Annotated in this window: 109 protein-coding genes and 3 pseudogenes (1 of these 112 running past the window's edge); 53 read left to right on the top strand and 59 right to left on the bottom strand. The window is 57.5% G+C overall.

Annotated elements, in window-relative coordinates:
* Positions 1–413 carry the 3' portion of a peptidase T gene (gene pepT, locus DBY73_RS04360; protein WP_112009978.1) on the top strand. The gene continues 817 nt to the left of window position 1, outside the view, so only the last 413 of its 1,230 coding nucleotides appear in the window; the start codon falls outside the window, past its left edge; it ends in the stop codon at positions 411–413.
* Here the strand turns inward: pepT and tehB are convergent.
* Together tehB and tehA are read right to left on the bottom strand one after the other, a co-directional pair.
* Positions 410–1,003 (bottom strand): tellurite resistance methyltransferase TehB, encoded by a 594-nt coding sequence (gene tehB / locus DBY73_RS04355; protein ID WP_112009977.1) that lies wholly within the window; start codon positions 1,001–1,003, stop codon positions 410–412. The genes pepT and tehB overlap by 4 nt on opposite strands.
* Complete coding sequence (tehA, locus tag DBY73_RS04350) at positions 1,000–2,004, bottom strand: dicarboxylate transporter/tellurite-resistance protein TehA (protein ID WP_112009976.1); 1,005 nt, start codon at positions 2,002–2,004, stop codon at positions 1,000–1,002. The genes tehB and tehA overlap by 4 nt, the downstream gene beginning before the upstream one ends.
* A 121-nt stretch (positions 2,005–2,125) precedes the next feature.
* Between tehA and ydcK the strand changes: the two genes are divergently transcribed.
* A complete protein-coding gene (ydcK, locus tag DBY73_RS04345) occupies positions 2,126–3,106 on the top strand; it encodes a YdcK family protein (protein WP_112009975.1) in 981 nt (326 codons plus the stop codon).
* A 54-nt stretch (positions 3,107–3,160) separates the two neighbouring features.
* Here ydcK and DBY73_RS04340 read toward each other — a convergent pair whose 3' ends face one another.
* From DBY73_RS04340 to DBY73_RS04330, 3 genes are all read right to left on the bottom strand, one after another.
* The gene (locus DBY73_RS04340) at positions 3,161–4,816 is read right to left on the bottom strand and encodes a glucan biosynthesis protein (protein ID WP_112009974.1); all 1,656 of its coding nucleotides are present in this window, start codon (positions 4,814–4,816) and stop codon (positions 3,161–3,163) included.
* A gap of 242 nt (positions 4,817–5,058) precedes the next feature.
* Complete coding sequence (locus DBY73_RS04335) at positions 5,059–5,832, bottom strand: transporter substrate-binding domain-containing protein (RefSeq protein WP_112009973.1); 774 nt, start codon at positions 5,830–5,832, stop codon at positions 5,059–5,061.
* 10 nt (positions 5,833–5,842) lie between these two features.
* Positions 5,843–7,012 carry a pyridoxal phosphate-dependent aminotransferase gene (locus tag DBY73_RS04330; protein ID WP_112009972.1) on the bottom strand — a complete coding sequence of 390 codons (1,170 nt, stop codon included), beginning with the start codon at positions 7,010–7,012 and terminating at the stop codon, positions 5,843–5,845.
* A 113-nt stretch (positions 7,013–7,125) separates the two neighbouring features.
* Here DBY73_RS04330 and DBY73_RS04325 point away from each other — a divergent pair, with 113 nt between their 5' ends.
* Positions 7,126–7,968, top strand: coding sequence for a LysR family transcriptional regulator (locus tag DBY73_RS04325; RefSeq protein ID WP_112009971.1), 843 nt, complete (start codon positions 7,126–7,128; stop codon positions 7,966–7,968).
* Here the strand turns inward: DBY73_RS04325 and DBY73_RS04320 are convergent.
* Entirely contained in the window at positions 7,955–9,460 is a 1,506-nt protein-coding gene (locus DBY73_RS04320; RefSeq protein WP_112009970.1) for a carboxylesterase/lipase family protein, read from the bottom strand. The genes DBY73_RS04325 and DBY73_RS04320 overlap by 14 nt on opposite strands.
* 42 nt (positions 9,461–9,502) lie before the next feature.
* On the bottom strand, positions 9,503–10,846 hold the full coding sequence (locus tag DBY73_RS04315) for a VOC family protein (RefSeq protein ID WP_112009969.1): 1,344 nt from the start codon (positions 10,844–10,846) through the stop codon (positions 9,503–9,505).
* 458 nt (positions 10,847–11,304) lie between these two features.
* Between DBY73_RS04315 and DBY73_RS04310 the strand changes: the two genes are divergently transcribed.
* From DBY73_RS04310 to cydB, 5 genes are all read left to right on the top strand, one after another.
* Positions 11,305–11,490, top strand: a complete 186-nt coding sequence (locus DBY73_RS04310; RefSeq protein WP_112009968.1) for a general stress protein — start codon at positions 11,305–11,307, stop codon at positions 11,488–11,490.
* 90 nt (positions 11,491–11,580) lie between these two features.
* Positions 11,581–12,072: a ferritin-like domain-containing protein gene (locus DBY73_RS04305; protein ID WP_112009967.1), complete on the top strand. Its 492-nt coding sequence runs from the start codon at positions 11,581–11,583 to the stop codon at positions 12,070–12,072.
* A 139-nt stretch (positions 12,073–12,211) separates the two neighbouring features.
* Positions 12,212–12,718: a ferritin-like domain-containing protein gene (locus DBY73_RS04300; protein WP_112009966.1), complete on the top strand. Its 507-nt coding sequence runs from the start codon at positions 12,212–12,214 to the stop codon at positions 12,716–12,718.
* 26 nt (positions 12,719–12,744) lie between these two features.
* Complete coding sequence (locus DBY73_RS04295) at positions 12,745–14,148, top strand: cytochrome ubiquinol oxidase subunit I (RefSeq protein WP_112009965.1); 1,404 nt, start codon at positions 12,745–12,747, stop codon at positions 14,146–14,148.
* Positions 14,148–15,158 carry a cytochrome d ubiquinol oxidase subunit II gene (gene cydB / locus DBY73_RS04290; protein ID WP_112009964.1) on the top strand — a complete coding sequence of 337 codons (1,011 nt, stop codon included), beginning with the start codon at positions 14,148–14,150 and terminating at the stop codon, positions 15,156–15,158. Before DBY73_RS04295 ends, cydB begins: the two co-directional genes overlap by 1 nt.
* Positions 15,159–15,193: 35 nt before the next feature.
* Here the strand turns inward: cydB and DBY73_RS04285 are convergent, their stop codons facing one another.
* From DBY73_RS04285 to DBY73_RS04275, 3 genes are read right to left on the bottom strand one after another with little or no spacing between them, the layout of a single operon-like run.
* The gene (locus DBY73_RS04285) at positions 15,194–15,712 is read right to left on the bottom strand and encodes a 2-oxo-tetronate isomerase (RefSeq protein WP_112009963.1); all 519 of its coding nucleotides are present in this window, start codon (positions 15,710–15,712) and stop codon (positions 15,194–15,196) included.
* Between the two features lie 11 nt (positions 15,713–15,723).
* Positions 15,724–16,170, bottom strand: coding sequence for a YetF domain-containing protein (locus DBY73_RS04280; RefSeq protein ID WP_112009962.1), 447 nt, complete (start codon positions 16,168–16,170; stop codon positions 15,724–15,726).
* Positions 16,171–16,179: 9 nt separating this feature from the next.
* Entirely contained in the window at positions 16,180–16,683 is a 504-nt protein-coding gene (locus DBY73_RS04275) for a hypothetical protein (protein WP_112010156.1), read from the bottom strand.
* Positions 16,684–16,822: 139 nt separating this feature from the next.
* On the opposite strand from DBY73_RS04275, the gene DBY73_RS04270 reads away from it, so the two are divergent.
* The 4 genes from DBY73_RS04270 to DBY73_RS04255 all read left to right on the top strand — a co-directional run bounded on the left by DBY73_RS04270 (position 16,823) and on the right by DBY73_RS04255 (position 21,902).
* The gene (locus DBY73_RS04270) at positions 16,823–17,212 is read left to right on the top strand and encodes a YdeI family stress tolerance OB fold protein (protein WP_112009961.1); all 390 of its coding nucleotides are present in this window, start codon (positions 16,823–16,825) and stop codon (positions 17,210–17,212) included.
* Positions 17,213–17,263: 51 nt separating this feature from the next.
* A complete protein-coding gene (locus tag DBY73_RS04265; protein WP_112009960.1) occupies positions 17,264–18,148 on the top strand; it encodes an SDR family oxidoreductase in 885 nt (294 codons plus the stop codon).
* Positions 18,149–18,325: 177 nt separating this feature from the next.
* Positions 18,326–19,249, top strand: coding sequence for a LysR substrate-binding domain-containing protein (locus DBY73_RS04260; protein WP_112009959.1), 924 nt, complete (start codon positions 18,326–18,328; stop codon positions 19,247–19,249).
* Between the two features lie 268 nt (positions 19,250–19,517).
* The gene (locus DBY73_RS04255; protein WP_112009958.1) at positions 19,518–21,902 is read left to right on the top strand and encodes a glucose/quinate/shikimate family membrane-bound PQQ-dependent dehydrogenase; all 2,385 of its coding nucleotides are present in this window, start codon (positions 19,518–19,520) and stop codon (positions 21,900–21,902) included.
* 104 nt (positions 21,903–22,006) lie between these two features.
* Here DBY73_RS04255 and DBY73_RS04250 read toward each other — a convergent pair whose 3' ends face one another.
* From DBY73_RS04250 to DBY73_RS04240, 3 genes are all read right to left on the bottom strand, one after another.
* Positions 22,007–23,698 carry a methyl-accepting chemotaxis protein gene (locus DBY73_RS04250; protein WP_112009957.1) on the bottom strand — a complete coding sequence of 564 codons (1,692 nt, stop codon included), beginning with the start codon at positions 23,696–23,698 and terminating at the stop codon, positions 22,007–22,009.
* A 160-nt stretch (positions 23,699–23,858) separates the two neighbouring features.
* Positions 23,859–24,977: an S-(hydroxymethyl)glutathione dehydrogenase/class III alcohol dehydrogenase gene (locus tag DBY73_RS04245; RefSeq protein WP_112009956.1), complete on the bottom strand. Its 1,119-nt coding sequence runs from the start codon at positions 24,975–24,977 to the stop codon at positions 23,859–23,861.
* Positions 24,978–25,007: 30 nt separating this feature from the next.
* A complete protein-coding gene (locus DBY73_RS04240; RefSeq protein WP_003857256.1) occupies positions 25,008–25,283 on the bottom strand; it encodes a metal/formaldehyde-sensitive transcriptional repressor in 276 nt (91 codons plus the stop codon).
* A gap of 228 nt (positions 25,284–25,511) precedes the next feature.
* Here DBY73_RS04240 and DBY73_RS04235 point away from each other — a divergent pair, with 228 nt between their 5' ends.
* The 9 genes from DBY73_RS04235 (at position 25,512) to DBY73_RS04195 (ending at position 30,372) form a co-directional block, all read left to right on the top strand.
* Complete coding sequence (locus DBY73_RS04235; RefSeq protein WP_112009955.1) at positions 25,512–25,994, top strand: Hcp family type VI secretion system effector; 483 nt, start codon at positions 25,512–25,514, stop codon at positions 25,992–25,994.
* Complete coding sequence (locus tag DBY73_RS04230; protein WP_112009954.1) at positions 25,994–26,476, top strand: DUF2778 domain-containing protein; 483 nt, start codon at positions 25,994–25,996, stop codon at positions 26,474–26,476. Before DBY73_RS04235 ends, DBY73_RS04230 begins: the two co-directional genes overlap by 1 nt.
* Positions 26,476–26,700, top strand: coding sequence for a hypothetical protein (locus DBY73_RS04225; protein WP_112009953.1), 225 nt, complete (start codon positions 26,476–26,478; stop codon positions 26,698–26,700). Before DBY73_RS04230 ends, DBY73_RS04225 begins: the two co-directional genes overlap by 1 nt.
* Before the next feature lie 193 nt (positions 26,701–26,893).
* Positions 26,894–27,166 (top strand): CsbD family protein, encoded by a 273-nt coding sequence (locus tag DBY73_RS04220; RefSeq protein ID WP_112009952.1) that lies wholly within the window; start codon positions 26,894–26,896, stop codon positions 27,164–27,166.
* A 227-nt stretch (positions 27,167–27,393) separates the two neighbouring features.
* Positions 27,394–27,633: a regulatory protein YcgZ gene (gene ycgZ, locus DBY73_RS04215; RefSeq protein ID WP_112009951.1), complete on the top strand. Its 240-nt coding sequence runs from the start codon at positions 27,394–27,396 to the stop codon at positions 27,631–27,633.
* A gap of 76 nt (positions 27,634–27,709) precedes the next feature.
* A complete protein-coding gene (locus tag DBY73_RS04210; RefSeq protein ID WP_258458367.1) occupies positions 27,710–28,051 on the top strand; it encodes a hypothetical protein in 342 nt (113 codons plus the stop codon).
* 25 nt (positions 28,052–28,076) lie between these two features.
* The gene (locus DBY73_RS04205) at positions 28,077–28,355 is read left to right on the top strand and encodes a biofilm development regulator YmgB/AriR family protein (protein ID WP_112009950.1); all 279 of its coding nucleotides are present in this window, start codon (positions 28,077–28,079) and stop codon (positions 28,353–28,355) included.
* Positions 28,356–28,544: 189 nt separating this feature from the next.
* A complete protein-coding gene (locus DBY73_RS04200) occupies positions 28,545–29,312 on the top strand; it encodes a DeoR/GlpR family DNA-binding transcription regulator (RefSeq protein ID WP_112009949.1) in 768 nt (255 codons plus the stop codon).
* Positions 29,305–30,372 carry an oxidoreductase gene (locus DBY73_RS04195; protein WP_112009948.1) on the top strand — a complete coding sequence of 356 codons (1,068 nt, stop codon included), beginning with the start codon at positions 29,305–29,307 and terminating at the stop codon, positions 30,370–30,372. Before DBY73_RS04200 ends, DBY73_RS04195 begins: the two co-directional genes overlap by 8 nt.
* Before the next feature lie 40 nt (positions 30,373–30,412).
* On the opposite strand, the gene cybB is transcribed toward DBY73_RS04195, so the two are convergent.
* Positions 30,413–30,943 carry a cytochrome b561 gene (gene cybB / locus DBY73_RS04190; RefSeq protein WP_112009947.1) on the bottom strand — a complete coding sequence of 177 codons (531 nt, stop codon included), beginning with the start codon at positions 30,941–30,943 and terminating at the stop codon, positions 30,413–30,415.
* Between the two features lie 324 nt (positions 30,944–31,267).
* Entirely contained in the window at positions 31,268–31,828 is a 561-nt protein-coding gene (locus DBY73_RS04185) for a LuxR C-terminal-related transcriptional regulator (RefSeq protein WP_112009946.1), read from the bottom strand.
* A gap of 432 nt (positions 31,829–32,260) precedes the next feature.
* On the opposite strand from DBY73_RS04185, the gene gap reads away from it, so the two are divergent.
* Together gap and DBY73_RS04175 are read left to right on the top strand one after the other, a co-directional pair.
* Positions 32,261–33,262: a type I glyceraldehyde-3-phosphate dehydrogenase gene (gene gap / locus DBY73_RS04180; protein ID WP_112009945.1), complete on the top strand. Its 1,002-nt coding sequence runs from the start codon at positions 32,261–32,263 to the stop codon at positions 33,260–33,262.
* A gap of 647 nt (positions 33,263–33,909) precedes the next feature.
* A complete protein-coding gene (locus tag DBY73_RS04175) occupies positions 33,910–34,572 on the top strand; it encodes a DUF1120 domain-containing protein (RefSeq protein ID WP_112009944.1) in 663 nt (220 codons plus the stop codon).
* A 66-nt stretch (positions 34,573–34,638) separates the two neighbouring features.
* On the opposite strand, the gene DBY73_RS04170 is transcribed toward DBY73_RS04175, so the two are convergent.
* Positions 34,639–35,433 (bottom strand): YdcF family protein, encoded by a 795-nt coding sequence (locus DBY73_RS04170; RefSeq protein ID WP_112009943.1) that lies wholly within the window; start codon positions 35,431–35,433, stop codon positions 34,639–34,641.
* Positions 35,434–35,634: 201 nt separating this feature from the next.
* Here DBY73_RS04170 and DBY73_RS04165 point away from each other — a divergent pair.
* The 4 genes and pseudogenes from DBY73_RS04165 (at position 35,635) to DBY73_RS04150 (ending at position 41,022) form a co-directional block, all read left to right on the top strand.
* Positions 35,635–36,722 (top strand): annotated as a pseudogene (locus tag DBY73_RS04165) (MFS transporter).
* 161 nt (positions 36,723–36,883) lie between these two features.
* Complete coding sequence (locus DBY73_RS04160) at positions 36,884–38,530, top strand: MFS transporter (RefSeq protein ID WP_112010154.1); 1,647 nt, start codon at positions 36,884–36,886, stop codon at positions 38,528–38,530.
* Between the two features lie 33 nt (positions 38,531–38,563).
* The gene (locus tag DBY73_RS04155) at positions 38,564–39,646 is read left to right on the top strand and encodes an HlyD family secretion protein (protein ID WP_112009942.1); all 1,083 of its coding nucleotides are present in this window, start codon (positions 38,564–38,566) and stop codon (positions 39,644–39,646) included.
* Positions 39,643–41,022 (top strand): efflux transporter outer membrane subunit, encoded by a 1,380-nt coding sequence (locus DBY73_RS04150; RefSeq protein ID WP_112009941.1) that lies wholly within the window; start codon positions 39,643–39,645, stop codon positions 41,020–41,022. Before DBY73_RS04155 ends, DBY73_RS04150 begins: the two co-directional genes overlap by 4 nt.
* A gap of 85 nt (positions 41,023–41,107) precedes the next feature.
* On the opposite strand, the gene hrpA is transcribed toward DBY73_RS04150, so the two are convergent.
* A complete protein-coding gene (gene hrpA / locus DBY73_RS04145) occupies positions 41,108–45,010 on the bottom strand; it encodes an ATP-dependent RNA helicase HrpA (protein WP_112009940.1) in 3,903 nt (1,300 codons plus the stop codon).
* A 203-nt stretch (positions 45,011–45,213) separates the two neighbouring features.
* On the opposite strand from hrpA, the gene azoR reads away from it, so the two are divergent.
* On the top strand, positions 45,214–45,819 hold the full coding sequence (gene azoR / locus DBY73_RS04140) for an FMN-dependent NADH-azoreductase (protein ID WP_112009939.1): 606 nt from the start codon (positions 45,214–45,216) through the stop codon (positions 45,817–45,819).
* Between the two features lie 89 nt (positions 45,820–45,908).
* A complete protein-coding gene (locus DBY73_RS04135; RefSeq protein WP_112009938.1) occupies positions 45,909–46,595 on the top strand; it encodes an RluA family pseudouridine synthase in 687 nt (228 codons plus the stop codon).
* A gap of 7 nt (positions 46,596–46,602) precedes the next feature.
* Here DBY73_RS04135 and DBY73_RS04130 read toward each other — a convergent pair whose 3' ends face one another.
* Positions 46,603–47,142: a DUF2058 domain-containing protein gene (locus DBY73_RS04130; protein WP_112009937.1), complete on the bottom strand. Its 540-nt coding sequence runs from the start codon at positions 47,140–47,142 to the stop codon at positions 46,603–46,605.
* Positions 47,143–47,289: 147 nt separating this feature from the next.
* Here DBY73_RS04130 and DBY73_RS04125 point away from each other — a divergent pair, with 147 nt between their 5' ends.
* Positions 47,290–47,487, top strand: coding sequence for a hypothetical protein (locus tag DBY73_RS04125; RefSeq protein WP_112009936.1), 198 nt, complete (start codon positions 47,290–47,292; stop codon positions 47,485–47,487).
* 1 nt (position 47,488) lies between these two features.
* The gene (locus DBY73_RS04120) at positions 47,489–48,268 is read left to right on the top strand and encodes a hypothetical protein (RefSeq protein WP_112009935.1); all 780 of its coding nucleotides are present in this window, start codon (positions 47,489–47,491) and stop codon (positions 48,266–48,268) included.
* 75 nt (positions 48,269–48,343) lie between these two features.
* Here the strand turns inward: DBY73_RS04120 and DBY73_RS04115 are convergent, their stop codons facing one another.
* The 15 genes from DBY73_RS04115 to paaA form a co-directional block, all read right to left on the bottom strand.
* Positions 48,344–49,534, bottom strand: a complete 1,191-nt coding sequence (locus DBY73_RS04115; RefSeq protein ID WP_112009934.1) for a phospholipase D family protein — start codon at positions 49,532–49,534, stop codon at positions 48,344–48,346.
* A gap of 53 nt (positions 49,535–49,587) precedes the next feature.
* Complete coding sequence (locus DBY73_RS04110; RefSeq protein WP_146745742.1) at positions 49,588–50,037, bottom strand: hypothetical protein; 450 nt, start codon at positions 50,035–50,037, stop codon at positions 49,588–49,590.
* A gap of 158 nt (positions 50,038–50,195) precedes the next feature.
* On the bottom strand, positions 50,196–50,792 hold the full coding sequence (gene paaY, locus DBY73_RS04105; protein ID WP_112009932.1) for a phenylacetic acid degradation protein PaaY: 597 nt from the start codon (positions 50,790–50,792) through the stop codon (positions 50,196–50,198).
* Positions 50,793–50,801: 9 nt separating this feature from the next.
* On the bottom strand, positions 50,802–51,737 hold the full coding sequence (gene paaX / locus DBY73_RS04100) for a phenylacetic acid degradation operon negative regulatory protein PaaX (RefSeq protein ID WP_112009931.1): 936 nt from the start codon (positions 51,735–51,737) through the stop codon (positions 50,802–50,804).
* 267 nt (positions 51,738–52,004) lie between these two features.
* Positions 52,005–53,321 carry a phenylacetate--CoA ligase PaaK gene (gene paaK, locus DBY73_RS04095; protein WP_112009930.1) on the bottom strand — a complete coding sequence of 439 codons (1,317 nt, stop codon included), beginning with the start codon at positions 53,319–53,321 and terminating at the stop codon, positions 52,005–52,007.
* A gap of 26 nt (positions 53,322–53,347) precedes the next feature.
* The gene (pcaF, locus tag DBY73_RS04090) at positions 53,348–54,553 is read right to left on the bottom strand and encodes a 3-oxoadipyl-CoA thiolase (protein WP_112009929.1); all 1,206 of its coding nucleotides are present in this window, start codon (positions 54,551–54,553) and stop codon (positions 53,348–53,350) included.
* Positions 54,553–54,975, bottom strand: a complete 423-nt coding sequence (gene paaI / locus DBY73_RS04085; protein ID WP_112009928.1) for a hydroxyphenylacetyl-CoA thioesterase PaaI — start codon at positions 54,973–54,975, stop codon at positions 54,553–54,555. The genes pcaF and paaI overlap by 1 nt, the downstream gene beginning before the upstream one ends.
* On the bottom strand, positions 54,965–56,386 hold the full coding sequence (locus DBY73_RS04080) for a 3-hydroxyacyl-CoA dehydrogenase (protein WP_112009927.1): 1,422 nt from the start codon (positions 56,384–56,386) through the stop codon (positions 54,965–54,967). Before DBY73_RS04080 ends, paaI begins: the two co-directional genes overlap by 11 nt.
* Position 56,387: 1 nt before the next feature.
* Entirely contained in the window at positions 56,388–57,173 is a 786-nt protein-coding gene (paaG, locus tag DBY73_RS04075) for a 2-(1,2-epoxy-1,2-dihydrophenyl)acetyl-CoA isomerase PaaG (RefSeq protein ID WP_112009926.1), read from the bottom strand.
* A gap of 2 nt (positions 57,174–57,175) precedes the next feature.
* On the bottom strand, positions 57,176–57,943 hold the full coding sequence (paaF, locus tag DBY73_RS04070; protein ID WP_112009925.1) for a 2,3-dehydroadipyl-CoA hydratase PaaF: 768 nt from the start codon (positions 57,941–57,943) through the stop codon (positions 57,176–57,178).
* A complete protein-coding gene (gene paaE, locus DBY73_RS04065) occupies positions 57,940–59,010 on the bottom strand; it encodes a 1,2-phenylacetyl-CoA epoxidase subunit PaaE (RefSeq protein ID WP_112009924.1) in 1,071 nt (356 codons plus the stop codon). Before paaE ends, paaF begins: the two co-directional genes overlap by 4 nt.
* A gap of 7 nt (positions 59,011–59,017) precedes the next feature.
* Positions 59,018–59,515, bottom strand: a complete 498-nt coding sequence (gene paaD / locus DBY73_RS04060; RefSeq protein ID WP_112009923.1) for a 1,2-phenylacetyl-CoA epoxidase subunit PaaD — start codon at positions 59,513–59,515, stop codon at positions 59,018–59,020.
* A 14-nt stretch (positions 59,516–59,529) separates the two neighbouring features.
* Positions 59,530–60,276, bottom strand: coding sequence for a 1,2-phenylacetyl-CoA epoxidase subunit PaaC (paaC, locus tag DBY73_RS04055; RefSeq protein ID WP_112009922.1), 747 nt, complete (start codon positions 60,274–60,276; stop codon positions 59,530–59,532).
* An 8-nt stretch (positions 60,277–60,284) separates the two neighbouring features.
* Positions 60,285–60,572 (bottom strand): 1,2-phenylacetyl-CoA epoxidase subunit PaaB, encoded by a 288-nt coding sequence (gene paaB, locus DBY73_RS04050; RefSeq protein ID WP_003857353.1) that lies wholly within the window; start codon positions 60,570–60,572, stop codon positions 60,285–60,287.
* 11 nt (positions 60,573–60,583) lie between these two features.
* Positions 60,584–61,513: a 1,2-phenylacetyl-CoA epoxidase subunit PaaA gene (gene paaA / locus DBY73_RS04045; RefSeq protein ID WP_258458365.1), complete on the bottom strand. Its 930-nt coding sequence runs from the start codon at positions 61,511–61,513 to the stop codon at positions 60,584–60,586.
* A 284-nt stretch (positions 61,514–61,797) separates the two neighbouring features.
* On the opposite strand from paaA, the gene paaZ reads away from it, so the two are divergent.
* The 7 genes and pseudogenes from paaZ to tssD all read left to right on the top strand — a co-directional run bounded on the left by paaZ (position 61,798) and on the right by tssD (position 70,718).
* Entirely contained in the window at positions 61,798–63,840 is a 2,043-nt protein-coding gene (gene paaZ / locus DBY73_RS04040) for a phenylacetic acid degradation bifunctional protein PaaZ (RefSeq protein WP_112009920.1), read from the top strand.
* Positions 63,841–64,572: 732 nt separating this feature from the next.
* Positions 64,573–66,846: a primary-amine oxidase gene (tynA, locus tag DBY73_RS04035; RefSeq protein ID WP_112010153.1), complete on the top strand. Its 2,274-nt coding sequence runs from the start codon at positions 64,573–64,575 to the stop codon at positions 66,844–66,846.
* Between the two features lie 103 nt (positions 66,847–66,949).
* Complete coding sequence (locus DBY73_RS04030) at positions 66,950–68,056, top strand: GGDEF domain-containing protein (protein WP_112009919.1); 1,107 nt, start codon at positions 66,950–66,952, stop codon at positions 68,054–68,056.
* A 188-nt stretch (positions 68,057–68,244) separates the two neighbouring features.
* Positions 68,245–68,502 (top strand): Arm DNA-binding domain-containing protein, encoded by a 258-nt coding sequence (locus DBY73_RS22410; protein WP_349254572.1) that lies wholly within the window; start codon positions 68,245–68,247, stop codon positions 68,500–68,502.
* 441 nt (positions 68,503–68,943) lie between these two features.
* Positions 68,944–69,138 (top strand): annotated as a pseudogene (locus DBY73_RS04025) (integrase); the annotation flags it as partial.
* Between the two features lie 162 nt (positions 69,139–69,300).
* Entirely contained in the window at positions 69,301–69,894 is a 594-nt protein-coding gene (locus DBY73_RS04020) for a hypothetical protein (RefSeq protein ID WP_258458364.1), read from the top strand.
* Between the two features lie 344 nt (positions 69,895–70,238).
* Positions 70,239–70,718: a type VI secretion system tube protein TssD gene (gene tssD, locus DBY73_RS04010; RefSeq protein ID WP_112009917.1), complete on the top strand. Its 480-nt coding sequence runs from the start codon at positions 70,239–70,241 to the stop codon at positions 70,716–70,718.
* A gap of 29 nt (positions 70,719–70,747) precedes the next feature.
* Here tssD and murP read toward each other — a convergent pair.
* Positions 70,748–70,957, bottom strand: a pseudogene (gene murP, locus DBY73_RS22275) (PTS N-acetylmuramic acid transporter subunit IIBC); the annotation flags it as partial.
* Positions 70,958–70,989: 32 nt separating this feature from the next.
* Entirely contained in the window at positions 70,990–72,489 is a 1,500-nt protein-coding gene (locus tag DBY73_RS04005; protein ID WP_112009916.1) for an aldehyde dehydrogenase family protein, read from the bottom strand.
* Positions 72,490–72,729: 240 nt separating this feature from the next.
* Here DBY73_RS04005 and feaR point away from each other — a divergent pair, with 240 nt between their 5' ends.
* Complete coding sequence (gene feaR / locus DBY73_RS04000; protein WP_112009915.1) at positions 72,730–73,638, top strand: transcriptional regulator FeaR; 909 nt, start codon at positions 72,730–72,732, stop codon at positions 73,636–73,638.
* Here feaR and DBY73_RS03995 read toward each other — a convergent pair whose 3' ends face one another.
* Genes DBY73_RS03995 through DBY73_RS03985 form a run of 3 tightly spaced genes read right to left on the bottom strand, consistent with a single transcriptional unit; the run spans position 73,639 to position 76,791 of the window.
* Positions 73,639–73,956 carry a YdbL family protein gene (locus tag DBY73_RS03995; RefSeq protein WP_112009914.1) on the bottom strand — a complete coding sequence of 106 codons (318 nt, stop codon included), beginning with the start codon at positions 73,954–73,956 and terminating at the stop codon, positions 73,639–73,641.
* Positions 73,957–73,963: 7 nt separating this feature from the next.
* A complete protein-coding gene (locus DBY73_RS03990) occupies positions 73,964–74,155 on the bottom strand; it encodes a YnbE family lipoprotein (protein ID WP_112009913.1) in 192 nt (63 codons plus the stop codon).
* On the bottom strand, positions 74,155–76,791 hold the full coding sequence (locus DBY73_RS03985; RefSeq protein ID WP_112009912.1) for a YdbH family protein: 2,637 nt from the start codon (positions 76,789–76,791) through the stop codon (positions 74,155–74,157). The genes DBY73_RS03990 and DBY73_RS03985 overlap by 1 nt, the downstream gene beginning before the upstream one ends.
* 210 nt (positions 76,792–77,001) lie before the next feature.
* On the opposite strand from DBY73_RS03985, the gene DBY73_RS03980 reads away from it, so the two are divergent.
* From DBY73_RS03980 to DBY73_RS03965, 4 genes are all read left to right on the top strand, one after another.
* Positions 77,002–77,991: a 2-hydroxyacid dehydrogenase gene (locus tag DBY73_RS03980; RefSeq protein WP_112009911.1), complete on the top strand. Its 990-nt coding sequence runs from the start codon at positions 77,002–77,004 to the stop codon at positions 77,989–77,991.
* 270 nt (positions 77,992–78,261) lie between these two features.
* Positions 78,262–78,717 (top strand): DUF3290 domain-containing protein, encoded by a 456-nt coding sequence (locus DBY73_RS03975; RefSeq protein WP_112009910.1) that lies wholly within the window; start codon positions 78,262–78,264, stop codon positions 78,715–78,717.
* Positions 78,717–79,352, top strand: a complete 636-nt coding sequence (locus DBY73_RS03970; RefSeq protein ID WP_112009909.1) for a DUF421 domain-containing protein — start codon at positions 78,717–78,719, stop codon at positions 79,350–79,352. Before DBY73_RS03975 ends, DBY73_RS03970 begins: the two co-directional genes overlap by 1 nt.
* A 154-nt stretch (positions 79,353–79,506) precedes the next feature.
* Entirely contained in the window at positions 79,507–79,749 is a 243-nt protein-coding gene (locus DBY73_RS03965) for a DinI family protein (RefSeq protein WP_112009908.1), read from the top strand.
* A gap of 401 nt (positions 79,750–80,150) precedes the next feature.
* Here the strand turns inward: DBY73_RS03965 and DBY73_RS03960 are convergent, their stop codons facing one another.
* Complete coding sequence (locus tag DBY73_RS03960; RefSeq protein WP_112009907.1) at positions 80,151–80,966, bottom strand: helix-turn-helix transcriptional regulator; 816 nt, start codon at positions 80,964–80,966, stop codon at positions 80,151–80,153.
* 101 nt (positions 80,967–81,067) lie between these two features.
* Between DBY73_RS03960 and DBY73_RS03955 the strand changes: the two genes are divergently transcribed.
* A complete protein-coding gene (locus tag DBY73_RS03955) occupies positions 81,068–82,195 on the top strand; it encodes a Bcr/CflA family efflux MFS transporter (RefSeq protein WP_112009906.1) in 1,128 nt (375 codons plus the stop codon).
* 310 nt (positions 82,196–82,505) lie between these two features.
* On the opposite strand, the gene DBY73_RS03950 is transcribed toward DBY73_RS03955, so the two are convergent.
* From DBY73_RS03950 to DBY73_RS03930, 5 genes are all read right to left on the bottom strand, one after another.
* Positions 82,506–83,492, bottom strand: a complete 987-nt coding sequence (locus DBY73_RS03950) for an aldo/keto reductase (RefSeq protein ID WP_045325189.1) — start codon at positions 83,490–83,492, stop codon at positions 82,506–82,508.
* Positions 83,493–83,517: 25 nt separating this feature from the next.
* A complete protein-coding gene (locus tag DBY73_RS03945; RefSeq protein ID WP_077227020.1) occupies positions 83,518–84,546 on the bottom strand; it encodes an alpha/beta hydrolase in 1,029 nt (342 codons plus the stop codon).
* A 16-nt stretch (positions 84,547–84,562) separates the two neighbouring features.
* Entirely contained in the window at positions 84,563–85,609 is a 1,047-nt protein-coding gene (locus DBY73_RS03940) for an NAD(P)-dependent alcohol dehydrogenase (RefSeq protein ID WP_112009905.1), read from the bottom strand.
* A 16-nt stretch (positions 85,610–85,625) separates the two neighbouring features.
* Positions 85,626–86,840 (bottom strand): MFS transporter, encoded by a 1,215-nt coding sequence (locus DBY73_RS03935; RefSeq protein WP_112009904.1) that lies wholly within the window; start codon positions 86,838–86,840, stop codon positions 85,626–85,628.
* 127 nt (positions 86,841–86,967) lie between these two features.
* On the bottom strand, positions 86,968–87,453 hold the full coding sequence (locus tag DBY73_RS03930) for a cyclophilin-like fold protein (RefSeq protein WP_258458363.1): 486 nt from the start codon (positions 87,451–87,453) through the stop codon (positions 86,968–86,970).
* Between the two features lie 92 nt (positions 87,454–87,545).
* Between DBY73_RS03930 and DBY73_RS03925 the strand changes: the two genes are divergently transcribed.
* A complete protein-coding gene (locus DBY73_RS03925) occupies positions 87,546–88,445 on the top strand; it encodes a LysR family transcriptional regulator (protein WP_035897671.1) in 900 nt (299 codons plus the stop codon).
* A gap of 270 nt (positions 88,446–88,715) precedes the next feature.
* On the opposite strand, the gene dcp is transcribed toward DBY73_RS03925, so the two are convergent.
* A complete protein-coding gene (gene dcp / locus DBY73_RS03920; protein WP_112009903.1) occupies positions 88,716–90,749 on the bottom strand; it encodes a peptidyl-dipeptidase Dcp in 2,034 nt (677 codons plus the stop codon).
* A gap of 143 nt (positions 90,750–90,892) precedes the next feature.
* Between dcp and ydfG the strand changes: the two genes are divergently transcribed.
* On the top strand, positions 90,893–91,639 hold the full coding sequence (gene ydfG, locus DBY73_RS03915) for a bifunctional NADP-dependent 3-hydroxy acid dehydrogenase/3-hydroxypropionate dehydrogenase YdfG (RefSeq protein ID WP_006175045.1): 747 nt from the start codon (positions 90,893–90,895) through the stop codon (positions 91,637–91,639).
* A gap of 100 nt (positions 91,640–91,739) precedes the next feature.
* The gene (locus DBY73_RS03910; protein WP_112009902.1) at positions 91,740–92,426 is read left to right on the top strand and encodes a GntR family transcriptional regulator; all 687 of its coding nucleotides are present in this window, start codon (positions 91,740–91,742) and stop codon (positions 92,424–92,426) included.
* 33 nt (positions 92,427–92,459) lie between these two features.
* Here DBY73_RS03910 and DBY73_RS03905 read toward each other — a convergent pair whose 3' ends face one another.
* Positions 92,460–92,891, bottom strand: coding sequence for a universal stress protein (locus tag DBY73_RS03905; RefSeq protein WP_112009901.1), 432 nt, complete (start codon positions 92,889–92,891; stop codon positions 92,460–92,462).
* A 288-nt stretch (positions 92,892–93,179) separates the two neighbouring features.
* Between DBY73_RS03905 and ydfZ the strand changes: the two genes are divergently transcribed.
* Positions 93,180–93,383 (top strand): putative selenium delivery protein YdfZ, encoded by a 204-nt coding sequence (gene ydfZ / locus DBY73_RS03900; RefSeq protein WP_112010151.1) that lies wholly within the window; start codon positions 93,180–93,182, stop codon positions 93,381–93,383.
* 43 nt (positions 93,384–93,426) lie between these two features.
* Here ydfZ and DBY73_RS03895 read toward each other — a convergent pair whose 3' ends face one another.
* The 5 genes from DBY73_RS03895 to DBY73_RS03875 form a co-directional block, all read right to left on the bottom strand.
* Positions 93,427–94,890, bottom strand: a complete 1,464-nt coding sequence (locus DBY73_RS03895; protein WP_112009900.1) for a fructuronate reductase — start codon at positions 94,888–94,890, stop codon at positions 93,427–93,429.
* Between the two features lie 220 nt (positions 94,891–95,110).
* A complete protein-coding gene (locus DBY73_RS03890) occupies positions 95,111–96,490 on the bottom strand; it encodes an MFS transporter (protein ID WP_112009899.1) in 1,380 nt (459 codons plus the stop codon).
* Between the two features lie 73 nt (positions 96,491–96,563).
* A complete protein-coding gene (locus DBY73_RS03885; RefSeq protein ID WP_112009898.1) occupies positions 96,564–97,583 on the bottom strand; it encodes a Zn-dependent oxidoreductase in 1,020 nt (339 codons plus the stop codon).
* A gap of 14 nt (positions 97,584–97,597) precedes the next feature.
* Complete coding sequence (gene manD / locus DBY73_RS03880; protein WP_112009897.1) at positions 97,598–98,812, bottom strand: D-mannonate dehydratase ManD; 1,215 nt, start codon at positions 98,810–98,812, stop codon at positions 97,598–97,600.
* A gap of 111 nt (positions 98,813–98,923) precedes the next feature.
* On the bottom strand, positions 98,924–99,250 hold the full coding sequence (locus DBY73_RS03875) for a YnfA family protein (RefSeq protein WP_112009896.1): 327 nt from the start codon (positions 99,248–99,250) through the stop codon (positions 98,924–98,926).
* 152 nt (positions 99,251–99,402) lie between these two features.
* On the opposite strand from DBY73_RS03875, the gene DBY73_RS03870 reads away from it, so the two are divergent.
* Both DBY73_RS03870 and speG read left to right on the top strand, forming a co-directional pair.
* Entirely contained in the window at positions 99,403–99,741 is a 339-nt protein-coding gene (locus DBY73_RS03870) for a DUF1283 family protein (RefSeq protein WP_112009895.1), read from the top strand.
* Between the two features lie 15 nt (positions 99,742–99,756).
* Positions 99,757–100,317 (top strand): spermidine N1-acetyltransferase, encoded by a 561-nt coding sequence (gene speG, locus DBY73_RS03865; RefSeq protein WP_112009894.1) that lies wholly within the window; start codon positions 99,757–99,759, stop codon positions 100,315–100,317.
* Between the two features lie 72 nt (positions 100,318–100,389).
* Here the strand turns inward: speG and etk are convergent, their stop codons facing one another.
* The 8 genes from etk to DBY73_RS03825 all read right to left on the bottom strand — a co-directional run bounded on the left by etk (position 100,390) and on the right by DBY73_RS03825 (position 109,369).
* Positions 100,390–102,573, bottom strand: a complete 2,184-nt coding sequence (gene etk, locus DBY73_RS03860) for a tyrosine-protein kinase (RefSeq protein ID WP_112009893.1) — start codon at positions 102,571–102,573, stop codon at positions 100,390–100,392.
* A gap of 17 nt (positions 102,574–102,590) precedes the next feature.
* The gene (locus DBY73_RS03855; RefSeq protein ID WP_112009892.1) at positions 102,591–103,034 is read right to left on the bottom strand and encodes a protein tyrosine phosphatase; all 444 of its coding nucleotides are present in this window, start codon (positions 103,032–103,034) and stop codon (positions 102,591–102,593) included.
* Positions 103,022–104,161 (bottom strand): polysaccharide export protein, encoded by a 1,140-nt coding sequence (locus DBY73_RS03850; RefSeq protein WP_112009891.1) that lies wholly within the window; start codon positions 104,159–104,161, stop codon positions 103,022–103,024. The genes DBY73_RS03855 and DBY73_RS03850 overlap by 13 nt, the downstream gene beginning before the upstream one ends.
* Positions 104,162–104,191: 30 nt before the next feature.
* On the bottom strand, positions 104,192–106,285 hold the full coding sequence (locus DBY73_RS03845) for a YjbH domain-containing protein (RefSeq protein WP_112009890.1): 2,094 nt from the start codon (positions 106,283–106,285) through the stop codon (positions 104,192–104,194).
* Complete coding sequence (locus DBY73_RS03840) at positions 106,285–107,016, bottom strand: capsule biosynthesis GfcC family protein (protein ID WP_258458362.1); 732 nt, start codon at positions 107,014–107,016, stop codon at positions 106,285–106,287. Before DBY73_RS03840 ends, DBY73_RS03845 begins: the two co-directional genes overlap by 1 nt.
* On the bottom strand, positions 107,013–107,657 hold the full coding sequence (locus tag DBY73_RS03835) for a YjbF family lipoprotein (RefSeq protein WP_112009889.1): 645 nt from the start codon (positions 107,655–107,657) through the stop codon (positions 107,013–107,015). Before DBY73_RS03835 ends, DBY73_RS03840 begins: the two co-directional genes overlap by 4 nt.
* Before the next feature lie 101 nt (positions 107,658–107,758).
* Positions 107,759–108,019: a hypothetical protein gene (locus DBY73_RS03830; RefSeq protein WP_112009888.1), complete on the bottom strand. Its 261-nt coding sequence runs from the start codon at positions 108,017–108,019 to the stop codon at positions 107,759–107,761.
* A gap of 639 nt (positions 108,020–108,658) precedes the next feature.
* Positions 108,659–109,369, bottom strand: coding sequence for a YnfC family lipoprotein (locus DBY73_RS03825; RefSeq protein WP_112010149.1), 711 nt, complete (start codon positions 109,367–109,369; stop codon positions 108,659–108,661).
* 105 nt (positions 109,370–109,474) lie between these two features.
* On the opposite strand from DBY73_RS03825, the gene DBY73_RS03820 reads away from it, so the two are divergent.
* The 3 genes from DBY73_RS03820 to DBY73_RS03810 form a co-directional block, all read left to right on the top strand.
* The gene (locus DBY73_RS03820; RefSeq protein WP_112009887.1) at positions 109,475–109,780 is read left to right on the top strand and encodes a DUF1161 domain-containing protein; all 306 of its coding nucleotides are present in this window, start codon (positions 109,475–109,477) and stop codon (positions 109,778–109,780) included.
* A gap of 132 nt (positions 109,781–109,912) precedes the next feature.
* A complete protein-coding gene (gene ynfE / locus DBY73_RS03815; protein ID WP_112009886.1) occupies positions 109,913–112,351 on the top strand; it encodes a selenate/tellurate reductase subunit YnfE in 2,439 nt (812 codons plus the stop codon).
* 10 nt (positions 112,352–112,361) lie between these two features.
* The coding region (locus tag DBY73_RS03810; protein WP_164474823.1) for a 4Fe-4S binding protein at positions 112,362–112,460 on the top strand (99 nt) is incomplete at its 3' end.

Below are 112,460 nucleotides of genomic sequence, written 5' to 3'. Positions count from 1 at the left end.
GGCAACACGACGCGGTGCTGAAGGCCAACATCCGCGACTTTGACCAAGACGCCTTTGCCGCCCGCAAGCAGCAGATCGCCGACATTGCGGAGCTAATTGCAGCCCAGCACCCTACGGCAAACGTGGAATACCGCATTGAGGACACCTACAGCAATATCAGCAACGCTATCGGCGAGGACCGTCGCGCCATCGATTTAATGTTTGAAGCGATGGAATCGCTCGGCATCACGCCGAAGCCGACGCCGATGCGCGGCGGAACCGACGGCGCAGCGCTGTCTGCCAAAGGGTTGCTCACCCCGAACTTCTTCACCGGCGCGCATAACTTCCACTCGAAGTTTGAGTTTTTACCGCTGTCGTCGTTCGAGGCATCCTACAACACCGCCCTTCAGCTCTGCCTGCTGGCCGCCCGCTAGGCGGGCTTGCGCGCCAGCATGGTAGCGAAACGCAGCTTGATGCGGTTGCCGCTGGCGTCGGTGCGGTGCAGCTCGCCGACCTCTTCGTTGTATTTCAGCAGTTCCCAGCCTTCATAGTAGCGGCTCAGCTCGCCGGCTTTGAAGGCGAACGGGAAGCCCACGGTACATGGATAATCATCGGTGTCCATTGCCGCCACAATCAGGTTAGAGCCGCCGGGCGTCGTGCAGCGCTGCATGTTGGCGATAAGCCCCGGGATGGTTTTCGCCTCCAGGAACATCATCACCACGGTGGAGAGAATAAAATCGTACTCGCCGTCAAAGCTCAGGCCGTTGAGATCCTTAACCGCCGCGTGGAGATTATCGAGGCCTTCTGCGGCGCTGATGCGCTCGATGTTGTCGATGCTCATTGGGTTTTTGTCCCAGGCGGTCACGTCATAACCGTTGGCGGCCAGAAAGAGGCTATTGCGCCCGTTGCCGCAGCCCAGGTCGAGCGTTTTACCTGGCTTGACGATCCCTGCGCTGTACACCACCTCAGAGTGGGTGCGGGTCAGGCCATATTTTTCGGTGAAGTAGCTGTCATCAACGGTCATTGTTTTTCCTCAGATTGCATAAGCTGTGCCTTATCAGCGCGCACCAGAAGTTTGCCCTGCATCAGCAAGATAAATGTACGAACCAGCAGCACGGCGATGATGATGTTGGTAAAAATAAACAGCGGGATCGCGATGGCGTGAAAGAAGCCCGTCGGGCTGCTCTGCCCAAGATGGAGCCCGGTAGTCGCCAGCGCCGAGACGCCGAACGAGAAGCTCCAGAACGAGGCGTTAAACGGCTGCGATAAATACCAGGGCAACAGGCGCAGCATAAACAGCAGCTGCAGCAGGCCGTAGCCAAACAGCATTTTCGCGAAGGTATCCGCCTCGCCGCCGTTAACGCTAAACCAGGCGCTACACGCCACCAGTGCGGGCGCCAGCTGGATACCCAGCGAAGTTCTCATTGCGCCGGGCAGCTCTCCGGCGCTGCGCAGCCGCTGCAAAATCACCGGTTCGAGGCTGAGCCACGAAAAGACCCCCGCACCTAAAAAGACCAGGCCGGCATCATGGTAGCCCAACGCCCCGCAGGCCATGGCGCTGATAAAGTTATTTGCAACGGTCGGCAAGTAGAGCCCCGGGGTAGTCGCCTCCTGCGGATGTTTGCCGCGCCACAGCCCTGCGCTTTGCCAGGCGGCGTAGCACAGCTGCCCGACGACGCCTGCGCTGAACAGGGCAAGCGAAACCGGACGGCACCACGGCACGAAGCCAATGGAAACCAGCATCGTCGTCGCAGGAAAGAGGCTGACAAAGCTGCTCATCACCGGGTGGCGCATCTCCGCCAGCACGCTGTGCGGAAAGCGAACCGCGCGCGTGACAAACGCGACCGTCAGCAGGAACCAAATCGCCACCGCGAGGGCAACCAGGCTCTCCCCCGGCCAGCGCGTCACCGGCCAGATCGTGCTGGCATAGCGCCAGGCAAAGCCCATACCGATAATTCCCAGCACCATGCCGAAATAGCCTGCGGGCAGGTTCAAAACCCGTTGAGTGTCGTTCGATTTACGCATTTATTTTAAAATATAAAATGTATTTTAAATGCCATTTTAAGGGGTTTCCTCAACGGACGCCAGCACTTCGACATGCGGAAACTTTGCTACGTTTAGTGAAGGCGCTTAACGAGAAAAGACCATGAAAAAATACCGTCTGAGTGATGAAACCCGCCTTTGGCACGAAGAGAACGGCGAGGAAAAGCGAACGGTCGTCCTGCGCCAGCTGATTGCCACGGCGGATTTTAACGATGTTGCGTGCGGGACGAAAGGCGGCTGGGTCGAAGATGCGAGCGCTCTCGCAGAGGAAGGAGACTGCTGGATCTACGATGAAAACAGCGTGGTTTACGCGGGCGCCCGCGTGTCCGGCAACGCGCGCCTCACCCGGCCCTGCGTGGTCAGCCATCAGGCCGAGATTAGCGGTAACAGCTGGCTTGATGCTGCTCAGGTGAGCCTCGGAGCCAGAATAAGTGACAACGTCACCATTCAGAATTCCAGCGTGCGCGGAGAATGCCATATTTACGGGGAAGCGCGCATCCTGCACAACAGCATGATTGTCGCAGCCAAAGGGCTAACGCCGGATCGCGAGCAGATCCTGAAAATCTATGACAGAGCGACGGTGAGCCAGTCGCGGATCGTGCATCAGGCGCAAATCTACGGCGATGCGATGGTTAATTATGCCTTTGTGGAGCACCGCGCCGAGGTATTCGACAACGCTATCCTGGAAGGCAACGAGCTTAATAACGTCTGGGTGTGCGACTGCGCAAAGGTGTACGGCAGCGCGCGCCTGATTGCCGGTTTAGAAGACGATGCCATCCCCACCCTGCGCTACAGCTCGCAGGTGGCGGAAAACGCCGTCGTTGAGGGCAACTGCGTCATCAAGCATCACGTGTTAATTGGCGGCCATGCGTGGCTGCGCGGCGGTCCGATTCTGATTGACGACAAGGTGGTGATCCAGGGACGCGCGCGCATCAGAGGTGACGTGCTGATCGAACATCGGGTTGAGATAACGGACGACGCGGTGGTTGAGGCATTTGCCGGCGAGCACGTGCATCTTCGCGGCGAAAAAGTGGTAAACGGCGACGAGCGGATCGCCCGCACGCCGCTGCTGGGGGCACTCTAGCGCGATAAGTCATGCCCGGTGGCGCTCACGCTTACCGGGCACAGCCGCGCGCAGTTAACGCATGATCCGGTCGTCGACGTAGTGACGTTTGTCCGGTGCGGGCGGGAAGTACTGGTACAGCCAGGTTTCGCTGATCGCATCTCCCTGGCAGCGCAGGAACATGCGCATATCGACCGGTTCGGTTGAATCGGACGTTGGATACCAGTCAAACAAAATGCGATAGCCGTCAAACGGCTCAACGTACAGAATTTCTACCTGCTTCGCCTCGCCGCTGGAAAGCGTGATCACCGGCTCAATGCCTTTCGGCGCCGCCGCCTTCAAATCGCCGCCGACAAAGTCGATGGCAAAGCGCCGCGCCCACACTTTCGGGTAATTTTCGCCCGGCGCCCACCCTTCCGGGAACCCGCCCATACCGGTACGCGTCGCGTAGACGTTTGCCAGCGGCGAGCGAACCGGAGGCTGCGCGCTCCAGTACAGACGGTATTTGAAGTCCAGCTCGTCGCCCGCTTTGATCAGTTTTTCCGGCTGCCAGAAGCACACCACGTTATCCAGCGTCTCACCGGTCGTCGGGATCTCCATCAGCCCCACCGCGCCTTTACCCCAGCTGTTACGCGGCTCTACCCACAGGCTCGGGCGCTTGTTGTACCAGCCCATAATGTCCTGATAGTGGGAAAAATCGCGATCAAGCTGCAGCAGGCCAAAGCCCTTCGGATCCTTATCCATGTAGGCGTTAAACTGCAGCTTCTGCGGGTTGTTCAGCGGACGGCAGATCCACTCGCCGTTGCCGCGCCACATTGCCAGGCGGTCGGAGTCATGGATCTGCGGATGAATGGTGTCACACATGCGGCGTTCGTTATTGCCGCAGCTGAACATGCTGGTCATTGGCGCAATGCCCAGCTGCTTGATGTCCTTGCGCGCGTAGAGATGGTTTTCCACCTCCATGATCACCTGGCTCTTCTCGCAGTGGATCACAAACTTATAGGCGCCGGTGATGCTTGGGCTGTCCAGCAGCGTATAGACGGTGAAGGTGGTATCGCCAGGCTTGACGGTTTCAAACCAGAACGCGGTAAAGTCCGGGAACTCTTCCGGCGTGTCGGTAAAGGTATCAATCGCCAGGCCGCGAGCGGACAGGCCGTACTGATAGGTATCATCCACGGCGCGGAAATAGCTCGCGCCGAGGAAAGAGACGATATCGCGGCGCGCCAGCTCAGGCGCTTTAAAGGCGCGGAAGCCGGCAAAGCCCAGATCGCTTTGCCCTTCCAGCTGCCTGGTGTCCACGCCCGTCTCACCGTAGCTGAACAGCTCCGGGCGGAAGTGGATCTCACGCGCCATAGAGGTCGATTGGTCCAACGAGAACATGCGCACGCGGCGGCGGAACCCCATTCCCATATGGAAGAACTGCACGTCGAGCTGACGGCCCTCAACGTTATTCCACAGCGACTGCTTCTCGTCATAGCGTATGGCGTTGTACGCCTGCGGCGTCATGGTCGCCAGCGTTTCCGGCAGCGGACGCGGCGCGCCGCCCCACGGCGTCTTCGCCAGGTCATGCGCCATGGATTGCAGGACGGAGAAGTCAAAGCGACGGCTTTGCCCGTCGGCGATGTCGGAGTCAGCAGCGTATGCCGCCTGGGAAAACAGGGAAGACAGGCCGGAGGTGCCGCTAATAGCAGCCATTGCCAGGGAGCCTTTTAGAAAACGTCTGCGATTCATGCCTGTGAAAACGTCCTTATGGTCGTGTGAATGAGCTTCGCGCTCGGCGAAATGACGGCAGGAAAGAACGCACAGCCTAAACAAAAACGGTTAAGAATCCAATTGTTGGCCGGTGATTATATGAACAAAGTGGAAAATATTTTCTGTCGACCAGAACGGCCTGAAAGTGGTGTAAAGATAGGTATGTCGCGCGTAAAAAAATGCCCCGGCAGGACATCAACAGCCGGGGCTTAACGAGGGAGTTATTTTACGCTGACATCAATACCCGGGAAGTACTTATCAGCGAGTTTCGCTATCGTGCCGTCGGCGCGAACTTTATCTATCGCGGCATCGAGCTGCTTTTTGGTGGCGTCGTCACCCTTGCGCAGCCCGAAGCCGATCCCGCTGCCGAGGATGGTGTCGTCCGACACCGGTTTGCCGATAAAGCCAAACCCTTTGCCCTGCGGCTTGCTGAGGAAACCGGCCTGCCCGGCCGCGGACATCACCAGCGAAGCGTCGATGCGGCCGTTCAGCAGATCTCCCCACGCCATGTTCTGATCTTTATAAGACACCACGGTGACGCCCTGCTTTTCCCAGTGCTCTTTGGCGTAGGTTTCCTGAATCGAACCCTGCAGCACGCCGATCGTTTTGCCCTTCAGGCCTTCCGGCGTTGCCTCTAACGCCGCACCGGCTTTTCCGACCAACTGGGACGGAATGCGGTAGATGGGCTGCGTGAAATCGATGCTTTTGCGGCGCTGGTCGGTGATGTTCATCGCGGAATTGATCGCATCAAATTTTTTCGCCACCAGCCCCGGAATCAAGGCGTCGAACGAGGTTTCAACCCAGCTGCACTTCAGCGCCGCGGCTTTGCAGATGGCGTTGCCCAGCTCCACGTCAAACCCTTCCAGCTCACCGGAGGCATTGCGGCTCTCGAACGGCGGATATTCCGCTTCCAGACCGTAGCGCAGCTCGGTGGCCGCAAGCGACGAGAACGAGCACAGCAGACCGATGCCAACAGCTAACGCGCGTAATTTCATATCAAACTCCTCAGCGTGGTTTAACCCGGCACAGGGCCTGGGCACCTGCCCGTAACGTCGCCTCGTCTTTGGCAAACGAAAGGCGAATCAATTTGTTATCCGTACCGTCGGCGTAAAAGGCCGACAGGGGTATGGTTGCAACGCCGCACTCGGTAATCAGACGCTTCACCATCTCGCTGTCGCTCTCATCGCTGAAACGGCTGTAGTCTGCCAGCAGGAAGAACGATCCGGCGCTCGGCAGCAGCGTAAACGGAGACTCGGCCAGCAGGCTTTGCAGCAGATCGCGCTTGCGCTGATAAAACGCCGCCAGCGACAGCCAGGTTTGCGGGTCTGTCATGTGCTCGGCAAAGGCGTGCTGCATGGGCGTATCGGCAGAAAACATCAAAAATTGATGCACCTTGCAGATTTCGTCCATCAGCTCGGCGGGCGCGACGCAGTAGCCGACCCGCCAGCCGGTCACGTGATAGGTTTTGCCAAACGACGAAATAATCACGCTGCGCTCAGCCAGCTGCGGGTGCGTTGCCATGCCGTGATGCGGCTCGCCGTCAAACACCACGTGCTCATACACTTCGTCCGACAAAATAATGATATCGGTATTGCGGGTCAGCGCCGCCAGCTGCTCAAGATCGTTCGCCGAAAAAACCTGACCGCTTGGGTTATGCGGCGTGTTGACGATGATCATCCGCGTGCGCGGAGTGATCGCGGCGCGCACCTCGTCCCAGTTCACCGCAAAGTCCGGCACCGTCAGCTTAATCGCGACGGGTCTCGCCCCCTGCAAACGCACGATCGGCGCGTAGCTGTCGAATGAGGGTTCAAAATAAATCACCTCGTCGCCCGGATGCACCAGCCCGCTGATTGCCGAGTACAGCCCTTCGCTGGCGCTGGCGGTTACCAGCACTTCGCTGCCGGGATCGTAGCGCGTTCCGTACAGCGCGGCGATTTTATCCGCGATGCGCTCCCTGAGCGGCTGAAGGCCGGTCATCGCGGCGTACTGGTTATTCCCGGTCTCCATGGCGCGGGTCACCCCGGCGACCAGCTTAGGATCGCAGGAAAAATTAGGTGCCCCCTGAGAAAGGTTAATGGCGTTATGCTCTGCGGAAAGCTGGCCGATAACGGTGAAAATGGTGGTGCCCACATCGGGCAATTTTGAACGGGTTTGCACCGGAGTTCGTAATGTCATCCTGTATCCCTTCTCATGGCTATTGCATAACTATTCAAACAACATCACCGCTGTCGGGACAATCGAATTGTTGTCATAATAGCCATGATAAAAACGCATAGCTGGGGAAATGTATGTCACGCCGTTCGTTCCCGCTGAATGCCGTCGACGCCTTTTTAAAAACGGCGCGGCATTTAAACCTGACCCACGCGGCCAAAGAGCTGTGCCTGACGCAGGGCGCCGTGAGCCGAAAAATTGCCGCCCTTGAGGCGTGGTTCGGCTTTCCGCTGTTCGAGCGCCACGCCCGCGGCCTGCGCCTGTCGTCTCAGGGAAGCGCCCTGCTTCCGGAACTGCAGTCCGCCTTTGAACATCTGCTGACCGTAGCCGAACAGGCGCGCGCGCAGCAAACCGTGATCCGGCTCAAGGCGCCGACCTGCGCCATGCGCTGGCTGGTGCCGCGGCTGCTGAAGGTGGAGCGGGAACAGCCGGATTTGCAAATTGCGCTGACCGTCACGACCGATCATCACGTCAACTTCAAAACGGAGTCCTACGACGCGGCCATCGTGTTTGGCACCCACACGAGCGCGGGCGATCTGCTGTTTGAAGAGGCGTTAACCCCGGTGTTCAGCCCGCTGCGCGCGGGCGTGCCGTTGGAATCATTGACCTTACTGCACCCCACGCGGGACAAAACCGACTGGTCGCTCTGGCTGGCAAAGCAGCCTATGGCTACGGTTGCCATGCATAAAAATCAACACTTCGACACCATGGACCTCGCCATCACTGCCGCAATTCAGGGGCTGGGCGTTGCCATTGCGGACGAAACGCTGGTGGAGGAGGACGTCCGCGCCGGACGGCTGACGCGGCCATTTGCACATAGCGTTCAAACCGGGGCGAGCTACCGGCTGGTGTGCCGCGCTGCGCCGAACGACGAAAACGGACTCTCGGCCTTTCGCGACTGCCTGCTTAATCGAGGCTAACGTGGTGTTTCATCACCCGCTTGAACAGGCTCATGCGCGCGCGCATAAAGCGATTTTCCAGCCTGAAGCCCGCATGTTTATTCACGCCGATGCGTAACAGCACGTCTCGACCCTTGCGGCAGGCGGGCCAGCGCGTCGGCCCCGGCAGGCTGTCGCGAGCGCCCGCATCGCGTGCAAAACTCACCCAGTAGTCGGCCACATGGGCGGCAAACGCCAGATCGCGTTCGTTAACGTACTGCCGGGAAGGTTCCACCTCTCCGAGCGTGTCGAAGACGTAGGGTACCTCGTTGCCGTGCCAGGCCCCGTTGGCATAGGTGGCGTGCTCCGCTTCGGCAACATAGTCGAACCAGTAGCGCCAGCAAAGCCCGCCCGCGCGCTGCTGCGCCTGCATCACCACGTATCCGAGCGTGGTGAAGGCCATATCGCGACACACCTGCCTGCCCAGCTCCTCATCGCCCTTCACGCCGGGATAGAGCAGCTTAATTAGCCCCAGGCCAAACCGCCTTTCGCGGCGCAGCTTTTGAATTTGCCCGGCGAGATCGACGCCAAACACCGCCATTACGCTGGCTTCGTCGCTGTTCGACCCGACCATAATCGGTACCGGGTGCTGGCGGGCGGCGAAAAACACGTCAAGCATCGCCTCCGGCAGCACGCAATCGCCGACGATCGGCGCGGGCGCGATGTTCAGCGGTGACGTCAGCGGCCAGAAGGCCTCGGGAGGCAGCGCGCGCAGCTGCTCGGCGGTGGCGTTTTCCAGCCCAAAATGGGCGGCGATCGCCTCTCCTTTTTGCAGCGCGGCGCTGCGCGGGGTATCGGGTAAGGTATAGCCGCTCTGAATAATCGCCTTGTGGAATAAGCCTTTTGCCAGCGGCGAGGCCAGCAGAGACAGCACGCTGCGCGCGCCAGCCGACTCGCCAAACAGGGTGATGTTGTCCGGGTCACCGCCGAAAATCGAAATATTGTCCCGCACCCAGTTCAGCGCGGCGATTTGGTCGAGCAGCGCAAAGTTATGCACCACGCGGTCTTCTTCCCCCTCCAGCGCCGGATGGGCAAAAAAGCCGAGATGGCCGAGACGATAGTTAAGCGTGACGACCACCGCGCCGCGCTGCGCCAGCGCCCTGCCGTTGTACGGCGGAAGGCTGCCCGCGCCGAGGGTAAAGCCCCCGCCGTGCAGCCAGACCATCACGGGAAGCGGTGCCGGGCGGTTCGCAGGCGACCAGACGTTAAGGTAAAGGCAGTCTTCGGAAAACGGCCCCGGATCGCCGCCGCCAAGATCCTCACAGTACTCGCGGCTTTGCCAGCTTGACGCGGAATACGCCGTAGCCTGCCGCACGCCTTCCCAGGGCTCTGGCGGACGCGGCGATCGCCAGCGCCACTCGCCCACGGGCGGAGAGGCATAGGGAATGCCGCACCAGACGTGGACATTTTCATCGGTAAAACCAATCAGTGCGCCCTGGCGCGTTTCAACCACAGGGGCGGAGGGATTCTGCATAACCACCTTCTTTTTCCATCACACCCCTGCAGAGTAACGGTTTCAGAGCAAACCGCAACGCTGTTTACTGCGCGCTTCCGCCTCCTGATAGAGGGTGAATTCGTCCAGCACCGGGCTGCCGAGGGCCGCTTCGAACGCGTCGCGGCTGGCGTTGCCGTGGCTGCGCGCCTGGGTTTCGTTGCCCAGGTTAGACTGAAATATTCCTGCCGCGCTGACGGGCAGAAAGTCCTCGTAGGTAATCGGCTGGGCGATTACCCACCCGCGCTCGATGAGCGGCTGCGGATCGTCGCCCGCGCGAAACGCGTGGCGGTGCGCTTCGCCCGCGGGCGTCAGGCGGTAGCGGAAATAGGCCAGCCCCTGGCGGCGCAAGAACATTTCGCTGTCCGGGAAGGCGCTAAACACCTCGCGCAGCTGAAGCTGGTGCGTCAGGTTATCTTTCCCCGTCCCCGCCTGCCCCAGCAGGCTATCGTACAGCTCGCGTCCTTTTGGGGTGAGCGCCACCCCACGCTGCTCAATTTCACCGAAGCGCGCGGTGTGCGTACCTTTGTGCTCACCGGCGAAAAGCACCGGCTCCTCCAGCGCCTTGAAGCTGGTCTGGCGCAGCAGGATCGGCACCTCGCGGCGCGGCGGCCCTTCAATCAGGATCTTGGGTTCGATGCCGTATTTCGGCATCAGCTCCTGCACCCGGTCAATGTCCAGCGTCCGCGGCGTGAGGTGGTTAATGTGGCAGCCCGGGAAGCACACCACGTCGGCGATCAGGCGATGCTCGTTGCTCAGCGCCTGATAGGTTTCCTGGTCCACGGTCGCGTGTCGGTGCCAGCGGAAGGTTTCCAGCGCTTCCTTAACAAACTCGCGCGCCTGCGCCTCGGTAAACTCTCCCGCCGATTCATGCAGGTCGAGAAGCTCAAGGCAGCGCGGGGTAAAGATATGTCGACGGGACAGGATCGCCGCCGCCCGATCGCGCAGCGCGGCGTTTTCAATCAGCTCAAGGCGCAGCAGCGAGGTAAATATGCGAAACGGATTGCGGCAGAGCGCCGCGTCGTCGACGGGGCGAAACGCCGTGGAGTGGACGGGAACGCCCGCCTGGGAGAGATCGTAATAGCTGACCGGGTACATGCCCATAATGGCAAACATTCGGCGCAGCGTAGCGAGCTCCCGCGCGGTACCCACGCGGATCGCGCCGTGCCGCTCGACGTTCAGCCGCGCCAGCTCGTCGGCATTGGCCAGCTGTTCATGTAAAAGGGGATTATCCTCAAGCACCGCCAGGTTTACGTCGGCTACCAGCTCCAGCAGCGTGCCGTACTGCGGAACTTCCTGCTGGTACATCGCCGACATTGCCTGCGAAAAATGCTCCCGAATATCATCAGCCGTGATGGTGTTCGCCATGATGTCATATCTCCAGTGAATACTACCTGGAGTGTAGAGAAACCCGTTCCTTCCGGCGGGAAGAATTTACAAAGTGTGATCTTTGAACATGAGTGGTCAAACCCTGTACGGCGGGAGGCGTCTGAAACTTTTTAGTTTCGCTTTGCCGTTTCGCTTTCTCCACGTTGCGCCACTTTATTTCTCACGCTGCGTTAATGAGAATAATCTGGTCCATCAACAATTATTCTCAGATGATATTTTCAAAAACCAGATAAAGAAGACCCACTTAACGCTTATTGCGTCAAAAATATATTTCCATGAAACGCAACGCTAACGCCAAAAAATATTATCATAACGAAGCGCGGGTTTACAAAACGCATTTGACGGATGGCCATATCCAACTACAGTTATAACTCGAACGACGACGGATACGGATTATTTTCGTATCTTACTGACATAACCAATATATGAGGTTTTATATGGCAGAGCATCGTGGTGGTTCCGGTAATTTCGCGCAGGACCGTGAAAAAGCATCTGACGCCGGACGCAAAGGCGGTCAGCACAGCGGCGGGAATTTTAAAAATGATCCGCAACGCGCATCTGAAGCCGGCAAGAAAGGCGGAGAAAATAGCCACGGCGGAGGCCGTAAGTCTGATAAATCCTGACCGAAATAACGACTTTTGCATTTATTTATGAAAGCAGGCTGCGGGTCCAAGGGTCCGCAGTTCCCTCTTCTTTTGTCCAGGAACTCCAATATGAATATGAAAACTCTTGAAGACGTCTTTATCCATCTCCTGTCAGATACCTATAGCGCAGAAAAACAGCTTACGCGTGCATTAAGCAAACTTTCTCGCGCCGCCTCAAGTGAAAAACTCAGCGCCGCGTTTACAGCCCACCTGGAAGAAACTCACGGTCAAATTGAACGTATTGACCAGATCGTAGAGCAGGAATCAGGTATCAAAATTAAACGCATGAAGTGCGTTGCAATGGAAGGCCTCATTGAAGAGGCTAATGAAGTGGTTGAAAGTACCGAAAAGAATGAAGTTCGCGATGCTGCATTAATTGCCGCAGCGCAAAAAGTCGAGCACTACGAAATAGCCAGCTACGGCACCCTGGCCACCCTGGCAGAACAGCTCGGCTATAAAAAAGCCGTTAAGCTTCTGGTTCAAACGCTTGAAGAAGAAAAAAGCACCGACCTTAAACTCACCGATCTTGCCGTAGGAAATATTAATCAAAAAGCGCAATAATCTCGCTTTTTTCAGGTTTAATTTAATGAGCATCAGTTTCAAATTAATTATACGATGCCATTTAACGGCATAAGTAATAGAGCGCATTCCGGCAATCCATTCTGTATTCAAATACGCAGACTTACCTGAGGAACTGACTATGAATCACGTAGAACACTACCACGACTGGCTACGCGATGCCCATGCGATGGAAAAGCAAGCCGAATCCATGCTCGAATCGATGGCCAGCCGTATTGACAACTACCCTGACCTTCGCGCCCGTATTGAACAGCACGTTAATGAAACTAAGCGTCAAATAACGCTGCTGGAAGAAATCCTCGATCGCAACGATATTTCCCGCTCGGTCTTAAAAGACTCCATGAGCAAAATGGCGGCGCTCGGCCAGTCTATCGGCGGCATGTTCCCCTCGGATGAGATCGTCAAAGGCTCCATCAGCGGATACGTCTTCGAGCAGTTTGAAATTGCCTGCTACACTTCATTACTGGCGGCCGCGAAAAAAGCGGGCGACACCGCGTCCATCCCCGCGATTGAAAGCATTCTGGCAGAAGAGCGTGAGATGGCCGACTGGCTGATCCGCCATATTCCGCAAACGACGGAGCAGTTCCTGATGCGCTCCGACGCGGACGGCGTTGAAGCTAAAAAATAGCCGTTTCCTTATATGAGGCATGGCCCATGTTCGAACTCGACGCGTTTCATCTGGCCAGAATTCAGTTCGCCTTTACCGTCTCTTTCCACATTCTCTTCCCTGCCATCACCATTGGGCTTGCCAGCTATCTGGTGGTGCTTGAGGGGATGTGGCTACGCACCAAAAACGACGTCTGGCGTTCGCTGTATCACTTCTGGCTTAAGATATTCGCCGTTAATTTCGGCATGGGCGTGGTGTCCGGGCTGGTCATGGCGTACCAGTTTGGCACCAACTGGAGCGGCTTTTCCCAGTTTGCGGGCAGTATCACCGGCCCGCTGCTCACCTACGAAGTCCTTACCGCCTTTTTCCTCGAAGCAGGTTTCCTCGGCGTCATGATGTTCGGCTGGAACAAAGTTGGCCCGGGGCTACACTTCTTTTCCACCTGTATGGTGGCGCTCGGCACGCTGATGTCGACCTTCTGGATCCTCGCCTCGAACAGCTGGATGCATACGCCGCAGGGTTTCACTATCGAGAACGGGCAGGTCATTCCGCAGGACTGGCTGGCGATCGTATTTAACCCCTCATTCCCGTACCGCCTCATTCATATGGCCATTGCCGCGTTTCTGAGCAGCGCGCTGTTTGTCGGCGCGTCGGGGGCATGGCACCTGCTGCGCGGTAACGATACCCCGGCCATCCGCACCATGTTTTCTATGGCGATGTGGATGGCGCTGCTGGTGGCCCCTGTTCAGGCAGTGGTCGGCGATATGCACGGCCTGAACACGCTGGAGCATCAGCCCGCTAAAATTGCCGCCATTGAGGGGCACTGGGAAAATCCGCCCGGCGAGGCCACCCCGCTGCTGCTGTTTGGCCTGCCGGATATGGAAGAGGAGCGCACCAAATACGGCCTGGCGATCCCCGCGCTCGGCAGCCTGATCCTGACGCATAGCCTGGATAAACAGGTTCCGGCGCTGAAGGATTTCCCGAAAGAAGATCGCCCAAACTCGACCATCGTTTTCTGGTCATTCCGCATTATGGTCGGCATGGGCCTGCTGATGATAACCCTCGGTTTGCTCAGCGTCTGGCTGCGCTATCGCCAGCGGCTTTACCACTCGCGCCCGTTCCACTGGTTTGCCCTCTGCATGGGGCCTGCCGGGCTGCTGGCGCTGCTTGCCGGCTGGGTGACCACCGAAGTCGGCCGTCAGCCGTGGGTCGTCTATGGCTACCTGCGCACCCTCGACGCGGTATCACTCCACAGTACCCTGCAGATGAGCATCAGCCTGCTGGCCTTCTTCGTTGTCTACTCGTCGGTGTTTGGCGTGGGCTATGTGTACCTCATCCGGCTGATCAAGAAAGGGCCGCAGCCCGTCGATACGCTGACGTCAAACACCTCGGGCACCCCTGCCCGTCCGCTTTCTGCCGCTGAGTCTGTTCCTGAAGAGGAGAGGATCTGATGGGCGTCGATATCGCTGTGGTCTGGTTTGCCATCATCGTCTTTGCCACGCTGATGTATATCATCATGGATGGCTTTGATTTGGGCATCGGTCTGCTGTTTAACTTCGTAGGCGATGCCAGAGAGCGCGATGTGATGGTCAACAGCGTGGCGCCCGTGTGGGACGGCAACGAAACCTGGCTGGTCCTCGGCGGCGCGGGGTTGTTCGGCGCTTTTCCGCTGGCCTATGCGGTGATTATTGATGCGCTGACGATTCCCCTTACCGCGATGCTGATCGGGCTCATTTTCCGCGGCGTGGCGTTCGAGTTTCGCTTTAAGGCAACGCCGTCGCACCGCAAATTCTGGGATTATTCATTTGCCGGCGGCTCGCTGCTCGCCACCTTTAGCCAGGGGATCGTCGTTGGCGCGGTAATCAACGGCTTTGACGTGGAGGGGCGACGGTTTGTGGGCTCTGCGCTTGACTGGCTGACGCCCTTCAATCTTTTCTGCGGTGTCGGGCTGGTCGTGGCCTATACCCTGCTGGGCACCACGTGGCTGATTATGAAAAGCGAAGGCTCGCTGCAGGCCCGCATGCGCGAGCTGACCCGCCACGTGCTGCTGGCGCTGGTGATGGTTATCGCGGTGGTCAGCGTCTGGACGCCGCTTGGCTGGCAGTACGTGGCCGATCGCTGGTTTACCTTGCCCAACTTCTTCTGGTTCCTGCCTGTTCCCCTGCTGGTTGGGCTTTTTACCGTGCTGATCTGGCGGCTGACGCGCAATCCGGATAGCCATTCACGCCCCTTCCTGCTAACGCTGGGGCTGATCTTCCTCGGGTTTAGCGGCCTGGGTATCAGCCTGTGGCCGAACATTATTCCTCCGCGCATCACGCTATGGGAGGCCGCGGCTCCGCCAGCCAGCCAGCTGTTTATGCTGGTTGGGACATTACTGATTATTCCCGTCATCCTGGTCTATACCGCCTGGAGCTACTACGTTTTCCGGGGCAAAGTGTCTGATACGGAGGGCTATCACTGAGGACGGAATGGCAGCCTTGCCGCCTTCGCGTGAGCTCAGCTGAGAGGGCGTTCCGACAGAATTGTCACCAGCTCGGCCAGCGAATAATGGACCGCTTTTTCCACGACGTCCTGACAGTCGCCGGAGAAAAGAACGGTGCGGGTTTGCGATTCGCCGCGTATGTTCCAGCCAAAGCAGACGGTCCCAGCCGCCGTGCCATCGTCGCCCCCTTCCGGGCCCGCATATCCGCTAATGGCAATGCTAAGATCCGCCTGAGCGATGTCGCGGATGCTGGCGGCCATCTCGGTCACCGTCCGCTCACTGACGGCGGTATAGCGCGCCAGCGTTTCAGGACTAACGCCGAGGATCCGCGATTTGGCCTCGTCGCTGAACACAACCAGTCCAACGTCATAGAAATCGGCCGTGTTCTCTTCAGCGCAGAGCGCCACCGAAAGTTTTCCACCGGTGCAGGATTCCGCCGTGGTCAAGCGCAGCCCGGCATCGGTTAATTTACTCGCCAGCGTTTTCGTTAATTCACTGACGGTATAATGACTGTCGTGAAAAAGATTGCTCATCTTGCCGCCTCTTATTTCTCGAAGGGAATGATCGAAATATGCCCATTACGTTCAAGTATGGCATATTTGATCTCACTCATCTCCGTAATGCCGTTATTCTGGCGCGCGGACACCAGTATATCCTCACAGGATACATCGACTTTTTTAAGTTTATCGGCTGCAGGTACGCCGTTCTCAACCAGAATGACAGGGGTTCCATCAAGAATATTCTCCACCGGGGAAAAATATTTCTTCATAAGGCCAAATATAATGTCCACCACCACGAGCGTGGTAATGGTAACCATCGCACCGGTGACGGAAAAATCTTGTCCCAGAAGCGCCTGCTGCGTGGCCTCACTAATTATCAAAAGAAGGATGAGATCGAAGCTGGTCATCTGCAGCAGCGCCCGCCGCCCGGCCACTTTAAACACCACGACAAGGAAAAGGTAAATAGCCAACGCACGAAAGACCATATCCATATCAGCCTCCTAGGGGTAGATAAATTGCCAGATGTTAATTTCCGGCTCGTCGTTGACGCGGAGGATCGTGTGCCATTTACCGGCTCTGGACGGTGTCGTGAAGAGTAGTATGGAGAAGCTGTCTGACTTTTTAAGGCTGTTATAAACAAAATAGAGGGTATTTCCGCGGCTAAACATGGCGTCCGGCTGCGGCCAGACGCTGCCAGGCTCGTAAACATCGCTGCTCTCGCTGGTCATACTAAGAACATACTTCCCCTCTGTTTTCACCGGGAACGCCAGCGCCATCCGCGTCTCGGTCTCACGCCGCCCGAAGCGTTCATAGTTTATGCTCAGTGATGCAGCGGAATTTTTCCTGACCGTATCGCTTATCCACCCGCGTGAAAACAGACCAGCGATCGCCGCGATGATAATACCCAGCAGTACAATAAAACCTACCTGACGAAACGCGTATTCAAACGACAGCAAGCGATAACTTTCATCTACCCCGGGCAGCTTTTGATTTTCACGTTTCATGGCCATCGTCACCGTTTCGCTTATTATCCGATATTTTTGATTTTTAACGCGAATGCTTTTAGGACTTATTACATTTGCCACATAAAGGAATAGCAACAATACTTAACAAGTCAAGGCATGATAAAATAAAGGATAGCAAATGAAATTAGCTCCCGTTTCCGCTTTACTGATATTTCTGGTTCCTGCCGCCTGGGCCGATAATAACGGCGGCCTACAAAAGGGTGACGCACCGCCGCCGCCGCACGCGCTGGATAGTGGATATCGTGGAACCGAAGACGCGCGAATGATGACCATCGAACAGGCAAAAGAAATGCACGATGGTGCGACTATTTCATTGCGCGGTAATCTTACTGAGGGTAACGGCGATAAATATGTTTTTCAGGATAAAACCGGAAAAATCGACGTTATTATTCCGCAGGCAATCTTCGATGGCAGAATGGTAAAACCCGACCAGATGATCGGTATCAATGGTTCACTTGACAAAAAATCCTCGCCTGTCGTCGTTCGTGTCGATCGTTTACAAAAATGATCGCTAAAGCGTTAACGCTGCAACTATCCATCAAGGCTTAAGGAGTCAGCTATGAGTGATACTACACAACGTAAGAACGCTTATCCGCAACCCCCTTTCCCGGAGCAGCCACAATCGCCGCCGGGGCTGGCGTCAGAAATGCAACCCGTCCCTGACCACGGGGAAAATAGCTACAAAGGACACGGTCGCCTCGCAGGGAAAAAAGCGCTGATTACCGGCGGCGACTCGGGTATTGGCCGCGCGGTAGCCATCGCCTATGCCCTCGAAGGGGCCGACGTCGCCATCAACTACCTGCCGGAAGAGGAAAAAGACGCCGCAGAGGTCATTGACCTGATCAAAGCGGAAGGACGCAACGCCGTCGCGCTGCCGGGAGATATCCGGGACGAAACCTTCTGTACGAAGTTGGTACAGGAAGCCGTCTCTCAGCTGGGCGGACTGGATATTCTGATCAATAACGCAGGCCGTCAGCAGTACCGTGAATCCCTGGAAGAGCTGACCACAGAAGACTTTGACGCCACGTTTAAAACTAACGTCTACGCCCCCTTCTGGATCACAAAGGCGGCGTTGCGCCACCTGAAAGCGTCCTCGGTTATCATTAATACCTCCTCCGTTCAGGCGGTGAAGCCCAGCGCCGGTCTCCTGGACTACGCCCAGACCAAGGCCTGTCTGGCCGTGTTTACCAAATCCTTAGCCAAACAGCTGGGCCCGAAAGGTATTCGCGTTAATGCGTTAGCACCTGGCCCTTACTGGACGGTTCTGCAGCCAAGCGGCGGTCAGCCGATGGAAAAAGTGAAGGAGTTTGGCGGCGACACCCCGCTGGGACGCCCGGGTCAACCCGTCGAGATTGCCCCGCTTTACGTTACGCTGGCCTCGGATGAATGTTCATTTGCGTCAGGCCAGGTGTGGTGTTCTGACGGCGGTGACGGCGTGATCTAACGGGAAAGTGATTCTCCCCCGCAATGAGCAGTAAATGAACAAGGACGTTCATTACCCCGCCGTTGAAAAAAATGTTGTAACTCAAACAGATCAAATGTTAAAAATATTTTGCTATCTGGTTATCAAAATTAAACAACTTCACTTGTCACCCGCATCGCTCTGTTTTTAACATCGCCTATGGAAAAAAATGGTCTGTTCAGTCAGCGCATACGCTTGCGCCATTTGCATACTTTTGTGGCCGTCGCCCAACAGGGAACGCTGGGGCGTGCGGCTGAAACCCTTAACCTGAGCCAGCCTGCGCTCTCCAAAACCCTCAACGAGCTGGAGCAGCTTACCGGAACTCGCCTGTTCGACCGCGGCCGCCTCGGCGCGCAGCTTACCCTTGTTGGCGAACAGTTCCTGACGCATGCGGTAAAAGTGCTCGACGCGCTGAACACGGCGGGCCAGGCGCTGAACCGCAAAGAGCCGCAGGCGAACGACATTGTCCGCATCGGCGCGCTGCCGACGGCGGCGCTGGGCATTTTGCCAGCCGTAATCGGCCAGTTCCACAAGCAGCAAAAAGAGACCACCCTGCAGGTCGCCACGATGAATAACACCATGCTGCTGGCGGGCCTGAAGTCCGGCGAGCTGGATCTGGGAATCGGCCGTATGTCGGACCCGGAGCTCATGACCGGCCTCAGCTACGAGCTGCTGTTCCTCGAATCGCTTAAGCTGGTTGTACGCCCTAATCACCCGCTGCTGCACGACACCGTGACCCTGAGCCGCGTGATGGAGTGGCCGGTTGTGGTGTCTCCGAAAGGCACCGTACCGCGGGACAACGCGGAAGCACTCCTGCAGCTTCAGGGCTGCACGCTGCCGTCCGGCTGCATTGAAACCCTCTCGGCCTCGCTTTCTCGCCAGCTCACCGTCGACTATGACTACGTCTGGTTCGTGCCGTCCGGTGCGGTCAAAGACGATCTGCGCCACGGCACGCTAACGGCGCTTCCCGTGGCCTCGCCCGGAGCCGGCGAGCCTATCGGCATTCTCACGCGCGTGGATGCGCCGCTCTCGTCGGGCGCGCAGGCCCTGCTCAGCGCCATTCGTAAATCCATGCCCGCCTGAATCTCATCCCCTGACCCTCTCCCCCCCAAAGGGGTGAGGGGAACGTCCCATGCGCTAATCATTAAATGCGAAATCACTCATTAACAATTGCGTAAAACAATTTAACAGTTTTATGATATGCGCATTCACCACATGGTTCGCAATAATATCCAAAAAGGTGAATCCAACGCAGCAATTCGGCATAAAACAACATTTCTCTCGTCATGATTTATCCATTTGGTACACGCCGCACGGACCGGAAAAGACGTGAGTATTTAAGGAGACAGAAATGGCTAATGGCAGTGCGCCGCGCGGGGCCCCTCGGGTCCTTCAGTGGCTCCTCGCCGGACTGATGGCAATCATCGGTCTGGCTATAGGTGGATTGGGCCTCAAGCTCGCCACCGTAGGCGGAAGCTGGTACTTCCTGATCGTAGGCATCGTGATGGTGGTTTCCGCCGTCCTGATTTTCCTCAACCGCACCAGCGGTATCGTGCTTTACGCCGTGGCGTTTATCGCCTCGCTGTTCTGGGCGGTGAGCGACGCGGGCTGGGACTTCTGGCCGCTTTTCTCACGCCTGTTTACCCTTGCGGTGCTGGCGTTCCTTTGCGCCCTCGTCTGGCCTTATCTGCGCGCGGCACAGCGCGGTGCGCCCGTCGCCAAAGCCCCTGCGTTCGGGGTGGCGGCCGTGCTGGCCGTCGCCATGCTGGCAAGCCTGGGCTGGATGTTTAAGCCGCAGACGCTGGTCGCGGCGAACGAAGCGGTTCCGGTTAAGCCCGTCGCCCCTGGCGAAGAGCAAAAGAACTGGGAGCACTGGGGCAACACCACCCACGGCGATCGCTTCGCCGCGCTCGATCAGATCAACAAGCAAAACGTGAATGATCTCAAGGTCGCCTGGGTTGCGCACACGGGAGACATCCCCCAGAGCAACGGTTCCGGCGCGGAAGATCAAAACACCCCGCTTCAGGTAGGCGATACGCTTTACGTGTGCACGCCGTACAGCAAGGTGCTGGCGCTGGACGTGGATTCCGGCAAAGAGAAATGGCGTTACGACTCAAAAGCCACCGCGCCAAACTGGCAGCGCTGCCGCGGCCTCGGCTATTATGAAGAGCACCAGAACGTGACAACGTCACAGGAAGCGACGCAGCCTGCGGCCTGTCCGCGCCGCCTGTTCCTGCCGACGACCGATGCCCGCCTGATTGCCATCAATGCCGATAACGGCAAGGTCTGCGAAGACTTTGGCGATCGCGGCACTGTCGATCTGAGCGTCGGGATGGGTGAAATCAAGCCGGGCTACTACCAGCAGACCTCAACGCCGCTGGTGGCGGGCAATGTGGTGGTGGTCGGCGGACGCGTGGCGGATAACTTCTCTACCGGCGAACCGCCGGGCGTGGTTCGCGCCTACGACGTTCACTCCGGGAAGCTGGCGTGGGCGTGGGACCCGGGCAACCCGAACCTGACCGGCCTGCCGCCTGAAGGGCAAACCTATACGCGCGGTACGCCAAACGTCTGGTCGGCCATGTCTTACGACGCAAAGCTGAACCTGATCTATCTCCCGACCGGTAACGCCACGCCTGACTTCTGGGCCGGTGAGCGCACCGCGCTGGACGATAAATACAGCTCCTCCGTGGTGGCGGTAGATGCCACCACCGGCAAGGTACGCTGGCACTTCCAGACGACGCACCACGACCTGTGGGACTTCGACCTGCCGTCCCAGCCGCTGCTGTACGACCTGCCTGACGGTAAGGGCGGCACCACGCCGGTGCTGGTCCAGACCAGCAAGCAGGGCATGATCTTCATGCTCAACCGCGAAACCGGCAAGCCGGTTGCGAAAGTGGAAGAGCGCCCCGTTCCCGTCGGTAACGTCGAAGGCGAGCGCTATTCCCCTACCCAGCCGTATTCCGTCGGCATGCCGATGATCGGCAACCAGACGCTGACCGAATCCGACATGTGGGGCGCGACGCCTGTCGATCTTCTGCTGTGCCGCATTCAGTTTAAAGAGATGCGCCATCAGGGCATCTTTACGCCACCGGGCCTGGACCGCTCGCTGCAGTTCCCCGGCTCTCTCGGCGGGATGAACTGGGGCAGCGTGTCGGTTGACCCGAACAACGGCCTAATGTTCGTGAACGACATGCGCCTGGGCCTGGCAAACTACATGGTTCCTCGCGCTAACGTGGCGAAGGACGCCAGCGGCATCGAGATGGGCATTGTGCCGATGGACGGTACGCCGTTCGGCGCCATGCGCGAGCGCTTCCTGTCTCCGCTGGGCATTCCGTGCCAGAAGCCGCCGTTCGGCACGATGTCAGCCGTTGACCTGAAGTCAGGCAAGCTGGTGTGGCAGGTTCCGGTCGGTACCGTTGAAGACACCGGTCCGCTGGGGATCCGCATGCACATGCCGATCCCAATCGGCATGCCAACCCTCGGTGCGTCGCTTTCTACGCAGTCCGGCCTGCTGTTCTTCGCCGGCACGCAGGATTTCTACCTGCGCGCGTTCGATACCGCGACCGGGAAAGAGATCTGGAAAGACCGTCTGCCGGTGGGCAGCCAGTCCGGCCCGATGACCTACGTTTCGCCGAAAACCGGCAAGCAGTACATCATCATCAACGCCGGCGGCGCGCGCCAGTCGCCGGACCGCGGTGATTACATCATCGCGTACGCGTTACCCGATAAGAAATAAAGCAAAAGGGACCGAAAGGTCCCTTTTTTTTGCCCTTACGCGGGCTTACAGGCTTGATGCTGTAGGTCGGGTAAGCGCAGCGCCACCCGACACCTGCTAAAGGCTCAAAACGTCTCCCAATTCTCCCCGGAAACTGCCGCCGCAGGGCGTAGCGCTGCACTCTGCAAGACAGGCGCAGATGCCGGAGCGCGGTTCGGCTTCGCGCCGCCTAAGCGAAACGCGCCCACCGCCTCCGTCAGGCGCGCGCCCTGTTCTTCCAGAGACGCCGCTGCCGCGGAAGCCTCTTCCACCAGCGAGGCGTTCTGCTGCGTCACTTTATCCATCTCGGAAATGGCCTGGCTCACCTGCACAATGCCGCGGCTCTGCTCGTCGGAGGCCGCCGCAATCTCCAGCATGATATCGGTGACGCGCTTCACGGCGTCGACGATTTCGTTCATGGTGTTGCCTGCCGCCACGACTTCGCCCGAGCCCTGGTCGATCAGGGTGACGGACTCGTTAATCAGGCCCTCAATCTCCTTCGCCGCGTTGGCGCTGCGGCTGGCCAGCGTGCGGACCTCGCTTGCGACCACGGCGAATCCGCGCCCCTGTTCTCCCGCGCGCGCGGCCTCTACGGCGGCGTTCAGCGCCAGAATGTTGGTCTGGAACGCGATGCTGTTAATCACCGCGGTAATTTCAGAGATTTTCTTCGAGCTGCTGGAGATGTTGCCCATGGTTTTTACCACGCCGGAGACCATCTGGCCGCCGCGGCTCGCCTTGCCGGAGGCATCCTCCGCCAGCTTGCTGGCATGGTGCGCGTTATCGGCGTTCTGCTTCACCGTCGCCGTCAGCTGCTCCATGCTCGCGGCGGTCTGCTCAATCGCCGCGGCCTGCTGCTCGGTGCGTGAAGAGAGGTCGGTATTGCCCGCCGAGATCTCGCTGGTGCCGCGGTAGATCTCCTCGGCGCCCTGGCGCACGGTGCCTACGGTGTTCGCCAGCGAATGCTGCATGGTTTGCAGGTCGCGCGTCAGGCGGCCAATTTCGCTGCGGCCTGCCGCATCGTCCGGCATCGTCAGGTCGCCTTTGGCGATGTTTTCGATGCGTTTTGCCGCGCGCTGCAGAGGGTGTATCACCGTCCTGCGCAGCACGACGAAGGTCATCGCCGTCAGCAGCAGCGCCAGCACGAACGCGCCGACCATGAACCCTAGCCCAAGCTGCGTGCGTTTATGCGCGAGGGTCGTCAGCGCGCTGGCCCGGTCGGTGCGGATCTTAATCGCCTTCAGCAGCACGGCGTTGTAGGCATCGTCCAGCGGGCGGGCGGATTCATTTTCGTGATTGATGATGGCCTCAAACATGCCGTTTTTGGCAAACTTGAGCATCGGCTGCAGCCCGGCGATATAGGCGTCGTAGCGCGCCTTTAAATCCGCGTCCAGGGCTCCATCCGCAGGCGTGCGCACGCTGCGGTTCATGTAGGCAGTAAAGCTGTCCTGCGACTGCTTAATGCGCGTTTCCGCCTCACGGATGTTTTGCTTCATCGCGTCCATTTCGGCGATACGGCTCGCGGCACCCGCGTGGATCAGGTTGATGCGCGCCGTGCGGAGATGGTTAGAGCTGTTCGACAGCCCCATGCGCACCTGAATTTCAGACGTAACGTCCTGCTGATCGGTATCCGCCTGCAGCAGGAAGTACCCCGCCAGGCCGGAGCTCAAGGCAAACAGCAGAATAATGCCACCGAGAATGGAGGAAAACAGCGGAACCAGCCGGATATGATGCAGGAAGCTCAGCGTGCGCTTCGCCTGCATCGTTGTTGTGTTGTCCATGACCGTCGACTCTCTTTATAGGTAAGATGCGCAAAAACACGCCTGTAAAAGAGTCATCGGCACGGCTGAAGATTTGCTTACGGCTAAAAGCGCAAGGCAGGTCACACTTTAGAGAAGATTGTTGCGAAAACGCCAGCGGCAAAAACCGCTGGCAGAAGCGTTACTTATCGCCGAAGTGAATCACGGTACGAATGGATTTGCCTTCGTGCATCAGATCGAACGCCTCGTTGATCTGCTCCAGCGGCAGGCGGTGGGTGATGAACGGATCGAGCTGAATTTTGCCGACCATTGCATCCTCCACCATGCCCGGCAGCTGGGTGCGTCCCTTCACGCCGCCGAAGGCTGAACCGCGCCACACGCGCCCGGTCACCAGCTGGAACGGGCGGGTTTTGATCTCCTGGCCCGCGCCCGCGACGCCGATGATGATGCTTTCGCCCCAGCCCTTGTGGCAGCACTCCAGCGCCGAGCGCATAACGTTCACGTTGCCGATACACTCAAAGCTAAAGTCAACGCCGCCGTCGGTCAGTTCAACAATCACGTCCTGAACCGGCTTATCGTAGTCTTTCGGATTGATGAAGTCGGTGGCGCCCATTTCGCCGGCCAGGATGAATTTCTCCGGGTTGGTATCCACCGCAATGATGCGGCCGGCCTTCACCTGCACCGCCCCCTGGATGACCGCCAGGCCAATCCCGCCGAGGCCAAACACCGCCACGGTATCGCCCTCTTTGACCTTCGCCGTGTTGTGTACCGCGCCGATGCCGGTCGTCACGCCGCAGCCCAGCAGGCAGACTTTGTCCAGCGGCGCCTGCGGGTTAACTTTCGCCAGCGAGATTTCCGCGCAGACGGTGTATTCGCTGAAGGTACTGGTGCCCATGTAGTGGTAAATAGGCTCGCCGTTGTACGAGAAGCGGGTGGTGCCGTCCGGCATCAGGCCTTTGCCCTGGGTGGCGCGAACCGCCTGGCAAAGGTTGGTTTTGCCGGATTTACAGAACTTACATTCGCCGCATTCGGCGGTGTACAGCGGGATCACGTGGTCGCCTGGCTTCAGGCTGGTTACGCCCTCGCCGACTTCCATCACGATACCGCCGCCTTCGTGGCCAAGCACCGCCGGGAATACGCCTTCCGGATCGTCACCGGAGAGGGTAAACGCATCGGTGTGGCACACGCCGGTGTGGGTAATTTTTATCAGCACTTCGCCCTTTTTCGGCGGCGCGACGTCGATTTCAACGATTTTTAACGGCTGGCCTGGGCCAAACGCAACGGCTGCGCGTGATTTCATAATGACTTCCCTTATGTGATGTCTGTGGATTTATTTTAGATAAGAGCGCAGCAAATGGCCGACTTCTGCCATCCGTACCGCCCGCTGATCCGGGGTTGTCTCCCCCGTCACCAGCTCGTCTTTGAGATGAATTTCAACCATTTCGCCCATCAGGCCGTTGGCGGCCCCGCGAACTGCAGCGATTTGTTGCAGGATAGCCAGGCACGGATCGCCGGACTCCAGCGCGCGCTCAAGCGCATCAACCTGCCCGCGTATGCGGCGAACGCGGGTCAGAATACGTTTTTTATCTTCGGGTGAGTGTGGCATACGCGCCTCCTGATACTGTAGGGGGGTATAGTAAATATTTATGCCAAGGGTGTAAACCTTTCTGGTTTGGCTGTGCTGACAGCCGAGGGCCGCCAGGGCAAAAACCATTCTGAATGATTATCCTAACAGACTGATTTATATCTATTTAATATAACACGAAAGGTAAAAATATATCTCTTCGGGAAGCGTTTAGTGGGTGGCGTTTTTATTTAAAAAAGGAGTTTTAGAATGGCAATACGCGCATATTTATGGCTGAAGGACGACGGTGGTGCAGACATTATAGGCGCAGTAGACGTAAAGGATCGTGAAGGAAGTATCGAAGTGTTGGGGTTTGGACATGGTCTGCATCTCCCTACTGACAATAACACCGGGAAAATTACGGGCACGCGCGTCCACAGCGCCCTGGTATTTGAAAAGGAGTTTGATAGCGCAAGCCCCTATCTCTATAAAGCTGTCGCAACGGGCCAAACGCTCAGCTCCGCTGAGTTTAAGTGGTACAAAATTAACGACGCGGGCCAGGAAGTGGAATACTTCAATATGCTGCTTGAGGACGTAAAAGTCGTCACGATTTGTCCGTTAATGCATGACGTAAAAAACCCGGCAACGGAAAAGCATAATCATCTAGAAAATATCTCGCTACGTTACGAAAAAATCACGTGGAAACATTGCGACGGTAATATAATTTTCAAAGATTCCTGGAACGACCGCTGATGAATCTTCTGCAATGCTATTTCCATCTGAATGGCGGAAAATATGGAACACTGGCTGTACCGTGTACAGGGTATTTCCCTGCATTCTCTGGTAATGGCAGCGCGACGAATGACCCTGACAGCGCGAATGTTCCGAACATCGGCCCCCTTCCGCCTGGCCGCTACTATATTCTTTTGCGGGAACGCGGCGGTTGGTTTACTCAAACAAAAGACAGCGTTAACGCGTTCTTTACAGGTTCAAATCGAAGTGAATGGTTTTCATTGTACCGCGATGATGGGTCAATAAATGACGAGACATTTATTGATAGCGTCAGGCGCGGTGAATTTCGGCTCCATCCGATTGGGCCATCGGGACTGAGTAAGGGATGTATTACCTTGTACAGCCAGAGTGATTTTCACATTCTCGCCTCCGCCCTGCTTCGAACGGGTGGAATGTACCTTGGTAATTTCATGATTGCGCATGGCGTTGTGCAGGTGTACTAATGAAAATCATGTTCCTGGTTTTATTGTGGCTTGCAGTAACCTTCCTGACGATGCTCTCTCTCTACAGATTCGTGCCCCCTGAAACACAATATGCTATGGCGGAGTACTTTGGGTTTTACGGGGATGAGCGGGTAATGGATTTTGTTTTGTACTGTTTTTTCGCTATAGCAATTAGCGTTGCCAGCGCGTCCACGTTCTGTGCATTTTTACTGTTGCGTAAATAATTCAGGCGGGCAGCGGGTCTGCCCGCTATTTGCTCCGCTATTGGCTAACAACGGTTTTATCGACCCTTACTTTTTCCCTTCACACTGCCCTAAGCGCAAAGAGACATATCCGAAAAACCGCCCTTTTCCTCCCGTCTGGCCCCGAACCGTCAAATGCAGTCTATTCTTAAACTGACTACAAAAGGAGGAAGTTATGACTGATTTCGACGCTGATAAAAATGCGGAATACGCTGGCGATAAGGCCAAAAACAAGCTCGATGAGCTCGCAGGATCTGCTCAGCAGCAGTTTGGTGATTTTGTGGACTCACCTAAACATCAGGTTAAAGGCGCAGCGCGTAAATACGCGGCGCAGGCCAGCGATGCGGTTTCGGACGTTACTGAAGCCGTAAGAAACAATCCGCTTTCCGGCCTGATTGCCGCCGGTGCGGTTGGCGTTGTTCTCGGCCTGCTGTTGGGCCGTAAGTAGTTTCAGGCCCTTCGGGGCCTGATTAATCTGCCTTGCTCTACCCTTCCTCACTCTTTTTTTAGCCTCCCTCACTCTGACCCAGCCCGCCACTGCGTTCGTCGCATTGTGGTGAACATTTTTGTTCATTTGAAAAATAGTTGTACATTTTTGATGTACAGATTTCGATTATTGGTATAGATTCTAACACATCGATGTTACACAAATGTTCAAGAAACGGTGGGTAAACAATGCGTCGCAATCACAATCCAACGCCAGCAGAGAACGCTATCACGTTGTATTTTAATAAGAACAACATTCCAGGACAGCAGGAAACGCTTGGGTTGATTGTTAGCGAGATCATCAAAGAAAACCTCCCCCTGAGCCGAATGACAATTTGTACAAAGCTGCTGCGTCGCATTGAAGAATCATCCTGCGATGATGAGAAGGCTCATTACAACGGCCTGATCGCTCTTTTCTTCGCCCGGTAAGCGAGTCTGATTTTTAGCTTACTGAGTTGGTTTCGTTGAGCTGAAGAAATATTCTTATCATCGCGCGACCAACAACATGCTTCAGGCCGTTACGCTGGAGCAGAGTGAGATTAAAGCTATGCATAGAACTAAATTCGAACGACTGAAAGATGATTTGATTGGTGAGGCGGTGCTGTCCATTTTGAAAGAAAACGGTCCTATCACCTTCTCATCCCTGGCCGCACGCCTTCTGGTGATGGCCCGGGCAGAAACCAATCCAGAAAGAAAAGATGCATTGATTGCGGCAGAGAATGAAGTGCGCGAGCGAATTACGGGCGTGTCGCAGGATCGGGGGCGCGTCATTGGTGACTATGACGTCTCCAGGGTGCGTTCGATGTTACATCACGAGCCTCACCATTCTCCGAATAAAAAGCATTGAACTCCAACTAACACGGTGCGCCAACATGGAAAAAGTCAGTACACAGCAGAATTACATTTTTGAGGCACTGCATGACAAGGGTCTGGCCGAGTTTTTCCAGAACGCCGGGAAGAATCTCAGCGATGAGGCGGAAGTGCTGGGTTCAGCAATACGCTGCATCTTGCTTTGCGGAGACAACCTCTCCAACAAAGAGATCATTTTGCAGTTGATCCACGCGCTGGAAATTACCCCAGAGCCTGAAGCCTGCGACGTCATCCGCAACACGCTTGAAATCGTGGTGGGCTTCACCCGAGACGACATCTAACCGCCTGTTGACCACCACCAGCCAAAACGCTGCACGTTAAAAAGGGGGCCACTCGGCCCCCTTTAGCGCCTCTATAGCCCTCCCGTCAACCAAACGTTGTACAACCCTGCCCGCAGAAGGACGCATTTCCTTTTTCTCCTTTTGCTGTAATATGCGTACTATTGCAATATTTTGCAGGATTTTTTTCCCATGCACAAAACCGCCCGACAAAAGTACGTGCTCGATATTCTGACCGAACAGGGTCAGGCCAGCATCGCAGAGCTTGCAGAAAGGATGCAGGTTTCTGCTGACACCATCCGCCGCGATTTGACCGACCTGGAAAAGGAAGGCTTAGCCCAGAAGAACCACGGCGGAGCGATCGCGCTCAACCTTTCCGCCATGACGCGCCAGGGCCGCAGCGTCCTGCTGCCGCAGACGAAACAGCTGTTGGGAAAACGGGTCGCGGAGTGCGTTCCTGCCGGTTCAACGCTGTTTCTGGACGCGGGCAGTACGGTGCTGGCGGTTGCCGGGCACCTCAAAGGGCCGCTGACGGCAATCACCACCTCGCTCGATATTGCGCAGCTCTTTAGCGATCGGGAGGACATCGAGCTGATCCTGCTCGGCGGCAACTGGGACCCGCAGCAGCGCCTGTTTGCCGGAAGCGCAACGCTTTCGCTCCTGTCGCGCTATCGGGCGGATATTGCCATTCTCGGCGCGTGCGCCATTCACGCCGAGCTGGGCCTCAGCGCCAGCAAAGAGGCCGATGCGGACGTCAAGCGGGCCATGCTGGCCGCCAGCCGCGAGCGCTGGATCGTCGCGGACCACTTGAAGCTAAACCACTGCGAGCCGTATCTGGTTTCCGGGCTGGCGGATATACAACAGCTGTTTTTAGATCGTCCCTGGGCAGAGCTTGGGGACAATAGCGCCCTGCACGTCACCGTGGCAGATGCGTCATCACCTGGAGAAGATCATGAATAAAGAGAAGACGATAAACGTTGCGCTGATCGGGTATGGATTTGTGGGCAAGACCTTCCATGCCCCGCTGATCCAGTCCGTTGACGGGCTTACGCTGGCGGTGGTTTCCTCCCGTGATGAGGAAAAGGTTAAGCGCGACGTTCCGAACGCGATTGTCGTGGCAACCCCTGAAGAGGCCATTCAGCACCCGGACGTAGACCTGGTGGTGATTGCCTCCCCGAACGCCACCCATGCGCCGCTGGCAACGCTGGCCCTGAACGCGGGCAAACACGTCGTGGTGGACAAACCCTTTACCCTCGACATGCAGGAAGCGCGCGATCTGATCGCGCTCGCAGACGAAAAGCAGCTTCTCCTTTCCGTGTTCCACAACCGGCGCTGGGACAGCGATTTTCTCGGCATTAAGCAAACCATTGAGCACGGCACGCTCGGCAAGGTTAAGCACTTTGAGTCGCATATCGATCGCTTCCGCCCGGAGGTTCGCGTGCGCTGGAGAGAGCAAAACGTGCCGGGCAGCGGGCTGTGGTTCGATCTCGGTCCGCACATGATTGACCAGACGCTACAGCTGTTCGGCCTGCCACAGTCGGTGCAGGGCAACATCGCCACGCTGCGCGACGGCGCGGAAATCAACGACTGGGCGCACGTAGTGCTGAATTACCCGGAGCATAAGGTGGTTCTCCACTGCAGCATGCTGGTTGCCGGGGGCGTCTCTCGCTTTACCGTTCACGGCGACAAGGCAAGCGTGGTGAAGGCGCGCATCGATCGCCAGGAAGCGCAACTGCTGGCGGGCGTTGTTCCAGGAAGCGAAAGCTGGGGAGAAGACGATGACGATATGGTGCTGTTTAACGCGCAGGGTGAAGCCAGCAAGCTGCCCACGCCAAACGGCGATCAGCGCCAGTACTACGTTAACGTGCGCGATGCCCTGAACGGAAAAATCGATAATCCGGTGCATCCGGTCGAGGCCCTCGCAGTGATGGCGGTTCTGGAAGCGGCGGTAACGTCCTCCGAAACCGGCTCAACCCGGGCGCTTGAACTCACGGCGGAGGAGCGCGCGCAGCTTCAATAAGCGCTAAAAAAATGCCCTGCGGGTTGCAGGGCACGTTCAGCTACTGGCGCTTCTTCGGCATCATGCGCAGCAAAGTATTGTCTTTCCAGTAGTAGTGGTGCATCAGCGCGGCAAACGCGTGCAGGCCAATGACGAAATAGCCCAGATTTGCCAGCGTGACGTGCCACGCTTTCAGCATGTCGACCAGGTCAAAATTCCCCTCTGCCGCATGCGGCATCGTCAGGCCGAAGGCAAACCAGTCGCTGCCGCGGTTATACATCATCACAATACCGATCAGCGGCAGCGCGATAAACAGCAGATAAACGACCAGGTGTCCCAGGTGCGACAGCCCGGTGATCATCGCTTTTGGCTTCGGCTGGATAGGAGGCGCAGGGAATTTAAGGCGAATCAGCAGGCGTGCCGCCATCAGCACCAGAATAGAAATTCCGCAGGATACGTGGATCATGTTGATTAACGGCCGGTCGCTTCGCGGGAAAAATCCCCTGAACTCCATGGCGCAATAGGCCACGATGACTAACAAAAACACCAGCCAGTGGATGCTAATTTGCAGACCTGTATATTTCGTGCGCATAAATTTTCCTGAAAAATGACGTTACCTGCCTCAACATAACGACCTTTCCTTAAATTTTCATTAACTGTTTTGCGGTAAATCTCAGGAATAAAAAAACACCCGCAGATGTGACCCTGCGGTGACAGGGAACGGGTGTTAGGCAGCGATCGACCGTATAGTCGAGATATAGGTTCGATGAATCCAGAAAATATAGCCTGACCTCGCGGATAATTCCAACTTACCGCCGTCCAATGGCGACGAGGCCAGTGCCGCCGATAATATAAGGACATTCTTGGATAAATTTAGCTGTCCGTGCTGAAACGGGCTATATTCGGTTCAACTGGTTTAAAACCATACGCCATGACGTAATAATAACCAGTCAAGCTCGAAACCACTAAATTCACATGAGATATAGCGCTGAAGGTTAGTCACCGAACTTAATCCCAGTCTCTGCATCGCGGTATATAAGGTAGAGTCGACGGTTTTTGTAGATACCCTTAGCGTTTGTGCGATAGACGCATTAGATTTATAGCGCCGCATAATACAGGTTCTTAGCTGCGACTTCGTCAGATCTTTAAGCGTGCGGCATGCGTAAACATGCTCGACCAAATCCGTCATGCCTATCCCGCGCTTGTTGGATAACTGATTTAAAACGTCATTTATTGAAGAATGACTGCTTATCACATCAAACTTTGCCAGCAGCTCGGAATAAATACCTCTGCTGCCTAAGAAATAAAATTCCGCGTCGCTGGACAGTTCGTGTTTTTCCAGCTCGCACATCAGGTTCTGCAGGCATGAACAGCCTTCCAGGTCTATCAGACAGATTTCACGCGTTGTGAAAGAGTGCTCTAACACCCATTTTAATGCTTCGCGTAAAAATGCGTTATGCGTAATAATTATAGACATCGTTTCGCGCCATCGTGTTGAAATTTGGATGTGGTGTCGGGTGCCTCCCGATGACGATATCCAGTCAACCTATCGCCGGAAATAATATTGGGACTGTAGAGAGAAACTTAACTGTTCCGCGTGCGCTTAGCCGCATTCACCACGAAATAAATTTAACGGAATCCCGCTCACTAATCTAAAGCTTTATCTGTACTTTTTAAGACTACTATCGGTCCACTAATATACTTCCGCGCGAAATACCCATCCGTTAAAACCGCACATTACGCAATACAACATATTGATGCCCTTCTTTTTTTACGCTACCGCGGTGAAATGCGCGCGGACCGTTTTGATGCCCGGTGATGATGTCCCTCTGACTTGCCCCCCTCCCCGTCATGGTCTAAGCCTGGATAGGTTCACCCTGTCATACTGACACTTCACCAGGAGTATATAATGAGCAACATTGGCATTAACGGCTTTGGACGCATCGGGCGCCTTGTCCTGCGTCGTCTTCTCGAAACCCAGGACGGCAACGCCGTGATCGCGATCAACGATCTCACTTCCCCGAAGGTTCTGGCCTATCTGCTTAAGCATGACTCAAACTACGGCGGCTTTCCGTGGAGCGTGGATTTCACCGAGGACGCGCTAATCGTCGACGGCAAAACGATTTCGGTCTATGCCGAAAAAGAGGCCAAACATATCCCGTGGAAAGCAGCGGGCGTCGACATCGTTGTGGAATGCACCGGTTTTTACACTTCTGAAGAGAAGTCCCGCGCGCATCTTGATGCCGGAGCCAAAAAGGTGCTGATCTCAGCCCCGGCGGGAGAAATGAAAACCATCGTCTTCAACGTTAACGACGACACGCTCGACGCAAACGACACCATTGTCTCCGTCGCCTCCTGCACCACCAACTGCCTCGCGCCGCTGGCCAAAGCCCTGAACGACGCGTTCGGCATTCAGGTTGGCACCATGACGACGATCCACGCCTACACCGGTACCCAGGCGCTGGTGGACGGCCCGCGCGGTAAAGACCTGCGCGCATCCCGCGCCGCTGCGGAAAACATCATTCCCCACACTACCGGGGCGGCAAAAGCCATTGGTCTGGTGATCCCGGCCCTGAGCGGCAAGCTGAAAGGCCACGCTCAGCGCGTGCCGGTCAAAACCGGTTCCGTAACCGAGCTGGTAGCGATTCTGGATAAAAAGGTAACGGTAGATGAGATACACGCCGCGCTGAAAAAAGCGACCGACGGAAATGAGTCGTTCGGCTACACCGATGAGGAGATCGTCTCTTCGGACGTCATCGGCTCACACTTTGGCTCGGTGTTTGACGCCACGCAAACGGAGATCGGCGAAGCGGGCGACCTTCAGCTGGTCAAAACCGTGGCCTGGTACGACAACGAATATGGCTTCGTAACGCAGCTGGTGCGAACCCTGGATAAATATGCTGCGTTATAGGCAATCCCCCCTCGCCTGAGGGGGAAATCCCTAAGACTGAAGTCAACCCGGGCAGAGGAATGCGCGACGAACCGTTCATTTCCTGCCCTGTTTATTCCCCGATCGTTAGCATTGCCAGCGGGAACGTCGTTATCGCTTTTGAATAACGTAATAAATGTGCCGCGGACGTATTCTATCCAATCCCAAATTCATTTTTCTGTGCATTTTTTCATCACAATGACATATTAAATAATCTGCTCCAGGAATAATTTCGTATCCAAAAATGCTTTACATCCCGCGAATAATATTTTTTAAGGGTGACAAATTCCTCCCCATGCTCCTACCTCACTAAACCCCCTATTTCACCATCGGCCCGGGCGCCATCTAACACATTGATTTTATTGTTTATTTTATTATCCAGAAATTATAATTCACTTTCTAAAATGTCTGTTTTAAAACATTCATTAAATTTATAGCCGATTGAAGATTCATAATGCAGAGCAAAACCTAAATTTTACTAAAATAGATTTTTATTTTTAATAAGTTTTCATAAATATCAAATACGATATTATTCCTGCCGCCGGGAGAGGTTGAATGATATTAATCTTAACCGGTAATACATTATGACACACTTTGTTGCACTTAAATACACTATGAAAGGATCAAGGATGAAAAAGGTAATTCTCGCTACAGCTATCGCGTTATGCACAACTTCAGCTTTTGCCGGTGAAACTGCCGTTCTGAAAGTAAAAGGCGTGCTGACTAACGCAGCGTGCTCTGCAGACATGAGCAACGGCGGTGTGATTGACTACGGTCGTATCGCACTGGGCAACCTGAGCGCAACTGCAAACAACGTGCTGGGCCAGAAACAGCTGCCAGTAACCATCACCTGTACTGCTCCAACCAAAGTGGGCTTTACCATCAGCGATGACCGTATGGACAGCAACGCACAGCTGCCGGTTGATGTTAACACCACTAAGGCCGTGACGGATAAGTATTACACCTACGGTGTTGGTAAAACAACTGGCGGTGTAAAAATTGGTAACTACGGTCTGTGGATGTCTGACGTGACTGCAGATGGTAACAGCGTTGACTCAATCGGTGTTAACGGTGACTGGAGCCAAACTGCATGGGGTAAAACCAGCGTTCCACGTAGTGATGCATTCAACACTATGGCGTTCGCGGCTACCTCTACCAGGGAACCGCTGGCAGTTACCAATGCTACCTTTAACTTCAACTCTAACCTGGTCATTCGTGACACCGCAACGCTGGCAATCACTGACGATACCCAGCTGGACGGACAGGCAACCCTGACTCTGGTTTACCTGTAATAGTTAGACGCGATTAGTTTTACCTGTTCATAACGGGCCAGCGATGGCCCGTTATTTTTGCGTCTGTCATATCAGCGAACGGCTGACCAGCGCGTCGGTGAGAATGGCGTCGTCACGCAGAACGTTCCACGCACGCTCAACGTCCTCAGGGATCTCGACGTGGTCAATAAAATCACGCCCTGCCGGACCGTATCCCCCGAGGTCGTCCCTTAAACGCGGAAGCTCCCCCAGCACCAGCGATAAATAACGCTCCACCGGCCACAGCCCGTCGCTGCCGCCCGGGAACACCAGCCCATCGTTGCTATTTTCCACCACCGGCGTCACGCCAGGATGGCTTATCCACTGCGGCGCAGCAGCCTCGTCCCGACAGACGCGGGCGAACGTCGCCATGGTCCGGCGCTGCATCGTCGGGTCCTGAACCACCAATACCCTCTGCGCGCCAGGATAATGATGACGCATCATCTCCCGGCTAAAGCGAGCATTCTCGCCGCAGTTGGTGGACCGATCCTCCACAAGAATACGCTCCTCGGGAATCTGCCAGAATTTGCGCGCGATATCTGCCAGAACGGCAGCTTCAGCGCGCCCCGTGGTCGGGATGGTGTTATATCGGGGATGGCGCGCAACCGCCGCGTATAAAAACGTCGTGGAGTGCCCAATGCCACCGCTTATCAGCAGCGGCTTCTCCTGAGCAGCCGCGATGCTGCATGCCGCGTCTATCGTCGGGATCACCGCGTTGCCCGCCAGAATTACCAGGTCAACCGGCTGGCCGGGTTGCCAGGCATCTTCCGCCAGCCAGCGCCCTACGGTGTTAACGGCGCGAAGCGTGTTTTCAGGCAGAACAGGAAACATTGTAGGTATCATGGTTACCTCCTTACGGCAGTGAAGCCCAGCGTACCGCACTCTTACGATCTGAAAAGAGGATCTCTCTGAAAGCCAGCGCCGCTGGTTCGGCCTGTTTTTGTCACTTTTCTGAAATAACCAGAAACATCCAAAAACAATTGGGTTGCACCTGAAGCGCGCCAGGTGACACCGCGTCTATCATTAACGGGGCGAGGTTTACTCATGACGCAACATGAAGGTACAGCGACGGTATTGCGAAAAAACAAAAAGGTGCTTATTGCCAGCCTGACCGGCAGCGCCATTGAATGGTTTGACTATTTTCTCTACGGCACGGCCGCCGCGCTGGTGTTCAACAAGATTTTCTTTCCGATGGTCGATCCGGTTATCGGGCTCATTCTCTCCTATCTCTCTTTCTCGCTAACGTTCTTCATCCGCCCCATAGGGGGCGTGCTCTTCGCCCACATCGGGGACCGCATCGGGCGTAAAAAAACGCTGATACTCACTCTCTCACTGATGGGAGGTGCAACCGTGGCAATCGGCCTGCTGCCTACCTATGACATGATTGGAATGTGGGCACCGGCCCTGCTGATCCTGATGCGCATTATTCAGGGAATGGGCATCGGGGGTAAATGGGGCGGCGCGCTGCTGCTGGCCTACGAATACGCTCCCGAGAAGCGCAAAGGCTTTTTTGGCAGCATTCCTCAGGCGGGCGTCACCATCGGTATGCTGATGGCAACCTTTATCTTGTCGCTGATGACGCTATTTAGCGAAGAGGATTTCCTCTCCTGGGGCTGGCGCATTCCCTTCCTGCTGAGTGCGGTGCTGGTGCTGCTCGGACTGTGGATACGTAACGATATCGACGAAACGCCGGACTTTCAGAAGGTCAAAAAATCCGGTCAGGTGGCAAAAGCGCCGCTGCGCGATACGCTGAAACACCACTGGCGCGAGGTGCTGATTGCCGCAGGGCTGAAGGTTGTCGAAACCGCGCCCTTCTATATCTTCTCGACCTTTGTGGTGAGCTATGCCACCACGACACTGACCTACCAGAAGTCGCAGGCGCTTGAGGCGGTCACGCTGGGCGCGCTGGTTGCCACTATACGGGCATCACGCTCGGTTACCCGCTCGGCGCGGCGCTGGCGGGCGGAACGGCGCCGCTGATCGACACCGGCCTGCTGGCAAAATACGACGGCGACTGGGTGCCGGTGGCCTGGTATTTAGCGGTGACCGTCGTTATTTCACTGGTTGCGATCTTCTGCGCCAGACGCGTCAAGCGCCAGCCGGCGGTTCTCGCACAGCCTCACGAGCTCTAGTCTCCGGGCGGCCCGCTTCGGGCCGCCTCTGCCCTCAGTGTGTGATCGTCATTTGATTAATGTATGATAATCATATTCAATTGAATTATGATTTACGCCAATCGTCGAATCATTTGCCTGCTCACTATTCAACTTTTCCAAAGGTAAACGTCGCTATGCGCCTGCCCAAACGCGATCCTTATGCTCCTCGCGAGTGGCAGCCACATGAAAAACCCGCCCTGCTGGGTTCACCTTCGACGCCGGAACACCCTACCCCAAAGCGAATCGCCTATGGCGTGGTTGGCCTGCTGGTGTGCCTGACGGGCGCGCTGGGTAACGCGGTCGTCGCCGCCAACCTGCAAAACCTGCAGGGCACGTTCGCCGCCTGGTCTACGGAGATTGCCTGGCTTCCCGCCGTGTACGTAATGACCAACGTCTCCATCAACCTGCTGCTGGTGAAGTTCCGGCAGCAGTACGGCCTGCGCGCGTTTACCGAAGGTTTCCTGGTGCTGTACGTGCTGGTGACCTTCTTCCACCTGTTTGTGAACGACCTTAGCTCGGCGCTGATGGTGCGCGCCGCGCACGGCATGGTGGCCGCCGCGCTCAGCTCGCTCGGTATTTACTATCAAATTCAGGCCTGGCCCGCGAAGCACCGCCTAAAGGCGCTGACGATTGGCATTACCGGCTCGTCGCTGGCTATCCCGCTGGCGCGGCTCTTTTCCACGGAGCTGCTGCAGCTCGACGAGTGGCGCGGGCTGTACTTCTTCGAGCTCGGGCTGGCGCTCATTTCGCTGGCCTGCGTGATGGTCCTTAAGCTGCCGCCGGGCGACAGGCGCAAGGTATTTGAAAAGAAGGACTTTATTACCTTCTTCCTGCTCGCACCGGGGATGGCGCTGCTCTGCGCGGTGCTCTCGCTCGGCCGTCTCGACTGGTGGTTTGAAGCGCCGTGGATCGGCTGGGCGCTCGCGCTGTCGCTAGTGCTGATCGTCTCTGCCATTGTTTTTGAGCACAACCGCAGCAACCCGCTGCTCAACACCCGCTGGCTGTCGAGCGGCAGCATCGTGCGCCTGGGGCTGATCATGCTGCTGATCCGCATCGTGCTGGCGGAGCAAAACACCGGCGTTATCGGCTGGCTACAGTACGTGGGCTTACAGAATGAGCAGATGACGCGCCTGGCGTGGTCGATTTTCGCCGGGATCGTCTGCGGCATCGTCACCAGCTGTCTGACCATCAAACCGACGAAGCTGGCGTGGCCGATTATCACCTCGCTGGCGCTGATGATTGTCGCCTCGCTGCTGGACAGCCAGTCCACCAGCCTGACCCGCCCGGACCAGCTGATGGTGAGCCAGTTCCTGCTCGGCTTTAGCAGCGCCTTTTTCCTCGCCCCGGCGATGCTGGCGGCCATCGGCGGCGTGATCGCTGAACCGCGCAACCTGGTCAGCTTCTCGGTGATGTTCGGCATGAGCCAGAACGTGGGCGGCCTGCTCGGCTCGGCTATTCTGGGGACGTTCCAGACGTGGCGCGAGAAATACCACTCGAGCCTGCTTGCAGACCAGCTCACCACGCTGAATCCGTTGGTGAACGAGCGGATTCAGATCTATACCCAAATGTATAAAAGCCTGATTGGCGACAGCGCGCTGCTCGGCACGCAGGCGATTACCCAGCTGCAGACCGCGACGGCGCTGGAGGCCAACATTCTGGCCTACAACGACACCTATCTGCTGACGGCCAGCATCGCGGCCGCCACGCTGGTCTGGATTTTATGGCGCTTGCTGCGCCTGCGCATAACGGCCCGTCTGGCGTTAAAACACGCCACTGGCGACAAGTAAAAATCAAGAATAAACGATCTTTCGGGAGAGGATATGAGTCAGCAGGATGCCGCCAGAGAGCAGGCCAACACGCGCAAAAACGTACGCATTGTGTCGATATTCACCGCCGCGGCCATTGGCATCGTTGGGGTGCTGGTGATCCTCTACGCGTGGCAGCTGCCGCCGTTTACTCGCCACGTGCAGTTCACCGACAACGCCTACGTTCGCGGCCAAACGACCTTTATCAGCCCGCAGGTCAACGGCTATATCACCGAGGTGCGCGTTCAGGACTTTGCCCAGGTCAAAAAGGGCGACCTGCTGTTGCAGATTGACGACCGCATCTACCGCCAGCGCGTGCATCAGGCCGAGGCGCAGCTGGCGATGAAAATCGCCGCGCTCAATAACAACCTGCAGCAGCGCAAAAGCGCCGACGCGGTGATTGCCAAAAACGAGGCCGCGCTGAAAAACGCCCGCGCTCAGAATCTGAAAACCCAGGCCGACCTGAAGCGCGTGAAAGAGCTGACCGCCGACGGCTCGCTCTCGATTCGCGAACGCGACGCGGCCTTGGCCAGCGCGGCTCAGGGCAATGCCGATATCGACCAGGCCAGCGCCACGCTGGAGATGTCGCGCCAGGATCGGCAAACGGTCATCGTCAACCGCGGCGCGCTTGAGGCGGATGTCGAAAACGCCAAAGCGGCGCTGGAGCTGGCGCAAATCGACCTGCAAAACACCCGCATCGTTGCCCCGCGCGACGGCCAGCTTGGGCAAATAGCCGTTCGCCTCGGCGCTTACGTCACCGCAGGCACGCACCTGACCACGCTGGTGCCGCCGCAGCACTGGGTGATCGCCAATATTAAAGAGACGCAGCTGGCAGACCTGCGCGTCGGGCAGCCGGTGAAATTTACCGTCGATGCGCTCAATGACAGGGCCTACGAGGGCCGCGTAGAGAATATCTCCCCGGCCACCGGGGTCGAGTTCAGCGCCATCACGCCGGATAACGCCACGGGAAACTTCGTGAAAATCGCCCAGCGCATTCCGGTGCGCATTGAGGTGCTCGGCAAGCCGGAAGACGCGGCGCTGCTGCGCCCGGGGATGTCGGTACAGGTGACGATTGATACGCGGGAGGCGAAGCCATGATCCTTCGCCCAGCGGCCGCCGCGCTGGTGGCGATATCGCTCGCCGGATGTCAGTCGGTCGACGTCAAGCCTGCCCAGCCCTCGCTGCAAATCCCCGCGCAGTGGCGCGCCGCCGCGGGCCCCGCCAGCCCGGCGCAACGGCTGTGGTGGCGCAATTTTCACGACAGCAACCTGAACCGCTACGTGGACCAGGCGCTGGTGAATAACAGCGACGTGCTGATCGCGCGCGAACGCATTAGCGAGTATCAGGCGCGGGTCTATGCCGCCGACGGCAGCCTCTTTCCGTCGCTGGATGCTGGCGTGACCGGCACGCGCGCCCGCTCGCAGTCAGCCGCAACCGGGCTGCCCGCGTACGGCACGCTGTATAAAGGCAGCCTGACAGCCAGCTACGACGTGGATATCTGGGGCGTTAACCGCAGCACCGCCAGCGCTGCCGAAGCCTCGCTTGAGGCACAAAAGGCCGCGGCCGCCGCGGCGGATTTAACCGTCGCGTCAGCGGTGGCCTCCGGCTATGTCACCCTGCTCTCGCTGGACGAACAGCTCAGCGTGACCGAGTCCACGCTGAAATCCCGCGAAGAGGCGTACAACCTGGCCAAACGTCAGTTTGAAACCGGCTACAGCTCGCGGCTGGAGCTGATGCAGTCCGACTCCGAGCTGCGCGCCACGCGGGCGCAGGTGCCGGTCATTCAGCACCAGGTTGCGCAGCAGGAGAACGCGCTCAGCCTGCTGCTGGGCAGTAATCCGGGCGACATAACGCGCGGAAGTGATTTCGACGCGTTAACTCCGCTCGCGATCCCCTCGCAGCTGCCGTCCACCCTGCTCAACCGCCGCCCGGATATCGCCCAGGCGGAGCGGCAGCTGGTTGCGGCAGACGCGACGCTCGCGGCGTCCCGCGCCAGCCTGCTGCCGTCGATCAACCTGACCGCCACCGGATCGGTGCAGGATCGTACCCTTTCGGGCCTACTGGACAACCCGCTGCAGCTGTGGAGCGTTGGCGGCAGCATTCTCGCGCCGCTGCTCAACCGTCAGGCGCTGAACGCGCAGGTGGATATTTCCCAGTCGCAGCGCAACCAGGCGCTCTACGGATATGAAAAAACGGTGCGCAACGCCTTCGCTGAAGTGAACAACAGCCTCGACGCCATTACGCGCTATCAGGAACAGCTGACCGAGCTGCTGGCGCAGCAGGATGTCGCGGATGAAACGCTGCGGATCGCGCAAAACCGCTACCGCAACGGCTACTCGTCCTATCTGGACGTGCTGGACGCGCAGCGCACGCTCTATTCGGTACAGACCAGCGTGGTGCAGGTGAAAAATAACCTGCTGCTGGCGCAGATCGATTTGTATAAAGCGCTGGGCGGCGGCTGGGTTAGCGCCTGAGAACGTGCCGGGTGGCGGATGTGCCTTACCGGGCCTACATATTCTTCCGTAGGCCCGGTAAGCGCAGCGCCACCGGGTGCTGTTTTTAACCGGAAATTTGCTCCATCGCCTGCAAAATACGCTTATCCGAAATTGGGTACGGCGTCCCGAGCTGCTGCGCGAAGAAGCTGACGCGCAGCTCCTCGATCATCCAGCGGATCGCCTGCACGTCCTCATCGTCGCGGCGGGCGGACGGCAGCTTGTTGAGCCACTGCTGCCACGCCTGCTGCACGCTCTCCACCTTCAGCATTTGAGCGCGATCGCGGTGCGGATCGATGGCCATTTTTTCCAGCCGTTTTTCAATTCCGTGCAGGTAGCGCAGCGTATCGCCCAGGCGCTTGAAGCCGTTGCCGGTGACAAACCCCCGGTACACCAGCCCCGCCATCTGCGCCTTCACGTCCGACAGGCCAAGCGCCATGGTCATGTCCACGCGCCCCTTCAGCCGCTTGTTGATGTTGAATACCGCCGTCAGGATCTGTTCGACCTGTTTGGCAATCTCCACCACGGTATCGTTCAGCTCGGCGCGCACCTTGTCGTGCAGTTTCGCAAACGCTTCCTCGGTCCAAACCGGGCCGCCCGCCTCGTCAATCAGCTTGTCCACGCCGCAGGAGATGCAGTCGTCAATCAGGTCCAGCACCTTGCCGTACGGGTTAAAGTACAGCCCCAGCTTGGCCTTGTTCGGCAGCTTCTCGTGCAGATACTTGATCGGCGACGGGATGTTGAGCAGCAGCAGGCGGCGCAGCCCGCGCCACATCATCTGCTGCTGTTCCTGAGGATTGTCGAACAGCTTAATCGCCACGCTGTCGCGCTCGTCCACCAGCGCGGGCCAGGCTTTTACCCTGTAGTTACCGCGCTTCTGTTCGTAGCTTTCCGGAAGCTGACCAAAGCTCCAGATGTGCAGCCCGCTCTGCTCAATGCCGTCATCCGCCACCGCAGAGAGCGTCTCCTGTACCTTGCCCTTCAGCGCGTCCTTCAGCTCGGTAAGCGAACGGCCCTCCAGCAGCTTTTTATTTTTATCGTCCACCACGCGGAAGGTGATTTTGAGGTGATCGGGCACCTGATCCCAGTGCCAGTCCTCGCGGTCGATGGTGGTGCCGGTCATGCGGCGGAACTCGCGCTCCATCGCGTCCAGCAGCGGCATCTCCAGCGGCGTCACGCGGCCTAAAAACGCCTCGGCGTAGTTTGGCGCAGGCACAAAGTTACGGCGCACCGGCTTCGGCAGCGATTTGATCAGCGCAATCACCAGCTCGCGGCGCAGGCCGGGGATTTGCCACTCAAACCCGCTCTCCGCCACCTGGTTCAGCAGCGGCAGCGGAATGTGGACGGTCACGCCGTCCGCGTCCGCGCCCGGCTCAAACTGGTAGGTCAGGCGCAGCTTGAGGTTGCCCTGATGCCAGAAGTTCGGGTAGTCGAGCTTGCTCACCGACTCCGCGCCCTCCTTAATCAGCATGCTCTTTTCAAAGTTGAGCAGGTCCGGCGTCTCTTTCGCGATCTTCTTCCACCAGCTGTCAAAGTGGCGCGCGGAGACCACGTCGTGGCTGATGCGCTGGTCGTAAAACTCAAACAGCGTCTCGTCGTCCACGAGGATGTCGCGGCGGCGCGTTTTGTGCTCCAGCTCCTCCACTTCCGCACGCAGCTTCAGGTTTTCGCGGAAGAAGGCGTGGCGCGTCTGCCAGTCGCCCTCGACCAGCGCGTGGCGGATAAACAGCTCCCGGCTGAGGGCTGGATCGATCTGGCTGTAGTTGACCTTGCGCGCGGCCACCACCGGCAGGCCGTACACCGTCACTTTCTCGGTCGCCATCACCGCGCCCTGCGCGCGCTCCCAGTGCGGCTCGCTGTACGAACGCTTCAGCAGGTGCTGGGCAACCGGCTCAACCCACTCCGGATCGATACGGGCCGCAATGCGCCCCCACAGGCGGCTGGTTTCCACCAGCTCGGCCACCATCGTCCACTTCGGCGGCTTTTTGAACAGCCCGGAACCCGGGAAGATGGAGAAACGGGCGTTGCGCGCGCCGGTAAACTCCTGCTTGTCGGCATCCTTCATGCCGATATGCGACAGCAGCCCGGTCAGCAGCGCGATGTGAATTTCGCGGTACTCCGCCGGCTCGCTGTTGACCGGAATGCCCAGCTCTTTCACCACCTGCCGCAGCTGGGTGTAGATATCCTGCCACTCGCGCACGCGCAGGTAGTTGAGGAAATCCACCCGGCACTGGCGGCGGAACTGGTTAGAGGAGAGCGCCTTCTGCTGCTCGCCGAGGTAGTTCCACAGGTTCACAAAGGCGAGGAAATCGGACTCTTTATCGTGGAAGCGGCGATGCTTCTCATCGGAGGCCTGCTGCTTGTCCATCGGACGCTCGCGCGGGTCCTGAATCGAGAGCGCCGAGGTGATGATCATCGCCTCGCGCACGCAGCCGTGCTTCTGCGCTTCGAGCACCATGCGCGCCAGGCGCGGATCGACCGGCAGCTGGCTCAGCTGGCGGCCCAGCGGCGTCAGCTTGTAAGCAGTCGCCTGCTCGTCGGTGGCGATCGCGCCGAGCTCTTCCAGCAGGCGCACGCCGTCCTGGATGTTGCGCTTGTCCGGCGCCTCCACGAACGGAAACGCGGCGATGTCGCCCAGCCCCAGCGCGGTCATCTGCAGAATGACGGACGCGAGGTTGGTGCGCAGAATTTCCGGGTCGGTAAACGCCGGGCGCGAGAGGAAATCGTCCTCAGAATAGAGGCGAATGCAGATCCCTTCCGACACGCGGCCGCAGCGGCCCTTACGCTGGTTGGCGGAGGCCTGCGACACCGGCTCAATCGGCAGGCGCTGCACCTTGGTGCGGTAGCTGTAGCGGCTGATGCGCGCCGTGCCCGGGTCGATCACGTATTTGATCCCCGGCACGGTGAGCGAGGTTTCCGCCACGTTGGTCGCCAGCACGATGCGGCGTCCGCCGTGCGGCTGGAACACGCGGTTCTGCTCGCTGTTCGACAGGCGCGCGTAAAGCGGCAGGATCTCGGTGTGGCGCAGGTCGCGCTTGCTCAGCGCGTCGGCGGTATCGCGGATTTCGCGCTCGCCGCTCATGAAGATCAGAATGTCGCCCGCGCTCTCCCTGCCGAGCTCGTCAACGGCATCGAAGATGGCCTGCAGCTGGTCGCGCTCGGTATCGTCCGCCTCTTCGACAATCGGGCGATAGCGCACTTCCACCGGAAAGGTACGGCCGGAGACTTCAATAATCGGCGCGTTGTTGAAATGCTTTGAGAAACGTTCCGGATCGATGGTCGCGGAGGTGATGATGATCTTCAGGTCAGGACGGCGCGGCAGCAGCTCTTTCAGGTAGCCGAGCAGGAAATCGATATTCAGGCTGCGCTCGTGCGCTTCATCAATAATGATGGTGTCGTACTGCATCAGCAGCCTGTCCTGCTGAATTTCCGCCAGCAGGATGCCGTCGGTCATCAGCTTGACCATGGTGTTGTCGCTGACGCGATCGCTGAAGCGCACCTTGTAGCCGATGCAGCCGCCCGGCTCCGTTTGCAGCTCTTCGGCAATGCGGTTCGCCACGGTGCGCGCCGCCAGACGACGCGGCTGCGTGTGGCCAATCAGCCCTTTCACCCCGCGCCCCAGCTCCATGCAGATTTTTGGCAGCTGGGTGGTTTTACCGGACCCGGTTTCCCCCGCGACAATCACCACCTGGTGATCGCGCACGGCGTTGAGAATGTCCTGTTTTTTCTGGCTGACGGGCAGGTTTTCCGGATAGGTAATCGCCGGGCGCGCGGCTTCGCGCAGCACAACTTTCCCTGCCGCCTGGTCAATCTCTTTCGCCATCTCCTGGTAAATGGCCTGTTGTGCATCAGGATTTTTAACCTTCTTCACGCCGTGCAGACGACGGGCAAACCGCTGTTTGTCGCGCAGCATCAGGGAATCAAGCCGCTGCATGAGCATCGGGAAGGTGAGCGTTTGGAGTTCTGTCATAGCGTTAACGGGCAGTGCACTGCCGGATAAAATCTCTTTTTAATGATTGGTATAGAGTACCACACCCGCGCTTTTCACGCCTTATTCAAAAATTTCGAACATAGGCTTCGATATATTGCGCTATCCCTGTGGCAGGATTGTGAATAAAGTGTCAACAAGCAACGGGGCATCCCCCTTCAATCAAATAAATACAGGAATCACCCATGAGCAAAGTATTAGTTCTGAAATCCAGCATTCTGGCAGGTTACTCTCAGTCTGGTCAGCTTTCTGACTACTTCATTGAACAGTGGCGCGAACAGCATCCTGCTGACGAAATCACCGTGCGTGACCTGGCAGCAAACCCGATTCCCGTGCTGGACGGCGAGCTGGTTGGCGCGCTGCGCCCAAGCGATGCGCCGCTGAGCCCGCGTCAGCAGGAAGCGCTGGCGCTCTCCGACGAGCTGATCGCCGAGCTGCAGGCGCACGACGTTATCGTCATCAACGCGCCAATGTACAACTTCAACATCTCCACCCAGCTGAAGAACTACTTTGACCTGGTCGCTCGCGCCGGCGTCACCTTCCGCTATACCGAAAACGGTCCGGAAGGCCTGGTGAAGGGCAAGCGCGCTATCGTGCTGACCAGCCGCGGCGGCATTCACAAAGATACCCCAACCGACCTGGTCACCCCGTACCTGAGCGTGTTCCTGGGCTTCATCGGCCTGACCGACGTGAACTTCGTGTTCGCAGAGGGTATTGCCTACGGTCCGGAAGTGGCGACCAAAGCGCAAAACGATGCGAAAGCGGCTATCGACAGCCTGGTCGCAGCGTAAGATTTCCCCCTCTCACCGCCCGGTGAGAGGGTTTTTCTTTTCCCCACCTTTCGCTATCATGCGCACCCACTCTTCCGCCGGGCTGCCTGATGTCAGTGATTATCGATACCTTTATTGCTCCGCCGTGCCGCGAGGCAATAGAAACGCTGTATCAGGACGACCATCTGGTGCTGATTAACAAGCCTTCCGGATTGCTCAGCCTGTCAGGCAAAAACCCGCAAAACCTCGACTCCGTTCACTTTCGCCTGGTGCAGACCTTCCCCGGCTGTACGCTGGTGCATCGTCTTGATTTTGGCACCTCCGGGCTGATGGTGGTGGCGCGCAACAAGGCGATCAACGCGGCGCTGTGCCGCCAGTTCAGCGAGCGCGGCGTGGAGAAAGTCTACACCGCCCTGCTTTGCGGGCATGTGAAAGAGGATGAAGGGAGTATCGACGCGCCGATTGCGAAAGATCCGGCACTGTTTCCGCTGATGTCGATTAGCGCGGTTAACGGCAAGCCCGCGCGCTCCCGCTATCGGGTAATCGAACGTGTTTATCAGGAGACGGGGTTAGCGCTAACGAGGGTGTTGCTAACCCCGGAAACCGGGCGCACCCACCAGCTGCGCATTCACTGCCGGGAGCTGGGCCACCCTATTCTGGGCTGCGATCTGTACGGCGGGTTAACCTATCCCGGCTCCGCCGACGCACCGCGGTTAATGCTACACGCCAGCGGGCTGGACTTTGTTCATCCGGTGAGCGGAGAGGCGGTTAACGCCCGCCACGCCGCGCCGTTTTAAGCCCGGCTTACCACATCAAATCGTCCGGAATTTTGAAGTCTGCGTACGGATCGTCTTCATCCTGAGCCTCATCACTCAGCGCGCTGTTCAGAACGATGCTGTCGGCATCGCGCTGGGCAATTTTATCCGCCACCACCGCCGGGATAATCGCGTATTCGCAGTCGCCGCTGGCGTTAACCACCAGGCGCGCAATCGCCAGGCGGCCGTTTATCAGCTGGGTTTGCGTCAGCTTATCCACCTCAATTTTCTTGATAAGATTACCGTCGGTGAAGTTAAAGGTAATATTGCCCTTCGACACGGTGATGCGGTTCATCTCGATCAGCTGCTTAACCTGAGCCTTAAACTCTTTCGCCAGCACCGCCTGCTTGTGCTGCTCGCTCAGCTGCCTGTCGCGCTCAAGCTGCGCCTTTTTGTTCTCTTCTACCGCTTCTCTGGCCTCGCGGGCCTGCACGCGGGATTTCTTCGCCGTGCGCTGGACTTTAGCCACTTTCTTGCTGGTCACTAAGCCCGCTTTCAGCATCTGCTCTTGTAAGGTGAGTTTTGACATGTTCGTTGTAAACCGGTTGGAAATTTGGCGGGATTATACCCGTTATGGGTAATCGCTGAAACATTCCGAACTTTTCGGCTTAACCTGAATGAAATATCTTCACCTGTCGACCAGGCTTATCCTTTTCATTGATAAGGAAACCGCGCGATGAAACGCCTGTTTATGTCGATATTTTCCAGCCCCGAGTCCCTGCTGCAGGTCATGAGCCAGCAGGAAATCATTGAGGCCGTCGAGGACGGCGACCGAATTATCATCGACCAGGACGGGAACGCGTCCGTAAATTTCAAAAGCAACGAGGTGCGTGAAGACTTCCTTCGCCACGTTAACGCACTGAAGAGGGCGTGACATGGGAACGGCGATCTTTATGGTGCTAATGGTGTGCGGATACTGGTACACCAGCCGCGACCTCTCGACCCGCTTCAAAATCAAGCGTTCTTTCGGCTGGGACGTCTATTTTCTTGTCGCGCTGTACGGCTGCATTTTCGTGCTGCAGGGCGTGATCGCGACGGGGCTGCTGTGGCTGCTTCTGCTCGCGCTGTCCGCTGCCGATAACACCTTCCATTTCAGCTCCGAACGCTACGCCAACTGGCAAATGGAGTTTATGAACTGGAGCTTTTTAGGCATTCAGGCGCCCGTAGTCCTGATGCTGGCTTTCACCATTCTGTTTTGTCTTTACCGCTCGAACTGGGCCGGAAGCGCGCGGCTGGACGGAAGCGGCAGAAAAAAGCTCTACCAGCGCCTCGCGCAGTCGAGCGGTATCGAACAGCTGCTCTACCAGTGCATGGAGGAAGGCGAGCTCGCGCAGGTGACGCTGAAATCGCGCAGGATCTATATCGGCATGATCCATACCGCCACCCTGGAATATGAAAAAACGGCGAATATCGTCCTGATCCCGATGCTGAGCGGCTACCGCGACGTCAAAACGATGAGCATGCGCATCGAGAATAACTACAGCGCCTGGTATGACGCGCACGGCATCACGCTGGATTCAGAACCCCGAAGCGCCATGGCATTTAGAAAAGTCATTATGCTGAGCCACATCGAGAGCCTGTCGCTGTTTGACCCGGCCAGCGCAAGCGCGCTGGCGCTGGTGGGTCGGGAGGAACGATCGTCTGATGCTGGCTGAAGCAGAACGCTGCGGCTTAACGCACCATAGCCCGCCCATGATAGAAATGGGCGGAAGTAAGTCTGATTAATATCTTTACGGCAGGCCCTGATAAAATAGTGAATCGATCATCGCCGCGCGGCCTTTCCATGCCTGTGCTTCGGAAAAACTGTCGGGTAAAGGTGAAGACCACCAGACTGAATCCGTTATGCGCAAAATAATATTTTGCCAGTAGTTTTCTGGCGTTACATTCATTGCTATGGAAAAATCATTACATAATGCGCGTCGGTTCTGACTGTCTAAACAAACAAAATAATCTGGACGCTTCATGGCCAGCATCCTGGTCATAGTCGCAATGGCTGCCCCGCCCTCGGGGAATGCGAGCCTAAACAATCTCACATACTTTTTATAATCAGCCTCGATAACAATACCCGTTAAGGGTATTTGATCCAGCGCTTCAGAAAGATAGGGATTATTAGTGTTAATCACATTTTTAAAGTAGCCGGCTCCGACCATGCTGCCAAACCATTTCCAGTTAATGTCTACGCCATTAATTACCCCCGCAACTTGTTTACGCTGCAGGTCACTCAACGCCGAGAAGGATGAATTCTCCGTAAAATACTTCTGAACCGTGTCGAGTACATCAAGCCTGCCCTGAAAGGAATTTAACTCATCATCGGAAATTCTTTTATAGTACTCATCCCACGTGAGTGAGAATATCTCAGAGCTCAATATACTCCGTTTATTTTTGGTTTCGCCGTAGACACCTTTCAAGGCATCTAACTTTTGCCTGTTTTTATTCCATATGTTTTTATAATTGGAAATTTCCCGGCAAGTCATCTTACTCGCTTCCGACCAATAGAGATCAATCGCTTGCAAAATATCCGCTAAGGCCGTATCTGCTCCGGGCTCGTTGCTCTTAAAGTGGGTCATCATTTCATGATTTTTTGTCAGCGCGGACGCAGTGAAATTGGCGCTTCCTACCAGACATTCCCATTCCCCATTCTCGTTCGAGAAAAGATACAGCTTTGGATGAAAAACGCCATCGGTCTTCAGTATAAATCTTACATTACAACCACTTGAAAAGGCATCGATGAAATTAGGATGCGTTTGGTAAAAATGCGTCCCGACGATCATTTTGACTATTTTGTGTTTATTTTTCAGCAGAGCAAATGACGCTTTTGAGCCCATCGAAGCCCACGCTGTCGCAATATGATATTTTGCGTATTTACGCATGAGTTTTACGAGAGCGAGATCAATTTCGAATGGAGATGTGATAATTTTCACTGGCTTCCTTTTTAGCAAAGTTGTGCAGCTCAATACGGCCTTGATGAGAAATGCTACTGATGACAACCCTGGTTTTTGGAATGGAAATAAGGATTGGGGTTGTCCACGGCGAAACTGGCCTTCTCGAATATTTTATTTTTTTCGATTAATGCTTCATCCATGAATTGGTCGGGATCGCTATAAAATTTCATGTAACTCACGCTAATTTCGCCATCGCTCGCATATTGTACAATGTCAATCTCTTCCAGGTTGTCCTTACTACGGAAAATCGAATTTGTCATCGTTGGGGTGGATGCTGCGTTAGGGTTGTACAACGGATAAACTATGCCTCCTATGATGAGCCCTTTTTCAGTGATTCTCATCGGTGTTGGAGAGATGTCTTTACAAACAAAGGGCTTTGAAAGATCGATGGGTTTGCTAAAAAGCCCAGCCTGAACCGAAAAGCACATCCCTAACTGTGCTCCAGCAATAAGCATGACGCCGACACTTCGAGAGATTTTCATTACATTTATCCAAAACTTCTTAAGCGCATATTCAGGTATTAGATCTTAAAAAAATATGAATTAAATGACAATGAATTCACTTTAAAATGCTAAAAATAAATCCGGATTTGATTGTGAAAATACCTCAACTGTACGCACCCTATACGATGTGGTAATTTTCACCCCGCCGACTTCGGCCGCAAGTTCTCATCAAAGACCAGCCGCTTGCGCCCCGGCTCTTCCTCGCGCAGCGGCTCGACCTGGTGCATCGTCAGCTTGCAGCGCTCCACCAGCACCTGATACTCGCGGGTGCCCTGCTGCTTCCAGGCGATCTCCTGCTCGCTCAGGGTGCGGATCGCCTTCGCCGGGCTGCCGATGATCAGGTGGTTGGCGGGCATTTCGGCTTTGGCCTTCACGAACGCCGCCGCGCCGACGATGCTGTTTTCGCCAATCACCGCCCCGTCCATCACCACCGCGTTCATGCCGACCAGCGCGTTGCGGCGAATAATGCAGCCGTGGAGGATCGCGCTGTGGCCAATGTGCCCGTCCTCTTCGACCACGGTGTCCTGCTCCGGAAAGCCGTGCATTACGCAGTTATCCTGAATGTTGGCCCCGTCCTTCACCACGATGCGGCCAAAATCCCCGCGCAGGCTGGCGTTCGGGCCAACGTACACGCCCTTGCCCAGGATCACGTCGCCAATCAGCACCGCCGTGGGGTGAACGTAGCTTTCGTCGGGCACGACCGGGGTCAGGCCGTCAATTTGGTAAACAGGCATAGCGTCTCCTTATATGAAATTAAGGCCACCAAAGCGCTGGTAGTAAAGCGTGCCGGGTGCGGGCAGTTCGCCCACCGAGGTTTCTCCTTTTTCGCTGACAAATGCCAGCGCCCCCGGCGCCACGCGCTGGTAGATGTTGATACAGAGCTGCCGCGCGCTTTGCCCCGCCCAGTGCGCGGGGAGTAGCTCCTCCGGCAGGAGCGGATCTTTAAGCACCACGCGGCGATAGAAATGAATCAGCAGCAGCTGGATCTGGAAACAGCGCTCCGGCGTGAGGTCGTCCGGCGCGGCCTCTTTCAGCAGCGGCAGCAGCGGCCGGAAGGAGTCGATAAACGTTTCGTACATCGCGTTTTGTTCGGTCAGCCGCCAGCACTCTTCGACCCGCGCGCGCAGCGCGGCGCGGGAGAGCGCCAGCGGAGAATGCGCTTCGAAGAAAATCACGTTTTCCGCCACGCCCGCGTCGTGGAGCAGCGACTGCACGTCCGCCAGATGCTGCGACGGCGAGGCCATCAGGCTCGGTGCCAGCGTGCCAAACCCTTGCCAGGTCAGCTGCTTTTTGACGTCCGCTAGCTTGGCTTTGTCCAGCCCTTCGGAAAGCAGCAGCAGCCACTTGCCGTCCCAGGCGGGCAGCTCCGCGCGGTAGATTTTGCTCTCCGCGCGGCGCGTCAGGCGAAGGCCCTTGTCGCTCAGGCGGTAAAAGCTGCGGCGGCCGACGCGGGAAACGTCCAGCCAGCCCTCTTTGTTCAGGCGAAACAGCGCGGTGCGCACGAAGCGCTCGCCGAATCCCATGCCCTCAAGCAGCGCCGCCAGGCTGCCGAGCCAAATCTCGCCGCCGCGGTGGGAAAGCGCATCGCCGTATAACGAGGAGATAAGCGACGTACCGCTGACGGGAACGGCGCTGACCGCGTGCTGGATAAAGGCGTCGAGTTTATTCATGTGATTCATTCTGCTGTGTTTTTTGGTGTGGATGAATCATAGCATAATCCCCTCACCCTGACCCTCTCCCCAAAGGGGCGAGGGAAAAAGACGGCACCGAGCGGTCCCTTCTCCCCTCTGGGGCTGAGCTGAGCGTAAAGTGAACGGAATAACCACCAGAGCCGTATGTTCCCCCTCACCCTGACCCTCTCCCCAAAGGGGCGAGGGGAAAAGACGGCACCGAGCGGTCCCTTCTCCCCACTGGGGAGAAGGTTAGGATGAGGGGAATAAGGTATATCAACCGTTAGCCGCCACCTTGCGCAGATCAAACACCCGGCACGCCTTGCCTTCCGAGCGCGGGATGCTGCCGCAGTTCACGATCGTCACGTCGGTCGAAATCCCCACCATCGACTTAATGCGGTGGCGCAGCTGGTGACACACCTGGCAGCGCTGCTCGTGGCTGAGCGTCAAGCTACTCTCTTTCAGCTCTACCTTCACCGAAAGCGAATCAAGATGCCCGCGGCGGTTGACCTCCAGCTGGTAGTGCGGAGAAAGATGCTCAAACTTCACAATTTCCTCTTCCAGCTGCGACGGGAAGACGTTGACGCCGCGAATGATCAGCATATCGTCGCTGCGCCCGCTGATGCGGTCCATGCGGCGCATGGTGCGCGCGGTGCCCGGCAGCAGGCGCGTGAGGTCACGGGTGCGGTAGCGGATCACCGGCAGCGCCTCTTTGGTCAGCGTGGTGAACAGCAGCTCGCCCTGCTCGCCGTCGGCCAGCGGCGTGCCGTCGTTCGGGTTTACGATTTCCGGGAAGAAGTGATCCTCCCAGATGGTCGGGCCGTCGGCGGTTTCAAGACACTCCATCGCCACGCCCGGCCCCATCACTTCCGACAGGCCGTAAATATCCAGCGCCGTAATGCCCAGCCGCTTCTCGATTTCGCGGCGCATCGCCTGCGTCCACGGCTCCGCGCCGAACACGCCCACCCGCAGGGAGCAGGCGCTGGCGTCGCCGCCCATCTGGCGCTCAAGCTCTTCAATCAGGTTCAGGCAGTAGGACGGCGTCACCATGATCATGTCCGGCTGGAAGTCGCGGATCAGCTGCGCCTGCTTCTCGGTTTGGCCGCCGGACATGGGGATCACCGTCGCCCCTAAGCGTTCGGCCCCGTAATGCGCGCCCAGCCCGCCGGTAAAGAGGCCGTAACCGTAGGCGACGTGGATTTTGTCCTTCGCGCTGCCGCCGGCGGCGCGCAGGGAGCGCGCCACGATGTTCGCCCAGTTGTCGATGTCGTTTTGGGTATAACCCACCACGGTGGGCTTGCCGGTGGTGCCGGACGAGGCGTGGATTCGCACCACCTGCTCCATCGGTACGGCAAAGGTGTCGAACGGGTAGTTATCGCGCAGATCCTGCTTGGTGGTGCACGGGAATTTTTGCAGGTCGGCCAGCTCGTTGAAATCGTCAGGGTGAACGCCCGCCGCGTCAAACTTGCGTTTGTACATCGGCACGTTGCTGTAGGCGTGGTTTAGCGTCCACTTCAGGCGCGCGGTTTGCAGCGCCTGCAGTTCGTCAACGGACGCGGTTTCGATCGGGTCAAGCTTTGTTGTATTTGTCATTGTAGGGTGCTCACAGGGTGATTTGATCAAACGCGCTCAAGGATCATGGCAATGCCCTGACCCACGCCGATGCACATCGTACACAGCGCGTAGCGCCCGCCGCGTCGGTGCAGTTCGTTGCTGGCGGCCAGCGCCAGCCGGGCGCCGCTCATCCCCAGCGGATGCCCCAGGGCAATCGCGCCGCCGTTCGGGTTAACGTGCTCCGCGTCGTCCGGCAGGCCAAGCTGGCGCAGCACGCCCAGCGCCTGGGCGGCGAACGCCTCATTAAGCTCAATGACGTCCATATCGTTAATGCTCAGACCGGCGCGCTCCAGCACCTTACGGGTGGCAGGCACCGGGCCAAGCCCCATCAGGCGCGGCTCTACGCCCGCAGTCGCCATCGCCACAATCCGCGTGCGCGGCACCAGTCCCTGCATAATCGCCATCTGCTCGCTGGCGATTATGAGCGCGGCGGCGCCGTCGTTCACGCCAGACGCGTTTCCGGCGGTGATCACCCCGTTCCTGCGAAACGGCGCTTTCAGCGCGGCGAGCTGTTCCAGAGTGGTGTCAGCGCGGGGATGTTCATCCACCGTTACTTCCGTCACCGCCCCTTTTTTACCGGGCACCATAACCGGAACGATCTCCTGGGCCAGCACGCCGTTTTGCTGCGCCCGCGCGGTGCGCTGCTGGCTTCGGAACGCAAAGGCGTCCTGATCGGCGCGGCTGATATTTAACAATTCAGCTACATTCTCTGCCGTTTCCGGCATGCTGTCAGTTCCGAATTGCTGATGCATGAGCGGATTCACAAATCGCCAGCCGATGGTGGTATCGAATACCTCGGCCTGACGCTGGAACGCCGCCGTGGCTTTGCCCATCACAAACGGCGCGCGGGACATCGACTCCACGCCGCCCGCAATCAGCAGCTCGCCGTCTCCGGCCCGGATCGCGCGTGCCGCAAAGCCGATCGCATCCAGGCCCGAGCCGCACAGGCGGTTAATCGTGGTGCCTGATACCGTCTGCGGCAGCCCGGCCAGCAGCGCCGACATGCGCGCCACGTTGCGGTTGTCTTCCCCCGCCTGGTTGGCGCAGCCGAAAATCACGTCGTCAATGCGCTCCTGATCCAGCTGCGGGTAGCGCGCCAGCAGCGCGCGCAGCGGCACGGCGCCAAGGTCGTCCGCGCGCACGCCCGCCAGCGCGCCGCCGTAGCGGCCTACCGGGGTACGCACGCCGTCACAGATAAATGCGTTACTCATCAGGCTTCTCCCGTCACGCTGCCGCCAGTGCGGTGAGATTTCCCGCGAAAGAGAGCAACCGTTTTCTGCTGTTGATTGTGAATTTCAATGTCGTATACGCCGGTCAGCCTGCCCTGATGCTTCACCCGCGCGGTGGCGGTAAGCGTGTCTCCGGCAAAGCCCGGGCGCACAAAATCGATAGAACATCCGGAGGCCACCGCCGCCAGCCCCTGGCTGTTGCAGGCGTAGGCAAACGCCGTGTCCGCCAGGGAAAAGAGCTGGCCGCCGTGGCAGGTTTGATGCCCGTTAAGCATCTGCGGGGTAATGGTCATGGTCAGGACCGCATAGCCCTCGTCCATCTCGATAATGTCGATCCCGAGCGCCCGGGCGCAGGCGTCCCGTTCGTACATGGCGCGGGCGGTGTGCCAGGCGTTATGACTCATAGCTACTCTCCAGAAGCGCGCGCTGGCGCAGCAGGGAACACGGGCGATAGCGTTCTTCGCCGTAATGACGTTGCAGGTTTTCCAGCAGGGCCAACAGCCGCTGCCAGCCGAGGCGTTCGCCCCAGGCGATTGGCCCGCTGGGGTAATTCACGCCGAGGCGCATCGCGGTATCGATGTCCTTTTCGCTGGCAACCCCTTTTTGCAGGGCGTCCAGCGCTTCGTTGGCGATCATCGCCACCGTGCGCCAGATCAGCAGGCCGGGGTAATCGGCAATCTGCATCACCCGCTTGCCCTGCTGCTGTAGCCAGCCGATGGCCTTTTGGTTTGCGGAGTCGGGGTTGCTGGCGGCGACGGCGATAACGGCCACGTCGCGCTCCATGCGATCGACCACCACCACCGGCCGGCCGTGGCGCAGCGCCAGCGACTGGGCGGTTTCGCCCTGGGTTTCGACCAGCAGCACGCCGTCAATTTCCGTGACACCGTCACTTTTTCGTTCACCGTGCCGCGCGCTGTCGCTCACCGCATCCAGCCACTTCGCGTCCGGCCTGTCGCCCTGCCAGTCGTACACGCCCTTCCCGCTTTTTCTGCCCAGCCGCCCGGCCAGCACCAGCTCCTGCTGCACCAGCGAAGGCAGAAAGCGGCGCTCCTGCCAGAAGGAGTTGAACACCGAACAGGTCACGGCAAAGTTGACGTCCTGGCCGATCAGATCGGTCAGCTCCAGCGGCCCCATCGGGAACCCGGCCCCCTCGCGCAGCGCGGCGTCGATGGCTTCCGGCGCGGCAACCTGCTCTTCCAGCGCGCGCCAGGCCTCGGAGTAAAACGGGCGCGCCACGCGGTTGACGATAAAGCCCGGCGTCGACTGGCAGCGCACCGGCTGTTTCCCCCAGTTCAGGGCCAGCTCGCACAGCGCGTCGGCCACTTCTGGCGACGTCGCCAGCCCGCTCACCACTTCGACCAGCTTCATCACCGGCGCGGGGTTAAAGAAGTGCAGCCCGGCCACGCGCTCGGGGTGCGTGACGTCCGCCGCAATTGCGGTAATCGAAATAGAGGAGGTATTGCTGGTCAGCAGCGTTTTCGCCGGGCAGATCTCAGCCAGCTTCGCGAACAGCGCTTTTTTAACCTCCAGACGCTCGGAGGCGGCCTCGATGACCAGATCCGCGGCCGCAAGGGCATCGATATCCGTTACCGGCGTTAGCCGCGCGAGGATCTGCCCGCAGGCCTCAGGAGACAGCTTTCCGCGCGCCGCGCGGGAGGCCAGGCGCTCACGGATGCCGTCAATCGCGCGGAAGACCGCCTCGGAGGCGATGTCATACACCAGCACCGGGTGCCCGTGGCTGGCCGCCACTTCGGCAATCCCGGCGCCCATGGTTCCGCTGCCGATCACGGCAACGGTTCGAATCGTCGTCACCATGCTATTTCCCCGTAAAGTTCGGCGCGCGCTTGCCGAGAAAAGCGCTGACGCCCTCGCGGTAGTCGTCGCTGCGCCCGGCCAGACGCTGATAGTCACGCTCCAGGTCGAGCTGCGCGTCGAGGGTATTGGTTTCCGCGGCGTTAATCGCCTGCTTGATCAGCCCGAGACCAAAGGTCGGCTGGGAGGCAAAGTGCTGCGCCAGCTGCTGCGCGGTGGCGGAGAGCCGTTCGTCCTCCACCACCTGCCAGATCATCCCCCACGCCTGAGCCTGCTCGGCGCTCAGCTTTTCGCCCAGCAGCGCCAGCCCCATCGCGCGGGCGCGCCCCGCCACGCGCGGAAGGAACCAGGTGCCGCCGCAGTCAGGCACCAGCCCGAGCCTGCTGAACGCCATCACAAAGGTGGCCGAGCGGGCGGCGATGACCATGTCGCAGCCGAGCGCCAGGGTGGCTCCGGCGCCGGCGGCCACGCCGTTCACCGCGCAAATCACCGGCTTCGGCAGTGCCGCCAGGCGGCGCACCAGCGGGTTGTAAAAGGTTTCAACGGACATGCCGAGGTCCGGCGCCGGGCCGTTCGGGTCCACGTTGCGGTCGTTCAGATCCTGACCCGCACAAAAGCCGCGGCCCGCGCCGGTTATCAGCAGGCAGCGGATGGTCTCGTCGCGCTCGGCCTGCTTCAGGCAGTCGGCAAGCTGCTGGTGCATTACGTCGTTAAAGCTGTTGAGCCGCTCCGGGCGGTTGAGCGTAAGGGTCATCACGCCGTTCTCAACCTGGCATAAGATAAATTCCACGGTTAGCGTCCTTTAAAGTCGGGAGTGCGTTTTTGTAAGAAGGCGTCGATGCCCTCGCGGCGGTCTTCGGTGGCGGCGAGCAGCGTGAAGAGCTGTCGCTCCTGGGCAAGCCCGGCCTGAAGCGCCACCTCCTGCGACTGGCGCAGCGCCTGCTTCGCGGCCTGCAGCGCCAGAGGCGAATGGCGCGCCATCAGCGCCGCCTGCTTCAGGGCATACTCCAGCGTCAGCGCTGCCGGGAAGACGTCGCTTACCAGCCCGGCGCGCTGCGCCTGCCGCCCGGTGATGCTTTCCCCGGTGAGGATCATCCTGCTGGCGAGCGATTTCCCCACGCAGCGGATCAGCCGCTGGGTGCCGCCCGCGCCGGGCATAATGCCCAGCGTGATTTCCGGCAGGCCGAAGCGGGCGTTGTCTCCCGCAATCACCACGTCGCAGAGCAGCGCCAGCTCGCAGCCCGCGCCCAGCGCAAAGCCGTTGACGGCGGCAATCAGCGGCTTGTTGAAGGCGTTGATCCGCGCCCACAGCTGCGGGCGAACGTCGTTCAGGGTGGCGGGCAGATCTTTCTCCGCCATTTCGTTGAGATCGGCCCCCGCGGCGAAGCAGCGCTCGCCGCCGTAGATCACGCAGGTTGAGACGCCGTTATCCACAGCGGCGGCTTCCAGCGCCCCGGCAATCTGCTCAAGCAGCGCGTTGTTGAGCGCGTTTCGCGCCGCCGGGCGGTTCAGCGTGAGCTGCAGGACGCGGCCGTGACGGGTAATAATCAGCTCGCTCATGCCATCCCCTTGGCGTCGAAATCGACGACCACGTCGGCGGTGAGCGGCAGCGCCTGACAGCTCAGCACGTAGCCTGCCGCCAGCTCGTCCGGCTCCAGGCTGTAGTTGGTTGCCATATCCACCCTGCCGCGCAGCACTTTGCATTTGCAGGTGGCGCACACGCCGCCCTTGCAGGCGTACGGCAGGTCTGCCCCCTGGCGCAGGGCCGCGTCGAGAATGCTTTCATCGTCTGTCGTCAGGGTAATTTCGCGATCGCGCCCGTCCTGACGCACGGTCACCTTCTGCCCCTCGGCCTGTACGCTGACCGTCCGCTTAGCGAGGGTACCCGGCGTGTTGAAGCGCTCCAGATGGATGGATTTTTCCGGCATGCCCAGCGCCTTCAGCGCGGCTTCGGCCTCGTCCATCATCGCCGCCGGGCCGCAGATGAAGGCCTCGTCATACTGGCGGAAGTCGATCAGCGTTTTTGCCAGCGCCTGCAGCTTTTCGCCGTCGATGCGCCCGTGCAGCAGGTCGCTGTCCAGCGTTTCCTGGCTAAAGATGGACACCAGCTGCAGGCGCTGCGGGTATTTGTCCTTAAGATCGGCCAGCGCGCGGCGAAACATCATGCTCTGGCTGGTGCGGTTGCCGTAGATCAGGGTGAACTGGCTGTGCGGTTCGGTCGCCAGCGTAGCGGAGAGGATCGCCACCATCGGCGTAATGCCCGATCCGGCGGCAATGGCCAGATAGCGGCCTTCCCGTTCGGGCTGCGGCTGGTAGCCAAAATGGCCCTGCGGCACCATCACCTCCAGCGCCATGCCCTGGGCGATGGACTCGCGGGCGTAGCGGGAAAAGCGCCCGCCCTCGATGGCTTTTACCGCCACGCTGATTTCACCCGGCGCGGCGCTGCGGCAGATGGAGTAGCAGCGGCGAAGCTCGTCGCCTTCCAGCGTGGCCTTGAGCGTCAGGTGCTGGCCCGGGCGAAAGCGGTACGCCTCCTGCAGGTCCTGCGGTACGGCGAAGGTAATCGTGACAGCGTCACGCGTTTCCGGCTCTACTTTTGCCACTGTTAAGGAATGAAACGTTGTCATGGCAGCCTCAAATACATTTGAAATAGTCGAAGGGTTCACGGCATGCGTTGCACCGATAGAGCGCCTTGCAGGCCGTTGAGCCAAATTCACTGATAAGCGAGGTGTTGGCGCTCGCGCAGCGCGGGCAGGCCACCTCGGCGGGGGCGTGCGCGCAGCAGCTTTGCCCGACCGGCGGGCTAATGCCGTACTGGCGCAGGCGCACGCGGGCCTCCGCGGTCATCCAGTCGGTGGTCCAGGCCGGCTCAAGCTGGAGCACGATATGCACTGGCGTATAGCCGTGCGCCGTCATCGTTTCGCGGATGGCGCCCAGCAGGTGCTCCGTCGCCGGGCAGCCCGAATAGGTCGGCGTAAAGCCAATCACCCAGCCGCCGCCCTGTGCGCTCACGCTGCGCACCATGCCTAAATCGGTAATGGTCAGCACCGGGACTTCCGGGTCCGGGATCTGGCCAAGCAGCGACCAGATATGCGGGATTTCAGCGGGTGCGATTTCAACGAGACGTTGCATGGCGTTCTCCTCCGTTACCACTGCTGGCCGGGATAGGCGCGCTGGAGATACTGCATCTCTGCCAGCATCGGCCCCAGGTGTTCGGTATGCAGTCCGCGCCTGCCGCCCGTGCGGTACGCTGCTTCAGCGGGCACGCGAAGGGTGGCCTCACGCAGGCCAGCAAACACTTCGCTTTCCCAGGGCTGGCGCAGGGCGCGCGGGTCAACGGCCACGCCGGAGGCAATCAAATCGAGATCCACCTCGTCGGCCTCAAACAGCTCCGCCGTGAAGCGCCACAGGCTATTTACCGCCTGCTGCATTTTCTGCGCGGACGTTTCGGTGCCGTCGCCCAGGCGCACCAGCCAGCCGCGGCTAAAGCGCAGGTGGTAGCGCACCTCCTTGATGGCTTTTGCGGCGATCGCCGCAATCCGGGCGTCGCGGCTGCCGATCAGGCGCTCGTAAAGCGCAACGTGCCAGGCGTCCATCAGGTACTGACGCACGATCGTGTCGGCGAAGCTGCCGTTGGGCTGCTCCACCAGCAGCAGGTTGCGGAACTGACGCTCGTCGCGGCCAAAGGCCAGCGCGTCTTCATCGCCCTTGCCTTCGCGCTCGGCGGCATAGGCCAGGAAGTTGCGCGCCTGCCCGAGCAGATCGAGGCCAATGTTGGCCAGCGCCAGGTCAATCTCCAGCTCCGGCGCGTGGCCGCACCAGGCGCCGAGGCGCTGCGAGAGCACCAGACCGTTATCGCCCAGCCGCAGGGCATATGCTGATACGTTATTCATCCCTAACCTCACATGTGCTCGATGCCATCAGGGATGGTGTAAAACGTGGGATGACGGTAGACCTTGCTTTCCGCCGGGTCGAAGAACTCGCCGCTCTCTTCCGGCTGGGAGGCGACGATTTCGCTCGCCTTCACCACCCAGATGGAACAGCCTTCGCTGCGCCGGGTGTAGGCATCGCGCGCGTTCTCCAGCGCCATGCGGTCGTCGGCGGCATGCAGGCTGCCGACGTGGCGGTGGGATAACCCCTGTTTGCTGCGTACGAACACTTCGTACAGCGGCCAGTAAACGTTGCTCATCTTGATTCCCCTTATGCCGCGCTGCGCGCGCGTTGTTTTTCCGCGTGCGCCAGCGCGGCCTCGCGCACCCACGCCCCGTCGTCCCAGGCCTTGCGTTTTGCTTCCAGGCGCTCGTGGTTGCAGATGCCGCGCCCGTTAATGACCTCGTCAAACTCCTGCCAGTCGATCTCGCCGAAGCGGTAGTGGCCGCTCTCTTCATCGAAGCGCAGGTCGGCGTCCGGCACGGTCATGCCCAGCATCTCCACCTGCGGAACGGTGTTGTCCACGAAGCGCTGGCGCAGCTCGTCGTTGCCGAAGCGCTTGATTTTCCACGCCAGGCTGCGGGCGCTGTTCGGCGAGTTGTCGTCGTTTGGCCCGAACATCATCAGCGCGGGCCACCAGAAGCGGTTGATCGCGTCCTGCAGCATCTGGCGCTGATCCTCGCTGCCCTGCGCCAGCGCCATGCAGGCCTCAAAGCCCTGGCGCTGGTGGAAGCTCTCTTCCTTACAGATTTTCACCATCGCGCGGGCATAGGGACCGTAAGAGGTGCGGCACAGCGCGACCTGGTTCACAATCGCCGCGCCGTCCACCAGCCAGCCGATCACCCCGATGTCGGCCCAGCTCAGGGTGGGATAGTTGAAGATCGAGGAGTATTTCATCTTGCCGTCGAGCATCTTCTGGTAGATGTCTTCCCGCGCGCAGCCCAGCGTTTCCGCCGCGCTGTACAGGTACAGCCCGTGTCCGGCTTCGTCCTGCACCTTCGCCAGCAGGATCGCCTTGCGGCGCAGCGTCGGGGCGCGGGCGATCCAGTTACCCTCCGGCAGCATGCCGACAATTTCCGAATGCGCGTGCTGCCCAATCTGGCGGATCAGCGTTTTGCGGTAGGCGTCCGGCATCCAGTCCTGAGGCTCGATGGCCGTCTCCTGCGCGATGCGCTGCTCAAAGCGTTGTTCTTGCGTCACGTCGTCACCTTTATGATTCGTTAATCTGCGAAGCAAAGCTAAATTATGAATCACTTCGTTTCCTAAAAGTTACACAGAAGTTAAATATAACCCCAAGAACCCTTTGTGTATTTTGTGACGTCGCTCGCAAGGCTTTTCGCCAAGGCCTCATGTGGCGCGCTTCTCGGGTCCTCTTTTCACGACACCAGATCACAGCGTTAATATTTCGTTAAAACATTGCTTGATTTTTATGATTCGCTATCAAAGTATTTATAGTTAAATCACGAAACATCTGGAGATACGCGATGCAGCAGTTAGCCAGCTTCTTGTCCGGCACCTGGCAGTCAGGCCGGGGCCGCGAGCGCACCATTCAACACGCCATCAGCGGGGAAACCCTGTGGAGCGTGACCAGCGAAGGGCTGGATATGGCGGCCGCCCGCCGTTACGCCATTGAGCGCGGCGGCGAGGCGCTTCACGCCATGACCTTCATCGAACGCGCCGCAATGCTGAAGGCGGTGGCGAAACACCTGATGAGCCAGAAAGAGACGTTTTACGCGCTCTCCGCGCAGACCGGCGCGACGAAGGCCGACAGCTGGGTAGATATTGAAGGCGGTATCGGCACCCTCTTCACCTACGCCAGCCTCGGCAGCCGCGAGCTGCCGGACGATACGCTGTGGCCGGAAGACGAGCCGATCCCGCTGTCGAAGGAAGGCGGCTTTGCGGCGCGCCACGTACTCACCTCGAAAGCCGGCGTGGCGGTGCATATCAACGCCTTTAACTTCCCATGCTGGGGGATGCTGGAGAAGCTGGCCCCGACGTGGCTTGCCGGAATGCCCGCCATCGTTAAGCCGGCCACCGCCACGGCGCAGGTGACGCAGGCGATGGTGAAATCTATCGTCGAGAGCGGCCTGGTGCCGGACGGCGCGATTAGCCTGATCTGCGGCGGCGCGGGCGATCTGCTTAACCATCTCGATAGTCAGGACGTGGTGACCTTTACCGGCTCCGCCAGCACCGGCCAGAGCCTGCGCGTGCATCCCAACATCGTGGCGCAGTCGATTCCGTTTACCATGGAGGCAGACTCGCTGAACTGCTGCGTGCTGGGCGACGACGTGACCCCGGAACAGCCGGAGTTTGCGCTGTTCATTCGCGAGGTAGTGCGCGAGATGACCGCCAAGGCCGGGCAAAAATGTACCGCTATCCGCCGCATTATCGTGCCGCAGGGCCAGATCGAGGCCGTGAGCCAGGCGCTGATTGCGCGCCTTGAAAAGGTGGTCGTTGGCGATCCGGCGCAGGACGGCGTGAAGATGGGCGCGCTGGTCAACGCCGAACAGCGCGCGGACGTGCAGGAGAAGGTTAACCAGCTGATTTCTGCGGGCTGCCAGGTGCGATTAGGCGGCAGGGCCGATTTGCAGGCCGCCGGGGCGTTCTTCCCGCCGACCCTGCTCTTCTGCCCGCAGCCGGACGAAACCCCTGCCGTTCACGCCACCGAAGCCTTCGGCCCGGTCGCCACGCTGATGCCATACCGCAGCGAGGACCATGCGCTGGCGCTGGCCCGCGCGGGCGGCGGAAGCCTCGCCGGTACGCTGGTGACGGCGGATGCCGCCATCGCCCGCCGGTTCATCGCCGGCGCCGCGCGCGCCCACGGGCGCATTCAGATCCTCAACGAGGAGTCGTCGAAAGAGTCCACCGGGCACGGCTCGCCGCTGCCGCAGCTGGTGCACGGCGGACCGGGCCGCGCGGGCGGCGGTGAGGAGCTGGGCGGCCTGCGCGCGGTGAAGCATTACCTTCAGCGCACCGCCGTTCAGGGCAGCCCGTCGATGCTGGCGGCCATCGGTAAACAGTGGGTGCGCGGCGCGCGGGTGCAGGAAGACCGCGTGCATCCGTTCCGCAAATACTTCGAGGAGCTTCAGCCGGGCGATAGCCTGCTGACCCCGCGCCGCACCGTAACGGAGGCGGATATCGTCAATTTTGCCTGCCTGAGCGGCGACCATTTTTACGCCCATATGGACAAAATCGGCGCGGCGGAGTCAATCTTCGGCGAGCGCGTGGCGCACGGCTATTTCCTGATATCCGCCGCCGCGGGGCTGTTTGTCGACGCGGGCGTCGGGCCGGTCATCGCAAACTACGGCATGGAAAACCTGCGCTTTATCGAGCCGGTCAAGCCGGGCGACACCATCCAGGTGCGTCTCACCTGCAAGCGTAAAACGCTGAAAAAACAGCGCGCCGCCGACGAGAAGCCCACCGGCGTGGTGGAATGGTCGGTTGAGATTTTCAACCAGCACCAGCAGGCCGTGGCGCTCTACTCCATTCTGACGCTGGTGGCGCGCCAGCAGGGTGATTTCAGCTAATTCTCCCTCACCCCATCCCTCTCCCCCAAGGGCTGAGGGTTCCCCACTAATTACAGTCTGGCACCGAATCCCCCCTCTCCCTGGAGGGAGAGGGCCGGGGTGAGGGGGGAACATACGGCAGTGGTGGTTATTCCGTTCACTTTATGAGCGTTGCTACTCTGAAATCACATTACTTGTGAACGTGTTAAGGAGGCTCATCGCCGCCTCCTTAACAATCCGGGCTCCCGGCAGAGAAAATCGCCGCTTCGCAGGTTGTTCGCCCCATCCCTGGGGCTCCCCCCTTCGGGGCCAGCACAAGTGCTGTCCAAAATTGCTCCCGGCAATTTTGTCTTCGGCTTATTCCTTCCGGCTTATCGGGGACGGGCGGAGGCAACGTCCCTGTAAAGCCGCCCTCTCGGCGCATCCCTGCGCCTCGCCCCGGCCTGCAGGAAACGCCTCAGCGATTTTCAGCCGGACCAAGGGTCGCTGTAAGCTCTTTATTCTGTTGATAAAAACTTAATCGCTTCTGAATAAAATTTTTCTGGGGATTCCTCAGCCCTCAAGGGAGAGGGAGTAGCCTGTGCCAGCTGTAATTTATGAAGATCCCTCAGCCCGGCATGTGATGCATCCCCGCTCTTTTTTTAACCTGGCAAGACTGACAAATAACCTGGCAGATGCAGGCAAACGCTTTTCATGTGCGCCTGTCAGGATATATCCACACAACACAATAAACACAACAATATGAGGTCTGCGATGGGAAGCTCTTCTTCTTTTTCCGCCCGTAAAACGGCTCTGGCCATGGCCGTTGCGCTGTGTTGCGCCTGGCAATCCCCCGCTTTTGCGCACGGCAGCGAGGCGCATATGGTACCGATGGATAACGCGCTGGAGGCGTTTGGCGCCGACGTGCAGTGGGATGACTACGCGCAGATGTTCACCATCACCAAAGACGGCGCGTTCGTGAAGGTCAAGCCGGGGGCGAAAACCGCTATCGTCAACGGCAAGCCCCTTGCGCTGCAGGTTCCGGTGGTAATGAAAGATAATAAGGCGTTTATCCCGGAGACCTTCATTAACGACGTGTTCCAGTCCGGCCTTGACCAGACCTTCCAGGTTGAAAAAAGCCCGCATCCCCTTAACGCGCTAACGGCGGACGAAATTAAGCAGGCCGTCGAGATCGTCAAAGCCTCGGCGGACTTTAAGCCGAACACCCGCTTTACGCAGATTGCGCTGGCCGAGCCGGAAAAAAGCAAGGTCTGGGACTTTGTGCTGAACGGCACGGCGGTGGATAGCCCGCGTCAGGCGAACGTGACCATGCTGAGCGGTAAGCACGTCATCGAAAGCCGGGTTGACCTGAAGGATAAGAAAATCCTGTACTGGGAGGCGGTGAAAGACGCGCACGGCATGGTGCTGCTGGACGATTTTGCCACCGTTCAGCAAATTATTAACGACAGCACCGAGTTTGCCGAGGTGCTGAAAAAGCGCGGCATTACCGATACGAAGAAGGTTATCACCACCCCGCTGACCGTCGGCTTTTTCGACGGCAAGGACGGCCTGAAGCAGGAAGATCGCCTGCTGAAGGTGGTGAGCTATCTGGACGTAGGCGACGGCAACTACTGGGCGCACCCGATTGAAAACCTGGTGGCGGTTGTCGATCTCGAACAGAAGAAAATTCAGAAAATAGAGGAAGGCCCCGTCGTGCCGGTTCCGCTGACTCCGCGCCCGTATGACGGCCGCGACCGCGTAGAAACGGTGAAGAAGCCGCTGGAGATCAGTGAGCCGGAAGGCAAAAACTACACCATCACCGGCGACAGGGTTCACTGGCAGAACTGGGACTTCCACCTGAGCCTCGACTCGCGCGTCGGCCCGATGATTTCAACCGTGACCTACAGTGACGGCGGTAAAAAACGCCAGGTCATGTATCAGGGCTCGCTGGGCGGCATGATCGTCCCTTACGGCGATCCGGACGTGGGCTGGTATTTCAAGGCCTATCTGGACTCCGGCGATTACGGCATGGGCACCCTGACCTCCCCGCTGGTGCGCGGCAAGGACGTGCCGTCTAACGCGGTGCTGCTCAATGAAACCATCCCGGACTACACCGGCGCGCCGATGGAGATCCCGCGCGCGATCGCCATCTTCGAACGCTATGCGGGGCCGGAGTATAAGCACCAGGAGATGGGCCAGCCTAACGTCAGCGCCGAGCGCCGCGAGCTGGTAGTGCGCTGGGTCAGCACCGTCGGCAACTACGACTATATCTTTGACTGGGTGTTCCACGAAAACGGCACCATCGGCATCGACGCGGGCGCGACGGGCATCGAGGCGGTGAAGGGCGTGAAGGCGAAAACCATGCATGATGCCACCGCCAAAGACGACACCCGGTACGGCACGCTTATCGATCACAATATCGTGGGCACGACGCACCAGCACATCTATAACTTCCGCCTGGATATGGACGTTGACGGCACCAGTAACAAGCTGGTGGCGATGGATCCGGAAGTGAAGCCCAATACCGCGGGCGGCCCGCGCACCAGCACCATGCAGGTCAACCAGTACGACATCGACACCGAGCAGCAGGCGGCGCAAAAGTTTGACCCGGGCACCATTCGCCTGCTGAGCAATACCGGCAAAGAGAACCGCATGGGTAACCCGGTCTCGTATCAGATAATCCCGTACGCGGGCGGTACGCATCCGGTGGCAACCGGGGCGAAATTCGCACCCGACGAGTGGATTTATCATCGCCTGAGCTTTATGGACAAACAGCTGTGGGTAACGCGCTACCATCAGGACGAAATGTACCCGGAAGGGAAGTTCCCGAACCGCTCAACCCACGACACCGGTTTAGGTCAGTACAGCAAGGACAATGAGTCCCTGAACGGCCAGGATAACGTGGTCTGGATGACTACCGGCACGACCCACGTCGCCCGCGCGGAGGAGTGGCCCATCATGCCAACGGAATGGGTGCATGCCCTGCTTAAGCCGTGGAACTTCTTCGACGAGACGCCAACGCTCGGCAAGAAAAAAGACGATAAATGACTCATATGCCGGGAGAAATCCCGGTTTTTTTACCCTTCAATAACACAATTTTGCCCGCAGCCACCATAATACATAGCAAGATGTATTAACCGGCGCTGTAGTAATGGAAAAAAGAAAAAGCCCACCCGCTGAACGTGCAACCTGGCCAACCCGCCGGGCGATGGTCATGCGCGGCCTGGTGATGAACCTGCCGTGGCTGGCGTTCATTAACGTGTGCTTCGCGCTCATCATCCTGCTGCGTAACCAGCTGCTCAACCCGGGCCGCCCTCCTTATCCGGCCCACTTGCACTTCACGAAGCTGGTGGATGCCTCTATGCTTGGCATTATCATCCTGTCAGCCGCGCTGATCGTCATGGGCTGGCGGCGCATCCCCGGCGTCAGCGTGGTGTTGTTCATCTGCAGCGCGATCTGGTCGTTGTCCTGCTACTGGTTTATCACCGACTGGAAGCTGCCCCACGTCTGGCCGCTGTGCGTAATCCTGCTGATGGCGGGTACCAGCGCGCTCTATTTCTATCCGCGTGGGCTGTTGTCCTTTGCTTTGCCGCTGTGGCTTACCCTGCCCGTCGCGAGCTGGGTGCTGAACGAGAGGCTCAGCATTCGTTTCGTGACCGTCTGGACGGTATTCACCCTGATCCTGATCTGCGGACGCTACATTCTGCTGAGCTGGTTCGACGAGGCGTGGCGGCGCAACCAGCAGAACCAGCTGCTGATTTCCCGCCTCGCGGCGCTGGCCCATCAGGATCCTCTGACGCAGACGGCGAACCGCAGGGCGATGGAGGTGGTGCTGGAGAACGCCGTGGAGCAGAAAAAAGCCTTCTCGCTGATTATGCTCGACGTCGATTACTTCAAGCGTTTTAACGACACCTACGGTCACCAGGCGGGCGACGATTGCCTGAACCGCGTGGCCGAGGTGCTCAGAAAGTCGGTGCGCTCGCCGGACGATGTGGTGTCGCGCTACGGCGGCGAGGAGTTTGTGGTGATCCTGTTTAACTGCCCGAAGAAGATGGCGGAACAGGTGGCGGCGCGGATTCAGCAAGGGTTGCGGCGGATTGCCATTCCCCACAGCGGCTCAACGGTAAAGGAGTACGTGACCGTCAGCATGGGGATTGCGGAGATGGCCGAGGGGCTGGCCGGCACCGAGATCATCGCCCGCGCCGACGCCGCGCTGTACCGGGCGAAGGAGGCCGGACGGGATCGGTGGTCGCGTTGAATGATGCCGGGTGGCGGCTCCGCCTTACCCGGCCTACAAAATAGCCGGTGCGGCCTGATGCCCTCACCCTGGCCCTCTTCTAAGGGAGATAGTTCAAAATAACTGAAAAAATGTGAGAAAATCCAAAAAATAATACTCTGATTTTATTGAATTTTTAACGTTACAAGCGTTAGTTTTGTTCGGGACGTGTGGGAGTACGTGTTTTTCCGTCAGGTCGAAAAACTTTTGTCTATCGATATTTTGTAGACAAGGAGGGCAAACGTGCAAAATTCAATACGTTAGGCGTATATCCCGAAATGTCGTTCCTCAGTGCTCTTGAAACGTTTGAAAGCCTTGCTAATTGCCCTGACGTTGTAAAAGTGACAAAAAAAGCGGCACACTTGCCGATCTGTTTGAAGTTCTTGAGGTATCAGATAAAGAATCGTATGTGGGTGAGCGTTTTTTAACATTTGATAAACTCTCTGTGTTACTTAAAACAACTCAAGTTGACTTTTTTAATCCTGATGTTGCTGTACTAATTTAATTGATTTTCTTTTGCGGGGGCCAGCGCCCGTATGAAATTATGGGATTCCCAAAAAATGCTATGACAGTAAAAACAAAACTCTTTCAATTCCCCCACATTTATCAAAAACTAAAAAATAGTATCATTTTATACTGTGTGAATCTGCTGTTGAATTAATTGAATTAATGATTTAACGCTATCCTGAACGTGAATATTTGTTCCCTAATCAGGGTTATAAAAAAAGATGAAACACTGGGAAGAAAAATTAGATTCTGGGTTGAATGGAAAACATGCCTAGGAACCGACGAAACATATGTCAAGTGATCTGCTATCAGATAACATTAAACCTTATTGTAAGAAGCAGCAAGTTAATAAATTTATTCCGAGAGATTTCCGCCGAACCTTTAAAACTCTTGCTGGTCAATTGAAAATCTCAAATGAAATTCGTGACAGAATACAGCATCATGCTTTACATGACGTGTCGACTGTTCACTATGATCGATACGATTATAATGAAGAAAAGATGGAAGCGCTTTTAAAGTGGGAAGCAAAGTTAAAAGAAATAATGAACAATAGCTGATATATCGAATTATTACCCAGACAAATCTAAAAAAAGCCACCTATTTATGAAGGTTATAAGCAGGTGGCCTTTTTGTGTATCTTTTTTAGAAGTGAGAGCGTGATCACTATGATTAAATCATCACGTGTAAGATGATCAACTGATTATAACAAGGAACATGTTATGTATTACAGCGAAGAAATTATAGATAAAATAGGTACGGACAAAGAATTAGCCGTAAGATTAGATAAGGCAATGGTAGACGTAAAGGATGGTGTATCCGATTATTTAAATGGGCTTGAAGATGGCGCAACAAGATTACTTTATTATACATCCTGTTTTACAGACAATTATCAAGATGTATGTAATAAACTTAAAACTGAGGATGTAAGGTTTTTGTTGTCATTAAAAGAACTTGTAACACATCGGGACGTTATATTCCGAATGATTAAAATCTATATAGAAACTCTTCTAAAAAATAAGAGTGAAGGAAAAAAGAAAACAATTCTTGAGAAATTAATACCATTTACAACAAACTACTCTATCAAATACATTTCAAAAAATGGTTTAATATATGCTGTAGCAGCATACATATGTTACGGCAACAAGATGAATTTCGTAGTCCAAAACGCATTTATGAAAAAAATAGGAAGTAGAATCGGATGGGTGATTGGAGGTGTGAATATTTATGGACTTGTCCAACGTGCTTCTGAAAGCGCAGATAATCTAAAAAATTCTGCCCATTATTTTACAATGCTTTATACGTGGAAGGGTTAGAAATGCTGTATTTCTTGATTGAGCCGATAATTATGAAGTCAGGTTATTTGAATATTACCTTATCCTCTGATGAAGAAATTGTCAGAGCATTGAAAAAAATGATGTGACAATGTTTAATTTAATAAATGAATTTCTTTGGCGTTTTATTAAGCGTTTATTTATAAGCATTAAAGATGACTGTATTGATCGTATAAGAGGATTTGTTGCTGTAGTTCTTTTTATAGCAATTTCAAGCTTTATATTCGATCATGTAAACAGTAATAAAGTTGCAATTACAATCATAATTTTTATAGTAGTGAGTGTTTTTGCATTAGTGAATTTTTTTTATAAAGGGAAAAATTAAAATGTCTATACCAGCACATATTTGGATTACAGATGAAAATAATTCACCTTTACGCGGTGAATGTTTAATGCCAACCCGATTAGGTTCCACTGAACTTAAATCCTTCAATCATTCCGTGTGGATTCCTACAGATCATAACACGGGGAAACTTACGGGAACACGACTTCATGCTCCCATTATATTTGAAAAGGAAATTGATCGTCTTACACCTCTTTTCTTTAAGGGGATCTGCCAAGGTAAAATATTTAAAGAAGCTTTAATAAAGATGTATAACATAAATGAAGCAGGGATTGAAGTTGAATACTTCAATATAAAACTGGAAAATGTAAAGATTACAAAAATTTCTCCAGTTTTATTCCCATTAGGAATTGCAGGTAAACATATGGAAGAGATTGAAATCCGTTATGAATCAATAGAATGGTTATATTGTGACGGCCATATAGTATTCAAAGATTCATGGAATGAGATAACGTGCGCATAAAAAATGGGGCTTAAGCCCCCATTTTTTATTTAACTCAAACTAACGTTTTCCGTTCCGAAAAGATATGTCAGTATATAACCCGCGAAATAAACAATAACCATTCCTCAAGCATATATCCCCATCGCAGCGAATATACCTGAGTTAGAAGTCATTAGTGGCAGCGCTACCAGCCCCGAAGGACCGAAGGCGCTATTGAGTCCGATCGGCAAGCCTGACCAAGCCTTAGTACCAACGCTAAAAAAGGCAACCATTCGGTTGCCTTTTGCATTTATTAATACCTCACGCACACCGACTTCGTTTCGCACCAGCCGTCCAGCCAGTCCGGGCCAAAATCACGCCCGGTGCCGGACTGCTTCATGCCGCCGAACGGCAGGTTGGCGTCTATCAGCGTATGGCTGTTGACCCACACGGTGCCCGCCTGCAGCCGGTCGGTGTACGCCAGCGCACGGCTGACGTCCTGCGTCCAGACGCTCGCCGTCAGGCCGTACTCGGAGTCATTGGCTAATTGCAGCGCCTCTTCGCCGTCCGCCACGCGGATCAGGTTCACCACCGGGCCGAACACCTCTTCGCGGGTCAGCTTCAGGCTGGCCGTCGGGTTGACCACCAGCGTAGGCGACACGTAGTAGCCCTTTCCGCCGGGGCCTGCGCTTCCGGTTATTAGCTCTGCGTTCTGGGATTTTGCCTCATCAAGGAAGGTCTGAACCTTGTCGCAGTGGGCGCGCGACGCCAGCGGGTTGATAAAGGCATCCGGCGACATGCCCGGACCGACGCTCAGGGATTTCACCGCCTGCTCGAAGCCGCTCACCAGCGTGTCAAACAGCGGCGCTTCGATATAGATACGCGAGCTTGCCGCGCAGACCTGACCCTGGTTGAGGAAGCTGCCCATCATCAGCCCTTCGATAACCCAGTCCGGGTTAGCATCTTTCAGCACGATCGCCGGGTTTTTGCCCCCCAGCTCCAGCGTAACGCCCGTCAGCGTGTCCGCCGCCGCGCGCGCAATCTGCTTGCCCGTTGCCGTCGAGCCGGTGAAGCTGACCTTGGCAATATGCGGGTGCGACGTCAGCGCCGCGCCGCAGACCGCGCCGCTGCCGGTCACAACGTTAAACACGCCCTCCGGCACGCCCGCCTCGCAGGCCAGTTCGGCCACGCGCAGCATGGTCAGCGGCGTGGTTTCAGACGGCTTAATGACGATAGAACACCCGGCCGCCAGCGCGGGCATGACCTTCCACATGCCGATCAGCAGCGGGAAGTTCCACGGCACGATCCCGGCCACTACGCCAATCGGCTCTTTGCGCGTCCACGCCTGATAGCGCGCGCCCTGCGGCAGCGGGATTGACAGCTCGAGCGTTTTGCCCGCAATCCTGGTGGTTAACCCCGCGGTATAGCGCATCCAGTTCAGGGTGCATTCAACCTCAAACATGCGGGAAATAGTGATTGATTTTCCCTGCTCCAGGGTTTCAAGCTGCGCCAGCTCCTCTCTGTGCTTTTCAACCAGATCGGCGAAGCGCAGCAATATGCGCTCGCGCTCGGCGGGCAGCTTACCGCACCAGCTGCGGGCCACGAAGGCGCGCCAGCCGGACATCACCGCGCGATCGACATCCTCGACGCTGGCATCGGCGGTAGAGGCAATAACCTCGCCCGTCGCCGGGTTGAACACGTTCAGCCGCTTTTCACCGTCGGACGCGGTCTGCTGGCCTTCAATCCACAGGCCGTGCTGTCGGTCTAAAAACTGCTGCACGGCGGGCAGAACGGCAACCTGTGACTCAGACATAAGAAACTCCTTTGTTATTCTTCGCAGGGTATTACTGCAGTCTAAAAGGGGTTTCTGATTCCTGCTTTTATCTGTGTGACATTCGCTTTGCCGCCTGTGACAGGCCCCGCAAATCGCGATAATTCCCGCTTATAACGCTGTTACCGGTAAGCGTTCTTTCCTATAGTCAGCCTCAGGAACCTGACGAAATGCAACATTAATGCAACAATGCAAAAACATTGACGGTGCGGCGAGATAACCATGGCGTGTGCAAGCGAAGGGGAAAAGTTACAGCAGTGGCTGGCGCAGATTAACCAGGTGTGCGGGCGCTTTGACGCGCGCCCGACCGACGGGGAATTTGTCGGCGATTTGGAGACGAGCTACGCCCGTAGCCTGAAGCTCAGCACCGTGACCGCCGCGGGGGTAAACCTTTTCCGCACCCGTCAGGAAATTAAACAGGGTAACGATGCCTGGTTTTATACCGTGTTTCAGCTCGCCGGCAGCACGGCGATAGAACAGGACGATCGCCGTTCCCTGCTCAAGGCCGGCGACATTACGCTTCTCGACGCCTCGCGCCCCTGCTCTATTATCTGGCAGCAAAAATCCCGCCAGATTTCGCTTCTCCTTCCGCGCCAGATCATTGAGCAGCACTGCCGTTTTCAGGAAATTAGCTGCGCGCAGCCCCTGTCGCGCGCCCTGCCTACCGTACAGCTGAGCCATCGCCTGCTGCAGGAGAGCATGGGCAACGCCGACCTGAGCGACAGAGAAAGCGAAGCGGCGCTGGAGGCCATGGTCTGCCTGCTGCGCCCGGCGTTTCAGCAGCGCGAGGTGCCGCAGCCGCGCAAGGAGCGCCTGTTTCAGCGCGTGCTGGCGTTGATTGACGATCACATTCAGTCTGAAGCGCTGCGCCCGGAATGGATCGCCTCGGAAATTGGCGTGTCGGTGCGCAGCCTGTACCGCATGTTTGCGGATAAAGGCCTGGTGGTGGCGCAGTATATTAAAAACCGCCGTCTGGACAGGTGCGCGCAGGTTCTGCGCGCCGCCAGCGATGATGAAAAGCTGGCGGGCATTGGCTATAGCTGGGGGTTTGCCGACCATAGCCATTTTTCAACCGCCTTCAAGCAGCGCTTTGGCGTGTCTCCCGGCGAATACCGCAGGCGCTTTCGCTAATTACTTTTTCAGCCACTTGCCGTTAATCCCCTTCACGTACTCGCCCGGCTGAGCGCGGTTCACCAGCTTTTGCCCGGCCATTTTCGCCACGTCATCGACCGGTAAATTGTTGCTGTCGGCCAGCTGTTGATAGCTTTCCGTGCGCGCGGCGTTGATGCGGTTAACCAGCTCCAGCGTCTGCGCATCATGGGTAATCGGCGCGATATAGCCGCTCAGGGTTTCCCCCACGCGCCCCTGCGCGCGGGCCTCGTTCAGGGTGAGGGTCGCGGCCTGCGCGTTCATCCCCAGCGCCAGTAAAATCAAAGCGAATCGTTTCATGGCGTCCTCAGAAAAGATCGCTGCGCGATTTGAGCAGCGATTCCACGTCTTTATCGACCTTGATGTGGATTTCATGCTCAATCTTCACGTTCATGTTGATGGTAATCGGCTCCTTGGGCGCCGCAACCTCAATGCGCGGCGTACAGCCCGCCAGCAGCGCGACGGCGGCGACGGTGAGACTAGCGGCCATCTTGTTCATTATTGTTCCTCACTTTCCTTGCCGGTCGAACCGCGGGTACCGGGTAACGCCGCGTGTTGCTCAAACCACGTTTGCACATTGTCCCCAAAGCGCAGGCTGCGCCAGAGGGTAAAGACATTCTCTTCATGGGTATAGTTCAAATTCACCGTGCTGCTTTTGCCGTCTACGCGGCTGATGCCGGTAATGGTCGCCGCCAGGGTCAATACCCCCAGGTTATCGAGATTGATTTTCGTCCACGAGCGGGAGATTTCCATGTAGCGAAGCCAGTTGATTGCCGCCCCTGCCACCATATTATCGTTCACGATGGCGTCGGCTGTGTCCTTATCAAGACGCAGCGTCATGGGGCCCGGGTTGCTGAGCCAGCCGTCTTTGACGATCCACTTTTCATTATTAAGCCAGAACGGTAGCCCACCGCTCACCGGGCCGGACATCGTAAACTGCTTAGGATTGACGGCGCTTATCAGCTCGCTGGTGGAGATGTTGTCCACGCGCAGCAGGGCCGCGTCGTGCTGCGGCAGGCGCAGCTGCTGCATGGTGATTTTACCGCCCAGCGTCTCGACCTTTACGTTGGTCAGCAGCAGCGGACGCTCATCGCTCCACGGATAATCGCCCTGCAAATCGGCCGTGATGTTGTGCGCGGTAACGAGGTTGACCACCTCACCGATCCTTAGCGTGACCGGGCCGCGCGTGCCCAGCGACCAGGTGCCTTCGCTAAAGCGGAACGGCAGCACAAAATCGACGCCGTTAATCTGGTTATCCGGCATCCAGGCACTGCCGGATTTCACCACCCCGTGGCCCCCGGCTTCGAAGCCCTGCCCGGGCGCGGCGGAGAATGCCACCTGCGCGTAGAGATCGCCGTCGCGCAGGGTCATTTTCCACTCCGGCGGGATCAGCGGCTGGAACACGGTGAGCGACTGTTTTGGCCACCAGGCCTGGCCGCGCAGGCGTTCGCCATCCCAGCGGCCGTTGACCTGCACGGGGCCAATCCTGTCCGCATGCAGATCGCCTTTAAACTGGAAGATCGTCGGGTCGGTGCCGTCAACGCTGAAGTTGAGCACCGACGGCGGCAGCACGCTGCCGCCGGAAAAGTGCGTTTCTCCGGCGTTGAGCGACAGCGTGCCGCTAAATTTGGGATTCGCCGGATCGCGCAGCCAGCGCACCGGGCGGGTTAAGGCCAGGCGCGGCTTATCGACCCGCATGGTGCCGTACTGGAGCTTGTCGAAGCCCGTCGACAGGTCGGTTAGCTCAATGACGTTGTCGCGCCACTCGCCTCTCCCCGCGACGTCCCATCCCGCATCCATTGGCGTAAAGCGGCCTTTGCCCCAGTAGCGCCACTGCCACAGGCCTTGATCCGGCAAAAAGTCGTTGGCCTGGCCGTCAAGATGAAGCACGAAATCGCCCATCTCGTTTTCATGGGCGCGCAGGATCGCCTGCAGGCGACCGTCCACGCCCTTCTGCGTTAGCTTAACGCCCGCCAGCGGCCAGCGGATTTCGTCGATATCCAGCGAATCGATAATCCGCCCGCGCGAGCGCAGCAGCGCGCCCGGCTCAAAGGTCAGCTGCGGATCGGTGAGCGCGCCGGTTAAGGTCGCCGGCAGCTTGGCATAGAGGATCAGATCGTTTTGCTTGGCCTCGCCGCTCAGGTGCAGCGGCATGCTGCTGTTGTCCATGCTCAGCGTGCCGGGGCCGATATTCAGCACGGCGTTGCCTTTGCCCGCGTCGCCCTGCGTCAGCACGTTGAGCCGTCCGGAAAGAGTCGCCTTCTCCAGCCCCTGCTGCCAGTTATCAATCTTCAGCCCCACGCGCCCGCTCAGCGGCATGCCGGGCAGCGCCCAGCTCCAGCGTCCGTCGCTGATGTTCAGCTGCTGGGACGTTATCGTCCACGGCAGGTCCAGCAGCGGATCGGGGTTATCCCGCGCCATCACCACCAGCTGCCCCTGATTTTCCTGCCAGTCCAGATCGGCATCCACCAGCGACGAAAGCTGCGGCACGTTAAAGGTGGCAAGCGCGTGGCCTTGTACCGGCACGCCGTCCGGGACCAGCGGCAGCGTAAAGTCGCCGACCAGCCTGACGGGATCGGAATAATCAGGAAGCCTCACGTCAAGCTGGCTCACGGTCAGCTTTTGGCCCTGGAGTTTCGCCTTCAGGCTGACCTGCTCGCCTTGATAGGTAATGGACTGAAGCTCTGGCGTCAGCGACGCGCGAAACTCCCCTTCCCACTGCTGCCATGGCGAGAGCGATAGGCGGTGAATGGTTATCCAGGTATTGGGCAGTACGGCCTGCCACTGCGCCAGCGTTTTTGGTGCGACCTCGGACGGGGCCGACTGCGGCAGCTTGCTCAGGCAGGCGGAGTTGAGATCGAGTGAGCCAACGTCTAAGCGCCAGCGGCTGGGATGGGCTAAGGTGATGTTTTGGACTTTCGCAATCTCGCAGTCTTCAACGAGATAGCGCAGATCGGGGATCACAACGGCATGGCGCGTAAGCCTGGGGCTTTCGTCGAAGGCGATGCGCGTCCCGACGGGCAGCCAAATGCCCGCCAGCGTTGGCACCCACTGCGCGAGCGTCATCAGCAGCGTCAGCGGCACCAGTATCAGCAGCAGAAGTAGCGCAATCGCGGCTTTGTATTTACCCTTCATGGGCAGTTAATATCCTGATTTAGCGAAAGAAATAAGCCGACATTGCCGATCATTGTCGCATGTTTAGCCAGTCAGATGAAGAGAATGCCTTTTTTAAGAATAGATGCTCTAAAATAATTGATAGAACTTATTGATTTCAATAATATTTTAAAAATTGTAAGATAATTTTAATCATGCTAACGTGGTTGTAAAATCACTGGAGAAAGCCTTATGAAACTCGCGGTTTATAGCACAAAGCAGTACGACAAAAAGTATCTGCAGCATGTTAACGAGGCTTACGGCTTCGAACTTGAATTTTTTGACTTTCTTCTGACTGAAAAAACGGCCAAAACGGCGCACGGCTGCGAAGGCGTCTGCATTTTTGTTAACGACGACGGCAGCCGCCCGGTGCTGGAAGAGCTGAAAAAGCACGGCGTTAAGTACATCGCCCTGCGCTGCGCGGGTTTTAACAACGTCGATCTGGACGCGGCCAAAGAGCTGGGCCTGAAGGTGGTTCGCGTCCCGGCCTACTCGCCGGAAGCGGTGGCGGAACACGCCGTCGGCATGATGATGTCGCTGAACCGTCGTATTCACCGCGCCTATCAGCGCACCCGCGACGCTAACTTCTCTCTGGAAGGCCTGACCGGCTTCACCATGTACGGCAAAACCGCGGGCGTCATCGGGACCGGAAAAATTGGCGTTGCCACCCTGCGCATCCTGAAAGGGTTTGGCATGCGCCTGCTGGCGTTCGATCCGTACCCAAGCGCGGCCGCGCTCGAGCTGGGCGTGGAGTATGTCGACCTGCCGACGCTGCTCTCCCAGTCTGACGTGATTTCTCTGCACTGCCCGCTGACGCCGGAAAACTACCATTTGCTTAACGCGTCCGCGTTCGAGCAGATGAAAGACGGCGTGATGATCATCAACACCAGCCGCGGCGGGCTGATCGATTCCCAGGCCGCGATTGAAGCGCTGAAAACCCAGAAAATCGGCGCGCTGGGCATGGACGTGTATGAGAACGAGCGCGATCTGTTCTTCGAAGACAAGTCTAACGACGTGATTCAGGACGACGTGTTCCGCCGCCTGTCCGCCTGCCACAACGTGCTGTTCACCGGCCACCAGGCGTTCCTGACCGCCGAAGCGCTGATCAGCATTTCAGAAACCACGCTCGGTAACCTCCTCCAGCTGGAGAAAGGCGAAGCGTGTCCTAATGCGTTAGTGTAGCGATACGCTTTTTACCCTTCTGCCCTCCCACATCGCGCTGAGGGGGCTTTTCCAAAGATGTGAATCAGACGTCAAGGCCGTAAGGCGAACGGCGCGGCGGTATTCACAATTACCAACAACTTAACGTTCCCCTGGCTTCCCCAGAGCGCGCCGTGCGCCCCCTCAATTAAATCGCCTCGTGTTTTACTCCGTAAGCGTATATATTTAATGCGAATTATCTTATGCAACCATAAAGATTTTATTAACGGATGATGAATTAAGGTGGACGCAATGAATTTTTATGGAATCAATTATCTTCAGGCACAGTCCAGCCTGAATGATTATTTGAAATACATCATCATCTTCAGCACGCTACTGGTGACGATTGTTGTTTTCAGCCTGTATATGCGACACAGGCTACAAACCAAATACCGAGACCTGACGATCATCGCCTTCTTGTTTCTGCTCTTTATGCTGGGCGTACAGTACTCTGAATACACAAACAGCGAAAGCGCGCACTCCCAGTCATCTCAGATGGTTAACTTCGTTAACGTGCTCTCTAAGCAAAAAAACGTCAGCGTCAATGACATTTACGCCAACTCATTTCAACTTGTCGACGGCGTGATAATTAAGATTAAAGATAACTATTATAAGGTTAACCTAAGCGCCGACCAAAACACCTATATCCTGCAAGAAACCTGGCTAACCAACCCCAACATTACCTTACTTAAAAACAAGGATAAGTGATGCTGATTTATACCCCGATAATAATAAAGTTAGGCCTTGGGATATTGTGTCTAATCATACAAATTAACCTTATGGGGAAAGGCAACCTGGCCCCGACCTCCGCCATGGATCAGGTTCAGAACTACGTTTTAGGCGGCATCATTGGCGGCGTCATCTACAACGAATCGATTACCGTTTTGCAGTTCGTTTTGGTGCTCATTATCTGGACCCTGCTGGTATTTATCCTCAAGTTTTCAAAAGAACATAACCACCTCGTTAAACGGATTGTCGACGGAAAGCCTATCACACTGGTTCATAATGGAAGCGTTGACGTGCAGGAATGCTTGCGGAACGGGATTTCAGCGAACGACCTGATGTTCAAACTCAGGGCAAACGGTGTTTACGAGATTGAAAAACTCAAGCGCGTCATACTTGAGCAAAATGGTCAGTTAACCATTATCGAAGTGGGCGATGAAAATATTCGCTATCCCATTATTGTCGATGGAATGGCTAACTTCGACGTTCTGGAAATCATTGATAAAGACATTGACTGGCTGGAGTCAAAAGTCGTGGAGCAAGGCTACGTAAAAATCAGCGAGGTTTATCTCGGAGAATACCTGTCGGGCAAGCTTAACTTATACGGATACCCGCGCTAAGTCGAAGAGCTCCCCTCTCGTGTTGCGCTGAACGAAGGAATCGGATCTGGCGCACTCCGGCGAGCGAAAAAAACGGCATCACCCCCCCACGCGCATTGGCACTGTTTAAATACACAGTATATACTAAGCTCCCCCAGCAAAGAGGAGTTAAGACATGTTCGTGGAACTCGTATATGACAAAAGGAATTTTGACGGTCTGCCCGGTGCGAGAGAAGTCATCCTCGCCGAACTGAGCAAAAGAGTTCACCGCATCTTTCCAGATGCAGAGGTTCGGGTTAAGCCGATGATGACATTGCCAGCAATCAACACGGATGCCAGCAAGCATGAAAAGGAACACATTAGCCGGGCCGTTCAGGAGATGTTTGAAGAAGCAGATATGTGGCTCGTGTCAGAATAATGTCGCATAAGCCAGGCTGAATGCCGTTTGTTCGGGCATGAACATCCGGCATGAGGTTAAGTTTTTTCTGCTGCTTATCCCTTCCGCATACGCTGCTAATGTCTCTCGGGATCGCACCCAATGCTGACTAACTCCAGCAGAATATAGATAAGGCTGGTCACGGAAAGGAGTAAAGATAAGAGAATTGCGGCAAGAAAAATCATTCGTCATTCCATGTAGTCAGTTTTTATCCTAAAAAAATTCTAGACGGTTATCTGACGTTGTCATTTATTGGCAGCAAATGTTTTTATGTTGGCAGGACAACTGCCGTGGCAGCAGCCTTAACGATCGCGGCCTGCTGCGATAAATGTCAGGATGGGAGGCGAGTTTTTCCCCTGCCATAGAGGTTTTGCTGGCCTCGGCTAAATCAGTTTTACCGACGGTGAAACCAACGATATGTCCTGATGGTCAGCGATTGAATGGCGGAGATATCGCGTCGGTGTTGTCCCCGTATACTGACGAAAGAAAACGATGAAGGCACTGTCACTGACAAAATCAAGCTGCTGTGCCACATAACTTAGCGACCAGCCATCACACAGCATTTCCATCGCTTTCAGCAGCCTCCACTGTTGCCTCCAGCTCCGGTAACTCATTCCTGTATCCCGGGTAAATATACGGCTTATCGTGCGTTCACATGCACCGATCTTTTGGGCTAAATGCACTAAACGTGGGGGTAATTCGCCCCCTCGTACGTTGTCTAACCAGGCACTCAGGCGACTATCTGAGGGATATCGCAACGCCCAGTTTTCGCGTTGGGCATTTTTAATTTCTTCACAAAATACGGTAATGAGACTGCTTTGTTGCTCTTCAGGCATTCCCCATTGCCAGAACGCCATCCGCTCAATCACCTCGAAGAATAAGGGATTAACCTCAACGATCTGCAGGGGCAACGTGGATAACGGTAAAGCGCTTGAAAAGTAGAGTGAACGATAGGCCATTGAGCCATTCATGATGGCGCGATGACGTGTCCCAGCCGGTATCCAGGCAGCCCTCCGGGGCGGAAGCAGGCAAAGGGTATTATCCAGCTCAATGGTGATGCTTCCCGCTGCCGAAAAAAGCAGCTGATGCCGAAGGTGGCTGTGCATCCCTGAATCGTGTACCCCCATATCGGATGCAATTCCGATCACCCCATCATCGAACGTGTCCGGATCAAAATAATCGTCCTGGCTAATCTTCATCACATGTCCGATTTTAAATATAAATAGTCCCCATCATGATAAAACGACATAGCAACTTCCTCAATAATAGCCGCATATTCTGTTATCTAAGGATTGTTGTTATGAATATCAATAAACAGCCACCGCTGTGGCTACTGACATTACTGATCATGTTTCCACAGCTTGTGGAAACGATATACAGCCCGGCTTTGCCAGACATTGCCCGTGCTTTTCAGGTAGGCAGTGAACGTGCCGCCCAGACGCTTTCAGTCTATTTCGTCGCGTTTGCCGTCGGCGTTGCGCTCTGGGGCTGGTTAAGCGACCGCGTAGGTCGGCGACCTGCAATGATGGCTGGGCTTCTGTGCTACGGGACCGGTTCCGCGCTGGCGCTTGTCGCCTCAGACTTTAGCGTCCTGCTCCTGGCGCGCATGGTTGCAGCCGTAGGCGCAGCAGCAGGATCCGTTGTAGTTCAGACGATGCTGCGTGATAGTTACGAATCGACGGCATTAGCCCGCGTTTTCTCCGTGATGGGAGCGGCGTTGGCAATCAGTCCCGTTTTCGGTCTGGTAAGTGGGGGCTGGCTGGTTAGCCTATACGGACATTCAGGCGTGTTTGTTGCCCTGGTCACGATGGCACTGGTGCTGCTCGCACTGACCGCATTCTTACTGCCTGAAACGCGCTCGGAAAAGACTTCCGGCTCCCGATTTGGCGGGCTGGTTTGCCGGATGGCGGGAGATGGAAGCCTTTGGAAAAATGCAATGCTTGTCGCACTGCTGAATACAATGCTTTTCAGTTACTACAGCCTTGCACCGTTTCTTTTCGGACAATTGGGCTGGAGTCCAAGGGCTTTCGGATGGACGGGCGTTTTACTGGCTTTTGCTTCTCTATCGGGGAGCATGTGGAACCGGAAATTGCTGTCTATCGGTTTGGCACCAGAAAAGCTCGTGAAAAATGCCTGCCTGCTGGCCCTGTTATCGGGTATCGCAGCATGGGTCTTACAGCAATCAGTTTGGATCCTTGTGCCAGTGGCCGGGGTTGTGATTGCCTATGGCATTGCGATTCCAAACGTGCTCAGCCAGGCCCTGAGCCAATATCGTGAACAGGCAGGAGCTGCCGGGGCGCTGTTTGGATTAGTTTACTATCTCTTGCTGGGAATGATGCTGGGACTTGCCGGTATCGTACAGCTTCTGGGACTGGTCCTTACCGCGTGTGCAGCAATAGCCTGCCTTTGCAGCCTGTCACGGCGCTAAGCCTGTTGGTTTTAAACTTTACCTGGGAACCTGTTAGAGAATGGGTTCCCGGCGCAATATAAAAAGGTTTACGACTGCTGCAGCCCGATTAAGCTGTGAGCTGCTCTCGACAATGATTGCTTTATAGAGCGAGTAATGTCCGCTTTTGGCACGAAGCGAGCAAGTTATCTAAGCTGAAAGGCCGCTTTGAGCGAAAAGCGGTCATCCAAGAATTGATGAAAAGTACAACATCTTCAGGTAATAAATAAATTTCGCCGAAATAATGTAATTACCGACCCGAAGGCCGGTAATTGTTAACACTGATAACCTTTTACCACGCGTAAGCTTCAGGTGCCTCTCCGCCTGGCCCCGGCCAGATGGTATCCAGCCTTTTGAGCGTATCGTCTGAAAGAGACAGCGTCAGGGCATTGAGATTCTGACGGAGCTGTTCAACTGTACGCGGACCACTGAGCACGGCGCTAACCACCGAGTTCTGCAGTAGCCAAGCCAGCGCGACGTCTGATGGTGTTTCCCCCAGCTCATCACACAGTGTTTCCCAGGCCTCCAGTTGTGGCCGCAGGCGGTTGATTTGTGCCTGCAACTGCGGTGATGCCCGGCGGCCACCGGCAATTTTCTTCAGAACACCGCCCAGCATCCCCATCCCGACCGGGCTCCAGGGGATCAGGCCAATGCCGTAATGACGGAGCGCCGGAATGATTTCTAGCTCAATCGTGCGCTGAGTCAGATTGTACAGGCTCTGTTCCGATGCCAGCCCCAGCAGGTTGCGCGCGTCGGCCTTGCACTGTGCAGTGGCAATATCCCAGCCAGCAAAGTTACTGCTGCCAACGTAGCTGATTTTACCCTCACGGATCAGCTGTTCCATGGCCTGCCAGATCTCCTCCCAGGGCGTGTTCCGGTCGATATGGTGCATCTGATAGAGATCGATATGGTCCGTTTTCAGCCTTTTCAGGCTGGCCTCACAGGCCCGGCGGATATGGTAGGCAGACAGGTATTTGTCGTTCGGCCCCGTGTCCATCGGCTGGTAAACTTTCGTGGCCAGCACTATCCGGTCACGCTGACCACTACGCGCCAGCCAGTTACCGATGATTTCTTCGGATGTTCCGTAACCCTTTGCCATATCCGGCGACTGCGGCCCGCCATAGACGTCAGCGGTATCGAAAAAGTTGATACCTGCATCCACGGCTTCATCCATGATCCTGAAGCTGGCCGACTCATCCGTCAGCTCACCGAAATTCATGGTGCCGAGACCGATGCGGCTCACCCGCAGTCCGGTACGCCCCAGATGTTTGTAGTTCATGTCAAATGCTCCTTAACTGAACGTGTTATTTCAGATTTTTACGGAAAAAGTCTGTCAGCTTGTCAAAAGGGATTACGTCGGTACGGTCATACAGATCGACATGCCCTGCGCCCGGTACGATGTACAGTTCTTTAGGCTGACCGGCGCGTTTGAAAGCATCCTCGCTGAACTCTTTTGAGTGTGCCTGATCGCCGGTAATAAACAGCATCGGGCGCGGAGAGATAGTTTCAATGTCGTTGAACGGATAGAAGTTCATAAACTTGCCAATACTGCTCAACATCGGTTTCGTCGTCAGTTCTTCTTTCTGACCCTGCGGGGTGTAGCCGCCGCGTTCTGTGCGGTAGAAATCAAAGAACTCACGCTGAATATCCGGTGTGGAGTCATCCAGTTTGTTCACGGTGCCAGGGATATAAGCCGTCTCGCCGCCCTTAAACTCGGCTAACCGTTGCTCAATGGCTGACTGGATAAAGGCCTTACGTTGTTCTCCCGTCTGGGAATGATTAAGGCCATTACGGAACGCGCTCCCCATGTCATACATGCTGACCGTGGCAATGGCTTTCATACGCGGGTCAATCTTGGCGGCACTGATAACAAAACTTCCGCTGCCGCAGATACCCAGCACACCGATGTTATCCGGATCGACAAACGGCTGTGTGCTCAGATAATCAACCGCCGCGCTGAAATCATCTGTGTAGATTTCCGGTGAAATCAGGTGCCCCGGTTTGCCCTCGCTTTCTCCCCAGAAAGAGAGATCGATAGCCAGCGTGACAAAACCCTGCTCCGCCAGCTTCTGCGCATAAAGATTTGAACTCTGTTCCTTAACGGCTCCCATCGGATGACCCACGACGATAGCCGGGTGTCGGGTGTTCTGGCCCATCGTTTTCGGGATAAACAGGTTGCCGACCACGGCCATCTGATACTGGTTTTTAAAGGTGACTTTTTGCTGCGTCACCTTATCGCTTTTATAAAAATTATCGGCTCCACGGGACATATCCGCCGCAGAGGAAGCAAATGCACTGATCAACAGCCCCAGCGCTAACGTAAATTTTTTCATGATGGTCTCCTTATTATTAAGCCAGGGTGGCGTTATCAATGACAAACCGGTAATGCACATCGCCCCTGAGCATGCGCTCATAGGCGTTGTTAATCTGATCGGCTCGAATAAGCTCAATGTCGGCGACAATGCCGTGTTGGGCGCAGAAATCGAGCATCTCCTGCGTTTCAGGAATGCCGCCAATCATCGACCCGGCAATCGACCTGCGCTTCATGATGAGGCTGAACACTTCTGGCGCGTCATGCGGCGTGGCTGGCGCACCCACCAGTGTCATCGTGCCGTCGCGTTTCAGCAGCGCAGTGAACACGTCGAGGTTATGCGGTGCAGCAACGGTGTTGAGGATGAAATCGAAGCTCTTTGCATGGGCTTCCATTTCGCTGGCATGACGGGAGACCACCACCTCATCTGCACCAAGCGCTCTGGCGGCGCCTCTTTTGGACTCAGACGTGGTAAAGGCCACGACATGCGCGCCCATGGCGTGCGCAAGCTTGATCCCCATATGTCCCAGTCCACCGATACCGACCACTCCGACCTTTTTGCCGGGCCCCGCCTGCCAGTGACGCAGCGGGGAGTACGTTGTGATCCCCGCGCACAGCAGCGGAGCCACGGCGGCCAGTTGCGCTTCCGGGTGAGTGACGCGCAGGACATAGCGCTCATGCACCACAATCAGCTGCGAATATCCGCCCAGCGTGTGGCCTGGCGCATCCGGCGTCGGGAAATTGTATGTCCCTGTCATATGGTCGCAGTAGTTCTCCAGTCCGTCGTCACAGTCACTGCAGTGCCGGCAGCTGTCGACAATGCAGCCGACCCCCACCAGGTCCCCTGCACAAAAACCGGAGACGTGATCGCCAACGGCCACTACACGACCGACAATTTCATGTCCCGGTACGCAGGGATAGAGCGTTCCAGCCCATTCAGCGCGTACCTGGTGGATATCCGAATGGCAGACTCCGCAGTACGCGATATTAATCTGCACATCATGGGCACCGGGGGCGCGACGGGTGATATCCATCGGCTCCAGCGGCAGTGTGCCCGCATGGGCACCGTAAGCTTTAACTGTCATGGCATTACTCCTGGGTTTATGAATGGTCTGCGGCAGAAGTGTCTGCCCGCGAGGTCAGAAAGATCAGTACGGTTGCGATAATCAGCATCGCGGCGCTGGCCAGGAAGGTGCTCTGGTAGCCGTGATGGTCGAAAAGCAGGCCGCCCACCGTCGAACCGAGAGCAATGGACAGCTGCACCATCGCCACCATCAGTCCGCCGCCCGCTTCGGCATTCTGCGGGAAGGTACGCGGAACCCATGCCCACCATCCCACTGGTGCGGCAGTGGAAATCAGCCCCCACAGCCCGAGCAGCGCCGTCACGATGGCTACCTGACTGCCGAAGGCAATCAGTGCCAGCGCGGTGATGGCCATCAGTACTGGGATGGCCATCAGGGTCGGGTAGAACCCGCGTTTTAACACCCGGCCAATCAGCGTAGTGCCGATGAAACCCGCGACACCAATAACCAGCAGGACCAGGGTCACCGTTGCGTCATCCACCCGCGTCACCGTCTCAAGGAAAGGCCTGATGTAGGTAAAGAGCGTGAATTGCCCCATAAAGAAGATCCCCACACCCAGCATGCCCAGCGTGACCACCCGGCGACGAAACAGCGTGAAAACGTTGCGGGAAGCCGCCTGACGGGTGACCGACATGGAAGGCAGACTGAGTAATTGCCAGACAAACGCGATGATGGCGACCGGCACCAGGCAGAAGAAGGCACCCCGCCAGCCAACCACCGATCCGAGCCAGCTGCCCAGAGGGGCAGCCACGACGGTAGCCAGAGCATTGCCGCTGTTGAAAATAGCCAGCGCCAGCGGAACACGATGCACCGGGACCAGACGCATTGCCGTCGCGGCCGACATCGACCAGAACCCGCCGACCACAATGCCAATCAGGGCCCTACCCGCCATATAGGTCAGGTAATTGGGTGCCAGCGCAATAACAGCACCGGAAATTGCCATAATGCAGGTCAGGCCGAGCAGCAGCGTTTTCCGGTTAAGCGTGCCTGCCAGCACGGAAATAAACAGGCTGGTTACCACTGCAAATGCCCCGGAAATGGCGATGCCCTGTCCGGCCATGCCTTCGGTGACACGAAGGGTCTGCGCCATCGGTGTCAGCAGGCTGACCGGCATGAATTCGGAGGCGATCAGGGCGAAGACGCACAGCGTCATGGCAAAGACACCACTCCAGTGCGCAGGCTGTTTCCCGCTTCCGGTGTTTTTTTTTCTGTTTTCGTCTGTCTTATTACTCATTCAGGGATTTCTTTTCAGTAGATAACATGAAGTCTGTGCCCCGGAGCCTTCAGCGCTGCAGGAAGAGCTGAAACGGCATACGGGGACGGGATAAGAGGGATAATCGCGGTACGGAAGGTGCTGCGGGTCAGTTGGCGACCCTGATCTGCACCGCAAGAGGTCCGTGGCGCTGCAGGACCGGCAGTCCGGAATCCACTTTCCCTAACAGGATCAGTGAACGGGCGTAAGCCCTGCCCCGGGCAAAAATCGCCAGGTTGCCCCAGGGCGCGTAGTAAGTGATATCTCCGGCTTCCGGCGTTATGCCGTCCGGTGCCTGCACCGTGGAAAGCCTGCGCGGCAAGTTGCTTATGCGCTCGATATCGGCATAGTCTTCCAGCGTCAGGCTGAGGGGAAGCAGAGACGCAAAGTCCCGGCCTGTCGGCGTATCAAAGAGGGTGGCGGTGGCGGTTTCTCCCTCCACAATGATCTCAATTTTCACTAGCGTCTCCTGTGCCACTCCCCGGTCGTTGCCACCCGCCATAGCGGACTGCGTGACGAAAAGCAGGCCGGCAAGGAGCAGCAGTGACGTTCTGCGGTAGGCGTTTTGCATAAGGGTTAGCGTTGACTTTTTCATCGCATTATTGTTACCAATATGCAGCGGGTTAACTAGCTAATGAATACTTAATACCCTTATAAGTAAAATTTATAAATGGACCGGAAACGAGCATGGCCAGACGCAATCTCAACGACTTACTCTCTTTCGTCACCGTGGCGCGTGAGGGCAGCTTTACGCGCGCTGCCGCCCAGCTCGGCGTGACCCAGCCCGCACTGAGCCAGGCGATTTCCGGGCTGGAAGAACGGATGCAAATCCGCCTGCTGACAAGGACCACGCGCAGTGTGTCAGTGACGGCTGCCGGGGAACGACTGCTGCAGTCTGTGGGACATCGTATTGATGAGATTGAAGCCGAGCTGGACATGCTGACGGCACTGCGTGATAAACCTGCCGGGACCGTCCGTATTACATGTGGACCTAATGTTCTGAAGACCACACTGCTGCCAAAACTGACACCACTGTTACGCGAATATCCTGATATTCATATTGAGTTTGATGCCAACCACGGGTTCCGAGATATCGTTGCGGATCGTTTTGATGCCGGCGTGCGGCTCGGAGACACTATCGACAAAGATATGATAGCCGTACCCATTGGCCCGAAACTGCGCATGGCGGCTGTAGCTTCCCCTGAGTATTTCGCCCGGTGCGCCGCCCCTCAGACGCCACGCGATCTGATGCAACACTGCTGTATTAATGAGCGCATGGTTCAATCGGGGAAAATTTACGCCTGGGAGTTTGAGCAGGAAAACGGTAAATTTCACGTTCGGGTTGAAGGGCAACTGACGTTTAACACATCGGAACATGTCGTTGACGCAGCTCTTGCCGGACTGGGCATTGCCTTTTTACCTGAAGAGGAGTTCGGCACACATCTGCAGGAAGGAAAACTGATCCGCGTGCTTGAAGAATGGTGCCGTCCTTTTCCCGGCTACTATCTTTATTATCCCAGCCGTAAACAGCCTTCCCCAGCGTTTTCACTCGTTGTGGATGCGTTGCGTATTAACCGGAAAATTTAACGCTGAATTATCGGGCCAATATTTCAAGAACGGACGTGAACGTCCGCGCCTGGCACAAAGCGGTCCTGGACATAGTAAGACGCTCCCATTCCGGGGACTGTGCAAAACTTCACCGTTTGGTTTGTAACTTTCTCTCTCGCTTCAGAATATATCTTTTGTAAATTATTCCGGCATGACAACGTATCATCCTGTTAATTTTTCAGAATTTAAGGATTCAGGAAGAAAAAACCGGGCGACGCGCCCGGCTCTGTTCCTACACCAAAAAAGCCCTTAAGCACTCAACCCGCGATTCTCCAGCATCGGTTCAATCCTCGGATCGTGCCCGCGCCACTGGCGATACAGTTCAGCTAAATCAGCGCTGTTCCCGCGCGACAAAATCGCCTCGCGGAACTTCTGCCCGTTCTCGCGCGTCAGCCCGCCCTGCTCGACAAACCACTGGTAGCCGTCGTCCGCCAGCATCTGGGTCCACAGGTAAGCGTAATACCCCGCCGCGTAGCCGCCGCCGAAGATATGGGCAAAATAGCTGCTGCGGTAGCGCGGCGGCACGGCGGGAAGATCCAGACCCTCTTTTTTGAGCGCGGCCGCTTCAAACGTTTCCACGTCATCCACCGCCCCGGCAATGCTGTGCCAGTTCATGTCCAGCAGCGCGGCGCTCAGCAGCTCCGTCATGTCGTAGCCTTTGTTGAACTGCGTGGCGTTGAGCATATTGTCGCGCAGCGCCTCCGGCATCGGCTCGTTGGTTTTGTAGTGCCGCGCATAGTGGGCAAACACCTGCGGATGGCTGGCCCAGTGCTCGTTGATTTGCGACGGGAACTCGACGAAATCGCGCGGCGTGTTGGTGCCCGACAGCGTGGCGTAGCGCTGGCTGGCGAACAGCCCGTGCAGCGTATGGCCAAACTCGTGGAACAGCGTGATGACATCATCCCAGGAGAGTAATGCGACCTGGCCGCTGGCCGGTTTTTGATAGTTACAGACGTTATATATGACCGGACGCGCGGCAAGCTCACGGGATTGCTCAACGAAGTTCCCCATCCACGCGCCGCCGCCCTTCGAGTCGCGGGCGAAATAGTCGCCGTAGAACAGCGCCATGCCTTCACCGTTCTGGTCGAAAATCTCCCACACGCGCACGTCGGGATGGTAAACGGGAATGTCGAACCGCTCGACGAAGCGGATGCCGAACAGCTGCGTGGCGGCCCAGAATACGCCGTCCTCCAGCACGGTGTTCAGCGCAAAATAGGGCCTGATCTGCGACTCGTCCAGCGCGTATTTCGCCAGCCGAACCTGCTCGGCATAAAAGGCCCAGTCCCAGGCCTGCGCCGTAAAGCCGCCCTGCTCGCCGTCAATCACCTTCTGGATGTCGGCCTGCTCGCGCTCCGCGCGGGCGCGCGCGGCGGGGACGATCCCGCGCATAAAGCTCAGCGCCGCGTCGGGCGTTTTCGCCATCTGATCGGCCATGCTCCAGCTGGCGTAATTATCAAAGCCCAGCAGCTGGGCCTGCCGCGCGCGCAGCGCGGTAAGGCGCAGGATCAGCTGGCGCGTGTCGTTATTATCCCCTTTTTGCGTGCGCAGCCACGCCGCGTTGAAGAGCGCTTCGCGGGTCTGCCGATTGCGCATGGACGCGAGCGCAGGCTGCTGCGTGGTATTCAGCAGCGGAATTAGCCAGCGGCCCTGAAGACCTTTTTCTTCCGCGGCCCGCGCGGCGGCGTCGATGTCATCGTCGCTCAGCCCGTCGAGCAGCGTTACGTCGTCAACCACCAGCCCGCCCGCTTTATCCGCCGCCAGCAGGCGCTGGTTGAACTGGCTGGTCAGCGCGGCGGCCTCGGTGTTGAGCGCCTTTAGCTCGGCCTTTTGGTCGTCGTTCAGGCGCGCGCCCGCCAGCACAAAGCGCTGCCAGGTCTCTTCCACCAGCCGTCGGGATTCGTCATCCAGCGCGTCGCGATCCTGCCAGACGGCCTCCACGCGGGAAAACAGCGCGGCGTTCAGCCAGATATCGTTAGCCAGCCCGGCCAGCTCGGTTGAAAACGCCTCGTCCAGCTCCTGCAGATAATCATTGGTGTGCGCCGAGGTCATGGCGAAGAACACGCTGCTCACGCGCGACAGCATCGCGCCGCTCTTCTCCAGCGCCAGCACGGTGTTGTCGAAAGTCGGCGCAGCGGTTTGGGCAACGATCGCGTCAACGTCGGCGCGCTTCTGGCGCAGGGCTTCATCAAACGCCGGGCGATAGTGGCTATCGTTGATTTCATCAAAGCGCGGGGCCTGATACGGCAGCAGGCTGATTTCAAAGAAAGGATTATTGACCGACATCTTTCACTCCTGGGAACGGTGTATTCCCCCAGAGTAGGCCACGCCGCCCGCGCCTGCAATGCCGTCATACAAATGCGACCTTAACGCCGCGCCCGGTGGCGTGCTATGGTAGTACTACACAAAAAGCGTTGAGGAACAGTGAGATGATTATTTTAGTAACCGGGGCTACGGCGGGTTTTGGCGAATGCATCACGCGTCGCTTCGTCGCTAACGGGCATAAGGTGATTGCGACGGGCCGCCGTCAGGAACGTCTGCAGGAGCTAAAGGATGAGCTTGGCGACAGCATCCTGACCGCGCAGCTGGACGTGCGCAACCGCGCCGCCATTGAAGAGATGATTGCCAACCTGCCCGCGGAATGGCGCGCGATTGACGTGCTGGTCAACAACGCCGGGCTGGCGCTGGGCATGGAGCCTGCTCATAAAGCCAGCGTCGAAGACTGGGAAAACATGATCGACACCAACAACAAGGGCCTGGTGTACATGACGCGCGCGGTGCTGCCCGGCATGGTGGAACGTAACAGCGGCCACATCATCAACATCGGCTCCACGGCGGGCAGCTGGCCCTACGCGGGCGGCAACGTCTACGGCGCAACCAAAGCCTTCGTTCGCCAGTTCAGCCTGAACCTGCGCACCGACCTGCACGGCACCGCGATCCGCGTGACCGACGTCGAGCCGGGCCTGGTCGGCGGCACCGAGTTCTCAAACGTGCGCTTCAAGGGCGACGACGCAAAGGCGGGCAAGACGTACGAAAACGCTAACGCCCTGACGCCGGAAGATGTCACCGAAACGGTATGGTGGGTGGCGACGCTGCCAAAACACGTCAACATCAACACCGTCGAAATGATGCCGGTCAGCCAAAGCTTTGCCGGATTAAGCGTCCATCGCGGCTAGCTGCGCCGCATAGCTGCCCTTCCCGGCCCCGCGCCGGGTATGGGACGACCGCCAAAAGAATGGTAGTATGTTCAGGTTAACTCTCTGAGAAATCATATCCATGGCCGCCGAATCGCAACTTAATCCTACCCAGCCCGTCAATCAGCAGATCTACCGCATTTTGCGCCGTGATATCGTTCACTGCCTGATCCCGCCGGGCACGCCGCTCTCGGAAAAAGAGGTGTCGGTTCGGTTCGACGTTTCCCGCCAGCCCGTGCGCGAGGCGTTTATTAAGCTTGCTGAAAACGGCCTGATTCAGATCCGCCCGCAGCGCGGCAGCTACGTGAATAAGATTTCGCTTTCTCAGGTGCGAAACGGCTGCTTCGTGCGCCAGGCCATCGAGTGCGCGGTGGTTCGCCGCGCCGCCGCGATGATCGACGACAACCAGTGCTATCTGCTGGAGCAAAACCTGCATCAGCAGCGCGTGGCGATAGAGCGCAAGCAGCTAAACGACTTCTTCCAGCTCGACGATGAGTTTCACCAGAAGCTGGCGCAGATCGCGGACTGCCAGCTGGCGTGGGACACCGTTGAGAATATTAAGGCCACCATTGACCGGGTGCGCTATATGAGCCTCGATCACGTTTCTCCGCCGGAAATGCTGCTTCGGCAGCACCATGATATTTTCAGCGCGCTGGAAAAACGCGATGGCGAGGCGGTTGAAAAAGCAATGACGCTGCACCTGCAGGAAATAAGCGAGTCCGTGCAGTTAATTCGTCAGGAAAATAGCGAGTGGTTCAGCGAGGATTAAAATTACCGCATCCCTTCAGATGCGGTATTATATTTAGCGAACGACCAGCACCGGAATAGTGGCGTAGCGAAGAATAGATTCGGCGTTCGAGCCCAGCAGATGCGTCGTGATGCTCGGGTTTTTCGAGCCGATGACGATGACGTCATATTCCCCCTCTTTGCTCAGCGCGATGATTTCATCCCGCACGCTGCCGAAGCGCACCAGGCAGTGAATATCCTCCGGCGCAATATCAAAAAGACGCTTTAGCTCCGTCATCTTTTTCTCTGACTCGGCAACCATGTACGCCTCAAACTTCTTGATATCAGCGTTGAAGCCGCGCAGCAAGGAGCGGCTGCTGACGGGCAATATGTTTACCAGCGTGATTGACGCGCCCTCCGCCTTTGCCAGGTTGGCCGCGTGGCGCACCGCTTTATCGCTTAAATCCATTTCAAACACGTCAACAGGCATTAAGATCTTTTTGTACATAAGCCTGACTCCTTATTCAGATGAAAGGGGTATTTCCTGTTACCAGAGTGCCACTCGCAATATAAACAAACCCTCAACGCTAACGCGGGTAAACTATCAGCTTGTGAAAACATTTGTCCGTTTTGTAAATAGCCGTTCTGAAGCGTCAACGTCAGCCGTAATAAAGAAAAAAGTGTGAGTTTGATCAAAAACAAAAACATTCACCGACGAGAGGCGTATTTATAGTGCCCGTGAACGGCATGACCCAAAATAGCGCCGTAACGGATAGGTTAGAGAGGAGAAATGACCATGATGACATACGACCGTAACCGAAATGCAATTACCACCGGCAGCCGCGTAATGATTAACGGCACGGGCCGCACCGGGATTATTAAGGCGATCCACAGCGAAGGCCTGGACGCCGCGCAGGTGCGCCGCGGTAAAACGGTGGAAGTCGAAGGTTGTGAAGGGAAATTTGAGCCGATTGAGCTGATTCGCCTGGGAATGCACTAACGAGCGAGAAGGCATGCCGCCGCGAACGGCGGCATGTGAAGCATTAAACCTGCGCGGCGTAGTGCGCCACCGTGGCTTTCGCCCCCTTCTGTAGCAGCATCTGATACGCTTTCATTACCGCATCGACAAACGCCGCCTCCTGCGGCAGCTCTCTGCCGAAGATAGCCTCAAGGCCCAGCAGCGCGTTGACGCGGCTTTCGCCTTCTGCGCTGCCGTTTACCGCCGCCTGAATCGCCGCCAGCTGCGGATCGCTCACTTCAATGGCGTTGCCCTGCTCGTCCACGCCGCCGACGTAGCGCATCCAGCCCGCCACGCCCAGCGCCAGCAGCGGGAAGCTTTTCTGATGCACAAGGTGCCAGCGCACGGAGTCCAGCATGCGCTGCGGAAGCTTCTGGCTACCGTCCATCGCAATTTGCCAGGTGCGGTGGCGAAGCGCCGGGTTGCTGTAGCGGGCAATCAGCAGATCCGCATAGTGCGCCAGATCGACGTCCTTCACCTTCAGCGTCGGCGCCTGCTCTTTCAGCATCAGCGCGCGCGCGGCAGTGCGGTAATGTTCGTCTTCCATGCAGTCGTTAATGTGCGCATATCCCGCAAGGTAGCCAAGATACGCGAGGAACGAGTGGCTGCCGTTGAGCATGCGCAGCTTCATCTCTTCAAACGGGATCACGTCGGCAACCAGCTCGGCGCCGGCTTTTTCCCACTGCGGACGGCCCGCAACGAAATTATCCTCAATCACCCACTGGCGGAACGGCTCGCACGCCACGCCTGCCGGGTCGCGCACGCCCGTGAGCTGCGCGATTTTATCCAGCGTCTCGGGAGTGACCGCCGGAACGATGCGGTCCACCATCGTCGACGGGAAGGTGACGTTCGCCTCAATCCAGTCCGCCAGCTCGGCGTCCAGCGCGCGGGCGTAGGCGCAGGTGACGTTACGCATGACGTGGCCGTTTTCCGGCATGTTGTCGCAGGACATCACGCTGAACGCCGGAAGCCCGGCGGCCCTGCGCCGCGCCAGCGCCTCAACCACCACGCCCGGCGCGGATTTAGGCTGGTGCGGGTTCTGCAGGTCGGCCGCAATCAAGGGGTGATCGAGCATCAGCTTCCCGGTCGCCGGAGAGTGGCAGTAGCCCTTTTCGGTGATCGTCAGGGAGACGATCGCCACCTGCGGCTCGCACATCGCCGCCAGCACGCTTTCCAGCCCGTCGACCTGCGCATGAAGCGCCTTTTTCACTACGCCCACCACGCGGGACGTCCACGCGTCGGCGGACATCTCCGCCACGGTGTAGAGATTATCCTGCGCCTTGAGATCGGCAATCTGCTGCTCGCCGCCAATCAGGTTAACTTCGCAATATCCCCAGTCGCTGGCGTGCTCGGCCGCAAGAATGTCGGCATACACCGCCTGGTGCGCGCGGTGGAACGCGCCGAAACCCAAATGCACAATGCGTGTTTCAAGGCCGTTGCGATCGTACTGAGGCAGCGTCGCCTTCGCCTGTAATAACCGATTTTCCATGATGGTGACTCATAAATAGTGAAGCGGAGATCCGCTGCCGCGCCGAGAATGGCGCGGCAGCGCCTGCTGACTACATCAACTAGAATGGCAGTTGAGGTAAAACGTTCTGCCATTAACCATACCGATGCGTCGTTTTCAGATATTGATTTATATTAACTTTTGTCCATGTGGTGTGACATCAGACATAAGTTGTGTGACATGTTTAGCAAGATATAAACCATCAGCGTCGCGTTGGAAGCGCGCCGTAGGCAACGGAGCCTTTATGCTGAACCTCGGCGGCATCTTCCACCTCGCTCAGGTCGCGGTCGCGCACTTCCGGCATCAAAATGGCGGAAATCAGGCCAATAACGGAGTAGGCGACCAGCATGGCAACGATCGGCCACCAGGAACCGGTCATGTTGCAGAAAATCCCCGCCAGCACCGGACCAAACCCGACCGCCACCAGCCCACCGGCCTCTTTTGAGATCGCCATGCGGGTAAAGCGGTTACGCGAGCCAAACATTTCCGCCATCGTGATGTTTTCCAGCGCGAACAGCCCCAGCACCGCGACGTTATGGATAACGATGATCGAGAGCATAATCACGCCCGGCGCGTAGCTTTTATCAACGATGATCGACAGCATCGGGTACGCCAGAATAATGGCCGAAACGTTGACGATAATGTACGGCACCCGACGCCCGATCTTGTCAGACAGCCAGCCCAGCAGCGGGATGGTGATAAACCCGAGAATGGAGCTGATCATCAGCGCATCCGTTGGTATGGCCTTATCGAACAGCAGCGTCTGTACCAGATAGCCCGCGAGGAAGGTCTGGATCAGGCCGGAGTTGCCCGCCTGGCCGAAGCGCAGGCCGGTTGCCAGCCAGAACGATTTGCTCTTAAACATTGCGCCCAGGGACGTCTCCTGTGCGGCAGCGGGCGCGACCGTTTCGCCTTCGCTCACCTTTTCAAATACCGGGCTTTCCTTGAGGTTCATTCGCAGCCAGATGGCGAAAATCATCACCACCACGCTTGCGAGGAACGGCACCCGCCAGCCCCAGGCGACCAGCTCTTCACGATCGAGCGCAAAGAACATCACCGCCCAGATTGCCGTGGCGCTCAGCGTGCCGCAGTTAGTGCCCATTGCCACCAGCGAGGAGATAATGCCGCGCTTCCCTTTCGGCGCATACTCGGCAAGCATCGTGCCCGCGCCGGAAATCTCCGCCCCGGCCCCCAGCCCCTGAATGATGCGCAGCGTCACCAGCAGCACCGGCGCAAAAATGCCGATCTGCGCGTAGGTCGGCAGCACGCCGATAAGCGTGGTACAGATCCCCATCATGGTGATGGTAATAAACAGCACTTTTTTACGTCCGATGCTGTCGCCCATTCGGCCAAAGATAAACGCGCCCACGATGCGCGCAATATAGCCCGCGCCGTAGGTGCCCATCGCCAGGATCAGCGCCATCGCCGCCGACTGCTCCGGGAAGAAGATTTCGTGGAACACCAGCGCCGCGCCCAGCGAATAGAGCTGGAAGTCCATAAACTCCAGGGCCGTGCCGAGCCAGCCGGACACGGCGGCTTTCACCAGATCTGAAGTCGTTCTTTGAGGTTGTGCTTGAGTCATAATGGCTATCTCTAAAAGGTAAGATGCGTACCACTCGAAGCCCGCTTGCGCGGGCCCCTAACCGCGTGAATTATTATTGGTCGAACGTGAGCAAGACTTTGCAGCACTGCCGCTGGTCTTTTTCAAACAGTTCGATTGCATCCGTAACGTGGTGGTAGTCAAACGTGTGGGTAACCAGTTTTTCCGGATCGATAAGCCCCTCTTCCAGCCAGTCGATCACGACCGGGAATTTGTTGGCGTTCAGGCGCGAGGAGAAGATCGACAGCTCTTTGCCGGTGATCCCCTGCTGGACAATCTCGCTCGGGCTGCTGGAGAAGCCCATCAGCACGATGCGCGCCGCCGGAGAGGCCAGCGTAATCGCCTCCTGAAGGATGGACGGATGGCAGGCGGCGTCGACGATCAGCGTCGGCCTGATGCCTTTTTCTTCGAGCATCGCGGCGACGGCAGCCTCGCCGTTGTTGAACACCACGTCCGCCCCGCTGCGCTGCGCCATCGCCAGCCGCTCGTCGATGCGGTCGACCACGATGACCTGCTTAACCTTATATACGCCCTTCAGCGCCTGCACGGTGACCAGCCCCATCGGACCCGCGCCGTAGACTAGCGCCACATCCTGCTCCGTCGGCTTTGCCTGGCCCGTGACGTTGGCGGCAATGGTGAACGGCTCAACCATCACGGCGTGTTTGTCAGGGATGGCGTCAGGAATGTGCCACGCGTTTTTCGCCGGGACGACGGCGTATTCGCTGAAGCCGCCGTCGCGATGGACGCCCAGCACCACCAGCGACGTGCAGACGTTCGGCTTACCGACGGAGCACGGGTAGCAGTGGCCGCAGCTGATCACCGGGTCAACGGAGACGCGCTGGCCCAGGCGGGCTTCATCAACGCCTTCACCCACCGCGTCGACGATGCCGAAGAACTCGTGGCCAATCACCCGCGGATATTTGGCAAACGGATTATGCCCGCGGTAGATATGGCTGTCTGAACCGCAGATGCCGGCAAGCTTAATGTTGACGCGGACCTCGCCCGCAGACGGCACGGGGATCGAGCGTTCTTCAATGACCAGCTCGTTCGGCTGTTGAATGACTACGCTTTTCATCGTTTACTCCTCGTTTACCAGTTCCACAGCGTGCCGTCTTCCAGGCGCGCGACCGGAAGATAGGCCGGATCGTACGGGTATTTCGCCGCCAGCGTTTCGTCAAACTCAATGCCCAGCCCCGGCCTGTCGCCCGGATGCATGTAGCCGTTGTCAAAGCGCCAGCTGTGCGGGAAGACCTCCAGCATCTGTTCGGAGTAGCCCATGTACTCCTGCACGCCAAAGTTCGGCACCCACAGGTCGAAATGCAGCGCGGCGGCGTGGCAAATTGGCGACAGGTCCGACGGCCCGTGCGAGCCGGTACGCACCTGATAAAGTGACGCAAAATCGGCGATGCGGCGCATTCCGGTGATCCCGCCCGCGTGGGTAATGGTGGCGCGGATATAGTCGATCAGCTGCTCTTCAATCAGCTGCTTGCAGTCCCAGATGCTGTTAAACACTTCGCCCACGGCAATCGGCGTGACGGTGTGCTGGCGAATCAGGCGGAAGCACTCCTGGTTTTCCGCAGGCGTTGGATCCTCCATCCAGAACATGCGGAACTCTTCGATGCTTTTACCAAAGCGCGCCGCTTCGATAGGCGTCAGGCGGTGATGCATGTCGTGCAGCAGGTGCTCGTTGAAGCCAAACTTGCTGCGCACCGCGTCGAACAGCTTCGGCGTGAAGTCGAGATATTTTTCGGTGGACCAGAGCTGCTCTTCCGGCCAGTCGCCCTTGGTCGCAGGCTCGTACGCCAGCCCTTTTCCCTTAGACATGCCGTAGGTGGTTTTCATTCCCGGCACGCCGCACTGCACGCGGATCGCCTTGAAGCCCATCTCCTTATGGCGGGCGTAATCCTCAAGCACGTCGTCAATGGTGTGCCCGGTGGTGTGGCAATAGACCATCACCCCCTCGCGGGACGCGCCGCCCAGCAGCTGGTAAAGGGGCATGTTGGCCGCTTTGGCCTTGATATCCCACAGCGCCATGTCCACGGCGGAAATCGCCGACATGGTGACCGGGCCGCGGCGCCAGTACGCCCCTTTATAAAAGAACTGCCAGATATCTTCGATGCGATGCGCGTCGCGGCCAATCAGCTGCGGGCAAAGGTGATCCTTCAGGTAAGAGGCAACGGACAGCTCGCGCCCGTTCAGCGTGGCATCGCCAAGGCCGACGATCCCCTCGTCGGTGGTGATTTTAAGGGTGACAAAATTACGCCCCGGGCAGGTGACAAAGACTTCGGCCCCGACAATCTTCATAGGTGATTCCTTACATCTGGTGTTGTGATGCAGGAAATTTACGCAACTACACTACTACCATACAAGTATAATGATCATAAAATCAGCGTGCGGTCACAAAATCAGTGGCGCTTATGCGCGCCCCCAGCCTGCCACGACGATCAGCATACCGCACAGCGCGATCAGCGCGCCCGCCCAGTCGAACAGGCTCAGCCTGACGCCGTCCACTACGCGCAGCCACAGCAGCGCCGTACATACGTAAACCCCGCCGTAGGCAGCATAAACCCGCCCGCTGGCCGCCGGGTGTAGCGTCAGCAGCCAGACGAAGAGCGCCAGCGCAATACCCGCCGGAATGAGCAGCAAAACAGACCCGTTCTTTTTCAGCCAAAGCCAGGGTAAGAAACAGCCGATGATTTCACACAGCGCGGTGGCGAAAAAAAGCAACGTCGTTTTGATCATTTTTAGCGTTTCGTGAGGATTGATTTAACCATCATACCCGATAATGACGAAACGCTTACCATGCCCACGGCGTGGATATACCGCCATTTCGGTTTGGTATAAAATTCGAACGGGTTATACTGCTCGTCTGCACCATATTTAAGGATCACGTTATGAGTACTATACGCAAACGCCTTTGTCTGACCGCCCTGCTGGCGCTGTCATCCTTCGCCTTCGCCAATACGGTATCCGCCGAAACCAGCAAGCTGATCATTGAGTCTGGCGACAGCGCGCAGAGCCGTCAAAACGCCGCCATGGACAAAGAACAGTGGAATGACACCCGCAATCTTCGCCAGAAGGTGAACAAACGCGCGGAAAAAGAGTGGGACAAAGAGGATGTGGCCTTCGACGCGCGCGATAAGTGCCAGCAGAGCGCGAACGTGAACGCCTACTGGGAGCCAAACACCCTGCGCTGCCTCGATCGCCGCACCGGCCGCACGGTTGCCCCTTAATTTCACGGAGTGAAAATGACCGCCAAAGTTGACGTTAAGCTTCGTCCGCTGGAGCGCGAGGACCTGCGCTTCGTCCACCAGCTCGACAACAATGCCAGCGTGATGCGCTACTGGTTCGAAGAGCCTTACGAGGCGTTCGTCGAGCTGTCGGATCTTTACGACAAACACATCCACGATCAGAGCGAGCGCCGCTTCGTGGTGGAGTGTAACGGAGAGAAAGCCGGTCTGGTGGAGCTTGTTGAGATTAACCACGTTCACCGCCGGGCAGAGTTTCAGATCATCATTTCCCCGGAGTATCAGGGAAAGGGCCTCGCCTCCCGGGCGGCGCGCCTGGCGATGGACTACGGGTTCAACGTCCTGAACCTGTACAAGCTCTATCTCATCGTTGATAAAGAGAATGAAAAAGCGATCCACATTTACCGCAAGCTGGGCTTCCAGGTTGAAGGCGAGCTGATTCACGAGTTCTTTATCAACGGCGAGTACCGCAACACTATCCGCATGTGCATTTTCCAGCACCAGCACCTGGCCGAACACAAGCCTGCCGGTTCTACCCTGCTGAAACCTACCGCGCAGTAAGCTGCGCGGTTTTTCCTCTCTCGCTATTTCCCGACTACAGCACCAGGACGGCGTTCAGCGCCTGGGCGTGGGTCACTCTTTTTCCGCGTAACTGTAGCCGTAGTGGTGATAGCCGTAGCCGTACTGGCTGCTGGCGCGTTTGACGACCCCGTTGAGGATCGCGCCCTTGATGTTCACGCCGCCCTGCTCCAGGCGCTGCACGCAGACGGTCATCTCCTTCACGCTGTTCATGCCAAATCGCGCAACGACCAGGCTGGTGCCGGCGATGCGGCCAATCACCGCGGCGTCGGTCACTGCCAGAATCGGCGGGGTGTCGATAATCACCATGTCATACCGCTCGCTGGCCCACGCCATCAGGGCGCTAAAGCGCGCGTGCATCAGCAGCTCCGCCGGGTTTGGCGGCACCTGCCCGCGGGTTAGTACGTCAAATCCGCCCTTATCGAAGGAGCGAATCGCCCGTTCAGCCTCGGCGGTACCCGCCAGCACGTCCGACAGCCCGGTGCTGTTTTCCAGTGAAAACAGCTCGTGCGAGTAGCCGCGGCGCATGTCCGCATCGATGAACAGCACCTTCTGACCGGACTGCGCCACGATCGCCGCCAGCGTGCTGCTGACGAAGGTTTTGCCGCTGTCCGGCGTCGCGCCGGAAATCATCAGCAGATTATTCGACGACTCCATCATCGCGAAGTGCAGGCTGGTGCGCAGGCCGCGAACCGCCTCGACCGCCAGATCGATCGGGTTATCCACCGCGAGGAACGGCACGTTTTTGGTGCGGTGGCGGAAGGTGGTGGAGAAGATATTCTTGCTGCGCAGCCGCGTTTTTTTCTCCAGCCATTCGGAAACGGGCACGGTGGCATACACGCTTATCCCCTGCTCCTCGAGCTGTTCCGGGGATTCAATGCTCCGGCGCAGCATCGCGCGCGCCAGCACCAGGCCAACGGAAACAAACAGGCCAAGGATCAACCCCAGCACCACGATCAGCGCCTTCTTCGGCCTGATCGGCTGCGGCTGCGCCACCGCGGGATCGATGATGCGCACGTTACCGATCGCGCTCGACTGCGCAATGCTCAGCTCCTGCTGGCGGTTGAGCAACTGTAGATAGACCGCGCGTCCGGACTCCACGTCGCGGCTCAGGCGCAGCACCTCCTGCTGGGTTTCGGGCATCGCGGAAACGCGCTTGTTAAGGCGCTTTTTTTCCTGTTCCAGCGTTTGGCGCTTATCCATCAGCGCCTTGTAGGTCGGGTGATCTTTCTTATACAGCTGTGAAATTTCGGCTTCGCGGAAGGTCAGCTCGTTCAGCTGATTGTCGGTGTTCACAATCTGCTCCAGCACCGATTTGGCTTCCAGATTGAGGTCAACCGAATCACGCGCCTGGCGATAGCTGTTGAGCTTGTCTTCGGCCTCGTCTAGATCGCCGCGCACCTTCGGCAGCTGGCGTTGCAGGAACTCCAGGCTGCGAGAATCCTGCGCGGCCTGGCGGGCAATATTTTGCTGCAGGTAGTTATCCGCAATGCTGTTAAGCACCCGGGCGATCAGCTGCGGGTCCTCACCGGTCATGGTCAGCCCCAGCATGCCGCTGTCCTTGCTGCGTTCGCTGACGGTGAAGTTGAGCTGCAAATTGTTGATCGCTTCCAGCTCCGACTGCTGGCTAAGCGTAAACTGCGTGCCCGGCCTTGCCTGGATATCCGAAATTTTCAGCGATATACCGTTCACATCCAGCAGCTGGCCCAGCGTGCCGTTCGCGCTGACGTTTTCCCCTTCCAGGCGATAACGCCCTTCCTCTTCGACGGTCAGCGTCAGGGTTTGCGGCTGGCCGTAAAGGCGAGGAATGTTCATCCAGCTTATTGCCAGCTCGCCCGGCCGCTCGCCGGTTAAGCGCGCCCAGCCGCGGCCGAATACCGGGAAGTATTTTTGCTGAACCACGTTGCGCAGGCTGAGATCGTCAATGGTTTTACCGAGGATCATCCTGGACTGCAGCAGCTGCATTTCAGGCGCCGCCTCCGGCGAGGCGTTCGGCATCATCTGGCTCAGGCTGCTGAGCAGCGCGTTGCCCTGCTTTTGCTCTACCTGAATCATGGCGTCCGCCTGGTAAACGGGCGTGGAGAACAGGGCATAGGTTACCGCGACGGCGGTAAAAAGCGTGGTAATACCGACGATCGGCTTCACGTGATCGAGAAGTTCGCCAAGCAGACGCCCAAGATCGATCTCGTTCTGCGCTGCGGCAGCGCCCTGCGGCGCGCTAAGGTTTTTGGTCGACATAAAACTGCTTCCGTGGATTAGCTGAGCCTTTTCGCCCATTCCTGACTGGCCCGATGCATCAGGCCGTATACGTGTTCGAACGCCTCGTGGCTTTTCCGGTAAGGATCGGGGATCTCTTTTTCCTTAAGCCATTGTCCGAAGAACAGCGTCTTGCCGCGCACTTCCGGCGCCATGGACGTCACCTGAGCAATGTGCCCGGTCTCCATCACCAGAATCAGGTCATACTCGCGCAGCATCGCAGAGGTGGTTTTGCGGGCAACGTGGCCCTCCAGAGAGACGCCGTTTTTCGCCGCAATCTGGCAGGCAACCGCATCAGCGGGTTCCCCGGTTAAGCCCGCGGTGCCCGCGGAGTCAACCCGCACGTGCGGCAGCATCTGGCGCAGCAGGCGCTCGCCGGTCGGTGAGCGGCAAATATTTCCGGTGCAGACCACCAGAATCGAGTGGAAGCTTAGTTTGGCCATGAGTTGATATACCGCGCGGTTTCCGTGATGTCGTGAATGCCGGTAATGGTTGGCACCAGCTGTGAAATAACCCGGTTCCAGCGCACCAGCGGCGCGGTGGTGACATACACGATGTCATAAGGCTCAAGCGGGAACTCCGTGCCCAGCACCATCGCCGAGGCGTCTTTCGCGTTGAGCTGGTAGACGTTGGCAATCTTGCCGCCCTGCTTGCCCTTCAGCGAGCGGATCACGAACACGCCGCTGGCGTCGGACATGTCCTGCTTCACGCCTTCGGCATGGCCCAGCGCTTCCGCCAGCGTCATGCCGCTGCGATCCATTTTGAGCGTGCTCTGGCGACCCACTTCGCCCATCACAAAGACCTTCAGATCGTCATTGCGCGGAACGAAAAGAATGTCGCCAGGGTGCAGCAGCTTGTTCTGGGTCAGGTCGCCGCGCTGCATTAAGGCATACAGCGAGATTTTGGTGTCCTGCCCCTGATGGGTAAGCACCACGTTGCGCCAGTCGGCGTCGGCGGTCAGGCCGCCCGCGGCGTTAATCGCGTCCATCACCGTCAGGGGAATGTTGGTGATGGGCTGCTGGCCGGACTTCGCCACTTCGCCCGTCACGTAGGTTTTCTGCGAGCGGAACGCGGCGATGCTGACGTCCACCTGCGGGCTTTCGATCACCTTGTCCAGACGCGAGGTAATCTCGGCGCGAACCTGCGTCAGCGTTTTACCCGCCACCTTCAGCCGGCCGATATACGGGTAAAAAATCGTCCCGTCGGCGTTCACCCAGTTGCCAGTGTCGCTGGCGCTGCGGTACTGGCCTGCGGGGGTCGTCAGCTCCGGGTGATCCCAGACGGTCACCATCAGCACGTCGCCGACGCCGATGCGGTACTCATACTGCGCCAGCTGTTCATCCAGCAGCGGATTGGCGCGCGCGGTAACCTGCTGCGGGCGAAGCCTGTCGATTAGCCCCGGCGTCAGCGGGTAAACGTTAACCATTTTATTGAGGTCGTCGCTGCTGTCCGGCAGCTCAATGACGTCTTTACCGCGCGTGCTCAGCCCCTGGCCCGGTACGACCGCACAGCCGCTTAGCGTCACGAGCGTCAGGCCCAGCAGGGAAAATTTAAACGTTCGCTTTTTCATTTCTCACTATCATTTATCAGGTGTTCAGGGTCATTGCCCCACGGGCGTTTCGCGTTCAGCGGTCATGCCGTAGAGCGGGTATTTGCGGTTGAGCATTTGCCCCCCGTCGCGGGTGAGCGGCGTCCAGGAGACTACGGCCCGGTTGCGGTTCGGCGAAATGGTCATCAGATCCAGCGGCACGGAGACATAGAAGCCTTTGCTGAATCCGCCCTCGCCGTAATCCTCTTTCGAGACGTTGCTTTTCGCCGCCCACACGCCCACGGTGATGCCGCTGTCAAAGCGCCGGGCGATATCCAGCGTGGCGCCTTTGTCTTTCGCCAGATACTGGCCAACGCTCAGCTTCATCAGCACCGAGTTGACCTGCGGCGGGTTCCAGTAAGCGGTGATAAACCCGGTCGGCGCGGCGTAATCGGTAAAGCGCATCATGTTGTTCCAGTCGCGCTGTTTGACGTAGTTCACGTCCACTCCCAGCGCCCAGCTGGCGTCCAGCGGGCGGTACAAGACTTCCCCTCCCACGCCGCCGTACATCGTCTCGAGGTAGCCGCCGTAAAGCTGGCCGTAGAAGCCCGAGCCGAGGCGGCGAATGGCGTTGCTTTGCAGATTGCTGACGTAAACGTCGTTGGCAACATAGTCGCGGATATGGGTTCTTACCCGCGGCAGCGTGGAGTCCGCGGGCAGCAGCGACGAGTTAAATTTGTCGTAGTTGTTGTAGAGATTGGCGAACACCCCGCCGTCGATAAGCCAGCCGTCCGTCAGCCAGTAGCTGGCGCTTGCCAGCATCCCCACCTGGAACATATAGAAATCCTCCGGGCCGCCGAGCGACTGCGCCAGCGTTGGCGACAGGGAATAACTGAAGCGACTCTCCCGGATGCGGTAGCCGCGGCCCCACGCGGAAAAATCCACCGGCTCGACGCGCCGCTGCACCAGCGGCTTTTCCTGCCCGATTGGGTATCCCTCAAGCCGCTGGCGCAGGCTGGCGACCTGCGTTTCGGTCGTCACCATCGGCAGGTGGTTGCGCATCTGCGTTACGCTCAGGGTCTCAACCCCCTGCGGAAGGGTGTTCATCAGAATGCGGTTGGCGCGGTCGACGGCCTCGCGCGGATCGCGGTAGCGGTATTGCTCGCCGCTCAGGTGGAGCGTGCTGCCGCTCTGGCGTATTTCCGGGGCGTCAAATCCGGCGCTGTATTTCAGCGCCGTAAGCTGGCTGGCAACGGAGGTATACTGTAGCCCGGCGGTTTCTGGCGCAGGCTGGTATTCCGGCTTCGGGCTGTCACGCAGCGCGGGGCGCAGATCGTTAAAATTGGTGCGAAGCGTAAAGCCAAACGTCAGCGTGTTGCCGCGCTCGACGCTCAGCATCAGGTCCGCCCACTCGGCGGCGCGGTAAACCATGCCAACGTTAAAGGGGCTGGACTGCTTAATTACGCCAGCAAAATCGTGCTTATAGTCGTTGCCGTCGTACTCCAGCTTCAGGCGCAGCGGGTGCCACGGCGTCTGGTATTCCACGCCTGCGAAAATTGCCGCCGGGCCGCGAAACATCTCGCTAAAGCTTACGTCGCCCGCATCGTGCAGTTCGGGGCGGGTGCAGTATCGATCGCTAACCTGGCAGAACGGGTTGCTGACGTTGCCGCGGTTGCCCGGATATCCCCATGCGATACCGGCCGTCAGATCGAACGGACCCGCCATTTTGCTCGCCGCGAGATACTCGCCGTCAAACAGGCCGGTTCCGGCGATATCCCGCTTGCCCAGCGCCGCCTGCGGCAGCCACGTCGATTCTTCCCACAGCCGAACCTTGAAATCGAAGGATTTATCCTTGTAGCTCTGGTCGCCGCTGAAGTCCGGGTTGCCGCTGTAGCGGCGGGTGCGGACGTCGGTATAGCGAACGGTGCCTTCCAGCCATGGGAACAGCGCGACCGACGCTGAGTAAAAGCGATACTGGTCGTTATCGCGATAGCCGAGGCTGAACTCCCCTTCGCGCGCAAGGCGGGCGGTGGGCATTTGCATCAGGCCGGTGCCGCCAAAATCCGACTGCGACGGGCCAACGGGGTCCGGGAAGGTGTCCGTTTGCGCATAGCACGCGCCGGAAACGGCTGCCGCCAGGCAGCTCAAAAGCATCTGTTTTTTCATTATTTGTTCTCCCGCTGTGCCAGCAGGCGAATAATCTGCGCATTCAGGCCACGGTCGTCTTCGGCAAGACCAACCCAAATCAGGCTGCCGGGCTCCGCTTCGCGATGGCGCGCGTTCCAGAGCGCGATCGGCGCGAGGCTCTTCTTCCCGGAAGGCGAGATAATCGTGACGCTGTGGGTGTTAGCCCCGGCCAAAAAAGCGCGTCCTTTCAGATAGTCGCGAACGCTCGCCCCCGGCCGCCAGGGCTGTGGACCCGGTAAATCAACCGCGCCAAGCAGCGTCACCGCGTCGGGTCGCGGCGTAAGGTGAAGCCGGTACTGCCCCTGAAGGCGAAGGTTGGCTTCGGGCTGAGTACGCACGGCGTCAGGGTCGAGTTCCACAAACAGACGGCCAACCACCGCGCGGCGGGCCAGCTGTTCACGCACGCTGCGCAGCGTGGCGGCCAGCGGCGCGTCTGCCCGTAGCTCCCAGCGGGCGAGATCGCCTAACACACGCTGCCGCAGGGCGTTGGCCTCCCGGTTTGCCCGATCGGTTGTGAGGATCGCGCCGGGCCACCAGGCGCTGGCGCTCACCTCCGGCGACGTCACGAGTTCGGCGAGGCGCCGCTTGCCCTCTATCGCGATCGGCCGCTCTGCATCCGGTCCGTAGAGCATCACCACGTTCTGCTCTGCCGCACCGGCGCAGGTGGCGAAAAGTAAAATGCCGATCGGCAGCGTGAATCGCATATTCATGGGATAGGTTTCAGGAGCATCGTTTCTGCGGGCAATACGCCTGCGCCAATCATCTGCTGGCTCTGACGAACCAGCCCGGTTGTTTTCTCAATCCAGAAGGTGTTTTGCCATTCGCGCTGCGGCACGGACGCACGCACGCTTTCCCGCCAGACCTGCGTGTCCACGCGCTGGCCGGCAATCGTCAGCGCGGCGTCGCCTGCGGGGGTAAACGTCGAGATCAGCCTGGCGGAACGCGATTCGCCCTCTTCGCTCCAGCGCACGTCGCGCTGCCACCGCGCGCCGTTGTGCAGTCTTGCGGCGTTCATCAGCGGATCGCCGTCAAGGTTGGTTACTTCAAGAAGGTTGCTGCGCAGGCCTACGGTTTTGACCAGCCGTCCGCTGCGGGTCACGATGACTGCGCGATCCTGAGTCAGCCATTTGTCGAGGCCATTTTCCCGATAGCCGAGCACCACAAAAATGCGCTGGCCGCCGTTCAGGCGCAGGTACATCGTTGAGTACGGCAGGGACTGTATGTCGTCATCCGCTACGGTGACGTCCGGCGCGCCGCGCAGCGAAGCCGAGAAGGTCTCCACCATGCTTTGCTGGCTGGGCGTACACCCTTGCAGAAACAGCCCCGTCAGGGAAAAAATGAGTATTCGCACCGTCAGTCCTTCTCAATGATCCAATGCATCAGGGGTAAATTACCCGGCGCAAACTGCGCGCCGGGTAACGGGCGCGGGTGTATCACCCTTCGCAGACCGCCTTAACGCGTGGCGGTCGTAGTGGTGGTGTTTGGCGAACCGTTGCTGCTGTCGGTAGCCGCAACGACGGCCAGCGCCGCGAGGCCAACGGCGGCAGTTACGCCCGCAACGGTTGCGGCCCCGACTGCGCCGGCGGCTACGCCTCCGGTGGTCCCTGCGGTTGCGGCCGTGGTGCCCGCGGCCGCTTCACCGGCGGCAACAGCGGATGGCGCTGCTGCTGCCAGGGTCAGCGCAGCCAGAACTGCACAAAGCGTCTTTTTCATTTATGCTCCTCATTCAATGAATGACTGATTGAACCTGATTATTCAGGTTTATTAACCGGGCACATGCCCGAGGCTGACTTCCGTCCCTGAAAGGCACGGAATATCATCCATGCCAGCGCCCTGGCTCAAATAGCCAGCGTGCGGAAATAGGTCATGATGTTGATAACGCAGATGGAAATAATGTATGCGATAGCGGCGGCTAGGATAATTGCTACATTATGAAATAACAACCTGACGGGAATTATCACAACGCGAGCCGAATTAATTTAACGCATGGTGCCACGCAGGCCATAACCCCGGCGTCGCATAAAAAACCGAAATACAGTCCAGCACCCTGCAATACATAACCAACTGTATTTATTAGCGAATATATAAAACAAACAAATAAGCGAGGCACTGATTAAAAGCCAACGACGGGTGCAATAATAACGCGCCTGACTGAAAGAAAATCATTCTCGCCAGCTTAAAGTGAAATAAGCCCGTAGAATATTGCGCTTATATGCAGTTCATTTCGCATCGATAAAAAGATAATTACCAGGAGGCGTCAGGCTCAATAATATTAATAGCGCTCATCTTTGAGCGCTATTTTCTGTTTTGCGGTGCCGCTATTCACCTCGAGCCATTTTTGCACGGCAGACATTAATAGTAATCAATGCTGTTTTTAATGGTGTACTTGCGCTCAACGGCGGGTTTAACGCTGTCGTCCACGATCAGCAAATCGCAGCTAACCGGGTTGTTATGGCGATCGTAATCGCAGCTTTGCGTCACGTTCCCCAGCGGTTTTTCATTCAGCGTGCTTACGGCGGTGTAATCCATACGCTTGCGAAGGTCCTTGGACGGAATGGCCTGGACGGACAGGTGCTGGTCGCCGGAGACGGTCGTTTTGCCCAGCGGATAGCCGTCCGCGTCGTAGCGATATTTCACTTCCATCTCTTTGCCGTGCGCGGCGACCACAAAACCGCTGTCGTCGGTCTCCCACGTCACGCCCGCCGACGGCAGTTCGGCCAGCTGGCATTTGCCCTGAAGCTTCACCTTTCGCTCCTGGGTTTCCGCATCCACGTAGAAGTTAGCGTCCAGCACCAGCGCAACGCCGGTATTAGCCTCCAGATCGTGAAGCTCGAGGGTATCAAAGCACCCTTCGGTGGACATCGACCCCGTCACGCGCTTGGAAACTTCGCCCTTGTCGTTGATAAGCGTCTGGGAAAAGTCTTTGACCGGCCCGCGAAGGGGATCAAAATCAAACTCATTTGAGAAACTCGCCATTTCAGGCGTAAACGACAGCGGTGCGGAGCTGTTGTCACAGCCTGCCAGCGCCGCTGCCAGAAGCGTTATTGCTGCATATTTCTTCACGTCATGTACCGATACAGGGAGATTATTCCCAATCATATTAGCAAATACAGATGTTTACACGAACCCTGCTAAAATTAATCTACACACAGATAAAAGGAGCTAAAGATGAAACGGTTACCCTGGATTACCGCCCTGCTGCTAATGAGCGCTTCACCGGCCCTTCTGGCCGCCCCGAATTCCTGCGAACGCGTTAAGAGCGATATTCAGCAGAAAATTATCAATAACGGCGTGCCGGAATCTGGCTTTACCCTCAACATCGTGCCAAACGATCAGGCGGATCGTCCTGACGCGCAGGTTGTTGGGCATTGCGCCAACGACACCTTCAAGATTTTGTACACCCGCACAGGCGGCGGCAACGAAACGGCAGGCGGCGCGGGCACCCAGGAGAACGCGCCCGCAGAACCGCAATAAAATTGCCCATCAATACCCTTGAATTGACGAGGATTAATATTTAATACCTCCAAATAAGTACCATTCACCCCACCATTAGCCCGATTATCATCACGGGCGAAAATAATACGACTATCAATGATGGGGTGAGTCATGTCTGATGTTGAACATCACGGCGGCATTAGCCGCCGTTCTCTGGTTAAATCCACCGCTATAGGATCGCTCGCCCTCGCCGCGGGCGGGATTTCGTTACCTTTCGGCTTAAAAAGCGCGGCGGCGGCGGTGCAAAGCGCCGTTCACCCTTCTGAAGATAAGGTCGTCTGGGGAGCCTGCTCCGTTAACTGCGGCAGCCGCTGTGCGCTACGCCTGCACGTTCGTGACGACGAGGTGTATTGGGTCGAAACGGACAATACCGGGGATGATATTTACGGCAATCATCAGGTTCGCGCCTGCCTGCGCGGACGGTCTATTCGCCGTCGCATCAATCATCCTGACCGCCTCAACTACCCGATGAAGCGCGTGGGCAAGCGCGGCGAAGGCAAGTTTGAGCGCATCAGCTGGGATGAAGCGCTGGACACGCTAGCCGCCAGCCTGAAGGGGGTGGTGGAAAAGTACGGTAACGAAGCGGTCTACATTAACTACTCGTCCGGCATCGTCGGCGGTAACATCACCCGCTCCTCGCCTTACGCCTCGCTGGTGGCGCGCCTCATGAACTGCTACGGCGGCTTCCTGAGCCATTACGGCACCTACAGCACCGCGCAAATTGCCTGCGCCATGCCGTACACCTACGGCAGCAATGACGGCAACAGCACCTCGGACATCGAAAACACGAAGCTGGTGGTGATGTTCGGCAACAACCCGGCCGAAACGCGCATGAGCGGCGGCGGGATCACCTATTACCTTGAGCAGGCGCGCGAGCGCTCTAATGCCCGGATGATCGTTATCGATCCGCGCTATACCGACACCGCTGCCGGGCGCGAAGACGAGTGGGTCCCGATTCGTCCGGGCACCGACGCGGCGCTGGTCGCGGGCATCGCGTGGGTGTTGATTAACGAAAACCTCGTCGACCAGCCTTTCCTCGACAGGTACTGCGTCGGCTATGACGAAAAAACGCTGCCGGAAGGCGCACCCGCCAACGGCCACTATAAAGCCTATATCCTCGGCCAGGGCGAAGACGGCACGGCGAAAACGCCGGAGTGGGCCTCGCGCATCACCGGCATCCCCGCCGACCGTATTATCAAGCTGGCGCGCGAAATCGGCACCGCAAAACCGGCCTATATCTGCCAGGGCTGGGGCCCGCAGCGCCAGGCAAACGGTGAGCTCACCTCTCGCGCCATCGCCATGCTGCCGATCTTAACCGGCAACGTCGGGATTAACGGCGGCAACAGCGGCGCGCGCGAATCCACCTACACCATCACCATCGAGCGTATGCCGCTGCCGGATAACCCGGTGAAAACGCAGATTTCATGCTTTAGCTGGACGGACGCCATCGCCCGCGGGCCCGAAATGACCGCCACCCGCGACGGCGTGCGCGGTAAAGACAAGCTTGACGTGCCCATCAAGTTCATCTGGAACTATGCCGGTAATACCATCACCAACCAGCATTCCGACATTAACAAGACCCACGACATTTTGCAGGACGAGAGCAAGTGCGAAATGATTGTGGTCATCGACAACTTTATGACCTCTTCGGCAAAGTATGCCGACATACTCCTGCCGGACCTGATGACCGTTGAACAGGAAGACATTATTCCTAACGACTATGCCGGAAACATGGGGTATCTGATTTTCCTGCAGCCGGTCACCGCGCCGAAGTTTGAGCGCAAGCCGATCTACTGGATCATGAGCGAAGTGGCAAAACGCCTCGGCCCGGACGTGCATCAGCAGTTTACGGAAGGCCGCACGCAGGCCCAGTGGCTGCAATTCCTTTACGCCAAAATGCTCGAGAAAGATCCGGCGCTTCCGTCTTACGAAGAGCTCAAGCAAATGGGAATTTACAAGCGCAAAGACCCGAACGGGCATTTTGTCGCTTACAGGAAATTCCGCGAAGATCCGCAGGCCAATCCGCTGAAAACGCCGTCGGGCAAAATTGAGATCTACTCCAGCAGGCTGGCCAGCATCGCCAGCACCTGGGAGCTGGAAAAAGACGAAACCATCAGCCCGCTGCCGGTCTATGCCTCGACCTTCGACGGCTGGGACGCGCCTGAGCGCAGCACCTATCCGCTGCAGCTGTTCGGCTTCCACTTCAAGGCCCGCACCCACTCCAGCTACGGCAATATCGACGTGCTACAGGCCGCCTGCCGTCAGGAGGTGTGGCTAAACCCTGTCGACGCCGAAAAACGCGGCATTAAGAACGGCGATATGGTTCGCGTCTACAACGACCGCGGCGAGCTGCGCATTCCGGCAAAAGTGACGCCGCGCATCATGCCGGGCGTCAGCGCCATGGGCCAGGGCGCCTGGCACGATGCCAACATGAACGGGGATCGCGTAGACCACGGCTCGTGCATCAACACCTTAACCACGCATCGCCCGTCGCCGCTGGCAAAAGGCAACCCGCAGCACACCAACCTGGTGCAGATCGAGAAGGCGTAAGGAATAGCACATGACAACCCAGTATGGATTTTTTATTGATTCCAGCCGCTGCACCGGGTGCAAAACCTGCGAGCTGGCCTGCAAGGACTACAAGGACTTAACCCCGGAC

It is taken from the genome of Enterobacter sp. RIT418 (assembly GCF_003057745.1).
Taxonomy (GTDB): Bacteria; Pseudomonadota; Gammaproteobacteria; order Enterobacterales; family Enterobacteriaceae; genus Enterobacter.
The sequence above is the reverse complement of the archived record's forward strand: the minus strand, read 5'-3'. Positions and strand labels throughout refer to the sequence as shown.

Coding starts and splice junctions, on each gene's coding strand:
- tehB (WP_112009977.1), bottom strand. CDS start 1,003: ATGACCGTTGATGACAGCTACTTCACCGAAAAATATGGCCTGACCCGC.
- tehA (WP_112009976.1), bottom strand. CDS start 2,004: ATGCGTAAATCGAACGACACTCAACGGGTTTTGAACCTGCCCGCAGGC.
- ydcK (WP_112009975.1), top strand. CDS start 2,126: ATGAAAAAATACCGTCTGAGTGATGAAACCCGCCTTTGGCACGAAGAG.
- DBY73_RS04340 (WP_112009974.1), bottom strand. CDS start 4,816: ATGAATCGCAGACGTTTTCTAAAAGGCTCCCTGGCAATGGCTGCTATT.
- DBY73_RS04335 (WP_112009973.1), bottom strand. CDS start 5,832: ATGAAATTACGCGCGTTAGCTGTTGGCATCGGTCTGCTGTGCTCGTTC.
- DBY73_RS04330 (WP_112009972.1), bottom strand. CDS start 7,012: ATGACATTACGAACTCCGGTGCAAACCCGTTCAAAATTGCCCGATGTG.
- DBY73_RS04325 (WP_112009971.1), top strand. CDS start 7,126: ATGTCACGCCGTTCGTTCCCGCTGAATGCCGTCGACGCCTTTTTAAAA.
- DBY73_RS04320 (WP_112009970.1), bottom strand. CDS start 9,460: ATGCAGAATCCCTCCGCCCCTGTGGTTGAAACGCGCCAGGGCGCACTG.
- DBY73_RS04315 (WP_112009969.1), bottom strand. CDS start 10,846: ATGGCGAACACCATCACGGCTGATGATATTCGGGAGCATTTTTCGCAG.
- DBY73_RS04310 (WP_112009968.1), top strand. CDS start 11,305: ATGGCAGAGCATCGTGGTGGTTCCGGTAATTTCGCGCAGGACCGTGAA.
- DBY73_RS04305 (WP_112009967.1), top strand. CDS start 11,581: ATGAATATGAAAACTCTTGAAGACGTCTTTATCCATCTCCTGTCAGAT.
- DBY73_RS04300 (WP_112009966.1), top strand. CDS start 12,212: ATGAATCACGTAGAACACTACCACGACTGGCTACGCGATGCCCATGCG.
- DBY73_RS04295 (WP_112009965.1), top strand. CDS start 12,745: ATGTTCGAACTCGACGCGTTTCATCTGGCCAGAATTCAGTTCGCCTTT.
- cydB (WP_112009964.1), top strand. CDS start 14,148: ATGGGCGTCGATATCGCTGTGGTCTGGTTTGCCATCATCGTCTTTGCC.
- DBY73_RS04285 (WP_112009963.1), bottom strand. CDS start 15,712: ATGAGCAATCTTTTTCACGACAGTCATTATACCGTCAGTGAATTAACG.
- DBY73_RS04280 (WP_112009962.1), bottom strand. CDS start 16,170: ATGGATATGGTCTTTCGTGCGTTGGCTATTTACCTTTTCCTTGTCGTG.
- DBY73_RS04275 (WP_112010156.1), bottom strand. CDS start 16,683: ATGAAACGTGAAAATCAAAAGCTGCCCGGGGTAGATGAAAGTTATCGC.
- DBY73_RS04270 (WP_112009961.1), top strand. CDS start 16,823: ATGAAATTAGCTCCCGTTTCCGCTTTACTGATATTTCTGGTTCCTGCC.
- DBY73_RS04265 (WP_112009960.1), top strand. CDS start 17,264: ATGAGTGATACTACACAACGTAAGAACGCTTATCCGCAACCCCCTTTC.
- DBY73_RS04260 (WP_112009959.1), top strand. CDS start 18,326: ATGGAAAAAAATGGTCTGTTCAGTCAGCGCATACGCTTGCGCCATTTG.
- DBY73_RS04255 (WP_112009958.1), top strand. CDS start 19,518: ATGGCTAATGGCAGTGCGCCGCGCGGGGCCCCTCGGGTCCTTCAGTGG.
- DBY73_RS04250 (WP_112009957.1), bottom strand. CDS start 23,698: ATGGACAACACAACAACGATGCAGGCGAAGCGCACGCTGAGCTTCCTG.
- DBY73_RS04245 (WP_112009956.1), bottom strand. CDS start 24,977: ATGAAATCACGCGCAGCCGTTGCGTTTGGCCCAGGCCAGCCGTTAAAA.
- DBY73_RS04240 (WP_003857256.1), bottom strand. CDS start 25,283: ATGCCACACTCACCCGAAGATAAAAAACGTATTCTGACCCGCGTTCGC.
- DBY73_RS04235 (WP_112009955.1), top strand. CDS start 25,512: ATGGCAATACGCGCATATTTATGGCTGAAGGACGACGGTGGTGCAGAC.
- DBY73_RS04230 (WP_112009954.1), top strand. CDS start 25,994: ATGAATCTTCTGCAATGCTATTTCCATCTGAATGGCGGAAAATATGGA.
- DBY73_RS04225 (WP_112009953.1), top strand. CDS start 26,476: ATGAAAATCATGTTCCTGGTTTTATTGTGGCTTGCAGTAACCTTCCTG.
- DBY73_RS04220 (WP_112009952.1), top strand. CDS start 26,894: ATGACTGATTTCGACGCTGATAAAAATGCGGAATACGCTGGCGATAAG.
- ycgZ (WP_112009951.1), top strand. CDS start 27,394: ATGCGTCGCAATCACAATCCAACGCCAGCAGAGAACGCTATCACGTTG.
- DBY73_RS04210 (WP_258458367.1), top strand. CDS start 27,710: ATGCTTCAGGCCGTTACGCTGGAGCAGAGTGAGATTAAAGCTATGCAT.
- DBY73_RS04205 (WP_112009950.1), top strand. CDS start 28,077: ATGGAAAAAGTCAGTACACAGCAGAATTACATTTTTGAGGCACTGCAT.
- DBY73_RS04200 (WP_112009949.1), top strand. CDS start 28,545: ATGCACAAAACCGCCCGACAAAAGTACGTGCTCGATATTCTGACCGAA.
- DBY73_RS04195 (WP_112009948.1), top strand. CDS start 29,305: ATGAATAAAGAGAAGACGATAAACGTTGCGCTGATCGGGTATGGATTT.
- cybB (WP_112009947.1), bottom strand. CDS start 30,943: ATGCGCACGAAATATACAGGTCTGCAAATTAGCATCCACTGGCTGGTG.
- DBY73_RS04185 (WP_112009946.1), bottom strand. CDS start 31,828: ATGTCTATAATTATTACGCATAACGCATTTTTACGCGAAGCATTAAAA.
- gap (WP_112009945.1), top strand. CDS start 32,261: ATGAGCAACATTGGCATTAACGGCTTTGGACGCATCGGGCGCCTTGTC.
- DBY73_RS04175 (WP_112009944.1), top strand. CDS start 33,910: ATGAAAAAGGTAATTCTCGCTACAGCTATCGCGTTATGCACAACTTCA.
- DBY73_RS04170 (WP_112009943.1), bottom strand. CDS start 35,433: ATGATACCTACAATGTTTCCTGTTCTGCCTGAAAACACGCTTCGCGCC.
- DBY73_RS04155 (WP_112009942.1), top strand. CDS start 38,564: ATGAGTCAGCAGGATGCCGCCAGAGAGCAGGCCAACACGCGCAAAAAC.
- DBY73_RS04150 (WP_112009941.1), top strand. CDS start 39,643: ATGATCCTTCGCCCAGCGGCCGCCGCGCTGGTGGCGATATCGCTCGCC.
- hrpA (WP_112009940.1), bottom strand. CDS start 45,010: ATGACAGAACTCCAAACGCTCACCTTCCCGATGCTCATGCAGCGGCTT.
- azoR (WP_112009939.1), top strand. CDS start 45,214: ATGAGCAAAGTATTAGTTCTGAAATCCAGCATTCTGGCAGGTTACTCT.
- DBY73_RS04135 (WP_112009938.1), top strand. CDS start 45,909: ATGTCAGTGATTATCGATACCTTTATTGCTCCGCCGTGCCGCGAGGCA.
- DBY73_RS04130 (WP_112009937.1), bottom strand. CDS start 47,142: ATGTCAAAACTCACCTTACAAGAGCAGATGCTGAAAGCGGGCTTAGTG.
- DBY73_RS04125 (WP_112009936.1), top strand. CDS start 47,290: ATGAAACGCCTGTTTATGTCGATATTTTCCAGCCCCGAGTCCCTGCTG.
- DBY73_RS04120 (WP_112009935.1), top strand. CDS start 47,489: ATGGGAACGGCGATCTTTATGGTGCTAATGGTGTGCGGATACTGGTAC.
- DBY73_RS04110 (WP_146745742.1), bottom strand. CDS start 50,037: ATGAAAATCTCTCGAAGTGTCGGCGTCATGCTTATTGCTGGAGCACAG.
- paaY (WP_112009932.1), bottom strand. CDS start 50,792: ATGCCTGTTTACCAAATTGACGGCCTGACCCCGGTCGTGCCCGACGAA.
- paaX (WP_112009931.1), bottom strand. CDS start 51,737: ATGAATCACATGAATAAACTCGACGCCTTTATCCAGCACGCGGTCAGC.
- paaK (WP_112009930.1), bottom strand. CDS start 53,321: ATGACAAATACAACAAAGCTTGACCCGATCGAAACCGCGTCCGTTGAC.
- pcaF (WP_112009929.1), bottom strand. CDS start 54,553: ATGAGTAACGCATTTATCTGTGACGGCGTGCGTACCCCGGTAGGCCGC.
- paaI (WP_112009928.1), bottom strand. CDS start 54,975: ATGAGTCATAACGCCTGGCACACCGCCCGCGCCATGTACGAACGGGAC.
- DBY73_RS04080 (WP_112009927.1), bottom strand. CDS start 56,386: ATGGTGACGACGATTCGAACCGTTGCCGTGATCGGCAGCGGAACCATG.
- paaF (WP_112009925.1), bottom strand. CDS start 57,943: ATGAGCGAGCTGATTATTACCCGTCACGGCCGCGTCCTGCAGCTCACG.
- paaE (WP_112009924.1), bottom strand. CDS start 59,010: ATGACAACGTTTCATTCCTTAACAGTGGCAAAAGTAGAGCCGGAAACG.
- paaD (WP_112009923.1), bottom strand. CDS start 59,515: ATGCAACGTCTCGTTGAAATCGCACCCGCTGAAATCCCGCATATCTGG.
- paaC (WP_112009922.1), bottom strand. CDS start 60,276: ATGAATAACGTATCAGCATATGCCCTGCGGCTGGGCGATAACGGTCTG.
- paaB (WP_003857353.1), bottom strand. CDS start 60,572: ATGAGCAACGTTTACTGGCCGCTGTACGAAGTGTTCGTACGCAGCAAA.
- paaZ (WP_112009920.1), top strand. CDS start 61,798: ATGCAGCAGTTAGCCAGCTTCTTGTCCGGCACCTGGCAGTCAGGCCGG.
- tynA (WP_112010153.1), top strand. CDS start 64,573: ATGGGAAGCTCTTCTTCTTTTTCCGCCCGTAAAACGGCTCTGGCCATG.
- DBY73_RS04030 (WP_112009919.1), top strand. CDS start 66,950: ATGGAAAAAAGAAAAAGCCCACCCGCTGAACGTGCAACCTGGCCAACC.
- DBY73_RS04020 (WP_258458364.1), top strand. CDS start 69,301: ATGTATTACAGCGAAGAAATTATAGATAAAATAGGTACGGACAAAGAA.
- tssD (WP_112009917.1), top strand. CDS start 70,239: ATGTCTATACCAGCACATATTTGGATTACAGATGAAAATAATTCACCT.
- DBY73_RS04005 (WP_112009916.1), bottom strand. CDS start 72,489: ATGTCTGAGTCACAGGTTGCCGTTCTGCCCGCCGTGCAGCAGTTTTTA.
- feaR (WP_112009915.1), top strand. CDS start 72,730: ATGGCGTGTGCAAGCGAAGGGGAAAAGTTACAGCAGTGGCTGGCGCAG.
- DBY73_RS03995 (WP_112009914.1), bottom strand. CDS start 73,956: ATGAAACGATTCGCTTTGATTTTACTGGCGCTGGGGATGAACGCGCAG.
- DBY73_RS03990 (WP_112009913.1), bottom strand. CDS start 74,155: ATGAACAAGATGGCCGCTAGTCTCACCGTCGCCGCCGTCGCGCTGCTG.
- DBY73_RS03985 (WP_112009912.1), bottom strand. CDS start 76,791: ATGAAGGGTAAATACAAAGCCGCGATTGCGCTACTTCTGCTGCTGATA.
- DBY73_RS03980 (WP_112009911.1), top strand. CDS start 77,002: ATGAAACTCGCGGTTTATAGCACAAAGCAGTACGACAAAAAGTATCTG.
- DBY73_RS03975 (WP_112009910.1), top strand. CDS start 78,262: ATGAATTTTTATGGAATCAATTATCTTCAGGCACAGTCCAGCCTGAAT.
- DBY73_RS03970 (WP_112009909.1), top strand. CDS start 78,717: ATGCTGATTTATACCCCGATAATAATAAAGTTAGGCCTTGGGATATTG.
- DBY73_RS03965 (WP_112009908.1), top strand. CDS start 79,507: ATGTTCGTGGAACTCGTATATGACAAAAGGAATTTTGACGGTCTGCCC.
- DBY73_RS03960 (WP_112009907.1), bottom strand. CDS start 80,966: ATGAAGATTAGCCAGGACGATTATTTTGATCCGGACACGTTCGATGAT.
- DBY73_RS03955 (WP_112009906.1), top strand. CDS start 81,068: ATGAATATCAATAAACAGCCACCGCTGTGGCTACTGACATTACTGATC.
- DBY73_RS03950 (WP_045325189.1), bottom strand. CDS start 83,492: ATGAACTACAAACATCTGGGGCGTACCGGACTGCGGGTGAGCCGCATC.
- DBY73_RS03945 (WP_077227020.1), bottom strand. CDS start 84,546: ATGAAAAAATTTACGTTAGCGCTGGGGCTGTTGATCAGTGCATTTGCT.
- DBY73_RS03940 (WP_112009905.1), bottom strand. CDS start 85,609: ATGACAGTTAAAGCTTACGGTGCCCATGCGGGCACACTGCCGCTGGAG.
- DBY73_RS03935 (WP_112009904.1), bottom strand. CDS start 86,840: ATGAGTAATAAGACAGACGAAAACAGAAAAAAAAACACCGGAAGCGGG.
- DBY73_RS03930 (WP_258458363.1), bottom strand. CDS start 87,453: ATGAAAAAGTCAACGCTAACCCTTATGCAAAACGCCTACCGCAGAACG.
- DBY73_RS03925 (WP_035897671.1), top strand. CDS start 87,546: ATGGCCAGACGCAATCTCAACGACTTACTCTCTTTCGTCACCGTGGCG.
- dcp (WP_112009903.1), bottom strand. CDS start 90,749: ATGTCGGTCAATAATCCTTTCTTTGAAATCAGCCTGCTGCCGTATCAG.
- ydfG (WP_006175045.1), top strand. CDS start 90,893: ATGATTATTTTAGTAACCGGGGCTACGGCGGGTTTTGGCGAATGCATC.
- DBY73_RS03910 (WP_112009902.1), top strand. CDS start 91,740: ATGGCCGCCGAATCGCAACTTAATCCTACCCAGCCCGTCAATCAGCAG.
- DBY73_RS03905 (WP_112009901.1), bottom strand. CDS start 92,891: ATGTACAAAAAGATCTTAATGCCTGTTGACGTGTTTGAAATGGATTTA.
- ydfZ (WP_112010151.1), top strand. CDS start 93,180: ATGATGACATACGACCGTAACCGAAATGCAATTACCACCGGCAGCCGC.
- DBY73_RS03895 (WP_112009900.1), bottom strand. CDS start 94,890: ATGGAAAATCGGTTATTACAGGCGAAGGCGACGCTGCCTCAGTACGAT.
- DBY73_RS03890 (WP_112009899.1), bottom strand. CDS start 96,490: ATGACTCAAGCACAACCTCAAAGAACGACTTCAGATCTGGTGAAAGCC.
- DBY73_RS03885 (WP_112009898.1), bottom strand. CDS start 97,583: ATGAAAAGCGTAGTCATTCAACAGCCGAACGAGCTGGTCATTGAAGAA.
- manD (WP_112009897.1), bottom strand. CDS start 98,812: ATGAAGATTGTCGGGGCCGAAGTCTTTGTCACCTGCCCGGGGCGTAAT.
- DBY73_RS03875 (WP_112009896.1), bottom strand. CDS start 99,250: ATGATCAAAACGACGTTGCTTTTTTTCGCCACCGCGCTGTGTGAAATC.
- DBY73_RS03870 (WP_112009895.1), top strand. CDS start 99,403: ATGAGTACTATACGCAAACGCCTTTGTCTGACCGCCCTGCTGGCGCTG.
- speG (WP_112009894.1), top strand. CDS start 99,757: ATGACCGCCAAAGTTGACGTTAAGCTTCGTCCGCTGGAGCGCGAGGAC.
- etk (WP_112009893.1), bottom strand. CDS start 102,573: ATGTCGACCAAAAACCTTAGCGCGCCGCAGGGCGCTGCCGCAGCGCAG.
- DBY73_RS03855 (WP_112009892.1), bottom strand. CDS start 103,034: ATGGCCAAACTAAGCTTCCACTCGATTCTGGTGGTCTGCACCGGAAAT.
- DBY73_RS03850 (WP_112009891.1), bottom strand. CDS start 104,161: ATGAAAAAGCGAACGTTTAAATTTTCCCTGCTGGGCCTGACGCTCGTG.
- DBY73_RS03845 (WP_112009890.1), bottom strand. CDS start 106,285: ATGAAAAAACAGATGCTTTTGAGCTGCCTGGCGGCAGCCGTTTCCGGC.
- DBY73_RS03840 (WP_258458362.1), bottom strand. CDS start 107,016: ATGAATATGCGATTCACGCTGCCGATCGGCATTTTACTTTTCGCCACC.
- DBY73_RS03830 (WP_112009888.1), bottom strand. CDS start 108,019: ATGAAAAAGACGCTTTGTGCAGTTCTGGCTGCGCTGACCCTGGCAGCA.
- DBY73_RS03820 (WP_112009887.1), top strand. CDS start 109,475: ATGAAACGGTTACCCTGGATTACCGCCCTGCTGCTAATGAGCGCTTCA.
- ynfE (WP_112009886.1), top strand. CDS start 109,913: ATGTCTGATGTTGAACATCACGGCGGCATTAGCCGCCGTTCTCTGGTT.